At 59.9% G+C, this 115,343-nt stretch carries 101 protein-coding genes, 1 tRNA gene and 1 pseudogene (1 of these 103 running past the window's edge); 49 read left to right on the top strand and 54 right to left on the bottom strand.

Annotation, left to right across the window (positions count from 1 at the left end; genetic code table 11):
• Positions 1 to 358, top strand: the final stretch of a protein-coding gene (locus AC1DMK_RS16950) for an LLM class flavin-dependent oxidoreductase (RefSeq protein WP_477860528.1). Its footprint begins 998 nt before the window's first position; only the last 358 of its 1,356 coding nucleotides appear in the window; its start codon lies off the left edge, out of view; it ends in the stop codon at positions 356 to 358.
• On the opposite strand, the gene AC1DMK_RS16945 is transcribed toward AC1DMK_RS16950, so the two are convergent.
• The 3 genes from AC1DMK_RS16945 to AC1DMK_RS16935 all read right to left on the bottom strand — a co-directional run bounded on the left by AC1DMK_RS16945 (position 359) and on the right by AC1DMK_RS16935 (position 3,005).
• Positions 359 to 1,012, bottom strand: a complete 654-nt coding sequence (locus tag AC1DMK_RS16945; protein ID WP_477860526.1) for a methionine ABC transporter permease — start codon at positions 1,010 to 1,012, stop codon at positions 359 to 361.
• On the bottom strand, positions 993 to 2,075 hold the full coding sequence (locus tag AC1DMK_RS16940) for a methionine ABC transporter ATP-binding protein (protein ID WP_477860524.1): 1,083 nt from the start codon (positions 2,073 to 2,075) through the stop codon (positions 993 to 995). The genes AC1DMK_RS16945 and AC1DMK_RS16940 overlap by 20 nt, the downstream gene beginning before the upstream one ends.
• Positions 2,076 to 2,168: 93 nt before the next feature.
• Positions 2,169 to 3,005: a MetQ/NlpA family lipoprotein gene (locus AC1DMK_RS16935; protein ID WP_477860522.1), complete on the bottom strand. Its 837-nt coding sequence runs from the start codon at positions 3,003 to 3,005 to the stop codon at positions 2,169 to 2,171.
• Between the two features lie 270 nt (positions 3,006 to 3,275).
• Here AC1DMK_RS16935 and AC1DMK_RS16930 point away from each other — a divergent pair, with 270 nt between their 5' ends.
• On the top strand, positions 3,276 to 4,712 hold the full coding sequence (locus tag AC1DMK_RS16930) for an FAD/NAD(P)-binding protein (RefSeq protein ID WP_477860520.1): 1,437 nt from the start codon (positions 3,276 to 3,278) through the stop codon (positions 4,710 to 4,712).
• On the opposite strand, the gene AC1DMK_RS16925 is transcribed toward AC1DMK_RS16930, so the two are convergent.
• The 11 genes from AC1DMK_RS16925 to AC1DMK_RS16875 all read right to left on the bottom strand — a co-directional run bounded on the left by AC1DMK_RS16925 (position 4,709) and on the right by AC1DMK_RS16875 (position 16,136).
• Positions 4,709 to 5,425 (bottom strand): ABC transporter ATP-binding protein, encoded by a 717-nt coding sequence (locus AC1DMK_RS16925; protein ID WP_477860518.1) that lies wholly within the window; start codon positions 5,423 to 5,425, stop codon positions 4,709 to 4,711. The two genes, AC1DMK_RS16930 and AC1DMK_RS16925, sit on opposite strands and share 4 nt — an antisense overlap.
• Positions 5,422 to 6,246 (bottom strand): ATP-binding cassette domain-containing protein, encoded by an 825-nt coding sequence (locus AC1DMK_RS16920; RefSeq protein ID WP_477860517.1) that lies wholly within the window; start codon positions 6,244 to 6,246, stop codon positions 5,422 to 5,424. The genes AC1DMK_RS16925 and AC1DMK_RS16920 overlap by 4 nt, the downstream gene beginning before the upstream one ends.
• Positions 6,239 to 7,096, bottom strand: coding sequence for an ABC transporter permease (locus AC1DMK_RS16915; RefSeq protein ID WP_477860515.1), 858 nt, complete (start codon positions 7,094 to 7,096; stop codon positions 6,239 to 6,241). Before AC1DMK_RS16915 ends, AC1DMK_RS16920 begins: the two co-directional genes overlap by 8 nt.
• Positions 7,093 to 8,175 carry an ABC transporter permease gene (locus tag AC1DMK_RS16910; RefSeq protein ID WP_477860513.1) on the bottom strand — a complete coding sequence of 361 codons (1,083 nt, stop codon included), beginning with the start codon at positions 8,173 to 8,175 and terminating at the stop codon, positions 7,093 to 7,095. The genes AC1DMK_RS16915 and AC1DMK_RS16910 overlap by 4 nt, the downstream gene beginning before the upstream one ends.
• The gene (locus AC1DMK_RS16905) at positions 8,176 to 9,762 is read right to left on the bottom strand and encodes an ABC transporter substrate-binding protein (RefSeq protein ID WP_477860511.1); all 1,587 of its coding nucleotides are present in this window, start codon (positions 9,760 to 9,762) and stop codon (positions 8,176 to 8,178) included. It lies immediately after the preceding gene.
• 39 nt (positions 9,763 to 9,801) lie between these two features.
• On the bottom strand, positions 9,802 to 10,329 hold the full coding sequence (locus AC1DMK_RS16900) for a carboxymuconolactone decarboxylase family protein (RefSeq protein WP_477860509.1): 528 nt from the start codon (positions 10,327 to 10,329) through the stop codon (positions 9,802 to 9,804).
• Positions 10,330 to 10,499: 170 nt separating this feature from the next.
• Entirely contained in the window at positions 10,500 to 11,534 is a 1,035-nt protein-coding gene (locus AC1DMK_RS16895) for a diguanylate cyclase domain-containing protein (RefSeq protein ID WP_477860507.1), read from the bottom strand.
• 182 nt (positions 11,535 to 11,716) lie between these two features.
• The gene (locus tag AC1DMK_RS16890; protein WP_477860505.1) at positions 11,717 to 11,971 is read right to left on the bottom strand and encodes a DUF2934 domain-containing protein; all 255 of its coding nucleotides are present in this window, start codon (positions 11,969 to 11,971) and stop codon (positions 11,717 to 11,719) included.
• A 126-nt stretch (positions 11,972 to 12,097) separates the two neighbouring features.
• The gene (locus AC1DMK_RS16885) at positions 12,098 to 13,195 is read right to left on the bottom strand and encodes a Gfo/Idh/MocA family protein (protein ID WP_477860504.1); all 1,098 of its coding nucleotides are present in this window, start codon (positions 13,193 to 13,195) and stop codon (positions 12,098 to 12,100) included.
• Between the two features lie 10 nt (positions 13,196 to 13,205).
• Positions 13,206 to 14,216: a Gfo/Idh/MocA family protein gene (locus AC1DMK_RS16880; RefSeq protein WP_477860502.1), complete on the bottom strand. Its 1,011-nt coding sequence runs from the start codon at positions 14,214 to 14,216 to the stop codon at positions 13,206 to 13,208.
• Between the two features lie 882 nt (positions 14,217 to 15,098).
• Positions 15,099 to 16,136, bottom strand: a complete 1,038-nt coding sequence (locus AC1DMK_RS16875) for a class I SAM-dependent methyltransferase (RefSeq protein ID WP_477860500.1) — start codon at positions 16,134 to 16,136, stop codon at positions 15,099 to 15,101.
• Between the two features lie 231 nt (positions 16,137 to 16,367).
• On the opposite strand from AC1DMK_RS16875, the gene AC1DMK_RS16870 reads away from it, so the two are divergent.
• On the top strand, positions 16,368 to 18,314 hold the full coding sequence (locus AC1DMK_RS16870; RefSeq protein ID WP_477860498.1) for a putative bifunctional diguanylate cyclase/phosphodiesterase: 1,947 nt from the start codon (positions 16,368 to 16,370) through the stop codon (positions 18,312 to 18,314).
• Between the two features lie 133 nt (positions 18,315 to 18,447).
• Here the strand turns inward: AC1DMK_RS16870 and AC1DMK_RS16865 are convergent.
• The 7 genes from AC1DMK_RS16865 to AC1DMK_RS16835 form a co-directional block, all read right to left on the bottom strand.
• A tRNA-Ile gene (locus tag AC1DMK_RS16865) sits at positions 18,448 to 18,523 on the bottom strand.
• A gap of 501 nt (positions 18,524 to 19,024) precedes the next feature.
• Positions 19,025 to 19,363, bottom strand: a complete 339-nt coding sequence (locus tag AC1DMK_RS16860; protein WP_477860497.1) for a DUF2147 domain-containing protein — start codon at positions 19,361 to 19,363, stop codon at positions 19,025 to 19,027.
• A gap of 244 nt (positions 19,364 to 19,607) precedes the next feature.
• On the bottom strand, positions 19,608 to 21,611 hold the full coding sequence (locus AC1DMK_RS16855) for an aldo/keto reductase (RefSeq protein ID WP_477860495.1): 2,004 nt from the start codon (positions 21,609 to 21,611) through the stop codon (positions 19,608 to 19,610).
• Positions 21,612 to 21,654: 43 nt separating this feature from the next.
• Complete coding sequence (locus AC1DMK_RS16850; protein ID WP_477860493.1) at positions 21,655 to 22,740, bottom strand: ABC transporter ATP-binding protein; 1,086 nt, start codon at positions 22,738 to 22,740, stop codon at positions 21,655 to 21,657.
• A 14-nt stretch (positions 22,741 to 22,754) separates the two neighbouring features.
• Positions 22,755 to 23,591 (bottom strand): carbohydrate ABC transporter permease, encoded by an 837-nt coding sequence (locus tag AC1DMK_RS16845; protein ID WP_477860491.1) that lies wholly within the window; start codon positions 23,589 to 23,591, stop codon positions 22,755 to 22,757.
• Positions 23,588 to 24,448 carry a carbohydrate ABC transporter permease gene (locus AC1DMK_RS16840; protein ID WP_477860489.1) on the bottom strand — a complete coding sequence of 287 codons (861 nt, stop codon included), beginning with the start codon at positions 24,446 to 24,448 and terminating at the stop codon, positions 23,588 to 23,590. The genes AC1DMK_RS16845 and AC1DMK_RS16840 overlap by 4 nt, the downstream gene beginning before the upstream one ends.
• Before the next feature lie 68 nt (positions 24,449 to 24,516).
• Positions 24,517 to 25,791 (bottom strand): ABC transporter substrate-binding protein, encoded by a 1,275-nt coding sequence (locus AC1DMK_RS16835; RefSeq protein ID WP_477860487.1) that lies wholly within the window; start codon positions 25,789 to 25,791, stop codon positions 24,517 to 24,519.
• 86 nt (positions 25,792 to 25,877) lie between these two features.
• On the opposite strand from AC1DMK_RS16835, the gene AC1DMK_RS16830 reads away from it, so the two are divergent.
• Positions 25,878 to 26,792, top strand: a complete 915-nt coding sequence (locus AC1DMK_RS16830; protein WP_477860485.1) for a helix-turn-helix domain-containing protein — start codon at positions 25,878 to 25,880, stop codon at positions 26,790 to 26,792.
• A 12-nt stretch (positions 26,793 to 26,804) separates the two neighbouring features.
• On the opposite strand, the gene AC1DMK_RS16825 is transcribed toward AC1DMK_RS16830, so the two are convergent.
• Positions 26,805 to 27,704: a LysR family transcriptional regulator gene (locus AC1DMK_RS16825; RefSeq protein WP_037058201.1), complete on the bottom strand. Its 900-nt coding sequence runs from the start codon at positions 27,702 to 27,704 to the stop codon at positions 26,805 to 26,807.
• Positions 27,705 to 27,782: 78 nt separating this feature from the next.
• On the opposite strand from AC1DMK_RS16825, the gene AC1DMK_RS16820 reads away from it, so the two are divergent.
• The 9 genes and pseudogenes from AC1DMK_RS16820 (at position 27,783) to AC1DMK_RS16780 (ending at position 34,955) form a co-directional block, all read left to right on the top strand.
• Positions 27,783 to 29,660: an IlvD/Edd family dehydratase gene (locus tag AC1DMK_RS16820; protein ID WP_477860483.1), complete on the top strand. Its 1,878-nt coding sequence runs from the start codon at positions 27,783 to 27,785 to the stop codon at positions 29,658 to 29,660.
• 239 nt (positions 29,661 to 29,899) lie between these two features.
• The gene (locus AC1DMK_RS16815; protein WP_477860481.1) at positions 29,900 to 31,060 is read left to right on the top strand and encodes a fumarylacetoacetate hydrolase family protein; all 1,161 of its coding nucleotides are present in this window, start codon (positions 29,900 to 29,902) and stop codon (positions 31,058 to 31,060) included.
• A gap of 129 nt (positions 31,061 to 31,189) precedes the next feature.
• Entirely contained in the window at positions 31,190 to 31,486 is a 297-nt protein-coding gene (locus AC1DMK_RS16810; protein ID WP_477860479.1) for a hypothetical protein, read from the top strand.
• Between the two features lie 155 nt (positions 31,487 to 31,641).
• On the top strand, positions 31,642 to 32,094 hold the full coding sequence (locus AC1DMK_RS16805) for a helix-turn-helix domain-containing protein (protein ID WP_037058197.1): 453 nt from the start codon (positions 31,642 to 31,644) through the stop codon (positions 32,092 to 32,094).
• Between the two features lie 224 nt (positions 32,095 to 32,318).
• Positions 32,319 to 32,567, top strand: coding sequence for a DUF2934 domain-containing protein (locus AC1DMK_RS16800; RefSeq protein WP_477860477.1), 249 nt, complete (start codon positions 32,319 to 32,321; stop codon positions 32,565 to 32,567).
• Positions 32,568 to 32,865: 298 nt separating this feature from the next.
• Positions 32,866 to 33,042, top strand: a complete 177-nt coding sequence (locus AC1DMK_RS16795; RefSeq protein WP_477860475.1) for a hypothetical protein — start codon at positions 32,866 to 32,868, stop codon at positions 33,040 to 33,042.
• A gap of 92 nt (positions 33,043 to 33,134) precedes the next feature.
• Positions 33,135 to 33,320, top strand: a pseudogene (locus tag AC1DMK_RS16790) (plasmid stabilization protein); the annotation flags it as partial.
• 10 nt (positions 33,321 to 33,330) lie between these two features.
• Positions 33,331 to 34,062 (top strand): glutathione S-transferase, encoded by a 732-nt coding sequence (locus AC1DMK_RS16785; protein WP_477860473.1) that lies wholly within the window; start codon positions 33,331 to 33,333, stop codon positions 34,060 to 34,062.
• 98 nt (positions 34,063 to 34,160) lie between these two features.
• The gene (locus tag AC1DMK_RS16780) at positions 34,161 to 34,955 is read left to right on the top strand and encodes an SDR family NAD(P)-dependent oxidoreductase (protein ID WP_477860472.1); all 795 of its coding nucleotides are present in this window, start codon (positions 34,161 to 34,163) and stop codon (positions 34,953 to 34,955) included.
• 61 nt (positions 34,956 to 35,016) lie between these two features.
• Here AC1DMK_RS16780 and pcaF read toward each other — a convergent pair whose 3' ends face one another.
• The 3 genes from pcaF to AC1DMK_RS16765 are packed head-to-tail and all read right to left on the bottom strand — an operon-like array spanning position 35,017 to position 37,867.
• A complete protein-coding gene (gene pcaF, locus AC1DMK_RS16775) occupies positions 35,017 to 36,222 on the bottom strand; it encodes a 3-oxoadipyl-CoA thiolase (protein WP_477860470.1) in 1,206 nt (401 codons plus the stop codon).
• On the bottom strand, positions 36,223 to 37,005 hold the full coding sequence (locus AC1DMK_RS16770) for a CoA-transferase subunit beta (protein ID WP_477860468.1): 783 nt from the start codon (positions 37,003 to 37,005) through the stop codon (positions 36,223 to 36,225).
• Positions 37,006 to 37,015: 10 nt separating this feature from the next.
• On the bottom strand, positions 37,016 to 37,867 hold the full coding sequence (locus AC1DMK_RS16765; protein WP_477860466.1) for a CoA transferase subunit A: 852 nt from the start codon (positions 37,865 to 37,867) through the stop codon (positions 37,016 to 37,018).
• A gap of 131 nt (positions 37,868 to 37,998) precedes the next feature.
• Here AC1DMK_RS16765 and AC1DMK_RS16760 point away from each other — a divergent pair, with 131 nt between their 5' ends.
• Positions 37,999 to 38,754, top strand: a complete 756-nt coding sequence (locus tag AC1DMK_RS16760) for an IclR family transcriptional regulator (RefSeq protein ID WP_477860464.1) — start codon at positions 37,999 to 38,001, stop codon at positions 38,752 to 38,754.
• On the opposite strand, the gene AC1DMK_RS16755 is transcribed toward AC1DMK_RS16760, so the two are convergent.
• Complete coding sequence (locus AC1DMK_RS16755) at positions 38,751 to 39,650, bottom strand: helix-turn-helix domain-containing protein (RefSeq protein ID WP_477860462.1); 900 nt, start codon at positions 39,648 to 39,650, stop codon at positions 38,751 to 38,753. The two genes, AC1DMK_RS16760 and AC1DMK_RS16755, sit on opposite strands and share 4 nt — an antisense overlap.
• 111 nt (positions 39,651 to 39,761) lie before the next feature.
• On the opposite strand from AC1DMK_RS16755, the gene pobA reads away from it, so the two are divergent.
• On the top strand, positions 39,762 to 40,934 hold the full coding sequence (gene pobA / locus AC1DMK_RS16750) for a 4-hydroxybenzoate 3-monooxygenase (protein WP_477860460.1): 1,173 nt from the start codon (positions 39,762 to 39,764) through the stop codon (positions 40,932 to 40,934).
• Positions 40,935 to 41,122: 188 nt separating this feature from the next.
• On the opposite strand, the gene AC1DMK_RS16745 is transcribed toward pobA, so the two are convergent.
• The 3 genes from AC1DMK_RS16745 to pcaQ all read right to left on the bottom strand — a co-directional run bounded on the left by AC1DMK_RS16745 (position 41,123) and on the right by pcaQ (position 44,415).
• Entirely contained in the window at positions 41,123 to 42,640 is a 1,518-nt protein-coding gene (locus AC1DMK_RS16745) for an adenylate/guanylate cyclase domain-containing protein (RefSeq protein ID WP_477860592.1), read from the bottom strand.
• A gap of 340 nt (positions 42,641 to 42,980) precedes the next feature.
• Positions 42,981 to 43,409: a lipocalin-like domain-containing protein gene (locus AC1DMK_RS16740; protein ID WP_477860458.1), complete on the bottom strand. Its 429-nt coding sequence runs from the start codon at positions 43,407 to 43,409 to the stop codon at positions 42,981 to 42,983.
• 79 nt (positions 43,410 to 43,488) lie between these two features.
• On the bottom strand, positions 43,489 to 44,415 hold the full coding sequence (gene pcaQ, locus AC1DMK_RS16735) for a pca operon transcription factor PcaQ (RefSeq protein WP_477860456.1): 927 nt from the start codon (positions 44,413 to 44,415) through the stop codon (positions 43,489 to 43,491).
• A gap of 152 nt (positions 44,416 to 44,567) precedes the next feature.
• Between pcaQ and pcaD the strand changes: the two genes are divergently transcribed.
• The 11 genes from pcaD (at position 44,568) to AC1DMK_RS16680 (ending at position 54,351) form a co-directional block, all read left to right on the top strand.
• On the top strand, positions 44,568 to 45,377 hold the full coding sequence (gene pcaD, locus AC1DMK_RS16730) for a 3-oxoadipate enol-lactonase (RefSeq protein WP_477860454.1): 810 nt from the start codon (positions 44,568 to 44,570) through the stop codon (positions 45,375 to 45,377).
• Entirely contained in the window at positions 45,374 to 45,778 is a 405-nt protein-coding gene (gene pcaC, locus AC1DMK_RS16725; protein WP_477860452.1) for a 4-carboxymuconolactone decarboxylase, read from the top strand. Before pcaD ends, pcaC begins: the two co-directional genes overlap by 4 nt.
• Positions 45,779 to 45,788: 10 nt before the next feature.
• Positions 45,789 to 46,538, top strand: a complete 750-nt coding sequence (gene pcaH / locus AC1DMK_RS16720) for a protocatechuate 3,4-dioxygenase subunit beta (RefSeq protein ID WP_477860450.1) — start codon at positions 45,789 to 45,791, stop codon at positions 46,536 to 46,538.
• Positions 46,538 to 47,152, top strand: a complete 615-nt coding sequence (pcaG, locus tag AC1DMK_RS16715; RefSeq protein WP_477860448.1) for a protocatechuate 3,4-dioxygenase subunit alpha — start codon at positions 46,538 to 46,540, stop codon at positions 47,150 to 47,152. Before pcaH ends, pcaG begins: the two co-directional genes overlap by 1 nt.
• Positions 47,153 to 47,302: 150 nt before the next feature.
• Complete coding sequence (locus tag AC1DMK_RS16710) at positions 47,303 to 48,361, top strand: 3-carboxy-cis,cis-muconate cycloisomerase (protein ID WP_477860446.1); 1,059 nt, start codon at positions 47,303 to 47,305, stop codon at positions 48,359 to 48,361.
• Between the two features lie 120 nt (positions 48,362 to 48,481).
• On the top strand, positions 48,482 to 49,654 hold the full coding sequence (locus AC1DMK_RS16705) for an ABC transporter substrate-binding protein (protein WP_477860444.1): 1,173 nt from the start codon (positions 48,482 to 48,484) through the stop codon (positions 49,652 to 49,654).
• Between the two features lie 195 nt (positions 49,655 to 49,849).
• On the top strand, positions 49,850 to 50,713 hold the full coding sequence (locus AC1DMK_RS16700; protein WP_477860442.1) for a branched-chain amino acid ABC transporter permease: 864 nt from the start codon (positions 49,850 to 49,852) through the stop codon (positions 50,711 to 50,713).
• 1 nt (position 50,714) lies between these two features.
• Positions 50,715 to 51,725, top strand: coding sequence for a branched-chain amino acid ABC transporter permease (locus tag AC1DMK_RS16695; protein WP_477860440.1), 1,011 nt, complete (start codon positions 50,715 to 50,717; stop codon positions 51,723 to 51,725).
• Complete coding sequence (locus AC1DMK_RS16690; protein WP_477860438.1) at positions 51,722 to 52,486, top strand: ABC transporter ATP-binding protein; 765 nt, start codon at positions 51,722 to 51,724, stop codon at positions 52,484 to 52,486. Before AC1DMK_RS16695 ends, AC1DMK_RS16690 begins: the two co-directional genes overlap by 4 nt.
• Complete coding sequence (locus tag AC1DMK_RS16685) at positions 52,467 to 53,183, top strand: ABC transporter ATP-binding protein (protein WP_477860436.1); 717 nt, start codon at positions 52,467 to 52,469, stop codon at positions 53,181 to 53,183. Before AC1DMK_RS16690 ends, AC1DMK_RS16685 begins: the two co-directional genes overlap by 20 nt.
• Positions 53,184 to 53,520: 337 nt before the next feature.
• Positions 53,521 to 54,351 (top strand): MBL fold metallo-hydrolase, encoded by an 831-nt coding sequence (locus AC1DMK_RS16680; RefSeq protein WP_037058162.1) that lies wholly within the window; start codon positions 53,521 to 53,523, stop codon positions 54,349 to 54,351.
• Here AC1DMK_RS16680 and AC1DMK_RS16675 read toward each other — a convergent pair.
• Both AC1DMK_RS16675 and AC1DMK_RS16670 read right to left on the bottom strand, forming a co-directional pair.
• A complete protein-coding gene (locus AC1DMK_RS16675) occupies positions 54,348 to 55,100 on the bottom strand; it encodes a polysaccharide deacetylase family protein (RefSeq protein ID WP_477860433.1) in 753 nt (250 codons plus the stop codon). The two genes, AC1DMK_RS16680 and AC1DMK_RS16675, sit on opposite strands and share 4 nt — an antisense overlap.
• Positions 55,097 to 56,185, bottom strand: coding sequence for a glycosyltransferase family 4 protein (locus AC1DMK_RS16670; protein WP_477860432.1), 1,089 nt, complete (start codon positions 56,183 to 56,185; stop codon positions 55,097 to 55,099). Before AC1DMK_RS16670 ends, AC1DMK_RS16675 begins: the two co-directional genes overlap by 4 nt.
• A gap of 191 nt (positions 56,186 to 56,376) precedes the next feature.
• Between AC1DMK_RS16670 and AC1DMK_RS16665 the strand changes: the two genes are divergently transcribed.
• Positions 56,377 to 58,095: an adenylate/guanylate cyclase domain-containing protein gene (locus tag AC1DMK_RS16665; RefSeq protein WP_477860431.1), complete on the top strand. Its 1,719-nt coding sequence runs from the start codon at positions 56,377 to 56,379 to the stop codon at positions 58,093 to 58,095.
• Positions 58,095 to 58,973 (top strand): FkbM family methyltransferase, encoded by an 879-nt coding sequence (locus AC1DMK_RS16660; protein WP_477860429.1) that lies wholly within the window; start codon positions 58,095 to 58,097, stop codon positions 58,971 to 58,973. The genes AC1DMK_RS16665 and AC1DMK_RS16660 overlap by 1 nt, the downstream gene beginning before the upstream one ends.
• Here the strand turns inward: AC1DMK_RS16660 and AC1DMK_RS16655 are convergent, their stop codons facing one another.
• A complete protein-coding gene (locus AC1DMK_RS16655; RefSeq protein ID WP_037058154.1) occupies positions 58,974 to 59,453 on the bottom strand; it encodes a class I SAM-dependent methyltransferase in 480 nt (159 codons plus the stop codon). It abuts the gene before it with no gap.
• Positions 59,454 to 59,988: 535 nt separating this feature from the next.
• Between AC1DMK_RS16655 and AC1DMK_RS16650 the strand changes: the two genes are divergently transcribed.
• A complete protein-coding gene (locus AC1DMK_RS16650) occupies positions 59,989 to 61,161 on the top strand; it encodes a DUF3095 domain-containing protein (RefSeq protein WP_477860427.1) in 1,173 nt (390 codons plus the stop codon).
• On the opposite strand, the gene AC1DMK_RS16645 is transcribed toward AC1DMK_RS16650, so the two are convergent.
• Positions 61,151 to 62,491 carry a nucleotide sugar dehydrogenase gene (locus AC1DMK_RS16645; protein WP_477860425.1) on the bottom strand — a complete coding sequence of 447 codons (1,341 nt, stop codon included), beginning with the start codon at positions 62,489 to 62,491 and terminating at the stop codon, positions 61,151 to 61,153. The genes AC1DMK_RS16650 and AC1DMK_RS16645 overlap by 11 nt on opposite strands.
• A gap of 448 nt (positions 62,492 to 62,939) precedes the next feature.
• On the opposite strand from AC1DMK_RS16645, the gene AC1DMK_RS16640 reads away from it, so the two are divergent.
• From AC1DMK_RS16640 to AC1DMK_RS16595, 10 genes are all read left to right on the top strand, one after another.
• The gene (locus AC1DMK_RS16640) at positions 62,940 to 64,283 is read left to right on the top strand and encodes an adenylate/guanylate cyclase domain-containing protein (RefSeq protein WP_037058148.1); all 1,344 of its coding nucleotides are present in this window, start codon (positions 62,940 to 62,942) and stop codon (positions 64,281 to 64,283) included.
• 150 nt (positions 64,284 to 64,433) lie between these two features.
• Positions 64,434 to 66,326: an ABC transporter ATP-binding protein gene (locus tag AC1DMK_RS16635; RefSeq protein WP_037058146.1), complete on the top strand. Its 1,893-nt coding sequence runs from the start codon at positions 64,434 to 64,436 to the stop codon at positions 66,324 to 66,326.
• Positions 66,320 to 68,227, top strand: a complete 1,908-nt coding sequence (locus AC1DMK_RS16630; protein ID WP_477860422.1) for an ABC transporter substrate-binding protein — start codon at positions 66,320 to 66,322, stop codon at positions 68,225 to 68,227. Before AC1DMK_RS16635 ends, AC1DMK_RS16630 begins: the two co-directional genes overlap by 7 nt.
• A 3-nt stretch (positions 68,228 to 68,230) precedes the next feature.
• Positions 68,231 to 69,229 (top strand): ABC transporter permease, encoded by a 999-nt coding sequence (locus AC1DMK_RS16625; protein WP_037058144.1) that lies wholly within the window; start codon positions 68,231 to 68,233, stop codon positions 69,227 to 69,229.
• On the top strand, positions 69,229 to 70,401 hold the full coding sequence (locus AC1DMK_RS16620; protein ID WP_477860419.1) for an ABC transporter permease: 1,173 nt from the start codon (positions 69,229 to 69,231) through the stop codon (positions 70,399 to 70,401). The genes AC1DMK_RS16625 and AC1DMK_RS16620 overlap by 1 nt, the downstream gene beginning before the upstream one ends.
• A gap of 87 nt (positions 70,402 to 70,488) precedes the next feature.
• Entirely contained in the window at positions 70,489 to 71,697 is a 1,209-nt protein-coding gene (locus AC1DMK_RS16615; protein WP_037058400.1) for a glycosyltransferase family protein, read from the top strand.
• 45 nt (positions 71,698 to 71,742) lie between these two features.
• Entirely contained in the window at positions 71,743 to 72,990 is a 1,248-nt protein-coding gene (locus tag AC1DMK_RS16610) for a glycosyltransferase (protein ID WP_477860418.1), read from the top strand.
• The gene (locus AC1DMK_RS16605; RefSeq protein WP_037058141.1) at positions 72,987 to 74,120 is read left to right on the top strand and encodes a glycosyltransferase; all 1,134 of its coding nucleotides are present in this window, start codon (positions 72,987 to 72,989) and stop codon (positions 74,118 to 74,120) included. Before AC1DMK_RS16610 ends, AC1DMK_RS16605 begins: the two co-directional genes overlap by 4 nt.
• Before the next feature lie 194 nt (positions 74,121 to 74,314).
• Positions 74,315 to 77,029 (top strand): ABC transporter ATP-binding protein, encoded by a 2,715-nt coding sequence (locus AC1DMK_RS16600; protein ID WP_037058140.1) that lies wholly within the window; start codon positions 74,315 to 74,317, stop codon positions 77,027 to 77,029.
• A gap of 91 nt (positions 77,030 to 77,120) precedes the next feature.
• Positions 77,121 to 77,591, top strand: coding sequence for a cyclic nucleotide-binding domain-containing protein (locus AC1DMK_RS16595; RefSeq protein WP_037058138.1), 471 nt, complete (start codon positions 77,121 to 77,123; stop codon positions 77,589 to 77,591).
• A gap of 174 nt (positions 77,592 to 77,765) precedes the next feature.
• On the opposite strand, the gene AC1DMK_RS16590 is transcribed toward AC1DMK_RS16595, so the two are convergent.
• A complete protein-coding gene (locus AC1DMK_RS16590; RefSeq protein ID WP_477860415.1) occupies positions 77,766 to 79,094 on the bottom strand; it encodes an MFS transporter in 1,329 nt (442 codons plus the stop codon).
• Positions 79,095 to 79,475: 381 nt separating this feature from the next.
• Here AC1DMK_RS16590 and cyoA point away from each other — a divergent pair, with 381 nt between their 5' ends.
• From cyoA to AC1DMK_RS16565, 5 genes are read left to right on the top strand one after another with little or no spacing between them, the layout of a single operon-like run.
• Positions 79,476 to 80,654, top strand: a complete 1,179-nt coding sequence (gene cyoA / locus AC1DMK_RS16585; RefSeq protein WP_477860414.1) for a ubiquinol oxidase subunit II — start codon at positions 79,476 to 79,478, stop codon at positions 80,652 to 80,654.
• Between the two features lie 45 nt (positions 80,655 to 80,699).
• Positions 80,700 to 82,703 carry a cytochrome o ubiquinol oxidase subunit I gene (cyoB, locus tag AC1DMK_RS16580; RefSeq protein WP_037058134.1) on the top strand — a complete coding sequence of 668 codons (2,004 nt, stop codon included), beginning with the start codon at positions 80,700 to 80,702 and terminating at the stop codon, positions 82,701 to 82,703.
• A gap of 4 nt (positions 82,704 to 82,707) precedes the next feature.
• Complete coding sequence (gene cyoC / locus AC1DMK_RS16575) at positions 82,708 to 83,328, top strand: cytochrome o ubiquinol oxidase subunit III (protein ID WP_037058132.1); 621 nt, start codon at positions 82,708 to 82,710, stop codon at positions 83,326 to 83,328.
• A complete protein-coding gene (gene cyoD, locus AC1DMK_RS16570) occupies positions 83,325 to 83,726 on the top strand; it encodes a cytochrome o ubiquinol oxidase subunit IV (RefSeq protein ID WP_037058130.1) in 402 nt (133 codons plus the stop codon). The genes cyoC and cyoD overlap by 4 nt, the downstream gene beginning before the upstream one ends.
• Positions 83,727 to 83,771: 45 nt before the next feature.
• On the top strand, positions 83,772 to 84,527 hold the full coding sequence (locus tag AC1DMK_RS16565) for an SURF1 family protein (RefSeq protein WP_477860411.1): 756 nt from the start codon (positions 83,772 to 83,774) through the stop codon (positions 84,525 to 84,527).
• 1 nt (position 84,528) lies between these two features.
• On the opposite strand, the gene AC1DMK_RS16560 is transcribed toward AC1DMK_RS16565, so the two are convergent.
• Positions 84,529 to 85,935 carry an FAD/NAD(P)-binding protein gene (locus AC1DMK_RS16560; RefSeq protein WP_477860409.1) on the bottom strand — a complete coding sequence of 469 codons (1,407 nt, stop codon included), beginning with the start codon at positions 85,933 to 85,935 and terminating at the stop codon, positions 84,529 to 84,531.
• A gap of 510 nt (positions 85,936 to 86,445) precedes the next feature.
• On the opposite strand from AC1DMK_RS16560, the gene AC1DMK_RS16555 reads away from it, so the two are divergent.
• The 3 genes from AC1DMK_RS16555 (at position 86,446) to AC1DMK_RS16545 (ending at position 91,326) form a co-directional block, all read left to right on the top strand.
• Positions 86,446 to 88,254: an ABC transporter ATP-binding protein gene (locus tag AC1DMK_RS16555; protein WP_477860589.1), complete on the top strand. Its 1,809-nt coding sequence runs from the start codon at positions 86,446 to 86,448 to the stop codon at positions 88,252 to 88,254.
• Positions 88,255 to 88,350: 96 nt separating this feature from the next.
• Positions 88,351 to 90,246: an ABC transporter ATP-binding protein gene (locus AC1DMK_RS16550; protein ID WP_477860407.1), complete on the top strand. Its 1,896-nt coding sequence runs from the start codon at positions 88,351 to 88,353 to the stop codon at positions 90,244 to 90,246.
• A 48-nt stretch (positions 90,247 to 90,294) separates the two neighbouring features.
• Positions 90,295 to 91,326 carry an aldo/keto reductase gene (locus tag AC1DMK_RS16545; protein WP_477860405.1) on the top strand — a complete coding sequence of 344 codons (1,032 nt, stop codon included), beginning with the start codon at positions 90,295 to 90,297 and terminating at the stop codon, positions 91,324 to 91,326.
• Between the two features lie 43 nt (positions 91,327 to 91,369).
• Here AC1DMK_RS16545 and AC1DMK_RS16540 read toward each other — a convergent pair whose 3' ends face one another.
• The 7 genes from AC1DMK_RS16540 to AC1DMK_RS16510 all read right to left on the bottom strand — a co-directional run bounded on the left by AC1DMK_RS16540 (position 91,370) and on the right by AC1DMK_RS16510 (position 99,217).
• A complete protein-coding gene (locus AC1DMK_RS16540; RefSeq protein WP_037058126.1) occupies positions 91,370 to 92,440 on the bottom strand; it encodes an ABC transporter ATP-binding protein in 1,071 nt (356 codons plus the stop codon).
• The gene (locus AC1DMK_RS16535; protein ID WP_477860402.1) at positions 92,437 to 93,264 is read right to left on the bottom strand and encodes a carbohydrate ABC transporter permease; all 828 of its coding nucleotides are present in this window, start codon (positions 93,262 to 93,264) and stop codon (positions 92,437 to 92,439) included. The genes AC1DMK_RS16540 and AC1DMK_RS16535 overlap by 4 nt, the downstream gene beginning before the upstream one ends.
• Positions 93,261 to 94,163 (bottom strand): carbohydrate ABC transporter permease, encoded by a 903-nt coding sequence (locus AC1DMK_RS16530; RefSeq protein ID WP_477860400.1) that lies wholly within the window; start codon positions 94,161 to 94,163, stop codon positions 93,261 to 93,263. Before AC1DMK_RS16530 ends, AC1DMK_RS16535 begins: the two co-directional genes overlap by 4 nt.
• A gap of 285 nt (positions 94,164 to 94,448) precedes the next feature.
• Complete coding sequence (locus tag AC1DMK_RS16525; protein ID WP_037058120.1) at positions 94,449 to 95,687, bottom strand: ABC transporter substrate-binding protein; 1,239 nt, start codon at positions 95,685 to 95,687, stop codon at positions 94,449 to 94,451.
• A gap of 65 nt (positions 95,688 to 95,752) precedes the next feature.
• Positions 95,753 to 96,655 (bottom strand): sugar phosphate isomerase/epimerase family protein, encoded by a 903-nt coding sequence (locus AC1DMK_RS16520; protein WP_037058118.1) that lies wholly within the window; start codon positions 96,653 to 96,655, stop codon positions 95,753 to 95,755.
• Between the two features lie 11 nt (positions 96,656 to 96,666).
• The gene (locus AC1DMK_RS16515) at positions 96,667 to 97,701 is read right to left on the bottom strand and encodes a Gfo/Idh/MocA family protein (protein WP_477860397.1); all 1,035 of its coding nucleotides are present in this window, start codon (positions 97,699 to 97,701) and stop codon (positions 96,667 to 96,669) included.
• 316 nt (positions 97,702 to 98,017) lie between these two features.
• Entirely contained in the window at positions 98,018 to 99,217 is a 1,200-nt protein-coding gene (locus tag AC1DMK_RS16510; protein ID WP_477860395.1) for a multidrug effflux MFS transporter, read from the bottom strand.
• A gap of 238 nt (positions 99,218 to 99,455) precedes the next feature.
• Here AC1DMK_RS16510 and AC1DMK_RS16505 point away from each other — a divergent pair, with 238 nt between their 5' ends.
• Complete coding sequence (locus tag AC1DMK_RS16505) at positions 99,456 to 100,121, top strand: TetR/AcrR family transcriptional regulator C-terminal domain-containing protein (protein ID WP_037058114.1); 666 nt, start codon at positions 99,456 to 99,458, stop codon at positions 100,119 to 100,121.
• Positions 100,122 to 100,252: 131 nt separating this feature from the next.
• On the opposite strand, the gene AC1DMK_RS16500 is transcribed toward AC1DMK_RS16505, so the two are convergent.
• From AC1DMK_RS16500 to AC1DMK_RS16460, 9 genes are all read right to left on the bottom strand, one after another.
• Positions 100,253 to 101,506, bottom strand: a complete 1,254-nt coding sequence (locus tag AC1DMK_RS16500; protein WP_037058113.1) for a glycerate kinase type-2 family protein — start codon at positions 101,504 to 101,506, stop codon at positions 100,253 to 100,255.
• A gap of 16 nt (positions 101,507 to 101,522) precedes the next feature.
• Entirely contained in the window at positions 101,523 to 102,560 is a 1,038-nt protein-coding gene (locus AC1DMK_RS16495; RefSeq protein ID WP_037058111.1) for a LacI family DNA-binding transcriptional regulator, read from the bottom strand.
• A 258-nt stretch (positions 102,561 to 102,818) separates the two neighbouring features.
• Positions 102,819 to 103,364, bottom strand: coding sequence for a dTDP-4-dehydrorhamnose 3,5-epimerase (gene rfbC / locus AC1DMK_RS16490; RefSeq protein WP_037058109.1), 546 nt, complete (start codon positions 103,362 to 103,364; stop codon positions 102,819 to 102,821).
• A complete protein-coding gene (gene rfbA / locus AC1DMK_RS16485; protein WP_037058395.1) occupies positions 103,361 to 104,245 on the bottom strand; it encodes a glucose-1-phosphate thymidylyltransferase RfbA in 885 nt (294 codons plus the stop codon). The genes rfbC and rfbA overlap by 4 nt, the downstream gene beginning before the upstream one ends.
• A complete protein-coding gene (rfbD, locus tag AC1DMK_RS16480; RefSeq protein WP_477860391.1) occupies positions 104,242 to 105,138 on the bottom strand; it encodes a dTDP-4-dehydrorhamnose reductase in 897 nt (298 codons plus the stop codon). Before rfbD ends, rfbA begins: the two co-directional genes overlap by 4 nt.
• Positions 105,135 to 106,184 (bottom strand): dTDP-glucose 4,6-dehydratase, encoded by a 1,050-nt coding sequence (rfbB, locus tag AC1DMK_RS16475; RefSeq protein ID WP_477860389.1) that lies wholly within the window; start codon positions 106,182 to 106,184, stop codon positions 105,135 to 105,137. The genes rfbD and rfbB overlap by 4 nt, the downstream gene beginning before the upstream one ends.
• A gap of 54 nt (positions 106,185 to 106,238) precedes the next feature.
• On the bottom strand, positions 106,239 to 107,678 hold the full coding sequence (locus AC1DMK_RS16470; protein WP_477860387.1) for an exopolysaccharide biosynthesis polyprenyl glycosylphosphotransferase: 1,440 nt from the start codon (positions 107,676 to 107,678) through the stop codon (positions 106,239 to 106,241).
• 1,458 nt (positions 107,679 to 109,136) lie between these two features.
• A complete protein-coding gene (locus AC1DMK_RS16465; RefSeq protein WP_158447450.1) occupies positions 109,137 to 109,295 on the bottom strand; it encodes a hypothetical protein in 159 nt (52 codons plus the stop codon).
• Positions 109,296 to 109,960: 665 nt separating this feature from the next.
• On the bottom strand, positions 109,961 to 110,863 hold the full coding sequence (locus AC1DMK_RS16460) for a DMT family transporter (protein ID WP_477860385.1): 903 nt from the start codon (positions 110,861 to 110,863) through the stop codon (positions 109,961 to 109,963).
• A 220-nt stretch (positions 110,864 to 111,083) separates the two neighbouring features.
• Between AC1DMK_RS16460 and olsE the strand changes: the two genes are divergently transcribed.
• A complete protein-coding gene (olsE, locus tag AC1DMK_RS16455; protein ID WP_477860384.1) occupies positions 111,084 to 112,043 on the top strand; it encodes an ornithine lipid hydroxylase OlsE in 960 nt (319 codons plus the stop codon).
• A gap of 53 nt (positions 112,044 to 112,096) precedes the next feature.
• Here olsE and AC1DMK_RS16450 read toward each other — a convergent pair whose 3' ends face one another.
• From AC1DMK_RS16450 to AC1DMK_RS16440, 3 genes are all read right to left on the bottom strand, one after another.
• Positions 112,097 to 112,888 (bottom strand): response regulator transcription factor, encoded by a 792-nt coding sequence (locus AC1DMK_RS16450; protein WP_037058101.1) that lies wholly within the window; start codon positions 112,886 to 112,888, stop codon positions 112,097 to 112,099.
• 713 nt (positions 112,889 to 113,601) lie between these two features.
• Positions 113,602 to 114,888, bottom strand: coding sequence for an epoxide hydrolase family protein (locus AC1DMK_RS16445; protein ID WP_477860382.1), 1,287 nt, complete (start codon positions 114,886 to 114,888; stop codon positions 113,602 to 113,604).
• Between the two features lie 95 nt (positions 114,889 to 114,983).
• On the bottom strand, positions 114,984 to 115,343 hold a 360-nt coding region (locus tag AC1DMK_RS16440; protein WP_477860380.1), incomplete at its 5' end, for an Ohr family peroxiredoxin.

Raw genomic sequence — 115,343 nt, 5'->3', positions numbered from 1 at the left:
CAATGCCAATCAATCGGCGCTGTCGGCCATTACCAGGCAAGCGCCGAAGCCGGCAACGCTTCGCCAGATCATCGACCAGATGGTGCTCGGCAGCCGCATGAAGCCGATTGTCGGCTCGCCGGAACAGGTTGCCGATCGCCTGCAGGGATGGATCGAGGATGGCGACGTCGACGGCTTCAATCTCGCGCGGACAGTGGCGCCGGAAAGTCTGGCCGACTTCATCGACCTCGTCGTCCCGGTGCTGCAGGAGCGCGGGCTGTTCAAGGCTGACTACGCCGAGGGGCCACTGCGGCAAAAGCTCTTCGGCGGCAACGGCAGGCTGCCTTCTTCCCACCCTGCCTCGCAGTTTCGCCGCTGACTATTTGTGGTCCAGCCTGGTGACAAATCGATCGCCGAGCCATTGGATGCCGCAGACGAGCACGATGAGGACGGCGACGACCGCGACCATGACGGCGGTTTCGAAGCGCTGGTAGCCATAGCGGATCGCAAGGTCCCCCAAACCGCCGGCGCCGATCGCGCCAGCCATCGCCGACGCACCGATCAGCGTGACCAGCGTGACGGTGAAGCCCGCGACGATGCCCGGCAAGGCTTCCGGTACCAGCACTTCCCGGATGATCGTCCAGCGGTTGCCGCCCATGGCGCGCACCGCGTCGATCAGTCCCCGGTCGACCTCGCGCAGCGACACTTCGGCAATGCGCGCATAGTAGGGCGTTGCAGCAATCGCCAGCGGCACGATCGCAGCCCAGGTGCCGAGCGCGGTGCCGACGATCAGGCGCGTCAATGGGATCAAAGCCACAAGTAGAATGATGAAAGGGACCGCACGGAAGCCGTTGACGATGGCGCCGAGAATGCTGTTGACCCATAGGTTTTCGGCAATACCGCCGCGGTTCGTCAGCACCAGCGCAAGGCCGAGCGGCAGGCCGAATACCAGCGAGATCAGGCCCGAAGCACCAGTCATCAGGATCGTCTCCCAGAGGGAGCGAAACAGAAGATTAAACATGATCGGTGTCATAGCCAAGCACCTCCACCCGCGCCGAGCGGGCCGTCAGAAATTGTTCGACCTTGTCCTTCAGCGCCGGATCGCGCGTCGGGACGGCCACGAAGAACCGTGCCACCGGCTGGTTCTGGATGTGATCGATGCCGCCATGAACCAGGCGGAAGGAGTGCGGCAGTGCAGCCGACAGATCGGCAAACAGCGCGCCCTGCGCCTCCGGTCCGGCAAGATCGATGCTGAGGATGGCCTCGGTCCCCGAATTGGGGGAAAGCCGTGCAGTCATATGCTCGGGCAGTTGCGGGCGGCTTCCGGCAAGCAGGCTCTTGGTGATCGGAGCCTTCGGATCGGCGAAGACCGACCAGACCTGGCCCTCCTCTACGATACGGCCGGCGTCGATCACGGCCACGCGGTCTGCAATGTTGCGCACGACTTCCATTTCGTGGGTGATCAACAGGATCGTCAGCCCGAGCTTGCGGTTGATGTCCTTCAAGAGCACCAGGATCGAGCGCGTCGTTTCCGGATCGAGCGCGGAGGTTGCCTCGTCGGAGAGAAGCAGAGCCGGACGCGCTGCAAGCGCGCGTGCAATGCCGACGCGCTGCTTCTGGCCGCCCGAAAGCGACGACGGATAGGCCTTGGCTTTCTCGGAAAGACCGACGAGGTCAAGAAGTTCATGCGCGCGCTTCAGTCGTTCAGTCTTCCCGACGCCGGCGATCTTCAACGGCAACGCGACATTGTCTTCAACGGTCTTTGCCGACAGCAGATTGAAATGCTGGAAGATCATGCCGACGCGCCGGCGCAGCGGCTGCAATTCTTTTTCGTCCAGGCCGGTGATGCTGCGGCCCTCGATCTCGATCTCGCCGCTATCGGGCCGTTCCAGGCCGTTCAGGCAGCGAATGAGCGTTGATTTCCCCGCACCGCTGCGACCGATGATACCAAGGATTTCGCCCTTTCGGACGGTCAGCGATATGCCGTCCAGTGCTGCGGTTGCACCAAAATGCCGCTGGACATCGACGAGCCGAACCACCTCTTCGGCGATGTTCTCCGGCGCCTCGATCACCGGGGCAGAAACAAACGAATTCATAGTCTTTCCCTTCGGAAACGCCCAAGGCGGCCCGGGCAAGGAACGCCCGGACCGCCTTGTTCAACGCACCCAACCCCAAGGCGCGAATGTTAATCAGTAGGCGCTGAGGCCGGTACCCTTATACACCTTGTCGAACTCGGCTTTAACCGTATCGTTCTGGTAGGACGAAACGAGTGTCTTCACCCACGCTTCGTTCTCGCTGCCCTGCTTGACCGCGATGAAATTGCGGTAGGGGTTGTCGGCAATCGGCTCCTGCGCGATGCGATCGGAGGCGGAAAGCCCGCTCTTCAGCGCCCAGTCGGTGTTGACGACGGCGGCATCCAGATCGTCGATAGCCCGGCCGACGACGCCGGCGTCGAGTTCCTTGATCTCGACCTTCTTCGGATTTTCGACGATGTCGGTAACGGTGGCGAGAATGCCGGTGCCGTCCTTGAGCTTGATCACGCCCTCGTTCTGCAGGACGCGTAGCGCACGGCCTTCGTTCGACGGGTCATTCGGTACGCCGATGACAGCACCTTCCGGAACCTCGGAAACAGACTTGTACTTCTTCGTGTAGAGGCCGATCGGCCAGACGCCGGTATAGCCGACACGGACGATGTGATAGCCGTGCTGCTTCACCTGGTTGTCGAGGTAAGGCTGATGCTGGAAGGCGTTGGCGTCGATTTCACCGCGCTCAAGCGCTTCGTTCGGCTGCGTATAGTCGTTGAAGACGACCGTCTCGATCTTGAGGCCGTTCTTGCCGGCTTGCGCGGCCACGACACGCCAGACATCTTCGTCTTCGCCGCTCATGATGCCGACCTTGATCGACTTGTCTTCGGCAAAGGAAGGAACCGGGGCTGCAAAGGTAATCAGAGCGGCTGCCGACGCGGCGATCGCTGCGAGGCTCGCGCGGCGCGTCAGGCTGAACTTGGCGGACGTGTTCTTGTTCATTGTGGTGTTTCCCGTCTTACATTGATGAGGTAGCCTCAAAACGAGGTGATAATTTCAAAAAAGGTCACGAGAAACCAAGCACGCGTATCTCTATTGTGCTGCACTGCGGGAAAACTCTTCGGCGCCTGCGCGAATTAGCGGGATAAAATTCTACCTAATTTGTAGAATATTGCTGTTGTGGGTCCATCGACCGAACTTTAAATTACACTCATGCGAGGCCTAGGCACAAATACGCGCCATGACTTAAATAATGCGACTGGACCGGTAATTGTGAACGAGAACAACACTTCCCGAATTGAAGCGAGCGTCGGCCGTCGCCGGCCCGTGGTGGCGATCATCGGCGGCGGCGTTTCCGGCGCCGGGGTTGCGTATCATTTGACGCTTGCCCTAAAGGACAATTCGCCTGCGATCGTCGTCTTCGAGCCACGCCGTGACATCGGCCTGGGGCTCGCCTACGACACGGAAGATCCGGCACACCGGATCAACGTCCCTGCCGCACGTATGAGCCTGTTGCCGGATCATCCGGAAGATTTCCTAAGTTGGATCGAGAGCACCGACGCCGTGGCAGACGATCCCGGCGCTCATCGCCCGGATGGGAACCTCTTTCCGCAGCGCCGTCTCTTTGGCGAATACGTTGCTGCCGCCCTGCAGCCCCTCGTGCGCAGCGGGGCTGTCCGCCACCGGCGGGCGTTGGTCACCGACCTCAAGCGCGACGGCGCGTTCTGGCACATAACCGATAGTCAGGGTGGCCAGACCTTCACCGATTTTGTCGTCATCGCCACAAGTCATCCCGCCCCTTCGGCACCCGGCAATCTCGACGGGCTCAAGGGCCATCCGCGATTTGTGGCCGACTCGACCGTCGTCGGATCGCTCGACGCCATCCGACCGGGTGACAGGCTTCTGATCGTCGGCAACGGGTTGACTGCTGCCGACATCGTCGCCTCGTTGGCGCGGACGGGCCATCGCGGACCGATCACTTCCATCTCGCGGCGCGGCCTGCGATCACGGGGCCACTCGCCTTTTCCGCAGGAGCCGTTCGGCGAATTCGAGGCAGCGCCGGCGCACAGCGCGACCGCGCTTTTGCAACTGGTGCGGCAGACGATCGCCAAAGCGGAGGCATCCGGCCAGACGTGGCATGCCGTCATCGACCAGATCCGCGGCCATGGCCATGCGATCTGGCAGAACCTGCCTGTTGCCGAGAGGCGGCGGATTGTCCGGCATCTGCGGCCGTTCTGGGACGTGCATCGTTTCCGCATTGCGCCGCAGGTGGAAGATGTCCTTGAAGAAGCGATTGCCGCAGGCCGCATGGAGGTTGTTGCCGCGTCGGTCAGCAATGCCAGGCGGGAAGGCGAGGAGATTCATGTCATATTGCGACGCCGCCATGCCTTGCCGCTCGAACGGGCTTACGACGCCGTTGTCGTGACCACCGGTCCGGCGCATGGCGGCATTCTCGACAGCCAGCCCTGGTTGAGGGACCTGCGCGCTCTGGGAAACTTGCAGCTCGACCCGACCGGCCTCGGCATTGCCTGCAACGAGCACTCGGAAGCCGTCGCCGCAGATATGACAGCCGATCCCTCGCTGTTGATTTCCGGGCCGCTTGCACGCGGCACCTTCGGTGAACTCATGGGATTGCCGCAGATCACCGAGCATGCCGCCTTCGTCGCCGGCGAGCTCGCGGCGAAAATAATGGCCGCCGCAGAACGCTAGTGGCTCTCCCAGCCACCCGCTGCCAGTGCAGCACGATCGAGCACGCGGTCGATGCGGCCTGCCTGCATGGCAACGGCATTGTCGCACATGTGCGCGACGACGCCGGGGTCATGACTGACCAGCACGAAGGTCATGCCATGCGACCGCTTGAGATCGTTGAGGAGGTTCAAGATCTCCGCCTGCACGGAGACGTCGAGCGCCGAGGTCGGCTCGTCGAGCAACAGCAGCTTCGGCTTCAGCAGCAGGGCGCGGGCGATCGCCACGCGCTGACGCTGACCGCCGGACAGCTGGTGCGGATAGCGGCCGGCCACAGATGCGGGAAGCCCGACTTGATCAAGTGCCGTTAGCACCTGGCTCTCGACCTTGGCAAACCCTCGGATGGTCAGAGGCTCGCCGAGTATATGGCGAATGCGGTGGCGTGGATGCAACGAGGAATAAGGGTCCTGGAACACCATCTGGATATTGCCGCGCAACGTGCCGGTGATCTTCCTGCCAGGTTGCAGCGCTTCGCCAAACGCCTGGATCGAACCTTCCCATTGCGTATTGAGGCCGGCGATGGCGCGGAGCACCGTCGTCTTGCCGCAGCCGGATGGTCCGATGAGACCGAAAGTCTGTCCGGCCTCAACTTCGAAGGCGACGTCGCGAACAGCGGCAAATCCCTTGCCCCTTCCATGGAACGTCACGGAGACATTGTCGACTTTGAGCGCCTTCATCGGTTGCCCTCATAGACCGGCAGACGCGTGCCATAGGTCGCAGCCGACGGGCGTGCTGCCCACAGCGCGCGAGTATAGGCCGACCCGGCATTGGCGAGATCGGCGGATGTCATCTCTTCCTCGATCCGACCCTGCCGCATGACCAGGACCCGGTCGGCATAGTGCGAGACCTGCTGCAAGTCGTGGCTGATAAGCAGGAGGCCCATGCCGAGATCTTTCGTCAGGGACCGAAGCAGGGTCAGGATCTGGTCCTGAAGGCCGCGATCGAGTGCCGATGTCGGTTCGTCGGCGATCAGGAGCTTCGGCCGGTTGACCAGCATCGCGGCGATCATGGCGCGTTGACCCATGCCGCCCGAAAGGGCTGCCGGGTAGTTGGAATAGACACGTTGCGGATCGGGCAGTCCGACCTTGGAAAGCATCTCCAGCGCCTGCTCTCGGCGCTGCGCTGCAGAGAGCTTCGTGTGCAGCAACAGCGCTTCCTCGACCTGTCGTCCGATTCTGTGGGCCGGGTTGAGCGAGTATTTCGGATCCTGCAGCACCAGGCCGATACCGCTGCCTCTCAGCCGGTTCCAGGCGGAAGGCGAAAGCCCGGTCAGGTCCCGCCCGTCGAACGCCATTCGCTGAGCCTCGATCCTCGCTGCGCGCGGCAGCAATCCCATGATGGCCCGTCCGGTCATCGACTTACCGGACCCGGATTCGCCGACCAGTGCCACGACCTCACGACCAACGTCGAATGAGACGCCGTCGACGACACTGACCGGCCCCTGTTCGGACGGGAATGAAATTTGGAGGTTTCTGATCGTCAGCAGCGGCTCAGCCATGTCGCGGATCCAGGATGTCGCGCAAGCCGTCGGCGAGCAGGTTGAAGGCGAGCGACGTGATGAGGATGGCAAGGCCGGGCGTTGCCGCGATCCACCACTGATCGAAGATGACCTGCGTGCCATCAGACACCATCGAACCCCATTCCGCCGTCGGCGGCCGGACGCCAAGTCCGAGGAAGCCAAGGCCGGCGGCGGCAAGGATGATGCCTGACAGATCGAGTGCGAGGCGGACGATGGCCGATGGCAGGATCAATGGCAGGATGTGCCCCCAGAGCAGGCGGATGCCCTTGATGCCGACCATTTCGGCAGCGGCCAGATAGTCGCTGCGGCGAAGAGCCGCCGTCTCGACACGGGCCTGGCGGGCGTAGGCTGGCCAGCTCGTCAGCGCCAGCGCCAGCGCTCCGTTGATCAGCCCTGGCCCCATGATCGCGACGAAGGCAAAGGCAAGCAGCAGCCGTGGGAAGGACATGACGATGTCGGTGATCCGCATCAAGAACCGCTCCGTCAGCCCGCCGAAGAAGCCGGCGACGATGCCGACGGCAATGCCGAGCGGCGCCATCAGGAGAACCACGATCAGCACCAGCAGCAGCGTCGGCCGGGCACCGTAGATCAGGCGTGAGAGGATATCGCGGCCGAAGGCATCTGTACCAAGCCAATGGGCGGCCGTTGGCGGCATCAGGCGGCTCGCCGTTTCCTGCAGGGTCGGATCGTACGGCGCAATCACGGGTGCCAGGAGTGCTGCAAACAGAATGACCAGGACGACGACAGCGCCTGTCGCCGCGGATGGTGAGCGAAGCAGCCGCTTCGAAAAGGAGGGACTGGAGACCGTCGTTTGCACGATCGCGCTCATCGCTTTTTTCCCGCCTCAAGGTTGGAGACGGCAAGGTCCGTCAAGGCATTCAGCAGCACGAAGGATGAGCCGACGACCAGCGTCGCGCCGAGGATTGCCGGCATGTCGCCGGCAAACATCGCCGTCGTCAGATAGCGTCCTATGCCCGGCCAGGCGAAGACCGTTTCGGTCAGCACCGCGCCTTCGAGGAGGCTTGCGTAGGCCAATGCTATGACTGTGAGCAGCGTGCCCGAAACGTTCGGCAGGATGTGTACAAACACGATGCGGCGGATGCCGGCACCTTTGGCGCGGGCCGTCGTCACGTATTCCTGGCCAAGCTCGGTGAGGATCGAAGCACGCGTCAACCGCGATATCGAGGCGAGCGCGTGAAACGCAAGCACCGTGGCCGGCAAGGCGAGGTGAGCAAGCGCGTCCCTGAATGCACCTGTCTTGCCTGACATCCACGTGTCGATCAACGCGAAGCCGGTGACCGGCTTGACGGTATATTGAAACACTACATCCGCCCTGCCCGGCCCCGGCGCCCAATGCAGCCGGGCGTAAAATAGCAATAGCATCAGGAGCCCGAGCCAGAAGATCGGCACGGAATAACCGATGAGGGAGACGAAGCGAGCGATCGTATCGACCCATGTTCCCTGACGCATGGCGGCCGCGATGCCAAGCGCCAGTCCGAGCATGGCGCCGATAACAATGGCGGCAGTTGCGAGTTCGATCGTAGCCGGAAAGGTGCGGGCGATGTCGCGTGCGACGGGCTGCCCGGTCGAGATCGACTGGCCGAAATTGCCGGAGAGCGCCGTCTCGATGTAGCGCAGGAACTGGATAGGGAGCGGCTGGTCGAGGCCGAGCTGCACCCGCGCCGCGTCATAGGTCGACTGGCTGGCATGGTCCCCGACGAGCTGCAGCGCCGGGTCGATCGGCGATAGGCGCGTCATCGCAAAGGTGACCAGCGCCAGTCCGAACAGCGTCAGCGCGAAGGACCAAAGCCATTTGAAAAACGGCCAGACGAACGACAACTCCCGCCAGGCTTTCTTCTGGCGGGAGTCGTTCATGTCGGCGTTCAATGGTGTCGCCGCTTGCGGCACTTATTTTTCTACCTTGTCGTAGTAGACCTGATCTGCATTCAGGCCCTGAGCATAATTCTTCACCTTGTCGCTTAGCACGACCTGATCATTGCCTTGAAGCATAAAGACGAAGGGCGAACTAGCCTGGATTTTCTTCTGCAGGTCCTGATAGAGCGTGACGCGCTTTGCCGCGTCCTGTTCCTTGACGGCTGCGAGCGTCTCGTCGGTCAGTTCCGGGATCACCCAGCCGGCGTACTTGGCAGCCGTGTTGGTGGAGTTGTCGCGGTTGATCGCAAAGGCACTGGCGTTGGAGTGCGGGTCGAAGTAGTCCGGGATCCAATAGCGCAGCGTCATTTCGAACTTGCCGGAACGGCCACGTGCATAGATGTCGCTCGCGACACCCGGCTGGATGTCGAGCTCGATGCCAGCCTTGGCAAAGGTCGACTGCAGCGACTGGGCGATTGACAGGAACGGCTGATCGTTGAAGACGATGAATTCGACCTTGAACGGCGTCTTGATCCCGGCGTCTGCGAGAATCTTCTTCGCCTTCTCGACATCAAGCTTGAACGGCGTATCGGTCAAGGCACCGGGGAAGCCGACAGGCAGGAAGGCCTGGTGGACATTGCTCTGGCCGCGCAGGAGATCCTTGGAGATGCCGTTGTAATCGACGAGATAGCGGGCAGCTTCCCAGAAAGCCGGCTTGCCCAGCGTCTCGTTTGCCTTGCTGTTGATCAGGATGTAATCGCTGCGGGCAGACGGTACCGACAGCACCTTGACGCCGCTCTTGTCTTTCAGCGCATCGATCTGGTCGGCGGCCAGGCCGCGGGCAATGTCGGCGTCGCCCTGCTCGACGAGGAGCCGGCGGGCGCTGACATCGGGCACATTGCGGATGATGACGCTTTCGAGCTTCGGCTTGTCGGTGGAATTGGCGTTCGCCTGCAGCACCAGCGCCTCATGCGGCGTGTAGGTGGCGATCGTGAACGCGCCGCTGCCGGCCGAATTGGTCTTCAGCCAGGCGTTGCCGAAATCGTTGTCCTTGGCTTCGGCCGCGACCGTCTGTTCGTCGACCACAGAGGCAATCGGCGCCGTCAAAAGCGAGAGTGCGAAGCCGGCGCCGACGTCGGCGCTCCAGGTGAGCTTGACGTGCTTGTCGTCCACCTTGGTCACGGCGGCATCGACATTGTCGGCAGTCCAGCCGAGCTCGTTCAGGATGAAGGCCGGCGATTTGTTGAGCTTTACAGCGCGTGTCAGCGAAAACACGACATCCTCCGGACGAACGCGGTTGCCTGAGGCAAACTTGGCGTCGGCCAGCGCAAATGTCAGGCTATTGCCGTCGCTGCCGGGCTCCCAGGAAGCGGMAAGCGCAGGCTCGATTTTGGTGCCGTCATCGCGATTCGACTGCACGAGGCGCTGGTAGAGGTTGTTGAACGACTGCACCGTCGTGAGCTCGAAGCCCTCTGCCGGGTCGAAGCTGACGGCATCGTCGATCGACTGGGCAACGACGAGAACGTTCGGCGGCGTTTCGGCGTGGGCAAGGGTTGCCCCGAAAGCGAGCGCGAGGCCGAAGACGCTGCCGAGCAGGCGCGAACGGCTGGTGATGATGGACATGTCAAACTCCCTTGGTGAAATTTTGTTGTTGGATATGGGTCAGTCGGCGGTTTCGGCGAAAGCTTCGAGCTCAGGATCGAAGTCGATCTCCACCACATTGTTAAAGACGGCGGTGGCGAGCATAATGCCGGCAAAGGCGACGAGGTCGACCAATGTCTTGGCGTCGTAGCGGGCTTTCAGCCTTGTCCAGACATCTGCCGGGATTGCATTGGAGTCGGAGACGATCGCCTTGCCGAAGGTATCGAGAAGCGTTTCCTCTTCCGAAAGCTCCAGCGCATCGGGGTTGAATCCGGCGTTGACCAGCGCGCGGCGGAAGAAGGTGACGGCGATCTTCGATTTGCTGGTCTTCGAAATGGCGTGCGAGAAAATCCATATCGAACGGTCGTCGAGGGATCCAAGCTCGGCGCGCAGCGTGAACCACTCCGCATAGATACGGTGGGCGGTCGGCGAATGAAGCAATGTCCGCTTCATATTGGTCATGCGGCCGCGGATCCTAACTTCTTCGTCGTGCGCACACTTGATGTCTTCGGACGCGGTGTCGTAGTCGATCTGCGGGATGTGGCTCATGATGCGTGCTTTTTGAACATGTGGCAAAACTATCCGGTGCCCGGCAAAATAGGCAGTCCGTCTTAGTCTACCTTTTTAGTGTTTTTTCGAAAAAATTTGCGCGGGAATCATCAGATCAAAATGTTCATTGCGACTGAGATATATCACGGAGCGTCCATTGCGCCACTCCGCTAGGCAGCATGGATTTCCGACGCGGGCAATGAAGATGCAATTCGAAAGTGGTTCTTGCCCTCGGTTTTGGCACAATATAGCGCTCTGTCTGCTGCGGCAAAAATGTCTTTTGGCGCCAGATCCCTGGCGCCAAAAGCGACACCGACTGAAGCGCCGATGGCGATACGTTGCCCGTTGTAGCCAAAAGAGCCGCCGAGGGATGTCACGATGATATCGGCAACCCGTTCCGCATCCTCGTCGGAGGCGCAAGAATGCAAAACCGCAAACTCGTCTCCGCCGATCCGCGCGACGATCTCCGCGCGCTCGAGCGCCTGAAGCAGCCGACTGGCTGCTTCCCTGAGGCATTCGTCGCCTGCTTGGTGCCCCAGCCTGTCGTTGACCTGCTTGAAACCGTCGAGATCGGCGAGGAAAAGCACGACGGCATTTCCAGGCGTGTCGACGCTGCATAGGGCCTGAAACTTTGATTGAAACTGGACGCGATTGGGAAGGTCGGTCAATACGTCGAATTCAGCAAGATGCCTGATTTCATCGAACATCATTTTCTCAGCCGTGATGTCCTGTTTCATCCCGAATATCCGGACGGGCACATCGTGTTCGCATTCGACCGTGGCCGTGATCCGTATCCAGCGGCGGTTGCCCTTGGCGGTGACGATTTCCGCGTCGAGGCTAAACCCGTCGTGCTTCTCGATCGCCAGGTTCCGCAACCTCGTCAACTCGGCGAGCGATTTCTCAGAGTAGAGCCTTACGATCTCGTCGCGTCTCAAAGGGTAGCCCGGCGGCAGGTCGAAAAGTTCGTAGACCATGTCGGTCCAAGTCAGGCGCTCATCGTGTAGGTCGCATTCCCACACGCCAATGCGTGCGGCCTTTGACGACCTGTCGAACAGCTTCTTGAGATGAGCGAGCTCGACCGACGTGTCCGGCACGAAAGCACCGTATTTTCGACTGCGAGGCGAGGTATCATCGGAACGCCGGGAGACGTTGTTCCATTGACGTCCAACCTGTGACCTGAGTTCATGAACAATCGCCGAAAACATGTGTGGTCCTTGCAGGAGCAAAAAAGGGCGTCATGCCACCATCGCTTTATGCTGGACGGGAAAGGTTGACGTTCTACCTTCGGCGCCCGTCTTCCACTGATTTCTCGGCAAAAGTATTCGCGATGGCTAAATCAGCGTTAAAGCGGACCGCCCGCCGTTTGCATGGCGTTCGGCAACGCAACTTAGCGTGCAGTCGAGCGCTTCGCCGCTTTGCGGAGCGGCTTTGCTTCGGCCTCTATTTCGCGCATCAGCCGTCCCATCGCTCTCAGTCGTTCGATCATGTCGCTGCCGTCCGCCGACGCTTTCGTCAGCTCGAGCAGCTGGTGTTCGCGCGCTGCTTGCTGCCAGTGATCGTCACCGCGACCTTCCGGCCGGCCTTCGGATTCCCAAAGCGCATAGGCGCGCTGACTGATCCAATCGTCCTTGCTTAAAAACATGCATGACCTCGAACAACGGCGGAATGAAAAGCAATGCATCGAGGCTCGCAAATGGAGCTTAGGAAGTCGTTACTCTGAAGGCTTATTCTGATCGGATAGTCCTCGCAGATCAAACCGCGGACCATTTTACACCTTGGCTGCGATCTGCCTCTCTTCCTCCGGAAGCCAGCAGTGATAGAGCGGGTGGTCAGACAGGATCGGCAAGGGGGTTGGAAGTCCCGTGCGTTGCGAGTGGTAGGCTGCCGTGACGAGCTCCAGCGAATTGCGGGCGTCTTCAAGTGTCACCGGCGGCGCCTCGCTGCGCATCAATGCCTGGTGGAAGAGTTCGAACTGGCGCGTGTACCCGTCTTCCTTGTGCTCATAGCCCGCCAACGCCTGATCGACGCGCTTCTGGTGCTCCTCGTCGCCGGCGACAAAGGTCCACGGGTCACGGCCCATCGTATAAGGCTCAAGGATACTCTCGACGACGAGATTGTTGAAGCAGAAGCGAAGGCGCGAGATCTCCTTGCGCGAGCCGAGCGTCATCGACAGGCTTGCAAGCGAGCCGTTCTTCATCTTCACTGAAAGGGCAGCCGTATCTTCTACCTCGATCGGGTTTGCCAGCGTCGTGCCATAGGAGAAGATCTCGGCACAGGCGCCATGCACGTAGTTCAGCATGTCATGGGCATGGATCGCGTGGCCGAGCAGTCCGCCGCCCAGTTCGGTTGCCCACTTGCCGCGCCACGGCACCGCGTAATAGTCCGGCCCGCGCCACCAGTGTGTTTCGATCGTCGTCAGAAATGGACTCCCGGTGAGACCAAGATCGATGAGCATCTTCAGCTTCTGCAAACCCGACCCATAGCGATACTGGAAGATCGGCATCAACTTGGGGCCTTCGGCCCTTGCCACGATCCGGCTCATCTCGTCCACCTCGGCGATGGAGCCGAACAGCGGCTTTTCACAGATCACGTGCTTGCCGGCCTCAATCGCCTTGCGGCAGAGCTCGAAATGCGAACTCGGGGGCGTGCAGATATCGATCACGTCGAGGTCGGCACGGCTGATCAGCGTTTCCGCATCCTGCGTATAGTCCGGAATGGCGAATTCCTCGCATAGGGCCATGCCGCGCTCTTCATCGAGCGAGCAGAGAACGGGGACCTCGAACAACTCCCTGTTCCATGCAAAGCCTGTCAGATGGCGGGACGCAATGCCTGCTCCGATGACGCCGACGCGCAGTTTCTTTGTCATTCCGGGATCCTCACCTTGCGCCCAGCCTGGCAGCCTTGGCCTGCGCCTCCAGCGAAAGCCGGCAGACCTCGAAGACATGCCCGTGGGTCATCGTGGTTTGCGTGCGGTCACGGACATCGGCCGTGAAGGCATCGAAATAGTCCAGCTTTTCGTCGCTGCAATCGATGTGGGTYGTTTCCTCGCCGTTGACGAGGAAGAGATGATCCTTGCCCGGACGACCGGCGATATCGATATACTTGCGCAGTTCGATATAACCCTGAGTGCCTAGAATGGTCAGCCGCCCGTCGCCCCAGGTCGGCAGCGCGTCCGGGGTAAACCAGTCGACACGGATATAGCCGGATGCCTTATCAGACCGAAGCAGCACCTCGCCGAAATCCTCAAAGGCCGGCCTTTGCGGCATGGCGAAGTTGCCGACCGAGCTTGCGACGACTTCCCCGCTCGTGGAGCCGGTATAGAAGAGGAACTGGTCGACCTGATGCGAGGCGATATCGACGATGATACCGCCGAATTTCACGGGATCGAAGAACCATTCGGGCCGCGTCGGTAGTTGCAGGCGGTGCGGCCCCATGCCGATCGTCTGGACGACGGTGCCGATCGCGCCGTCCTTTACCAGCTTGCCCGCCTTGACGGCGGAACGCACGCAGTGGCGCTCGGAGAAGCAGATCGAGAAGATACGGCCGGTCTCAGCCACCGTCCTCTTTACCTCGTCCAACTGCGCGAAAGTGGTCACCCCCGGCTTGTCGGTCATCACGTCCTTGCCGGCCCGCATGGCGCGAATGGCGAGATCAGCCCGATCGCAAGGGATAGCGGCAATGCAGATCACATCGATCGAAGGATCTGAAAACAGCGTCTCCCGGTCGATCTGCGGCGCGTCCGGATAGGTCTGCCGGAAGGCCTCGCGCAGCGCCGGCACCGAGGTTTGCGGGCAATAGCCGACGAACTCTCCGCCCGCCGCAACCAGACCCTTCACATGATCGAGGGTATGCCCATGGTCGATCCCGACGACTGCAAATCTCAGCATGACAACAACGTCCTCCTTGGAAACGCATCTCGCCCGGACCTCAGGTCCCTGGGCGATCTCCTCGCGGCAAAACAGACAGCGAAAGCCATGTTCTGTCAAGGCCACTGCAACGCCTTCACTCGTCGCAAATCACCTTAACTCAATGATTTTGATATATAAAAATTTGTATCTAAATAGTTATTTACTAACTGAATTGCGCATGCCGTCCCACCCATTTTGGTCGACTGGTGGTAAGCCCGCGAAGGTTTGCGCTCCAGCCGGTGGTCTTAACGTTTCCTCGCGTTAGGTCTGAACCTGAAGTTTTCGCGCTCGAAGTCGCAGGGACCGGAAAACCATGCTTCGCGTCGGACAACGGTGGGAAACAACCTCACCGGTTCCAACATTTCAAGGTGAAAAAACCCCAGACCCGACGTGCATGAAAGAGTCGCCCTGTCTGAGACGCTCCCTTTCGACATCAAAGTCGTGGGCGAAGATCCAGTACTTTGGCCTCAGGCCCACCTCCGCACCAAGTGACGTTTCGAGCCTCACACCTCTTCCTCCAGCGTTGTCGCAAGTTGCGCCGCGACGAGAAGTGCTCCTGTGTCCGGATGTCGCCGCGGATTGCCAAGGATGCGGCGCGTCGTCGTTTAGCTGCGCCGTCGCGGCGCGGCGGAAGAACCATAGGATTGGAAGCACGGCACCTGCTTTCCGATCCTTGACACGAGAGGCAACCGATCCCCGCCACTGTTGTCCAAGTGGCTCGCTAAGCTGGCATTTGGACCTGACACCACGCCGGCAATAGGCGCTCTCCCATGGACGGCCTTAGGTGAAATACTTAAGCGGGGAAGTTACGATCGGCGAATTTGCCGAATGCATTCAGAGTTTATCGATAGCGAGGAAGGACTATGCCAGTTTTTCGATTTCGCAGTAGACGATGCTGCGGTTTCCGCCGGACCATACTGAAACCTTCCCATTCGCGCCGGACAGACTTTCATTCGCAATCATCCGCATGTCACGTTCCGAACGGAGCAGCAGCGCCCAATTCATGAACGTCTCCATGTAGCCATCGACGTCGGTCTCCGGTGAGAAGTTGGCAAACAGAAACGACCCGCCAGGCTTCAGGATGCTTAGGCATTTTCTGGTCAACTTCACTGCGACGGCGTCGGGCAGGTAGTCGTACAGGCCTGCCGCATAGGCAAAGTCGAATGTCCCCAAGGAGTGCCTTCCTCCGAGCAGCGATCTGACTGACCCGTTTATTGCCTCGACCGGAGTGCCCCCGAAATCGCGAGCAACAGTTCCAACGCTCATCGGGTCCTGGTCAAAAGCCACCCACCGCTTGATGGCGTCAGCCGCTAAAGCGTCCGACAGCGTCCCCTCACGAAGATGGCCCGATGCGATGGCAAGCACATCGATCGGTCCAGGTCGTTTCGAAGCGACTTCGTCGACGCGTCGCGCGAGGATATCTCGACGTTCCCTTACCGCGACGGACGACGACGCGTTTTTGGTATAGTCATAGATCGCCTTTCCCAAATCGCTCGAGGCTTTTACGGCGCCCTCGATCTCAGGCCTTTCATAGATGAAATCCAGAAGATGGGCATCGCCAGAATAACCGCGTGGCTTTTCGAACGACCAGCGGGTCAACGGGTCTTGATGTAGAAAGTGTGCAACCGGGTGGGCTTGCGCAATCGGCACTATGACGTCCCACACTTCCAGATGAAAGCGACGACGTATCTGATGTAAAGCTTGGGTGAGACGCTCGACTATCGCGTGGGCGACGACGCCGGATCTGAACTGACTGAGTGACACGTCAAGCGCGATGGCGAGTTCGGCTTTGGCAAGAACAAGGTGACCGGGATCTGGCGCAGCGGCCCTCCGCGCTGTCTGACGGATTTCGCCAGGTACAACAAGACTTTCACCATCCAATACAAGGCTTTGTGCCATTTCGAGACCCCTTTGTCATAGCGTTAAGCATAATCAACCTCGAAATTGGATGCGACTAGAATCTGCACGGAATAGGGGTAATTTTGCTGTTGTGTAAGAGATTCTGTCGCTCTAAGGATGCAACGGAATAGGACGAACCGGTCGCGGGTTGCTAGAAGTAACTTTTGGAGGGCGCCGAAGCATGACTTACCTTTTACTATGTTCAGATCGCTATTATTGGGGTTCTGTTGTATGAATATGGCATATGCTGATGTGCCTTTAGGCGACCCCGCCGCTCTCTTTTCATTTGCCGAGGCCCGCAAGTCTCTGGAAACTGAAAATGATGTTATTCGGAGGCGAAGCTCGCGACGCGGCCTCTGGATCGCGGTGGCAGTTTACCTGACATTCGCGGTGCCCGATCAGTGGCTTATTCCCGACGTTGCTCCCGTGACGATCGCCGCGCGATTCGTCGTTGCGGCGATAGCACTCCTGGCATTCGAGGCCCTACGACTTGCAAAGGCGACGACTGTTTGGTTGGACATCACCTGTGCCTCGGCCCTGGTAGTTGGATACATCGGCTGGCTATGCCCCGCGATCGCTACCCACGACGCGACCGCCATGTCGTACTACATGATATTTGGCGCGATCTTCATGATGGGCGCCAATCTCTTTTTCAGCTTCCCCTTTCGACTGTCGGTGATCACCTCCGGCCTCGTGCTATGCGCGTTTTTCGTGACGATCGGAGTGTTCTTTGCTTCAAGCCCTGCCTACAAGCTCGCATTTGGGCTGTTCTATGTTTCGTGCTTTGTCTTTACGTCTTTCGTAAATTGGCGATTGAACTTGGAGCGCCGCAACGTCTTGCTCAATGCGGCGGAAGCTCGCCATCAGCATTGGGAAGCGTCGGAACGAGGCAGGTCGTTGCTGGAGCTTTCACACACCGACTACCTGACGGGGATCAAGAATAGACGCGCGCTAGATCGGCGCCTCGACGAGTGCTGGGGCGCCTGGAAAAACGAGCGTCGCGACTTTTCCGTGTTTCTAATCGACGTCGACTTCTTCAAGCGCTTCAACGATCGCTATGGGCACCAGGAAGGCGACCGATGCCTGACAGTTATCGCCAAGGCGCTGAAGGGCGTTGTGGAGCCGTCCGACGGCATGATCGGCAGGTATGGTGGAGAGGAATTCATCGTGGTCATGCCGGCCGCGTCTCCCAAGATCGCGTTGAGCCTAGCAGAGAGGATCAGAACGGAGGTTGAGTTTCTCGCGATTGCGCACGACGAGCGGCCGGATGACAAGTCGATCGTAACGGTCAGCGTTGGTGTCGCCTTCACACGCGAACAGGCAGGAGAGAAAGTCGAACGGATCGTTCGCGAGGCCGATCTCGCGCTCTACAATGCGAAAGCGAGCGGCCGTAACTGCGTTCGGACCTTCGATCCACTGTTGCCGCGCCCGGATGACAACGCTGGAAAACTCGTTCCGCTTCTGGCAGCCGCCATCGACCGGAAACTGGTATCGCTCGTTTATCAGCCGATATTCGACGTGACAAACGACAAGGCAAGAGCTGTCGAGGCTCTCATGCGCCTTAGGCTGCCGGACGGCACCGCGGTGTCGCCGAAAATCTTCATTCCGGTCGCAGAACGAACCGGCGCTATCCTCGAACTGGGAAGATGGGCGATCGAGACGGCGTGCCGCGACATCTTGATGAGCGACCGTATGGCGACGGTCAGCGTCAATGTATCTCCCATACAGTTGCGATCTCCCGGTTTCGCTGCCAGCGTTGCAGATATCCTCGCAGGATGTGGCGTCTCTGGATCCCGTCTGGCGTTGGAAGTGACCGAGGGCCTGGATATGGACATGCAGTCGGATGTGCTCAAATGCATCGCCGATCTACGAGCTCTCGGCGTCGAGATCTGGTTGGATGATTTCGGCTCCGGCTTCGCAGGACTGTCCTGGTTGCGAGCAATCGAGTTCCACACTGTGAAGGTAGATCGCATGTTTCTGCACGATTGCTCTAATCCACGCGGATTGGCAATGTTCCAGGACATGATCGCTCTCATCCGTAATCGGGGAAATACGATCCTGGTAGAAGGCGTGGAGACTGCGGCGCAGTTGTCGCTTCTCAAGAATCTCCGCATCGACCGCGTGCAAGGCTTTCATCTGGGGATGCCGGTCAGCGCAGAACTTTTGAACGCGGCGTAACTCTGGTTACGGCGGCGGCCTGACGGGATTGGCGTGGCTCGTACAAGGCAAAAGTAGAGCTGCCGAACTGTTTGTTCCTGCTTTCCGAACCGCGTCCGCAGTGAAGCATGTATAGGAGACTGGAAATATACCGTGGTGGGCCCGGCGGGACTCGAACCTGCAACCAGTCGGTTATGAGCCGACGGCTCTCACCATTGAGCTACAGGCACGCGCTAACTGAACATGGGTTTTGTTGGGTTTCACCAAGGCGTCTCCAAATCACGGCAAATGAAGAATAGGCGCCCGTTCGGCCTTGGTCGGCGCGGCAGCGATGGGAGCCACAGGATGGCTGGGCGACTGCCGCCTCATGTTGATGGTCGGCGGAATAGGGATCTGCTCGACCCTTGCACTTGCCGTCGTCTTCCAGAGTGGCGATGCGAACTATCTGTATGCCATTGATATTGTTTCGCATCTCGGGATGCGAATCGCTCGCAAGTGCAAACCTTCACGGGCGTGCCAGCCCGCGCGATTTGGTACAGGGCCTCCATGGTACAGTCGGGGACGAAGAGATGGTGGTCTTGGATGTTCGGTATCATCAGTGCAGCCGGACAGCTTGAAGCTCCCATCTGCGACTTAGCAAGCGGAGCAACGGATGCCTTGAAGAGCTTCAAGTCAATGAAAGTGGAAGCCAAACTGGCCTCAGGCGCCGTCGAACGCTTTGCTTTCCCCGACTATAATCGCTTCCAAATCAGCGAAACACAGAATACCTTCATCGTGCAACCCTTCATCCGCACGGTGTTTCCTGAGACTGTCAGGACGCCATCGAACGTTTTTTTGCTCTCGGGCTCTACGATGGTACCGGTAAAACTGCCGTTCCTTCGCTGGAACGAGCCGATCTGTTGGCCTGCGTGATCACCAGTTTTCATCGTTATGCAGTAGCTTTGGCCGCACTGATCGATCACTGCGGTGGTTCCCACCTGCGTCTTCCAGGTGCCGATGACGGGCTCTTGAGCCCAGGCAATAGCGGTGCTTAGCGCCAGAAGCGCTGCCATGGGTATCAGTCGTTGCATGGTTCGCTTCCCCTCGTTGTTGAGGTTCGGGGCGAAGGTCGCCGGTACGACCTGAAGCCAGCAACCATACCCCTCAAACGCGCTCCGATCCAGAGCACGTCTCCCTCGCCGGCTCTCCGGCGAGGGAGTGGACAGCGCAGCGGCGCAGCCCGAGGTGGACCGGCTATGCGCGAAACGGGCAAACCGGCACCCGTTCTCAACGAATTCCAGTTCGCCCGCTTCGCGTCTCAACCCGTGATCGGCGTTATGCTTCCAGCCATTTCACCTGTTCTGGTGTCAGCTTGATGTCGAGTGCCGAGAGGCTGTCTTCGAGCTCGGCAATGGTGCGTGGTCCGATCAGCGGAATAACCGGGAACGGCTGGGCGATGACATAGGCGAGCGCGATATGTATCGGGCTGCGTCCAAGCCTGTCGGCCAGTTCGATCGCCCGGTCACGACGTTCGAAGTTGCGGTCGGAATACCAGCAACGCACGATCTCCTCGTCATCGAGCTTGTCGCGGCCAGCGCGGTCGGTGAAGAAGCCACGGCCCTGGCTCGACCAGGCGAAGTTTGGCACCTGCCTGGCGTTCAGCCACGTCTTCCACTCGTCGTCGGAAGAGGTCACACATCCTGCCCAGATCGGATCCAGCATCTCGGCCAGCGAGAAGTTGTTGGAAAGAGCCGCAGGTGCGACCTTGCCGTTCTTCGTCGCATAGGCTGCTGCCTCATCCATCCGCTCGCGTGTCCAGTTCGAGCCACCGAAGATGCCACGAATGCGGCCGCGCTTCACTTCCGCATCCATGGCGTCGACGAATTCGCCGACCGGTATGTCGGTGTTGTCCCGGTGCATGAAGTAGATATCGACGTAGTCGGTCTTCAGCCGGTTCAGCGACTGGTCGAGCTGCTTGGCGATCACATCAGGATAGCAGAGCGGTGAATGCGCACCCTTGCCGATCAGCACGATGTCTTCGCGCGACACGTTGCGGCTCGTATGCCAATCGCCGAAAATGCTCTCAGTCTTGCCGCCTCCATAGACGAAGCCGGTGTCGAAGACGTTACCGCCGGCTTCATAGAAGGCATCAAGGGTCAGCGATGCCGCCGCGAAGTTCGGGAAGAATTCGAAGCCGAGGGTGACGACCGAGGCCGGCTTGGCAATGCCGGGGATCTGGCGCTTCGGAATGCTGTCGCCGCGACGCACAGTGCCGCCGGCGAGATTGGTCGTGCGCTTTCCAGCCTTCTCGACACTGTATTCCAGGCCGATCGAGGCGCGCCACTGATCGAGCACGCGCAGATTGCCGAGGGAATCGACCCAGCTCATACCGGGCGAAGCGAATTCCTTCTCGCCGGCACGGATGGCATCGCCCGCTGCATCGACCTCGAAGGAATAGAGCCAACGCTCCTCCTTGACCTCGATCGTCTGCTGCTCGTTGCCCTTGAAGATTTCTATCTTGCCGACGCCGCCCTTGTGGCCGGAGGCAAACCAGAAATCCTTGACCTCGATGCGTCCGTCGGATCCGATGATCCGCAGCGTGTTGTCCTGATTTGCCATGATCGAGCACGACACTTCGGCAATGACGCCGTTCGGGAACTTCAGGACGGCCGAGGCCCATTCGTCAACGCCGGACTGACCTAGGTGGGCGACGCCCGCCACCTTTTCCGGCTCCAGGAACGGCTTGCCTTCGGTAGCACCGGCAATCAGCCGCGCCATCGAGACCGGGTAGCCGCCGACATCGAGAATACCGCCGCCCGCGGCATCGTTGGCGAAGAGACGATGCTCCGGCTTGAAGCCACCCATGTTGAAGCCGAAGCTGGAGCGGATGATGCGCACCGTTCCGATGACGCCGCTCTTCACCAGCTCGACGATCTTGGCCGTCTGCGGATGAACGCGGTACATGAAGGCTTCGCCGGCAAAGACGCCGGCCTTCTTGGCTTCGTGATAAATGACGTCGGCGTCATAGGCAGAGAGCGCGATCGGCTTCTCGACGAGCACGTGCTTGCCGGCGCGGATTGCCTTGATTGCCCATTCGGCGTGGCCGGTATGCGGCGTGGAGATATAGACGGCGTCGATTTCGCTGTCCTTCAGGAGCGCTTCGTAACCGTTGACGATGCGGGCGCCGGGGAAATTGTCGCCAAGGCCGGGCTTGTCGGGATTGCGCGTCGCGATGGCCGCGAGCTTGCCGGTGCGCGAATGGGCGATGCCGTCCGCAAAGGTGCGCGCGATGGTGCCTGGACCGATGATACCCCAGCGAATCGGTTGATCTGAGCTCATGGAAATTCCTCTTTCAGTGCTTGGTCTTGGGATGGATATGCAATCAGCGCAGCCGCTTGCCGGCGCTGTCGAACAGGAAGGTGCGTTTGGCCGAAAGGCCGACGGTCAGTCGGTCGCGGTTGCCCACTGTGCGCGACTCCGGCCGCTCGATGATCAACTGCTCACCGCCTGCCGTGGTGGCATAAATGTAGCTGGTGTTTCCGAGATGCTCCGCGACATCGATGCTGACTGTTAGGTCCGCATCTCCCTTGCCGGCGTCGGCGAAATGCTCCGGCCGTATGCCCAGCGTCACCGGCATGCCGGTTGCGACGGGGCTTGCAACCGGCATGGCAAGGCGAACGCTTTGGTCGTCGACAAGAGCGACAGTCGCGGTGGTCACGTTCGTCTCGATCACCTGGGCCTTGAGGAAATTCATCTTCGGAGACCCGACGAAACCCGCGACGAACTGATTGGCGGGGTTGTCATAAAGATCGAGCGGAGCACCGATCTGCTCTATGTTGCCGGCCCGCAGCACCACGATCTTGTCGGCAAGCGTCATGGCCTCGGTCTGGTCATGGGTGACGTAGATCATCGTCGTGCCCAGCTGTTTGTGCAGGCGGGAGATTTCGACGCGCATCTGGACGCGCAATTCGGCGTCGAGGTTGGAGAGCGGTTCGTCAAACAGGAATACCTGCGGTTCGCGCACGATGGCGCGGCCGATGGCGACGCGCTGGCGTTGGCCGCCGGACAGCTGCTTCGGCCGCCGATGCATCAGTTCGTTGATCTGCAGGATGTTGGCGGCATGCTTGACGCGCTTTTCGGTATCCTCTTTCGGATTGCCGTTCATGCGAAGGCCGAAGCTGAGGTTCTGCTCGACCGTCATGTGCGGGTAAAGCGCGTAGGATTGGAAGACCATGGCGATGCCGCGATCGGCGGGCTCGACATCGTTGACCACCTTGCCGCCGATATTGATCTCGCCGCCCGAGGTCTCCTCCAGTCCGGCGATCATGCGCAGCAGCGTAGACTTGCCGCAACCGGACGGGCCGACGAAAACGACGAATTCCCCGTCCTTTACCTCGAGGTTTGCGCCATGAATGATTTCCAGTGCGCCGAAGCGCTTGACGACGTTTTTCAGTGAAAGCTCAGACATCAGGTGTTTCCCGACTATTTGACTGCGCCGGCTGAAATGCCGGCTATGAAGTGACGCTGCAGGAACACGAAGACGACCAGGATCGGAGCCGTGAGGAGCAAGGCCCCTGCCATGATGCCGCCCCAGGAAACCTTGGTGAGGCCGAGCAGGGTTCCGAGCGCCACCGGTGCCGTCATCATTCCAGGCTTGGAGTTGATGAGCAGCGGCCAGAGATAGTTGTTCCAGGAGGCCAGGAAGAGGATGATCGCGAGGGCTGCCATCGTCGGCCTCGCCAGCGGCAGGGCAATGCGCAGGAAGATCTGCCACTCCTTGACGCCCTCGACGCGGGCCGCATCGAAAAGCTCGCCCGGCATCATCGAGAAGGCCTGGCGCATGAAAAGCACGCCGAGCGAATTGAAAAGCGGCGGCACGATCAGGGCTATCCAGGTGTTGGCGAGCTTGAACTCTCGGGCGACCATGATGAACTGCGGAATGACGACGACGGCAAACGGCAGCGTGATCGTACCGAGGATGATCGCGATGACGATCGACCGGCCGACGAAGCGATAGCGCGCCAGCGCCCAGCCTGCCATCGACGTCAGCAGGACCGAACAGAACGTGTAGATCGCGGCGACGCCGATCGAGATGATCATGGCGCCTACGAAATCGGTGTCCGCCTGAAGGTTCCTGAAGTTTTCGATCAGGTTGGTCGACGGCAAAAGCACGATGTCGGGGCTGAAGATGCCGTAGTCAGGCATTGTCGCAAACACGAACATCATCCAGATCGGAAAGAGCCAGATAATCGCAAGCGGCGTCAGCGCAGCATGCAGAGCGATTTTGCGGATCAGAAGGGATTGCGACTTGGACTTCATTTCTGTTCCCTCCCGACCCACAGATTGAGCAGCGAGATTGCGATTGCCAGAGCTGCCATCGTGTAGGCGACCGCCGAGGCGTAGCCGAAGTTCAGCGACAGGAAACCCTGGCGATAAAGGAGAAGGCCGAGCGTTTCCGTGCCGCCGCCGGGACCGCCGCGATTGGTGATCAGGAAGGGCTCGGTGAAGAGCTGCATCGTGCCGATGACAGACAGGATTACGCAGAACAGAATGATCGGCTTCAACAGCGGCAGCGTGATGTGAATGAACTGTTTCGCCTTCGACACCTTGTCGAGGGTCGCGGCTTCGTAGACATCTTCCGGAATGGACTGCAGCCCTGCCAGAATGATGATGGCGTTGTAACCGGCCCAGCGCCAGGTCACCGCGAGAATGATGAGCGCCATGGCCGCATGGCTTTCGGCAAACCACGACACAGGCGCGATCCCGACCGTACCAATCAGCTTGTTGATGATGCCGAAGTCCATATTGAACATCAGGCGGAAGACAGCCGCATAGGCGACTTCACCGACCACGACCGGCGCAAAGAATGCGAAGCGGAAGATGGCGCGTGCCTTGAGCAGCGGCGAATTGAGCAGGACCGCCATGACTGTCGCGAGCGCAATCATCACCGGGACCTGGATCAACAGGATGATCAGCGTGTTGTAGAGCGCGTTGTAGAACGCCGGGTCGCCGAACAGGCGTCCCCAGTTGGCCTGAACGCTGAATTTCCACGGATTGACGCGGGTGTTCTGGAACGAGATCAGGAACGAATTGATGATCGGCCATACCCAGAAGGTGGCGAAAACCAATAGATAAGGGGCAAGGAACGCGTAGGCGCTCCGGTTTCTGAGCGGCATGAGGCCTCCTCCTTACGAACGCACTGGGGGTGAAGGCCGGGCGCGCATTGCGCGCCCGGCACCATCACTCACTGTGCGATCGGGAGACCCGTTGCCGAGGCGACCTGCTTGGCGGCGTCGTCAAGCGCTGCCTTCGCGTCAGGATATCCGCCGGCGAGATACTTCGTCTGCGTCGCTTTGTAGATGGCGTCCGCATCCGTCTGGAAGGCCGTACCGCGGCTGGGGACGATCTTCGGCAGGGTCGAAAGGATATCGGCCCAGAGCTTTTGGTCGCCCCAGAAGGACAGCGGCTCGTTGACGAACGGATCCTGCACAGCAGTCAGCAGCGAGGGAACGAGACCGAAGGATTTCAGCATAGTGACCTGGCCCTCGTTGGTGCCGAGCGCATAGTTCACGTAGGTCCAGGCGGCTTCCTTGTTCGGCGAGTTGGCGGCGATCGCGAGCGACGATCCGCCAAGGTTGGCCGCATGCGGGCCGTCCGCCGTGAGGCTCGGCATCATGTAGACGCCCCACTTGCCCTTCTCGTCCGGAGAGGTCGAGCGCACCGTGCCTTCGTACCAGCCGCCGTAGATCTGCGTTGCCACCTTGCCGGCGGTATTCGCCTGGATCTTCTCGTCCCAGTTGGCAGCGGTCAGCGTGCCGGCATCCTTCATCTGCTTCACTTTTTCAAGTGTCGCAACGCAGGCGGGCTGGTTGATCGTAATGTTCTGGCCATCTGCAGAGAAGTAGCCGCAGCCCTGCTCGTTTGCGATCATTCGGAACCATTCGCTGTCGCCGTTCAAATCGGCCTGCGACATCACCACGCCAGGATTGGCTGCGGAAATCTTCTTGCCGGCCGCGATGAAATCATCCCAGGTCTTGATGGTCGCCGGATCGACGCCAGCCTTCTCATAGAAATCGCGACGATAGAATGCTGCGACAGGACCAGAATCCCAAGGCATGGCGTAGGCGACGTCGCCAACTTCAAGCTCCGTGCGCTTGAACTCGGGGAATTTTGCCTGGATGTCGGCGGTGTAACCGAGGTCCTTCAGGTTGGCGAAGCAATCGGGGAACCGGCTCCAGAAGATCTCTGCTTCGAAATTCTCGACACTGACGATATCGGGCAGACCTTCGCCGCCGGCAGCGCAGGCGGCGAGCATTTTGTCGAAGACCTGTTGGTTTCCAAGGTCCTCCACCGTGACCTTGATGTCAGGATGCTGCTTGTTGAAGCCTTCGAGCGTGGACTTCAGCGCCGATGCGGCGACGTTCCAGCTCCAGATGGTGAGATTGGCAGGTTCCGCGTATGCAGAGCCAGATGCGAGCAGCGCGACCGCAGCGGTCACACCGATAAGTTTGAAGCGCATTGAAAATCCTCCCTTTTCAATTGCCGTCCCTTAGCGAACGAGGCTAGACTATCTGGAAGGGAGCCGCTGTCTCCTAAAAAGGGAACATGGATTTGGCGGAAAGTAAGATCGAACGAAGAGCTGTCTATCAGCCGGGAGCGAGCAGCATCGAAGGGCTGCCGACCGCACTCCAGATGTTTCACAATCACCCGTCCGTGATGCTGATGCCGCATTGGCATGTGCAGGTCGAGGTCAACTACATCATGCGCGGCAGCGTGCATTACCGGATGAACGGTCACGACATCAGCATGACTGCCGGAGACATGTGCCTCTTCTGGGGCGGACAACCACACCAGATGGACGAGTGCAGCGATGACGCGATCTATGCCGGGGGACATCTGCCGCTGGTCTATTTCTTCCGTATGCGTCTGCCGATCAATATTTCCAGCAGGCTCATGAAGGGCGAGATCCTATTCACATCGACGACCGACGCGGCGGACGCCGAGAACTTCCAGCGCTGGGTGCGCTACGCGAAATCAGGCGATCCGGCAAAGGCAGAACATGCCGTCGAAGAGATGCTGCTCCGGATAGAACGAATAGCACTTGAACCTTTTTCGATGCTTGCATCGAACGGGCTGTCCGATACGGACGACATCGAGCAGGCTTATCCGCAGTCGTCGCGCAGCGTCGCGCGCATGTGCGACTTCGTCGCCGCCAACTTCCTGCAGGAAATCGATTCGGTGGACATTGCCCGCGCCGCGGATCTTCATCCGAAATACGCGATGAACGTCTTCAAGAAGACGACAGGGATGACGCTCAGCAAATACGTCAACCTGCTGCGGCTTTCGCGCGCCCAGGCGATGCTGATGAAGGACGGCGCCAACGTCCTGCAGGTTGCGATGGACAGCGGTTTCGGCTCGATCAGCGCCTTCAACAAGTCCTTCCGCCATATTGCCGGCATGTCGCCATCGGATTTTCGTCGGGATGTGCGCCTGGTGACGCTGCACACGCCGGTGCCCTGAGGCTCTTTCGTCTCAAGCCGATTCGAACAGCTTGTAGAGCAGTTCGGCAGATGCCGACAGATCCCGGTCCTTGAGTTTCACGAGCCCGAAGTCGGGCACCGAGATATCGCCAGCAATGGATAGGATGCGCAGGAGACCGTGTTCTTCCATGAGCCTGGCAACAGGTTCTGCCAGGATGCCAAGGCGCTGGCTCTGCAGCATGAGAAGCATCGTCAGAAGCGCATCGGATGTGGAGACGACGCTTGACGGGACAATGCCATGGCGCCGTATGAAATCATCCACGACGTGGCGAAGAAACGAACCGTGCGGCTGCAGGACCCAGCTCTGCTGGCGCAGGTCATCTTCTGCAGCGACGGCTTTTTTTGCCAAGGGATGGTTCGCAGCGACGACGATCCTCAACGTTTCCTTCCCGAGGGGAATATGGTCGAACCAGAGTGGATTCATGCCGCTCGGAATGCGGCAAACCGCGAAGTCGAGGCGGCGGCTGAGGACGTCTTCCAAGAGCACGTCGCTGCTGCCCACGGTGATGCTGACGTCGATGGTCGGATGTGTCTCGAACAGCCGCTTGAGGGCCGGGGCGACATAGTCGGCTGCGGGCGTCATGATCGTGCCGAACGCGACGCTGCCCCCCTGCCCGGCCGCGGCTACCACCATCTCGTATTCCGCCCGCTGCGCCTCGGCCAGAAGCATCTTTGCGTGACGCACGATCACTTCACCCTGTGCAGTCGCGATCAATCCCCTGTTGTGCCGCTCGAAGAGCTGGTGCCCCGACATCTGTTCGAGCTCATTCAGCGTCCGCGACAGCGCCGGCTGGGAGACGCCAAACATTTCGGCCACGACGCCCAGTTTGCCATGCTCGCTCAGCGCCACCAGCATTCGCAAGTGCCGCAGCTTGAATCCGTCCAATCCCATGCACACCTCGCCTGATATAAGATATTTGCATACCAGAATACGAAAGACTGATTATACAATCCGGTATCGATCAGCTAAATGCATGACAACAACGGCGTCAACGCAAGGAAAATTACCGTGGTTGAGAAAACCCCTGTCCCGCACAGCCCAAACGCAATCCAGGAAAAGACCGAAGCGCCGCAGCTTCGCTCGAAAGCCTGGTTCGACAATCTTGCCAATCCGGACATGACCGCACTCTACCTTGAGCGCTACATGAACTTTGGTTTGAGCCAGGAGGAACTGCAGTCGGGACGGCCGATCATCGGTATCGCGCAGACCGGTTCGGATCTGTCGCCTTGCAACAGACATCACCTCGAACTGGCAAAGCGCGTGCGCGAAGGCATTCGTGACGCAGGCGGCATCGCCATCGAATTTCCGGTACACCCGATCCAGGAAACCGGCAAGCGCCCGACCGCCGGTCTGGATCGCAATCTGTCCTATCTCGGCCTCGTCGAGGTGCTCTACGGCTATCCGCTCGACGGCGTGGTCCTGACCATCGGCTGCGACAAGACGACACCGGCCTGTCTTATGGCCGCGGCAACGGTCAACATTCCTGCGATCGCCCTGTCGGTCGGTCCGATGTTGAACGGCTGGTTCCGCGGCGAGCGTACGGGCTCCGGCACGATCGTCTGGAAAGCCCGCGAAATGATGGCCCGCGGCGAGATCGACTATCAGGGCTTCGTCAAGCTTGTCGCATCGTCCGCACCGTCGACCGGCTATTGCAACACCATGGGCACGGCAACGACAATGAACTCGCTTGCCGAAGCCCTCGGAATGCAGCTGCCGGGCGCTGCCGCAATTCCGGCGCCCTATCGCGACCGGCAGGAAATATCTTACGAGACCGGTCTTCGCATCGTCGAGATGGTCCGCGAAGACCTGAAGCCATCGGACATTCTGACCAAGGACGCATTCATCAATGCCATCCGGGTCAACTCTGCGATCGGCGGCTCCACCAATGCCCCGATCCACCTCAATGCCCTTGCGCGCCACGTCGGCGTCGAACTGAGCGTCGATGACTGGCAGACCTACGGCGAGGAAATCCCGCTGCTCGTCAACCTGCAGCCGGCCGGTGAATATCTCGGCGAAGATTATTATCACGCCGGCGGCGTTCCAGCGGTCATGGGTGAACTGATCAAGCATGAACTGATCAACACCGGCGCGATGACGGTCAACGGCAAAACGATCGGGGAGAACTATACGTCAGCGGTCATCGAGGACGAAAAGGTCATTCGGCCGTTCGAACGTCCGTTGAAGGAGCGAGCAGGCTTCCGGGTGCTGAAGGGCAACCTATTCTCGTCGGCCATCATGAAGACGAGCGTGATCTCGCCGGAATTCCGCAACCGCTATCTGTCCAATCCCAACGATCCGGAAGCCTTCGTCGGTCGTGCCGTCGTGTTCGACGGTCCGGAGGACTATCACCATCGCATCGACGATCCGTCGCTTGCCATCGACGGCACGACCATCCTCTTCATGCGCGGTGCCGGCCCGATCGGTTATCCGGGCGCAGCGGAAGTCGTCAACATGCGCGCGCCTGACTATCTGCTGAAGCAGGGCATCTCCTCCCTGCCGTGTGTCGGCGATGGCCGTCAGTCCGGCACATCGGGTTCGCCCTCAATTCTCAACGCCTCGCCCGAAGCAGCTGCCGGCGGCGGCCTCGCCATCCTGAGGACGGGTGATCAGGTGCGCATCGATCTCAAGAAGGGGACGGCCGATATCCTGATCAGCGACGAGGAGATCGCATCGCGCCGGGCAGCACTCGATGCCGCCGGCGGCTATGCCTTCCCAGAGAGCCAGACACCGTGGCAGGAAATCCAGCGGAGCTATGTCGGCCAGATGGAGACCGGTGCGGTGCTGGAGCCCGCGGTCAAGTATCAGCGCATCGCTCAGACGAAGGGCATTCCGCGCGACAACCACTGATGCCAGGCGCACGCTGAACGGCGCGCCCGGGCATGGACCGGTGTGTCAATCCAATGTGGGCTCATGTCTGAAAAGGCATCGAGCCCACAATTTTATGCAGGCGGGCCTGTCGCTTTTTCCTTCCCTGACCTTGCCGGCGGGAAGCGAATGTGATCGATTTTCGCAGCCGCTGGGTTGGAGGGCGGCTCAATCCCTTTCATCGGAGAGCGCGTCCATCGCTCGCGTGACGGAATATGACGATGTCTGATACCCTTCTGGATGCCGCCGCTTCCGGCGGCTTGTTTCTCGGTCGTGCATGGAACCCCGCGACCAACGGTCCGAGCGTCGTCACCCTTCGCGACGGCCAGCTCATCGACATCACCTCCAAGAGCGCACCGACACTGAGCGCGCTTCTGGAGCAGCCGGATCCGACCGACTTCACCCGCGCGGCGACGGGGCAACGGCTTGGCACGCTTGCGGAGATCGTCGCAAACAGCACGGACAAGCCGGACCCGTCCCGCCCCTATATCCTCGCACCTGCTGACCTGCAGGTGATCAAGGCCTGTGGCGTTACCTTCGCCCAGTCGATGATCGAACGCGTGATCGAGGAAAAGGCGGCGGGCAATCCCGACCGCGCCGCATCGATCCGTGAACGCGTCAGCACGCTGATCGGCGGCAGCCTCAACAATTTGAAGGCCGGCTCCGCAGAGGCGGCCAAGGTCAAGCAGGCGCTGATCGAGGAAGGCATGTGGTCGCAGTATCTCGAGGTTGGCATCGGACCGGACGCCGAGGTCTTCACGAAGGCCCCGGTTCTGTCCTCCGTCGGCTGGGGGGCTGATGTCGGCCTGCATCCGATTTCGACCTGGAACAACCCGGAGCCGGAAATTGTACTTGCGGTCAACAGCCGCGGCGAGATCAAGGGGGCCACGCTCGGCAACGACGTCAACCTGCGTGACGTGGAGGGGCGTTCGGCGCTGTTGCTCGGCAAGGCGAAGGACAACAATGCCTCTTGCTCGATCGGCCCGTTCATACGCCTTTTCGACGCGACCTATGGCATTGACGACGTCCGCCAGGCGGAACTCGACCTCAAGGTTACAGGGGAAGACGGGTTCGTGCTTCACGGCAAGAGCTCGATGTCGAAGATCAGCCGCGATCCGACCGAACTCGTCAAGCAGACATGCGGCAGCCACCATCAATATCCGGATGGCTTCATGCTGTTCCTCGGCACGCTCTTTGCTCCGACACAGGACCGCGACGCGCCGAACCAGGGCTTCACCCACAAGATAGGCGACGTTGTCGAGATTTCGTCTGCCGGTCTGGGTTCGCTGGTCAATACGGTGCGCCTTTCCACCCAATGCCCGCCATGGACCTTTGGCATTTCGGAGTTGATGGCCAATCTCGCGAGACGGGGCCTGCTCTAACTCGGGTTTCCGGGTCTGGCCTGGCCGCGAAGCCAAAAAAATACGCGCCGTCTGCGCCTGATCCCTGTCTGTTGCGCAGTTCCTCACATATATGCATCGGTAGAAGTCTGCCGAAGGTGTGAGGACGCCATGAACATCAAAGCTGCTACCCTGATCGGCATCGCAATGCTTGCCAGCTGCACGGCGACAAAGAACTTTTCCTCGCCCGGTCTCGATCCCATACCCGGAAGCATCATCTATCGTGGCCAGCCGCAGACGAAGCTGACGAAGTCGCCGATCGGGTCGACCTTCCCGCACGATTTCATCGACCAGTACGGACAGCAAGTAGAGGAAACCTATATGATCCAGCCTGATAGAAGCCTCAAGATCGTCCATCGCGAATATCGTCCGATACGTTTCGGAGTTCGCGGTCGAGATCGGGATTGAGACAGGATGCCGTTCACGGTTTTGTCAGAAGAAATCACTCGATCGTCAAGAACGAACAATTGAGCTTGACAATCTGCTAAGAGACACTCCCGTAGCTGGGGAGCGGTTTGCCGGAATAACCGTTTCGCCTAATTCCGGTAGATGGAACACGCAAGATGAATGCAAAGACGCCGAATGCAATTGACAGCTATGTAGGTTCGCGGGTGAGATTGCGCCGGCAACTGCTCGGGCTCAGTCAGGAAAGGCTTGCCGACCAGATAGGCGTGACATTCCAGCAAGTGCAAAAGTACGAGAAGGGCGTGAACCGCATCGGCGCCAGCCGGTTGCAGCGGATTGCCGAAGTACTGAGTACATCGCCGAGTTACTTCTTCGAGCAGGACCCCTCCGAACCGCTCTCGCTGGCTGGTCTTGATATGACGATCGCTATCGATCCGCTGGCAGAGTTCCTGCACTCGAAAGAGGGGCTCGCACTCAACAGAGCATTTATGAAGATCACTGATGCGCAGCTCCGCGAGAAGATCGTCGCCTTGGTAAAGGCGATGGCGCAATCGCAGGGCGACCGGCCGGCTGCGCCTGCTTCGCCGACTTCGACGGTGAACCCAAGCTAAATCCAACACATCAAGGATCTGTTTTTCAGAGGAGCCGAAAAATGCCGGCAGCTCGAAAATACAATGTTTCCAGGACGTTTTGTCAGGCGCGGGATCGACTGATGCTGCAATGCAAAAGAAATTTTTGCACTGTGTCAAAAAACGCTTGAAAAGCTGCGTTTCCTCTGGAACTCTACTGGTCGGTATCGCGTTACAACGAGGCAGTTTTGCACTGGAGATCGGCGATGACTGAAACTCAGCAAGAGTGGATCATGAAGCGTGCATATGCGCTTTGGGAAGAGGAAGGCCGCCCTAGCGGCCGTGATTTCGTTCATTGGGAACAGGCGAAGCGAGAGCGCGAAGCGCTGGAAGGCACGGCGGCGTCATCCGATGGCAAGGAAGTGAAGAGCCGCGCCAAACGTGCTGCCATTCCGAAGACGAATGGCGCTGCCAAGGCGAGCTCCAAGAAAATCACTGCACGAAAGTCTGCCTGAACAGGATCATTTTAGTTTAGCCACATAAAGCAGGGCGCCTTCCGACGCCCTGCTTTATGTGTCACACGCCTGCATCAATTCTCCCCTATTGCTACCCAATGCGCATGTCCGGTCGATGGCGGACCTCTGGCCTCGGGAAAATATGCGACAGCGGCAACCGGCGATGGAACAAAAGCGAATGTCGGGTGTTTTCCGCCGAAGCAGGAGAATCACCATGAGCAAAAGTTATTTTGATGCCATTCTGGTCTCTTTGATCGTCGCAGGCTTCTACATATTCATCGCTCCCGTGTGAGACACCATGTCCCTTCTGGCTTTTGCTGCGATAGCCTATTTGGCACTGGCCATCGCTTTTGTGCTGGCGATAGACAAGCTGGTCGTACTGCTGTTTCGCGAAACGCCGCCGCAGAATTCGCTACGGCACTCGGCCGTCGAAAGGATGCTCGCGATTTCGCGTCAGTATTATCGCCGCTGGTGAGCGCCATCCCCTCCCGCCCCGCTATCATTCAAGACGGAACATTTTTTATCTCGGCGAGTTGGTATGCTTTTCCACGGGGAAGGCGAACAGATATGCCCAGAGGTGACAAGTCCGCATACACGGAAAAACAGCAACGTCAGGCAGATCATATCGAGGAGAGCTACGAGGAGCGTGGCGTCTCCGCCAAAGAGGCCGATCGGCGTGCGTGGGCCACAGTGAACAAGCAAAGCGGTGGCGGCAAGAAGTCAGGCTCTGGAAGGGGCAGAACCGCGACGCATTGAGGAGACCATGACGTATAAACTCTATTACTGGGACGGCATTCAGGGGCGCGGAGAATTCGTGCGGCTGGCACTTGAGGAAGCGGGAGCGGATTATATCGATGTCACGCGCCAGGCGCAAAAAGGTGGCGGAACCGACGCGATGATGAGGATCCTGGACAGCGGGTCGCAAGCACAGATCCCGTTTGCCCCGCCCTTTCTAGAGGATGGTGATCTCGTCATTTCGCACGTCGCCAACATTCTATTCTATCTCGGCCCAAAACTTGGGCTTGCGCCCGAACAAGACAGGCTCCGCTATGTGGCAAACGGGTTGCAACTGACGATCACGGATTTTGTCGCCGAAGTGCACGACACACACCATCCCATTGCCACCTCGCTCTACTACGAAGACCAGAAGACGGAGGCAAAGGCTCGGTCGGCTGCGTTTATAAGGGACCGCATCCMGAGATTCCTCGGCTACTTCGAACGGGTGCTGCAACAGAACCCTCTCGGTGCCAGTCACATGGTGGGGAGTGCGCTCAGCTACGTCGATCTTTCCCTGTTCCAGATCCTCGAGGGTCTGACCTATGCGTTTCCAAGCGCCATGAAGGGCAACGACCGACATTATCCGGGCCTGACCGCCCTTCACGAATCCGTCCGCCGCCGGCCCAACATTGCAGCGTATCTCGGCTCGCCCCGCCGGCTTGCGTTCAATGAGGCCTGCATTTTCCGCCACTATCCGGAACTCGACGCGGCGCGCTGATTGCACCATGTCGCCTTGCGGATGGACGACGCGACCTGATAGGTTCTCGTCATTCACTCATCATTCACGCGTCAATATGACTGGAGATCGTTGCTGCCATGGCAAATCTTGCTCAAATGCTGGCCACCATCAAAATTCCGGACCTGGCAGGCAAGGCCGTCCTGATCACCGGAGCCTCGACAGGCATTGGCGCAGCGCTCGCCCGCGCCTTTGCGGCGCAGGACATGAAGGTCGCCATTCACTACAACGTGAGCCGCGAACCCGCCGAGAAGCTGGCGGACGAGATCCGGGCTGAGGGCGGGACTGTGCACCTGGTACACGGCGACGTGTCCAGGGAAGGCGAAACCGAGCGCGTCGTGGAGGAATCCGCCAAAACCTTCGGCCACCTCGACGGGCTGGTGAATAATGCAGGCGGCATGCTCGGGCGCAAGCCGACCGCAGAGTATACCGACGAGCACTATACCAAGGTGATGGATCTCAACGCTCGTTCCGTGCTTGCTGCGACGCGCGCAGCTCATCCCTGGCTGAAGAAGCAGGGGGGCTTCATCATCAACACGACATCGATTGCAGCCCGCAACGGCGGCGGCAATGGCGCGATCCTCTATGCTGCGTCGAAGGGTTTCGTATCGACCATCACGCGTGGCCACGCCAAGGAATTCGTGGCGGACCAGATCCGGGTCAATGCCGTGGCGCCCGGTGTTATCGCCACTCCATTTCACGAGCGATATACGAACGACGAGCAGATGGAACTACAGCGCAAATCAATTCCCATGGGCTTCGTGGGAACACCGGAAGATTGCGTCGGTGCCTATCTCTTCCTCGCCTCGCAGACGCTGTCCGGCTATGTTACCGGCCAGATCATCGAGGTCAACGGCGGACAACTGATGCCTTGAGGCTGCGGCAGAGCGTCCGTCCCCGATCGGCCATTTGGACGGCGCCGGCAGCTAGCGCGTTTCAAACCCGTTCCAGCGCAATCGCAATGCCCTGCCCGACGCCGATGCACATGGTGGAGAGCGAATAGCGCCCGCCGGTTTCGTGGAGTTCCAGTGCGGCCGTGCCGGTGATGCGGGCGCCCGACATTCCGAGGGGATGTCCGAGTGCGATTGCGCCGCCGTTGCGATTGACGCGGGCATCGTCGTCGGCGATGCCGAGTTCGCGCAGGACTGCCAGCCCCTGCGAAGCGAAGGCTTCGTTGAGTTCGATGACGTCGAACCGGTCCTGCGACATTCCGAGCCGTGCCATCAGCTTGCGCGATGCAGGGACCGGGCCGACGCCCATGACGCGCGGCGGCACGCCTGCTGCGGCGCCGCCGAGAACGCGGGCGATCGGCGTCAGGCCGTATTTCTTCGCAGCAGCTTCGGAAGCGATAATCAGGGCTGCTGCGCCGTCGTTGACGCCGGAAGCGTTGCCTGCAGTTACCGTGCCGCCTTCCTTTTTGAAGGGCGTGCCGAGCTTGGCGAGCGTCTCGATGGTCGTTGCGCGTGGATGCTCGTCCCTGTCGATGACGATGGGATCCCCCTTGCGCTGCGGGATCGAGACAGCGGTGATTTCCTTGCCGAGGCGGCCATTGGTCTGCGCCGCTGCTGCCTTTGCCTGACTGCGGACGGCAAACGCATCCTGATCCTGGCGGCTGACCTTGTAGTCCTCAGCGACGTTCTCGCCCGTTTCGGGCATCGAATCGACGCCGTACTGCTCCTTCATAAGCGGGTTGACGAAACGCCAGCCGATCGTCGTGTCGTAGATCTCGGCGTGTCGGGAAAAGGCGGTATCGGCCTTCGGCAGGACGAAGGGGGCGCGCGACATGCTTTCGACGCCGCCGGCGATCATGAGATCCGCTTCGCCGGCGCGGATCGCGCGGGCAGCCGCGATCACCGCATCCATGCCCGAGCCACAGAGACGGTTGATCGTGGTGCCGGGGACCGAGACCGGCAGGCCCGCCAAAAGCAGTGACATGCGCGCAATGTTGCGATTGTCCTCGCCAGCCTGATTGGCACAGCCGAAAATCACGTCGTCAACGCCCGCCCAATCGACGGAGCCGTTTCGCTCGACAAGTGCCCGCAGCGGGACAGCGCCAAGATCATCGGCGCGGACGGCCGAAAGCGAGCCGCCGAAGCGGCCGATCGGCGTGCGAATGTAATCGCAGATATAGGCCTCGGGCATTTACGCGGTCTCCTTGGCGCCCTGATGGGCCTTCTTCGTGCGCGCGTTGATATCGCGCAACGTCGCCAGCTCTATTTCGGTCGGCACCGGGGTCTCGATCACCTGATCGGCAAACTTGATCGCCCAGCCGCAGTTTTCGACGATCTGCTCGCGGCCGACGCCTTGGTGGATCGAGACCACGGTCAGCTCCTTCGTCGCCGGATCCGGCTCGAGAATGCACAAGTCGGTGATGACGCGGGTCGGACCCTTGGTCTTCATGCCGAGGCGTTCGCGGTGATTGCCGCCCTCGCCGTGGCCCATCGAGGTGACGAAGGGCAGTTTCTCGACGAAACCGCGCCGAGAGAGCGCCATGGTGATAAAGATCTGGCCGCAATTGCTGGCGATCTCCGGCGCCCCGCCGCCGCCCGGCAGACGGACCTTCGGGCGTTCGTAGGGCCCGACGACCGTCGTATTGAGGTTGGCAAACTTGTCGATCTGGGCGCCGCCAAGAAAGCCGGTAGTGACGCGACCGCCCTGTAGCCAGTAGCGGAACATCTCGGGCACCGAGACCGTGAAGAGCGCTGTGTCGCACAGTTCGCCGTCACCGATCGACAGCGGCAGGACGTCGGGCTTGGTGCCGACGGTGCCGCTTTCGTATATCAGCGTGATATCGGGCGCATGCGTCAGGCGCGCGACGTTGCAGGCGGCCGACGGCGCTCCGATGCCGACGAAACAGACGTCGTCGTTGGTGAGAGCGCGGGACGCGGCGATTGTCATCATTTCGGTTGGGGTAAAATCGCTCATGCCAGCCTCCTCATGCCGCCCGCTTCTTCGCATGCCGGGCAAAATCCTCCGGCTGCGCCATCATGACGTTTTCATCGATCCATTTCTCGAAGCTCTCGCGGTCGCGGGCAATCTCGTCCCAGGCGATGTAGAAGGCGTTCGATCGGGGATAGTAGCCCTGCGCATAGGATGGGAAGGCGCCGCCGGGCACTTCGGCAACAGCCGTCACCGCCCAGCTCGGCAACACGACAGAGTTCGGCGACGGCGGGGCGAGATCATCGACGATTTCCTCGACGGTCACGATCGAACGCCTGGCGGCGAGAACCGCCTCCTTCTGGACGCCGACGATGCCTTCCAGCAGCACGTTGCCCTTCCTGTCGGCTCGCAGTGCGTGGATGATCGTGACGTCAGGGCGGATCGCCGGAACTGCGGCGAGAACTTCACCGGTGAAGGGGCATATCACCGATTTGATGTTCGGATTTACCTTCGGCAGATCGGCGCCGATATAGCCGCGCAGCATGGCGAAGGGTAGATTGGCAGCACCCGCTTCATAGGCGTTCGCCATCGCAGCATGGCTGTGCTCTTCGATCTCCAGCGGCCGCGGCCACTGGTTTTCCACGGCGTCGCGGAAGCGATGCAATGAGCCCACGCCGGGGTTGCCGCCCCAGGAGAATTTCATGCCACGTGCAGCGCCCACGCCGATCAATTGATCGTAAAGGATGTCTGGCGTCATGCGGACGAGATACAGGTCCTTGCGGCCCTGCCTGATCACTTCGTGGCCGGCCGCATAGGGAATGAGGTGGGTGAAACCTTCCATGGCAACGGTGTCACCATCCCGGACGTTTTCCGCCACTGCTTCCTTCAAGGATACGATCTTCGCCATCTGGCCTCCCGCGATCATGCTGTCGAACGGGCGTCAATAAGCGCCTCTCTCAACCGATCGTCAAACATTTTGTGCGTTATTTGACATTTGTTCATATATCGCACATGATCGCTGATATCAGGGGAACAGGAATGCGCGAAACGGATTTCGTCAGCGGCTTCGCGAGAGGCCTGAGGGTGATCGAGGCCTTCGAGGAGACGCGACAGCGGCTTTCCATCGCCGAGGCAGCGAAGCTCACCGGCCTTGACCGCGCCACGGTGCGTCGATCGCTGCTGACGCTCGCAGAGCTCGGCTATGCCGACTATGACGGCAAGTTCTTTGCGCTGACCCCGAAGATCCTGCGGCTCGGCCACGCCTATCTGTCTGCTACGCCACTGCCGGCGCTCATTCAGCCGCATCTCGATCAGTTGTCCGAGAAGGCCGGCCAAAGCGCCTCTGCCTCTGTTCTCGACGGCACGGAGATCGTCTATATCGCCCGCGCCTCGCAGCGCCGCGTGATGTCGATCAACCTCACACCGGGAAGCCGGCTGCCCGCCTATTGCGCCTCGATGGGACGCGTGCTGCTCGCCTCCCTATCCGAAGGCGAAGCCCGCGCGATCCTTGAGAAAACCGACCTGAAGCAGAACACCCCGACGACCAAAACCGACCCTGAAGAGCTGATCGCCGAGTTCCGCAGGGTGCGCTCGCAAGGTTATGCAATCATCAATCAGGAACTGGAAATCGGCCTCTGCTCGATTGCAGTGCCGGTCGAGAACGACCGCGGCCAAACGGTTGCGGCGATCAATATCGGGGCGCCGGCAGCCCATGTCTTGGCGTCGGAGATGGCCGAGCGCTATCTGCCGCTGCTACAGGAGACCCGGAAAGCCTTGCGTCTCGTCCTGCGCTAGGCCGCGTTGAGCGCGCCGAGTTTCCCGCGTTCTGCGAGCCGCCAGCTTCGCGGCGTCTGCCCGGTCTGCCTCAGGAAGAACCGCGAGAAATAGGCCGGATCCACGAACCCCAGGCGATAGCCGATCTCCTGGGCGCTGTCCAAGGTGAAGACAAGCTCACGCTTGGCCTCGTCGATCAGCTTGCGCGCGATCAGCTCGTGCGTGCCAAGGCCGGTCGTCGCCTTCACGATCCGGTTCAGGTGGGTCGGCGAGATACCGAGTTGGTCCGCATAGTATGGTGCCGGCTTGTGGGACCGATAATGGCGCTGGATCAGGCCGTTCAGCAGTTCCATCCGTCGTTCGTTCTCATCGGAGGCCGCATTGCCCTCCCGACCGGTTGAGGATAGCCGCGCCGTCAGCTGCAACGCCGTTGTCAGATAGGCTTCGAGCAGATCCGTGCGACCGCTGCGGCGGGCCGCAAACTCGGTGCCGAGACGGCGCAGCGACTGCGCCACGTAGGCTGCATCCTCGTTCGCCATGTCGAGCGGCGTCAGATGCGGTCTTGCAAGCCACGCACCGAGGCTGCTGCGATCGCCGGGTATCGTTTTCAGGTGCGATGTCAGCACGGTGATGACGACGCCGTCGATGTCCCTGGAGAAACGGAAACMATGATCGAGCGCCGGCGGAACGGTGACGACCGAATAGGTCGGGATCATATGCCATACGCCATCGAACAGCGCCTCTCCTGAACCGCCATCAATGTACAATATCTGAAAGAAACTGTCGTGGCGGTGGGGTCGGATCTCCCAGTGATGCAGGCTACTGCGCGATGGGATCGTCTCGCAATGAAGCCAAAAGTCGGGGTTTCTGCCGACATTTTCACCATACAGCTCGTAGATCGGAACAGAGTTTGCCATCACGCGTCACCAGTTCAATGTTCGATTAGTGCAATTTCTTGAACGAAATGTCCATTGTTCAACCTGCTCCGACCCGGCAGAATCTGGCAAAAGACAAGGACGGGAGGACGTATGCGCACTCAGGTTGCGATTATCGGCTCGGGACCTTCGGGGCTCCTGCTTGGTCAATTGCTGGCGGAGGCCGGCATCGACACCGTCATCCTCGATCGGGCAGGCAAGGACTACATTCTCGGCCGCGTGCGAGCCGGCGTGCTGGAAGAAGGCACGGTGGGTCTGCTCGACAAGGCCAAGGCCGGTGCACGGATGCATGCCGAGGGATTGCCGCATGACGGCTTCTCCCTTGCGTTCGACGGGCGCGATCATCGCATTGACCTTTTCGGCCTGACCGGCGGAAAGCGCGTCATGGTCTATGGCCAGACGGAGGTAACGCATGACCTCATGGAGTGCCGCGAGACGATCGGCGCGCCCAGCATCTACGATGCAATCAACGTGCACCCTCACGATTTCGACGGACAGGCGCCCTACGTCACTTACGAGAAAGAGGGCGTCGCCCACCGCATCGACTGCGATTTCATCGCCGGATGTGACGGATTTCACGGCGCGAGCCGCAAGGCCGTGCCGGAAAAGTCGCTTCGAACCTTCGAGAAGGTCTATCCCTTCGGTTGGCTCGGCATTCTGGCCGACGTCGCGCCCGTCAGCCATGAACTGATCTATGCCAATCATCCCCGCGGCTTCGCGCTGTGTTCGATGCGCTCGGCCCACCGCAGCCGCTATTACATCCAGTGTACGCTCGATGAAAAGGTCGAGGACTGGAGCGACGCCCGCTTCTGGGACGAAGTGCGCCGCCGCCTGCCCGCCCATCACGCCGAGGCGATGAACATCGCACCGTCGTTTGAAAAGTCGATCGCGCCGCTTCGCTCATTCGTCGCCGAACCGATGCGTTTCGGCCGGCTCTTCCTTGCCGGGGACGCCGCCCACATCGTGCCGCCGACGGGCGCGAAGGGCCTCAATCTTGCCGCGAGCGACGTGCACTATCTGTCCTCCGGCCTCATCGAGCATTACCGGGACGGCTCGAATGCCGGCATAGACGCCTACTCGCAAAAAGCGCTTGCGCGCGTTTGGAAGGCAGTTCGATTTTCCTGGTGGATGACCACCATGCTGCACCGGTTCCCTGATGCCGGCGATTTCGACCAGCGCATCCAGGAAGCCGAACTGGATTACCTCACGCATTCGCGCGCCGCCTCGACCGTGCTTGCGGAGAACTATGTCGGCCTTCCGTACTAAAGCGCTGCGTGTCCGAACGGGCAATGAACGCTTCGGGATTGTGACTTGCTGTATGATCGGACGATCCGATCATACAGTGCCTTCCCTTCCGCCATCCACGGAAGGGCGCATGGGGGAGCGGCGGTGCTTATGCGTCACACCGCCGCTCGCCCACCTGAGAAATCCCCTCAGGCACTCCTAAGGCGACCTCAGGATTGACGCCGCTCCTCGATCGCCGCCATCGCTTCCTCAAGTGCTGCGCGCACGCGGGTTCGTTCGGCGGGATCGAGCTGGCTAATGTCCAGATGCAGGTCGAGACCCGAAAAATGCTCACTGAGGACACGGATGGTGCGATCGTCGCTGTGGAGCAGTCCGTTGACCGCATAGGGAATGATTTCGCGCTGGATTCCCTTCATCGTGATCGGCGGTAGCGGGCTGGCATCGACGATATCCTTGACCAAGGCATAGGTTTCGTAGCTGATGACAATCTTTCCGCCCTCGGCGATCGATTGAAGGCGGGCAGCGAGATTGGCCTCCGCCCCGATGATCGTATAGTCCATCCGGTCGTTACTGCCGAAATTCCCAACGTTGCAGTACCCGGTATTGATGCCCATTCTGACGACAAATGGCTCTTCCGTCCCGTCGCGCCGCCACTTGGCTTTCAGTTCGCCCAAGTGCCATTGCATGTCTATCGCCATCTGAAGGCAGGCCTTTGCGTCTTCGACCGCCCCTTTCGTCTCGGGGTCGCCGAAGAACACCAGCACCGCGTCGCCGATGAACTTGTCGAGCGTACCGCCGTGCTTCAGCGCGATGGCGGACATTTCCGTCAGATATTCGTTCAGCATCCCGGTCAGGGCTTCCGGCTGCAATCGTTCCGTCGTTGCGGTGAAGTCCTTGATATCCGAGAAGAAGATGGTCAGGCGCTTGCGCTCTGTCTGGATCACGACGTCCTTCTGCCCGCTGAAAATGCTCTTGTAGATCTGCGGCGACAGGTAGCGGGAGATTTTCAGGGAGATACTGGCCAGAAACTCGTTCGCCGATTCAAGTTCGTGGTTGAACCCCTGGATGAGCGCGGCTTGATGCTGCTGGATTGCAATGAGGGTGATGCCAAGGCCGGCCACGCAGAGGAAATAGAAAAGCAGGTATTTGAACGCGAAGACATTGCTCGCAAACGGCTGCTTGATGATGATCTCCTGGATGCCCCTGACGTCACCGACCTTCCAATCGGTCTTCGGACTTTCCGGGTGAGTGTTGTGACAGGCGACGCAGGTCTGGCCCATGATCACAGGTGTCACCAGCCTGAAGGTGTTCGTGAAGCCGCTGCGGCTGACCTCCGTCAGGGACCGCTTCGGATCGGCGCGAAGGGCGGCAAGAGAGGCTGCCTCGAACGCGTCGAGATCATGCGACGGTCGCCTCTTGAACGGCAGGTCGGAGACGAACCGGTAGGTGACATTCGCCTGCTGCTGTTTGATCACGTCGCCGAGTTCGAGCGAGAGCGTCGCCGGTATCGGGATCGCTCCGGGGATATGGGCATAGTCGTGCGACACCACCGTGCCGGCATTCTCGCCAGCCGCATGCGCCGCGAGCACCCGCCCGACGACGTTACTGGCGTAGTAGGAACGGATGCTGGTGATGAGCGAGCTCATGTCCTGCGCCTGCCGCTTCAAAGCCCCCTGCGAGAGACTGCTGACATCCATCCATACCGCCAGCGGCAAGCCCGCCAGCATGGCCAGGACGAGCAAGGCGATGAAGTAGCCCGCTCTTCGTGCCACCCAGCCGTGATCCGGTTCATTCCTCACGATGAACCTCCCCAGAGAGCTCGCCGGCGATGGGCTTGCGTTGGCCCACGCAGGTCGACACAGCCACGCCAGCTTTCAATCGCCCAGGTTTGCGCCAGACCGGTGGACCCATCCGAGTGATTTTTGCTGGGGTGGTATCGATGACCATGAAGCAGAGCTTCCTCACCTGAATACGCGCTTCCTGCAGGAACTGCGCCGGCGGTTCCCTTCATTTCGGCGCTGTCAGGCCAAGCTTGGAGGCAGTCTGCGTCTGGCCAGTGCGCCGGGGTTATACCTTTCGGAACTCGATGCGGTAGACGACCTCTTCTCCTGTCGTCGGATCGACGCCCGGTGCGCCGCTGATGACCAGCCTGTTGCCGTCGATGGAGAACGGCCGGATCAGATCGGCAATACCCCAGGCCGGGTTCCAGCTTGCGTCCACATGGTGCACGACCCGGCCATTTTCGAACGTGTAGGAGCCGGCATAAGCCAGCATAGTGTCGAAAAGCGCGATTTTTTCAGCGTCGCTCGGCAGCCCGTTGCCGAGGACCGGACGTTGCCGGCTCACCACGACCGCCATCATCCTGCCGTCCGGCTGGTAGGAGAGATATCCGACAGGATCAACGCCCATGGCATCGGTAGCAAGGCCGGACTTGACCGCTGTTCGCGTCCAGGAAACCATGCGCCAGGTTCCATGCAATGCGGCCGCGTTTCCCATGAGCTACCCCGTGCGCCGTTCTTCCACGAAGCTTACCACAGACAGCAGGGGCCGACCAGATCGCAGCGATGTCTGCGCGCTAAGCCTTCGCGGTCACATCCGTCGCGGCCTCCCGGATCGTCTGCATCAGGATCGAGAGAGGCATCGACGGAATGGAGTCGGTGCGCATCGTCAAACCGACAGGCCCCTTGGTCTCGCTGGTGTCGACGGGAAGCACCGCAAGCAAACCGTCGGCAATGTCTGTTGCGACGACGCCAGTCGAGATGATCCAGACTGCGTCGCTGGAGCGCACGAAGGCGCGGCCGAAGGAATCCGACACCGTCTCGATCTGGCTGGGCAGGCTGGCGACGCCGTTGGCGATCAGGAAGCTCTCCACGAACGGCCGGATGATCGAGGCTCGGGTCGGCATCAAAACGGTGTATTCGCCGAGACTAGCAAAGAGCGAGTGTTTGGTCGTGAGCAGCGGATGCCCGGCGCGGACCGCAAAGACCACTTGCTCGGAATACAGATGTTCAAAGGAGAAGCCGGCCATTTTCTCAGGTCCGGCCAGGCGGCCGACGACGAGATCGAGATCACCGACGCGGAGCTGCTCCAGAAGCACGGCATTCTCGCCGGTGACGATCTTGATCCGGCTCCAGGTCTTCTCCCGCAAGAACAGCTCCATGGCGCGCGGCATGACGCGCGTGGAAACCGTCGGCAGCGCGCCGATGCGGATCGGTGGGGCATCGCCGAAGCGCTCCTGCGAGACGGAATCGAGGCCCTGGCGCAGCGCCGTCAGAGCAGCCCCGGCATGGCGCAGGAAAACTTCGCCATAGCGGGTGATCTTGATACCGCGCCCGTCGCGCTCGAAAACCTCGACGCCAAGCACCTCTTCCAGCTCGCGGATGGTCTTGGTCACCGCCGGCTGGCTGACGTGCAGCAGCTCGGCCGCCTTCATAACGCTTTTCTGGCGTGCGACCTCGACAAACGTCTGCAGATGGCGAAACTTGACGCGGCTGTCGATCATGGATTTTCATAACCCCAGAGTTATCGAAATGCCACGAAATATCATTTTACCTAACCAGATTAAACATCCAATTTGAACCCGGGTCTGAGTACGGGCGTTTTCTTCCGTCGACGTCGATGAGGAAGCCCTGTGTGCGCAGAGGAGATCTTAGAGTGCAATTCGCCCGCATCAACGACACCACCATTCACTATCAGCTGATCGGTGGCCCTGCAGACAAGCCGGTCATCGTCTTTGCCAATTCGCTCGGAACCGATTTCCGCATCTGGCGCGACGTCATCGTCCGTCTGGCGGGTGACTACGCAATCGTGCTCTACGACAAGCGCGGCCATGGTTTGTCCGACGTCGGCCAGGTCCCCTATTCGATCGAGGACCATGCCTCCGATCTTGTGGGCCTGCTCGACCTCCTCGCCGTCAGGAACGCCTTCATCTGCGGCCTTTCCGTGGGCGGGCTGATTGCGCAATCGCTTTATCGCAGCCGCCCGGATCTGGTGCGGGGCCTGATCCTCTGCGATACCGCGCACAAGATCGGCACGGCCGACAGCTGGAACACCCGAATCGCCGCCGTCGAGACGTCGGGCATCGACAGCATCGTCGATGCGGTGATGCAGCGCTGGTTCACACCGGCCTTCCGTCGTCCCGAAAACATGGCCTATGCAGGGTATTGCAACATGCTGGCCCGCCAGCCGGTTGAGGGCTACATTGCCACCTGTGCGGCCATCCGCGATGCCGACTATACGGAGGCAGCGGGCAAGATCGCGGTTCCGACGATTTGCATTGTCGGCGATCAGGACGGTTCGACGCCTCCGGATCTGGTCAGAGCCACCGCCAAGCTCATTGCGAACGCACGTTTCGAAGTGATCCGCGATGCCGGGCATATTCCCTGCGTCGAACAACCCGAAGCCCTGACGTCGGTCATCCGCGCGTTCATCGAATTCGCCTTGCATGGAGAAGAGAGCCCATGAATGAACCCCAAGTGCCGTCCGAGCGCTACAAGCAGGGCATGGCCACCCGCCGCGCCGTCCTTGGGGACGCCCATGTCGATCGCGCCGAGGCAAGCTCGACCGATTTTGACAAGCCATTTCAGGAACTGATCACCGAGGCTGCCTGGGGGAATGTGTGGTCGCGCCCGACGCTGACGCACCGCGAACGCTCGATCGTAACGATCGCACTTCTGGCAGCACTCGGTCAGGACGACGAGGTGGCCATGCATGTACGCGCCACCGCCAATACCGGCGCATCGCGCGACGACGTCTGCGAGGCGCTGTTGCATGTGGCAATCTATGCCGGCGTTCCTGCCGCAAATCACGCCATCAAGATCGCCAAGCAGGTCTTCGAACAGATGGACGCCGACAAGGCGGCCTGAAAGGCAAACGATGTCCGATATAGCCAACCGCAAGCCTGAGAACGGGGCCTTCTTCGCGCGCGACAGAGAGTGGCATGCGCCCGCTCTGACGCCAGGGTACAAAACCTCGGTCCTGCGCGCCCCACAGCGAGCATTGCTGTCGCTCGACGGCACGATTTCTGAAATCACCGGCCCGGTCTTTGGACATGCCATGATTGGCGAGCACGACAATGACCTCATCCACAATTTCGCCAAGCCCGGCGAGAGCGCGATTGGCGAACGCATTATTGTACATGGCCGCGTTCTGGACGAGCGTGGACGCGCCATTCCTGGCGCACTCGTCGAATTCTGGCAGGCCAATGCCGGCGGGCGCTACCGCCACAAGAAAGAGACCTATCTGGCGGCGATCGACCCCAATTTCGGCGGCTGTGGCCGCGCGATTACCGACGAATGCGGCCAGTACGCCTTCCGCACCGTCAGACCCGGCGCCTATCCCTGGCCGAACGGCGTCAACGACTGGCGACCGGCCCATATTCATTTCTCGATCTTCGGTCACGGCTTTGCCCAGCGGTTGATCACGCAGATGTATTTCGAGGGAGACCCGATGATCTGGAAATGTCCGATCGTCGGCACTATCCCGGACAAGCGCGCCATCGAACAGCTGATCGCACCGCTCGATTGGGGCAACACGATCCCGATGGATGCACGTGCCTACAAGTTCGATATCGTGCTGCGCGGCCGCCGCTCGACGATGTTCGAAAACCGGCTGGAGGGGAACTGATGGTACAGGAACTCGGCTACCTCAAGGAAACGCCGTCACAGACGGCGGGACCCTATGTCCACATCGGCCTGACACCCAATTTCTGCGACATCACCGGGGTTTACGAGACCGACCTCGGTACTGAGATGGTCAACGACAAAACTGTTGGCGAGCGCATCACCGTGACCGGACGCATCTTCGACGGCGCCGGCGCCATTGTTCGCGATGCAGTGGTCGAAATCTGGCAGGCCGATAGTGCGGGCCTCTACAACAGTCCATCGGAAATGCGCGGTGCGGCCGATCCGAACTTCACCGGTTGGGGCCGGTGCGCGACGCGCACGGAGGACGGTGTCTACGTGTTCGAGACGATCAAGCCCGGCCGCGTTCCCTACAAGGACGGGCGCAGGATGGCGCCGCATATCTCGTTCTGGATCGTTGCGCGCGGCATCAATATCGGGCTGCATACCCGGATGTATTTTCCCGAAGAGACCGAGGCCAACAAGGCCGACCCGCTTCTTCTGCGTATCGAGCACCGCGAACGCGTTGTGACGGTCATTGCGGCGCGTGAAGGATCGACCTATACGTTCGATATCCGCCTGCAGGGCGATCAGGAAACGGTATTTTTGGATATCTGAGACGAGCGATTCTGGCTCGGGACTTGCGGCACCCCCTACCCTGCCCTCTCCCCGAAGGGTGGGGGGAACAGGCTTTTCTTGTCGGCTGCTTCCCCCGAGAGCCGGCGATGGAGGCCAATGAGGGGCGGCAGTGATACGGAACGAACGTTCATGACGATATCTCCCTTCGACCATCCATTCCTGTCCGGCTTGCTCGGCGACGCCGAGGTGGCATCGTATTTTACCGCCGAAGCCGACATACGGGCCATGCTGGCCTTCGAGGCGGCACTTGCCAGGGCGCAAGCAATCCACAATGTGATACCCGTCGAAGCGGCAGAGCAAATCGGTGCCGTGTGCAACGACTTCAGCCCCAATGTTCTCGCACTGAAGGCCGCCACTGCGCGAGACGGTGTGGTCGTGGCCGAGCTCGTCAGGCAACTTCGAACCACGGTCGGCAACCCGTCGTGTGAGTATGTCCACCTCGGATCGACAAGCCAGGACGTGATCGACACCAGTCTGATGTTGCGGCTGAAGGCGGTCGTATTCGTGTTTTCAATGCGCCTTTCGGGAATAGTTCACGCACTCCAGGATCTGGACACGCAATGCGGTGTTCGCCCCTTGATGGGGCGAACACGTATGCAGGCCGCCATTCCCATCAGCGTTTCCGACCGCCTTCGCGCCTGGCGCGAGCCGCTGGGCGACTATCGCGATAGGCTGACGGAGCAACGCTTCCCGGTGCAGTTCGGGGGCGCGGCCGGTACGCTCGACAAGCTTGGGGGCAAGGCGGCCGAAGTTCGCGCCCGCCTTGCCCAGGAACTCGGCCTGACCGACGCGCCGCAATGGCAGAGCCAGCGTGCGCTCATCGCCGACCTTGCGAACCTGCTTTCCCTGACATCCGGAAGCCTGGGAAAGCTCGGCCAGGATGTCGCCCTGCTGGCACAGGCCGGCGACGAAATCGCACTGGCGGGCGGCGGCGGCTCATCGGCGATGGCCGACAAGCAGAACCCGGTCGGTGCCGAGACGCTCGTCGCCCTTGCCCGCTTTAACGCCGTTCAGCTTGCAGGCGTTCATCAGTCGCTGGTACACGAGCAGGAACGCTCGGGTGCCGCGTGGACACTGGAATGGCTTATTCTGCCGCAGATGGTTATGGCTACGGCAGTTTCGCTCAGACTTGCACTTGAGCTTGTCGGGAATATCCGTTGGATCGGAACCGAAACTCATAACCTGTAAGGTATGAAATACGCCGTTTATTTCATTTTACATTACCGTTTCGAATGAGACACTATCGTAAAAGGTTCTAGCTGTGTGCTGACCGGGCGCCGGAGATGCGCCATCTTTCTGGGAGGATTTATGAAACGGTTTGTCCTGGCCGCCGTCGCGGCAATCGCTATGAGCACGGCCGCCTATGCCGAGACGATCAAGGTCGGCGTCGTCGGGCCTTTCTCGGGTCCCTTTGCCCTACAAGGTAAGAACTTCAAGGCCGGCATCGATGCCTATATGGCAATGAATGGCGACAAGGTCGGCGACAATACCGTCGAGGTTATCTACCGCGATCTGCCCGCAGCCGATCCGGCCCAATCCAAGGCGCTGGCGCAGGAACTGGTTGTGAAGGAGAAGGTACAGTATCTCGCCGGATTCTATTTCACTCCCGACGCCATGGCGGTAACGCCGATCCTCAAACAGGCGAATACGCCGCTCATCATTATGAATGCTGCCACGTCGGCCATCGTGACCAAGAGCCCGCTCGTCGTGCGTACCTCGTTCACCACGTGGCAGACATCGACCCCGATCGCCAAGGTCGCCCATGACGCCGGCGTTTCCAAGGTCATCTCGGTGGTCAGCGACTACGGCCCCGGCGTCGACGCCGAAAACGCCTTCAAGACGGCCTTCGAGAAGGAAGGCGGCCAGGTCGTCGAGGCGATCCGCATGCCGCTGTCGACCAACGACTTCAGCCCGATCATGCAACGCATCAAGGATTCCGGCGCACAGGGCGTCTTCGCCTTCCTGCCCTCCGGCCCGACCACGCTCGGCTTTGTCAAGGCTTACAACGAAAACGGCCTCAAGACCGCAGGCATCAAGTTCTTCGCTCCTGGCGATCTGACGCAGGAGTCCGACCTTCCGGCACTTGGGGAAGCTGCTCTCGGTATACGGACGACGTTCCATTATGCCGTTTCCCACGATTCGCCTGAAAACAAGGCATTCGTCGAAGCAGCCTCGAAGGCGATCGGCAACAAGGCCGAACTCTCCTTCCCCGCGGTCGGCGCGTATGACGGCATGCATGTCATCTACAAGATGATCGAAGCAACCGGCGGCAAACAGGATGCGGCAAAAGCCGTCGATGCGGTCAAGGGTCTGTCCTGGACGAGCCCGCGCGGGCCCGTCTCCATCGATCCGGAAAGCCGACACATCACGCAGAACATCTATTTGCGCGAGGTCACCAAGACCAATGACGGCACCTACTACAACAAGGAAATCCAGACCTTCGAAAAGCAGGGTGATCCCGGCCTTGCGGCTGCGAAGTAAGGAACGGCATAACGAGGCATTGTGCAGAAAGCCCCTCACCCTCCCCCTGCCTGAGTGGAGAGGGGAAGCGAGCGGCGAGCCCGGAATATCCCTTCTCTCCTCGGAGAGAGGGTGCCGGCAGGCGGATGAGGTGGCCGCGCGGCACAAAGATCCAATCGGCCGCTTCGTGAACAGGATAAGGAAAACACGAGCCTCATGCAGACTGTCTTCAGCATAGCCGTCGACGCGCTTGCCTATGGCATGGTGCTGTTCGTGATTTCGATCGGTCTCTCCGTTACCATGGGCCTGATGCGCGTCGTCAATCTGGCGCACGGCGCATTCGCGATGATTGGCGGCTATATCGCCTCCTACGCCGCGCGCGATCTCGGGCTTGGCTACGGCTTTGCCGTCGTTGCCGCCGTCATCGGAACCGTCGTCATCGCCATCCCGATTGAGCGTTTCCTCTACCGCCGCATCTATGGGGCGCCCGAGCTGACGCAGGTGCTGATGACCATCGGCATTACCTTCTGCATTATCGGCATTGCCAATTATGTCTTCGGCCCGACGCTGAAGACCATTCCACTCCCCACTGGCCTGCAGGGTTCGGCCGACCTTGGCTTCCGCACTATTCCTGTCCACCGTCTGTTTGCCATCCTGTGCGGCCTGGCCGTTGCGGGGGGCCTCTGGTATGCGATCGAACGAACCAGTTTCGGAGTGAAGCTGCGCGCGTCCGTCGACAATGCGGCCATGGCGGCAGCGCTTGGCGTTCGCACCGAGGTCGTCTACGCGCTCAGCTTTGCGGTCGCTGTCGGCCTTGCGGCTTTCGGCGGCGTAGTCGGCGCAGAGATGCTGCCGGTCGAGCCTTACTATGCGTTGCGCTACATGGTCACCTTTCTGGTCGTCGTGTCGGTCGGCGGCGCGGGCTCGATCCCCGGCGCATTGACTGCATGTCTGCTGCTCGGTGGCATCGATACGACCGGGCGCTATCTGATGCCGGAATTCGGCGAATTTTTCTTCTACCTCGCCGTCATCGCCATCATCTGGGTGTTCCCGCGCGGCCTTGCGGGAAGGGCGAAATAGGATGGCTCTTGCGATGAACACCGACGCTACGATTTCCACCTTCGCGCAGCAGCGGCGATCAGTCGTTCGCGATGCGGCCGGCGTCGCAGCGATACTGGCGCTCGCCGTCATCGGCTACCTGTTGTTTCCGGACAATCTGGCCCTGTTGACGCGCATCACCGCAGTCGCCTTGCTGGTGCTGTCGCTCGACCTCGTCACAGGCTATTGCGGTGTTGCCACGCTTGGCCATGCAGCACTCTTCGGTTCGGGCGCCTACGCAGCAGGCATTCTTTCGGCGCATTTTGGTATCAACGATCCGTTGTTGATGACGCTTGCGGGCATCGCAGGCGGAGCGACTGCCGGGTTGATTAGCGGCGCCATCATTCTGCGGGGCCATGGATTGCCGCAGCTGGTGCTGTCGATCGCGCTCATCAATCTCTTCCACGAGTTCGCCAACAAGGCGTCGAGCTGGACGGGCGGCAGCGACGGCCTTTCGGGTATCGCCCCCGATCCCGTCCTCGGCACGTTCGAGTTCGATCTCTACGGCCATACGGCCTATGTCTTCGGGATCGTCCTGCTCCTGATCGTCTTTGTACTCCTGCGCATTCTCGTGCGCTCGCCCTTCGGCATGCTGTGCCGCGGCATCAAGGAAGACCCGCTGCGCATCCGTGCCATCGGCGCCTCGCCGAAGGCGGCCCTTATCAGGATGTATGTGATTTCGGGTGCCGTCGCCGGTGTCGGTGGCGCGCTCAACGCCATCACCACGCAGGTCGTCGGCCTGGACAGCCTTTCCTTCACAATGTCGGCAGAATCACTTGTGATGCTCGTCCTCGGCGGTACCGGTTCACTGTTCGGCGCCCTCTCTGGCACGGTCATTTTCATGCTCTTCGAAGACTATGTGTCCGCGGCAAACCCCTTCCACTGGCTTACCATGGTAGGAGCGCTTCTGATCGCTGTGGTCCTGTTCGCGCCCAAAGGACTGTACGGCACGGTGGCAGACCACCTCAATCGCAGGAAGGACGCGGGCAAATGAGCGCCGTCTTCGAAGTCATAAACCTCAGAAAGTCCTTCGGTGGCCTTGCGGTTACCAGCGATGTCTCGCTGTCGATGGCGCCGGGCGACAGGGTTGCCCTGATCGGCCCGAACGGTGCGGGCAAGACAACCTTCGTCAATCTGGTTACCGGCAACCTTCATCCCGATTCCGGCGAGGTCAGGCTCGGTGGGGAAGCGGTGACGAAGATCGGCGCCAACGGCCGCGTCAAACGCGGTCTGGTTCGCTCCTTTCAGGTGACGCGGCTGTTCCAGGAGATGACGCCGGCAGAGCACGTCGGTCTTGCGATCCTGCAGCGGGAGGACCAGACGGGCCGCATGTTCGGAAACTTCCTCGCCATGCCGGGGGTAATGACGGAGATTTCCAATCTGCTTGGAACCCTCGGCCTCAGCGAACTCATGCACCGCAAGGTCAACGAAATCGCCTACGGGCAACAGCGTCTGCTCGAAATTGCCGTTGCCATGGCGTTGAAGCCGAAAGTGCTGCTACTCGACGAGCCTGCCGCCGGCGTGCCGCAGAGCGATACGGGTCGTATCGAACAGGCGCTGGCTGATCTCCCCGCCGATCTGGCCGTGCTGATGATCGAGCACGACATGGACCTCGTCTTCCGCTTCGCCAAACGCGTCGTCGTCCTCGCCGCCGGCGCCATCATCTTCGACGGTTCGCCGGCCGACGTCACAAAGGATGCCCGCGTTCGCGAGGCCTATCTTGGGAGCTATGCCAATGTCAGCCACGCCGCTTGAGGTCGAGAACCTTTCCGCGGGCTATGGCCTGACCCGGGTTCTGGAAGGCGTATCCTTTTCCGTGCCGGCTGGTGCAAGACTTGCCGTGCTCGGTCGAAATGGCATGGGCAAGACCACCTTACTTGCCACACTTGCCGGGCAGACCAAGCGCTACGGCGGAACCATCCGCATCGGGTCGGCCGACGTCACCCAGATGCCGAGCGCCGCACGTGCCCACCAGGGGCTGGGTTATGTACCGCAGGCGCGCTGCATCTTCCCGACCCTCACGGTCGAGGAGAACCTCTTCGTCGGCCTCAAGGCGCGGCCGAAATCTGCGCTCGAGGAAGCCTATGCCATGTTCCCGCGACTGAAAGAGCGTCGCCGCAATCTCGGCAGCCAGCTCTCCGGCGGCGAGCAGCAGATGTTGTCCACGGCGCGCAGCATTCTCGGCCGTCCATCGGTGCTGCTGCTCGACGAACCGCTCGAAGGGCTTGCGCCTGTCATCTGCGAGGAACTGATGGCGGCCTTTGCCGAACTCGCCAAGACAGGAGACATGACGATCCTGCTGGTCGAGCAGCGGATTCAGAGCGCTCTGGATTTTGCCGATCACGTGATTGTGCTGGAGCGCGGACGGCTGGCCTGGATGGGAACCCCCGCAGCACTTTCCGACGACCATGATGCGGTCGAGCGGTTGCTCGGCGTCGGCGGCCTGCATTGAACATGCCACCAACGATTTGACAGCGCAGCATCTCCTGCCCCCTGCGATCGGGCAGCAGGCAATTGTATTTGCGCGATCGAATTCCCATGTAATCAGGACGAAATAGAGGATTTGCCGCTCGAAGATGGCCGTGTGTCATCTCCTATTTACCGAATCCGAACCATAACCAGTTGCTTTCCGAAGCAAAACCCGGTTGCTTAGGAAAATCTACTACGCCTCGTGATAACGGGTGGATACGATACCTAGGATACAGACGGCCAATGGAATTCCACGCTTCGCTTCAGGCTCAAAGTATGATTACGCTAGCGTGGTGGGGTTGGCCCAATTTGAAGACGCGATGAGTAAAGATCTCTTTCAGGTAAAGTTCTGGGGCGTTCGCGGCAGTATTCCGGTCTCCGGCCCCGAATTCGATCGCTATGGCGGCAACACCTCCTGCATCGAAATTCGCTGCGGCGAACACCGAATGATCTTCGACGCCGGCTCCGGCGTGCGCGAAGCGGGTCTTGCCATGCTCAACGACGAGGTCAGGGACGTCGACCTGTTCTTCAGCCATTGCCACTACGACCACATCATCGGCCTGCCGTTCTTCAAAGCGATCTACTATCCTTCGATCGATCTTCGGATCTGGTCGGGACATCTCGACGGCAAGATGAGCACACGCGAGATGATCGAGCAGTTCATCAGCCCACCCTGGTTCCCGGTCAAGACCGACATCTGCCAGGCGACGATGAGCTTCCGCGATTTCCATGCCGGTCAGACGCTGGAACCGCAGCCCGGCATCAAGATCAGAACCTTCATGCTCAACCATCCTGGCGGGGCGATCGGCTACCGCGTCGAGTGGCAGGGCCGATCCGTCGCCCTCGTCTACGACATCGAGCATGTTCCCGGCGTGTACGACCCGGCGGTCCTGGAGATGATGAAGGGCGTCGATCTCGCCGTCTACGACTGCACCTACAACGAAGACGAAATGCAACGTTTCAAGGGCTTCGGTCATTCGACGTGGCAACATGGCGTCGAGCTTGCCAAGATGGCAGGCACCAAGCAATTCGCGCTCTTCCATCACGCCCCGTCGCGTACGGACGTTCAGTTGGAAGCAATGGAGAAGGAGGCGCAGGCCGTCTTCCCGAAATCGTTTGCCGCCCGCGACAATCAGGTGATCAAGCTTTAGGCTCGCAACAGGGCCCCCGCTGTCATCCAGGCGACGGCAGGGTGGTCCTGCGTTTCTTCCAGAAGCCTTAACAGAAAATCCCAGGCAGTCGCGTCGTGGACGAGATGATGCGCGAGAATACCGATCGGTTCGCGGTCACCTTCGAAGCGAGCCTGCAGCTCCGCCACAAGGGCTGCAACGAGTTCAGCATGCGGCCTTCCCGCCCTTGTTCCGTGCCAATTCATGATGTCGACATGGGTATTGAGCAACGTGATCGCACCCCCGGATTTCGCCCGGCCGTAGACGGACAGGGCGCGCAACCCCAACGCGGGAAGTTTCGCGACGAGCGCCTGGTCTATCCTGTTCCACGGCGGCACCAGCATTGGAACGAGCTTTTGCGGGTAAAGCCTCTCAAGCTTGCCGAACCCGTCGCGTAGCTCACCGAGCACGACTTCGGCCGGGCGGTGGCCTCCAAGTTCCTGTTTCTTCTCGTCAGGGGCAGCATGATTGGTATGAGACCAGCCGTGGAGCGCGACCGCCGCGTGCTGCTCTGCGAAAAGGTGATCGGCCAGGGCTTTGCCGGTCAAGGCCGGGATCACTGCAAGCGTCAGCGGCACGTGAGCGTCTCGCGTCAGCGCAAGCAGCCTATCCAGCGCGTCTGTCGGATCCACCGCATCGTCGTCGCGAAACCACAGCCGTGCCATTTGGCCTGCCGCGCTCCAGCGTTCAAGCTCCGCTCGCAGCGGCATCCAAGTCTGACCAGCCGTCATGCTACCTCTCCCGCGTATTTTTTTAGAATACAGTCCAAGGCCGACGCTGCGACCGTCAAGGACCTCTCCTCAAGGACAAAGCGGCGGGCGCGTTCACCCATTGAGGATCGTTTCGACGGGTCGGCGAGCAGGCGATCGATCGCAGCCGCATAGGCCGCGACATCGCCGTCCTGTGTCAGATAGCCTGTCAAGTTCGCCTTTACCACCTCCGGCACGCCGGCCGTATGCTGCGCCACAACGGGTAGACCGGCAGCCTGGGCCTCGAGATAGGCCAGCCCATAGGCCTCGCCGCAGCCCGGCCAGACATAAATGCCGGCGCCCGCCAGATCTCCTGGGGTGTCGGCAGCACTTCGCTCGCCGAGCCATTCAAGACGCTCGGAGCCGAAATCTGCAAACAGACGCTCGACTTCGGCGCGCACCGGACCATCTCCGACGATCGTCAACGTCCAGGGCCGATCTTCGATCAGGCGCAGGGCCGCGGCGAGCATTGCATAGCTTTGCATCTTGTCGCCGCTGCGCATCATTGCAATTGAGATCAGCCTTGTCGGCTCCGGTTTCGAGGAAACTGCCACAAACGGCGCGGTGTCGACGAAGGGGGAGAGCGAAGCGATGCGGGCCTGCGGCATGGACTGCTCGAGACCCAGCCTGTCGCGCTGGGTAAAGGCAATGTTGACAGCAGCTTCCCGCACCTGCGCGGCGACGCGTGCCTGAAACGGCGCCCAGTCGCCTCCATCGCGTTTAGGCGAATAGGAGGCCTCCGCTGTGACGCAGGGAATGTTGAACTCGGCGCAGAGGTCAGGCCCAAACAGGTCGGGGGATTTATAGTAGGGGTGATAACAGAACCAGAGCTGCGGCCTTGGTCCGCCGGCCCATCTCTGTCGCAACCGTTCCAACTCCTTACCAGCATTCTGCTGCATTTGCAGCGCGGCTTCCGGCGTTGCGGCAAAACTGCGGAACTCCGAAGCAACATCGACAGTGTGCCCTGCAAGCTCCAGCGCGCGGATCAGCAGACGCGCCATCAAGCGGTCGCCGGAGGGCACAGGATGGTAGGGAGATTTCAGCGGCGCGTAGAATGCAATCCGCATCACGGCACTCCTGCCGAGACGGACTGTTCACAACCGGCATATGGGCCCGCCAAGAGAGAATCTGCTATCGTCGGTTTCCTTGTGGTTTGCATGACGAGAATGTGACATGCGATCGCGGTCGGGGCGGCAATTTCACCTCAATTGCCACATCTCTAGTGTATTTGTGATTTGGTATTCAAGAACGGGATTGAATGGCGACCGTCGCGGCCAGCAGCATTTTTTCGCAGCGCTCGATCAGACGAGCCCGGCTCGGCTCCGGTCTCGTCATGTTCGTCTTCGTGTTTTTGCATTTTTCCAATCATGCGCTGGGCCTGATTTCGGTTTCAGCGGCGGATGAGGGGCGAAGGCTATTCATGGGCCTGTGGCGAAATCCGCTCGGCTCATTGATCCTCTATGGCGCCATATTCATCCATATCGCACTCGTGCTGCGCTCCATCTATGTCCGCCGCAGCCTTGTCATGCCAAAGGGAGAAATGGCCCAGATTGTGCTGGGACTGGCGATCCCGCTGCTGCTGATCGATCATGTCATCGGAACCCGCGTTGCCCATTCGCTCTTCCACTACAGAGACGACTACGAGACGATCGTTCGGCTGCTATGGATAACGTCGCCCGGAAACGGTCTGCGACAGGTCTTCGCACTCGTGGTCGTGTGGTTTCACGGCTGCATCGGCCTGCACTACTGGCTGCGCTATCGCACGTGGTACGGGGGTGTCGCGGCACCTCTGCTGGCCGTTGCCATTCTCGTGCCGGTGCTCGCCATCCTGGGCTTCATCGAAATGGGCAGGACGATCGCCGAACCTGCCTATGAAGGCGTTGTCGACACCTACCGCTATGAGGCAAACCTCAACACACGCTATTATACCGACCCGGCTGCACAGACGCAGGTGGCGATGATCCGTGCGGGACTTTACGGATCCTTCGCGAGTGCGCTGCTGCTTGTCATCGGCGCGCGCACGCATCGTCGATGGAAGGAGCGGGTCGATCAGGTCACCGTCCACTATCAAAGCGGCGAGTCGATCCGTGTGCCGCGCGGCTTCACCGTGCTTGAGGCCAGCCGGCTTGGCGGAGTGCCGCATTATTCCGTCTGCGGCGGCAAGGGTCAATGCTCGACCTGCCGGGTGCAGGTGCTCAGCAGCTACGAGGATCTTCCACCGCCCGACAAGCTGGAACTGTCGACACTGCGGCGCATCAACGCCGCACCCGATGTTCGTCTTGCCTGCCAGCTTCATCCCGTCGCCGACATTACCGTCGTTCCGTTGCTCATTCCCGCAACGGAGACGACCCTCCCCGCCAACAGCCAGGAAACGAGCCCTGGTCGTGAACGGGAGATAGCGGTGCTCTTCTGCGATATCAGACATTTCACGACGCTCACCGAAACACGCCTGCCCTTCGACATCGTCTTCCTTCTGAACCGCTATTTCGCCTTGGTCGGCAATGCGGTCGAGAAGGCCGGCGGGCGGATCGACAAATTCATCGGCGACGGCGCAATGGCCCTCTTCGGCATCGGCAATTCGCCCGAGGAGGCATGCCGGCAGGCGCTGTCGGCGGCGGCTGCGATTGCACGCGACATCGAGAAGCTGAGCACGGAATTGACCGACGAGCTGCCGCTTCCGCTTCGCATTGCGATCGGCATCCACACGGGACCGGCCGTGGTTGGTACGCTTGGCTACGGCCGTGTCCGCAGCACGACGGCGATCGGCGATACCGTCAACGTCGCCAGCCGGCTGGAAACGGCCGCCAAGGAATTCGACGTCGCACTCGTCATCTCAGAGCCGGTCGCTACGCTGGCGGGCCGCGACATGGAGGGTGTGGAAAGTCGTGAAATCAGCGTGCGCGGTCGCGCCCTGCCCTTGAAAGTCTATGTGATTTCGAGGGACAAGGCGATCGAACTGGCACAAGGAAAAGACTGATGCCCGGCCACAGCTGGCTTGCAGGAAAATACTGGAAGAAACGCCTGCGCAGGATGCGCAATGCTCTTGTGAGCCGTTTCTTCAATACCCGCACCGGCCGACGCCTGCTGATCGAGAATATCGGACCGCGGGTCGTTTCCATGACCGTCGATGCCGACGATCATCTCATGACCTTCTCACCGTCCGATTACATCGGACGGAAGGTCTTTCGCAAAGGCCACTTCGAGCGGGAGCACGTGGACAGGCTGCTTGCGGTCCTGCGCGAGCGCGGTTTGATCAAAAAGCACAGCAGTCTTCTCGAGATCGGCGGCAACATCGGTACGCAGACGGTCTATTTCGCTCTGAGCCACACCTATGCCCATATCGTCAGCATAGAGCCCGATCCCCGCAACTTCCCGCTGCTGCAGACCAATATCCGGCAGAACCACCTCGAACAGACGGTGACCTTGGTCAATTGCGCCGCCGGCGAAATCCGCGGTCAGATCGATTTCTTCATGAACGCCAACAATCACGGCAAGAGTAGCGCGCTCCGCCGGAGCGCGAACGACAGGAAGATAAGCGTTCCTGTCATGCCGGTCACCGAGATACTGGCCGACCTCGCGATAGACCCTGCTGCAATCGGCCTGGTGTGGATGGACATCGAGGGTTACGAACCGGTGGCCTGCCGTTCCATGGCGCCACTCATGTCGCGGCGCGTGCCGCTCTATCTGGAGTTCACGCCGCTGTTTTACGGCCCCGATCAAACCCGCGACTTCATCACCTCGCTCGCCGGCTTCTACGAAACCTGCCTGGTGTTCTTCGAAGACGAAGCGACGGAGATGCGGGTCGTCGACCTGCCGGGCGGCGTCGACCAGTACGACGTGCTCTTTCTGCCGTGATCAGCGCCTGCGGTAGAGAAAGTAGCGGCCTTCCTTGACGCCGGGAGGCAGCGGCAGCGGCTCGAGTTCGGCGCGATCAAGCGGCAACCCGCTGACTGCGATGCCGCCCTTCGTCAGCACGCCTACCATCAGTTGCGGCAGCCATGTCAGCGTGATCGCATCGATATCATCGTGGCCAGTGCCGATATCGGCATGGGCAAGGGCGGCGCCGATTCCCAGGAAGGCCTGTCCAGATTCGCGAATGTCGCCGGTGATCACGTCTTCGGCCGGAGGCGTCGACGACGAATAGGAGCGCACCTCCCGGTCGAAGGCAATGATGCGGCGATCGGGAAAATGCTCGCGCAGATGGTCGTAAGTCCGTCCGTTGCCGAGACCAAACTCCATCACCGGGCCTTCAGTCCCGTTTACGAGGGCGACAATTTCATTGAGGATATCACGCTGGGCCGTCAAACGGCGAATGAAGCTGTCGAGGCGGCTCATCTATGACTTTGTCCGTTCATCAGTTTTTCGAAGGCGATACGATCGTATCAGGCTTCGCGAATTCCGTTCGTCTCGCTGGCGACAAGCCGGTGGCATGCAGCCTTGAGGTTGGCTGGCAAAGCGGCTTGGCAGCGCACAGACGCACGGACAGAGCTAGCGAGAAATGGCCAGTGACGCAAGCTTGGACTCTGCAACCCTGCGATGCCACGATGGCAGGGTTCATGCGCGCCCGTGATTAACGGCGAACCAAGCGGCGATCCCTGCCCTGGAACATCACCGCCGACCGCATCCTCCTGGTGTCGCGTCGTCACACATCCCAACCACACCGACCGCGGGCCGCAAGGCCACCTGACGACATCATCAATATAACCGCAGGCGGGCCATGCAAAAATCACATCTGGGAGGCAATCCATCGCCAGGTTGCCTGGATGATCACTGCGTTGCTGGCAAAGTCGATCCCGCAGAAATAGGTTCACCTCAATTGACCGCGAAATGGCGTTGCGGTGACAACACGGGTCTGTTCTAAGTTCTAGCCATGAACGATGCTTCAAATGACTCCTTCTTTGCGAGCGTGCCGGTCTTCGACCAATTCGAAGGCGTGGCGGACACCGGCAACTATCGCCCGCTGCCGGACAATTGGATCCTGGCGCTCGCCGATATCGTCGGCTCGACACAGGCGATCATGAACGGCCGCTACAAGGACGTGAATATGGCAGGCGTCAGTGTCATTTCCGCGGTGCTGAACGCCGTCGGCATGGGAGACTATCCTTTCGTCTTCGGCGGGGATGGTGGCCTGGTCGCCCTTCCTGGTGCCCTGGAGAGAACTGCGCGCGAAGCGTTAGCCGCAGCGCAGCGTTGGGTCGACGAGGATTTGAAGCTCGATCTTCGGATATCGGTGGTGCCGATCGCCGACATTCGAAGCGCCGGCTTCGACGTCCGCGTGGCGCGTTATCAGGCAAGCCCCTTCGTCACCTATGCGATGTTCGCCGGCGGCGGCAATACCTGGGCAGAACAACAGATGAAGGCCGGGCGGTACGGTGTCGAAGCCGCACCGGAGGGCACGAGACCCGATCTGACCGGCCTCTCCTGCCGGTGGAATCCAATCGAAGCACGCAACGGCGAGATCGTCTCGATCATCGCCGTTCCCGGCGATGGCGGTACCAGCCCCGAGTTTCGCCAGCTTGTGGCTGAAGTCATTGCCATTTCCGCAGAGCAGAGCCGGGACGGCCACCCCGTCCCGGCCGACGGCCCCTCGCTCCGCTTTTCCATGACGGGGATCAATCGCGAGGCACGCGCGACGGCGCCGGCCGGGCGACGCTTCCGCCAGCGGCTATGGATCATGCTCCAGATCGGCCTCACGGTCTTTCTGCACCGCTTCGGCCTGAAGCTCGGCACGTTCGACGCCCGGCGCTATCGGCAGGATGTTTCCGGAAACTCCGATTTCCGCAAGTTCGACGACGGGCTGAAGATGACCATCGACGTCGATGCCGATCATCTCAGCCGGATTCAGGTGCTGCTGGAAAGGGCCAAGGCGAACCGCATCGCCCGCTATGGCCTGCATCGCCAGTCATCCGCGCTGATGACATGTTTCGTGCCGACGCACCTGTCGCGCGACCACATGCACTTCATCGATGGAGCAAGCGGCGGTTATGCCGTCGCCGCCAGCCAGATCAGCGGCAAGGCGTCCCCGGTCGGCGTCACGCCTTGAGGATATGATCAGCCGCAAGGTTTAGACGCGTATAGACGTTGCGGGTATCGACGATTAGCGGCACCCTTTCAGCAAGCAGGCGGTAGTCGACCTCATCGTGATCCGTTGCGATCAGCACCGCATCATAGGCGGCCAGCTGCTCGCCGGTCAGGGCAATGGAGTGGCGACCCTTCAGCGCCTGATATTCGCGCGTCGGCGGGATTTCGGCAACGTAGGGATCGTGATAATCGGCCTTGCCACCGCGTTCCTCGATGATTTCGATGAGGCGAAGCGACGGGCTTTCACGTATGTCGGCGACGTTCTTCTTGTAGGCGAGGCCGATTACCAGAACGCGCGAGCGGCTGAGCGCCTTGCCCGCGCGGATGTCGAGCGCCTCTGCAAGCTTGCCGACAACGTAGCGTGGCATGGCCGAATTGATTTCGCCCGCGAGTTCGATGAAGCGCGTCGGCAGTTCGTATTCCCGTGATTTCCACGTGAGATAAAACGGATCGATCGGAATGCAATGCCCGCCAAGACCCGGCCCGGGATAGAACGGCATATACCCAAAAGGCTTGGTCTTTGCCGCATCGATCACTTCCCAGACATCGATGCCCATGGCGGCATAGACCGTCTTCAGCTCGTTGACGAGCGCGATATTGACCGAACGGAAGATGTTCTCGGTGAGTTTGACCGCCTCTGCAGTCGCATTGGAAGAGACCGGCACCACGGTTTTTACAGCCGCCCCGTAGAAGCTTTTCATCAGTTGGAGAGCGTCCGCTCCGTCGCCGGCCACGACCTTGGGGATTGTCGCAGTGTGATAGTGCAGATTGCCGGGATCCTCCCGCTCCGGCGAGAAGCCGACGAAAAAGTCGACACCGGACACGAGGCCGGTCGTTTCCAGGATGACCTTGACGATGTCGTCGGTCGTGCCGGGATAGGTGGTCGATTCCAGCACCACGAGTTGGCCGGGCCGCAGGTGCTCGGCGATCGAACGCGAGGTTGCCTCGACAAAGGACAGGTCGGGGTCACGATGCTTGGTCAGCGGTGTCGGCACACAGATGACAATGACGTCGCAGGCGGCGAGATCCATGAAATCGGTCGTGGAGGAAAACCGCCCTGCGTCAATTTCGATCGAGAGGTCCGTGCTTCTCACGGCATCGATATAGGAGCGACGGGCATCAAGTGAAGCGATCTTCTTCGGATCGATATCAAAGCCGGTCACGGGAAAGCCGCTGCGGGCGACCGCCATCGCAAGTGGCAGGCCGACGTAGCCGAGACCGATGATACCGGCGCGCGCAGTGCGGGTTTCGATCTTGTTCAAGAGTGCGTCGAAGATTGGGGAATTGGCCAAGGTGGGTCTCGTCTGAAGTCCGGATGAGGTCCCTTGATCTAATGTAAGATCGTGGCGAATGAAACCCGCCCGCCGGCGTTATAACGATGCGACGCCACACCTGCCATTCTTCGGTCGGCTGCGCCCCAACACAAAGACAACCCTTGCAGGTGTTGCGCAAATGACCCGACTGCCCACAGAGATCTCCGCGCGGCGCCTAAAAATGCTCGGCGCCCATTGTCTGCCTAGTCTGAGGTGCCTATTTAGGTCAGGTAACGAACCACAGAAAGGATCGCCTATCCAACCCACGAAATCAGTGGTTTGACAGGTGCCACTGCTGGATCACCGGCAGATTGTTGACACAATAATATCACACGTCCATCCTGACTTTTCGGCCTGCAGCACCCGTGCTGCTGGTGGCCTTTCCGACGTTTCATGGATGACGTGCCTCATGAGGATACTACCAGGAATGGGCGTGATAGACTCCCGCGTTTCATCGATTTTGTTGGACCGGGTCGCGGAATGGCTGACGAACTCGTCGCTGGCCGGCGACGACCTTGAGAACATCGTTCGCGGGTTCTGCGAACGCATTGCCGCGGCTGGCCTTCCGATTGCACGCGTGCATCTGACCTTTTCAATGCTGCATCCGCTTTACGATGCGCTGAGCTTCACCTGGCGGCGCGCAAGCGGTGTCACCATCGAAGGCTACCGCCACGCGGCGGGGCAGAAACCCGACCGTTTTATTCAAAGCCCCTATTACTATTTGCTGGACAACAACCTGCAGCACCTGCGCCGCCGCATTCCCGTTGACGGTCAGCCCGAATTCCCGGTGTTTGCAGATTTACGCGACGAACGGATTACCGACTACCTCGCCTTCGTGCAGCCATTCGGCGATGGATCGGTTCAGGGGATGATGGGGTCGTGGTCCACCGACAGTCACGCGGGCTTTTCCGACGACATGATCGATGCGCTGCTGCGCATGCAGAACCATCTCGCGGTGGCTGCCAAGATGGCGGTGCTGGGCAAGCTGGCCAACAACATGCTCACGACCTATCTGGGCGGCGATGCGGGCAAGCGGGTGCTGAACGGCCAGATACGCCGGGGCGACGGCGAAACCATCCGCGCGGCACTCGTGATGGGCGACATGCGCCAATCGACCATGTATGCCGAGAAGGAAGGCAGACAGAACTACATCGACACACTGAACCAGTTTTTCGACGCGATCGCGGCGCCGTTCAACCGCAACGGCGGCGAAATTCTGAGCTTCATCGGGGATGGATTTCTTGCCGTCTATCCATGCGGCCGTCATAAGGATCCGTCGAAAATCGCCTGTCAGTCGGCTCTGTCGGCGGTCCATCAGGCTCAGGCCCGAGTTGCCGAACTCAACAAGACACGGCAGGAAAGCGGTCTTGGCAAGATCTCCTATGGTATCGGCCTACATGTCGGCAACGTCATGTTCGGCAATGTCGGGCTCAAGGACAGGCTGACTTTTTCTGCATTCGGCTCGGCCGTCAACGAGGTTCAGCGGCTGCAGGCGCTGACGAAGAAGTATTCCCGCGAGGTTGTCGCAAGCCAGGCCTTTGCCGGCTACTGCGGCGGCGAGTGGACGACGCTGGGCGAGGAGAAGCTGCGGGGTGTCCGCCAGAAGATCACGGTCTTGCAGCCGCGGGCGCCTGCGCCGGCGCTTCATGTCGACGAGAACTTCCGCGAGGTGCCGGAGGCTGCTCTTTCCGAAGCTGAGCAGGTCATTCTGCTCCATCGCGACGCACGCAACCAGGCCAAGGCCCCGGCAGTCGAAAAGTTTATTCAGTAGCTGATCCGGCCGTGGCAACGGCCGGATTCCACACTTCCAAGGGATCTGAAGCTCCCGGTTTTTGCGTGTCCGTCATCAACTGGACACCCTGATTGCGGTACGCTAGTGTGCCGCAACGGGAACGAAGAAAAACTGGGGAATATCATTGGTATGGCGCCCGCCTCCGATCTGCTACGCATTGAGAATCTCGACGTTTCCTTCTCGGTTTTCGGCGAAAGCCTCCGCGTCGTAAAGAACGCAAACCTGCGTATTCTGCCCGGCAAAGTCACTGCGCTCGTCGGGGAATCCGGCTCGGGCAAATCGGTTATCAGCCAGAGCATCATGGGCATCCTGCCGAACCCGGCACAGGCCAAGGGTCGCATTCTGTTTACCGACCCCCTCGACGGCAAGACCACCGATATTCTTCAGTATTCCCGTGACAGTGCAGAAATGCGGGATTTGCGCGGTCGCCGCATGGCGACGATCTTCCAGGAGCCGATGACCTCGCTGTCTCCCCTGCACACGGTCGGCAATCAGATCAGCGAAGCACTGCTGATTCACACCGAGGCCGACAAGAAGGAAGCCCGCGAAAAGACGGAGGAGATGCTCGGCCTTGTCGGCTTTACCGACCCAAAGCGCACCTTCGACATGTATCCGTTCGAGCTTTCGGGCGGGATGCGCCAGCGGGCGATGATCGCGATGGCGCTCATCTGCAAGCCGGCGCTGCTGATCGCCGACGAGCCGACGACGGCGCTGGACGTGACGATCCAGGCGCAGATTCTCGAACTCTTGCGCGATCTTCAGCACAAGCTCGGTATGGCGATGCTGCTGATCACACACGACCTCGGTGTCGTGGCCAACATGGCTGACGAAGTCGTGGTGATCTACCACGGCGAGATTATGGAAGCCGGGCCGGTCGAATCCATTTTCCGCAATCCCCAGCACCCTTATCTCAAGGGGCTGATGGCCGCAGTGCCGCATTTCGACATGAAGCCCGGCGAACGGCTGAAGGCTATGCGCGATGTGTCGGTCAATCTCGAATCCATGATTGGCAAGAAAAGGATCGAGGTCGAGGGGCCGAAGATCCTGCTGTCCGTCAACAACCTGACCAAGACTTTCAAGACCCGCAATCGCGGTCTGCTGGGCACACGAGAGACGGCTGGGTTTCGCGCGGTCGACGACGTGAGCTTCGATATTCAGCGCGGTGAATGTCTCGGACTGGTCGGAGAGTCGGGCTGCGGCAAGACGACCGTGAGCAAGATCTTGATGCGTGCGATCACGCCGGACAGCGGCTCGGTGACGTTCAACGATGGCAAGGATGTCATCGACGTCCTGTCCGCAAGCGGCGACGAGCTACAGGACCTGAGGACCAAGATCCAGATGGTGTTCCAGGATCCGGTATCCTCACTTTCCCCGCGCATGACCGTCAGGAACATTCTGAGCGAGCCGCTGGAAATCCACGATCGAGGCAACAGTGCCGAGCGCAGCCGGAAGGTGGAAGCGCTCATGGGCGCAATCGGGCTCGACCGCCGCTATCTGAGCCGCTACCCGCACAGCTTCTCCGGCGGCCAGCGTCAGCGTATCGGCATTGCGCGCGCGCTGGCACTTGGACCGAAGCTCGTCATCCTCGATGAGCCGGTATCGGCGCTCGACGTATCTGTTCAGGCCCAGATCCTCAACCTGCTCAAGGATTTGCAGAAAGAACTCGGGCTGACCTACCTGTTTATCTCCCACAATCTCGCCGTCGTCGACTATATGGCGGACCGGATAGCCGTGATGTGCAAGGGACGCATTGTTGAAATAGCACCCCGAGAGGTCATCCTGCGCGATCCAGTGCATCCCTATACGAAGTCGCTGCTTGCGGCCGTCCCCTTCCCCGATCTCGACCGGCCACTCGATTTCGAGGCGCTGCGTAAGAATGGCGCCGCCGACAAGCAGAATTGGGGCATTACGTTCACAGCCGAACACGACGACGCGTCCGAGCTCGACTACGCCGACCTCGGCAATGGCCATTTTGTGCGTGCCCGCAAGGGCGCTGATGTGAAGGAGCTCCGTTCATGGTAACGCGCAGGCGCTTTCTCGGAGGCATGGTCGGTGCCGCAATCGCGCCTTCGGTCGTCAAGGCGGCGGACCGCGATATAGAGCCGGAATTCCTGCGGGACCTGCTGCGTGCCGGCCGTATTCCGGCCATGGTCGATCGGCTGCCGACGCATCCGCGGATTATCAACATGAAGGACGAAGGGCTGCAGCCGGGTGCCTATGGCGGCACCGTGCGCACGATCATCGGCAGCGCAAAAGACATCCGCTACATGACTGTCTACGGCTATTCGCGGCTCGTCGGCTACGACACGAAGCTGCAGCTCCAGCCCGATATCCTGATGGGCTTTACGTCCGAGAAGGATTCCGTTTTTACCTTCCACCTGCGTGAAGGCCATCGCTGGTCGGACGGCGCGCCGTTTACGGTAGACGATTTCCGCTATTGGTGGGAAGACGTTATTCTCAACAAGGACCTTACACCCGGCGGCGGGGCGCTGGAACTCAGGCCTCACGGCGATCTGCCCCATTTCGAAGTGCTCGATCCGCTGACGGTGCGCTATAGTTGGGATCGGCCCAATCCGAATTTCATGCCGGCCTTGGCAGGCCCCTTGCCGCTGATGATTTTCGGCCCCGGCCACTATTTGAAGCAGTTCCACAAGAAGTACCAGGACGACTTTCGGCTGTCCGCCCTGATGAAGCAAAACAGGGTCAAGAAGTGGGCCGACCTGCACATCAAGATGTCGCGCGCGTCGCGTCCGGAAAACCCGGAGCTGCCAACGCTTGATCCGTGGGCGAACACGACAGCGCCACCGGCAGAGCAGTTCGTTTTCGTGCGCAATGCGTTTTTCCATCGCATCGACGAGAATGGTGTCCAGTTACCCTATATCGACCGGTTCATTCTCAACGTCAGCTCATCCTCCATCATCGCKGCCAAGGCRGGYGCSGGCGARTCCGAYCTGCAGGCGACCGGCATCGACTTCAACGACTACACCTTYCTGAAGGATGCCGAGAAGCGGTTTCCGGTGAACGTCAGTCTGTGGCGGCAGGTACGCGGCTCGCGGGTGGCGCTGCTGCCGAACCTCAACTGCGCCGACGACGTCTGGCGTGGGCTTTTCCGCGAAACGCGGTTCCGCCGGGCGTTGTCGATGGCCATCGACCGGCACGAGATCAACATGGTCGCGTTCTACGGCCTCGGCAAGGCGAGCGCTGACACCGTCCTGCCGGAAAGTCCGCTCTTTCGGTCGGAGTATGCAGACGCCTTCATCGCGCATGATCCTGACCAGGCAAACAAGCTGCTCGACGAGCTGGGGCTGGCCAATCGCGACAGCGAGGGCGTCCGCCTCCTGCCGGATGGCCGACGTGCGGAGATCACGATAGAGACGCCAGGTGAAAGCAATCTCGATACCGACGTGCTGGAACTCGTGCGCGACCACTGGCGCGAGGTCGGTCTTGCCCTTTATACGCGCACTTCACAACGCGACGTCTTCCACAACCGGGCGATGAGCGGAACGATCATGATGTCCATCTGGTTCGGCATCGACAACGGGGTTGCCACCGCCGACATGTCACCGAGACAGCTCGCACCGACGCAAGACGATCAGTTGCAGTGGCCGCTCTGGGGCATGTACTACCTCTCTGCCGGACAGGCCGGCCGCGCACCGGACCTGCCGGAGGCAAAGCAGCTGGTCGATCTGCTCAACCAGTGGGGCGAAACCGCAAGATCCGCAGAGCGGGAGGCGATCTGGCACCAGATGCTGTCGCTTTACACGCAACAGGTCTTCTCGATCGGCCTGATCAACAGCACGCTGCAGCCAATCCTGAAATCGGCCAAGCTGCAGAACGTACCGGCGCGCGGGCTTTACGGCTTTGACCCGACCTCCTACCTCGGCATCTACATGCCGGATTCCTTCTGGTTCAAGGAGGTCTGAACGATGCTACGTTATATTCTCTGGCGCATCGCCGCGATGGTTCCGACGCTCTTCGTGATCTCCGCATTGGTGTTCACCATCATCGAACTGCCGCCCGGCGACTTTTTCGAGAGCCAGATCGCCGAACTCCGGGCGCAGGGCGAGAGCGCAAACCTGCAGGAAATCGAGGAGCTGCGGAAGCAATACGGCTTCGACAAGCCTGCAGTCGTTCGCTATTTCTATTGGGTCGGCGGCATGTTGCACGGCGATTTCGGTTATTCGTTCGAGTATCAGCTGCCGGTATCCGACGTGGTGGGCGACCGGCTGTGGCTGACGATTCTGGTCTCCTTCTCCACCATCTTGCTGACATGGCTGATCGCCTTTCCGATCGGAATTTATTCGGCGACCCACCAGTATAGCTGGGGCGACTACGGCCTGACGTTGTTTGGACTGCTCGGCATCGCCATTCCGAATTTCATGCTTGCCCTTATCCTGATGTATTTCGCCAACATGTGGTTCGGCGTGTCCATCGGCCATCTCATGGATCAGAGGTACCTGTCGGAACCCATGAGCTGGGACAAAGCGCGCTCGATACTCTCACACCTCTGGATCCCCGTGGTTATCGTGGGAACAGCCGGGACAGCAGGCATGATCCGAAGGCTTCGCGCCAACCTGCTCGACGAAATGCAGAAGCAGTACGTCGTGACGGCGCGCGCCAAGGGGCTTCACCCGTTGCGCGCACTGATCAAATATCCACTGCGCATGGCGCTCAACTTTTTCGTTGCCGACATCGGATCGATCCTTCCGTCAATCATTTCGGGCGCTGAAATCGTTGCGATCGTCCTGTCACTCGAGACGACGGGACCCATGCTCATCAAGGCGTTGCAGAGTCAGGACATGTATCTTGCCGGGTCGTTCCTGATGTTCCTTGCTTTCCTCAACGTCGTGGGCGTCCTGGTCTCGGACATTGCCCTTGGCTTCCTTGATCCACGTATCCGCCTGCAAGGCAGGAGCACCAAATAATGTCGCCCTTGCCCCCGCCCGGCGCACCGATGCCGCACTATGTTTCGACCGCGCCCTTCGATCCGCAAGCGACCGAAGCCATGACATCTGCGCAGTCGCGCATCCACCTTGCATCGCAGAAGCAGCTGATGTGGTGGAAATTCAAGCAGCACCGGCTTGCACTGATTTCCGGGGTATTCCTGGTCGCTATCTACCTGATGATCCTGATCGTCGAATTCCTGGCGCCCTACGGGCTGCACACCAAGAACGTCGATTTCATCCATTCGCCGCCGCAGCGGATCCATCTCTTCCACAATGGCAGCTTCGTTGGCCCGTTCGTCTATGGTCGCAGCATGTCGCTCGACCTCGATACGTTACATCGCGTCTACACCGACAGGCAAAACGACGTGCAGCCGATCCGTTTTTTCTGCCGTGGCGATCCCTTCAAATTCTGGGGAGTTGTCAGCTCAGACCTGCATCTCGTCTGCCCGGCAGTGGGCGGCCAGATGTTTCTGCTCGGAACCGATCGTCTGGGGCGCGATGTGTTGTCGCGCATACTGTACGGCGCGCGCATCTCGTTGACGATCGGCCTGATCGGCATCGCAATCAGCTTTTGTCTCGGTATCGTCATCGGTGGCCTCGCGGGCTATCGGGGCGGCGTGTTCGACCTGATCGTTCAGCGCCTGATCGAGGTGCTGCAATCTCTGCCGAGCTTGCCCTTGTGGATGGCTCTCGCCGCTATCATGCCGGTGACATGGAGCCCGATCGTCATCTATTTCGGTATCACGGTCATCCTGGGCATCATCGACTGGACCGGATTGGCGCGTGCCGTTCGTTCCAAGCTCCTTGCTTTGCGTGAGGAAGACTACGTGCAGGCGGCCCAGCTCATGGGCGCCAGCACCTCGCGTGTCATCGGCAGGCATCTCGTCCCCGGCTTCATGTCGCATCTGATCGCGTCTGCGACGATTTCCATTCCCGGCATGATCCTCGGCGAGACGGCATTGAGTTTCCTTGGGCTGGGGCTCCGCCCCCCGATTACCAGCTGGGGCATCCTGCTGACGGAGGCAAAGAGCGTAAGCGTTATTGCATTCTATCCATGGTTGCTTTTTCCGATTATACCGGTGGTCTTGGTGATTTTGGCGTTCAACTTTCTGGGAGACGGCTTGCGTGATGCCGCAGATCCCTACAAATAGCGGTCAGCCGGGCGGAGCTATGCGATCTGTTCGGCACGCCGTGGAAAGCGGCGGTGCAAGGTGATGTACAGCCCGGAAGGAATGCCCATGGCACGGCGACTGGAAGATGCCCGTATTCTTATGTACAGTCACGATACATTCGGGCTCGGTCATTTGCGCCGCTGTCGCACGATCGCCCATGCGCTGGTCGAGGATTATCGCGGCCTCAATATCCTGATCATCTCCGGCGCCACGATTGCCGGCGCCTTCGACTATCGGGCCCGCGTCGACTTCGTGAAGGTTCCGAGCGTGATCAAGCTGCGCAACGGAGAATACACGTCGCTGGCGAGCCACATCGATCTTCAGGATACGCTGAAGATGCGAGAATCGATCATCCGCCACACGGCCGAGACATTTCAGCCGGACATCTTCATCGTCGACAAGGAGCCGATGGGTCTCAAGGGCGAGGTGGAGGATACGCTAGCCTACCTCAAGTCGCGCGGAACGCAGTTGGTACTTGGCCTGCGAGAGATCATGGATGCGCCGCATCTGCTGGATGCCGAGTGGAAGAAGAACGGAATCATGCAGAAGATCGATCAGTACTACGATTCGATCTGGGTTTACGGGCCGCCGGACTTCTACGATCCGCTGATCGGGCTCGACGTACCTCCGAGCGTGCGCAGGAAGATGGATTTTGTCGGATTCCTGCAGCGTAGCGTGTCCACAAGCAAGACATCGATCAATGCCCGCAGCGACAACTATATTCTCGTGACCACCGGCGGTGGCGGCGATGGGTCTGATCTGGTCCACGACGTCATGAACGCCTATGAGCAGGACGCGACCCTGCAGCAGAAGGCTCTTGTCGTGCTTGGGCCCTATATGCCGGCTGCCGAGCGCAGCAAGCTCGTCCAGAAAGGCGCGAAGATCCCGTATATCGAAGTCATCGAGTTCGATAACCATATGGAAGAACTGATCGCCGGCGCAACCGGGGTCGTCGCCATGGGTGGCTACAACACCTATTGCGAAATTTTGTCGTTCGACAAACCGGCATTGATCGTGCCGCGCGTAAAACCGCGGGAAGAGCAGTTGCTCCGCGCCCAGCGAGCAAGTGCTCTCGGCTTGGTCGACATGCTGCTACCCGAACAATCCGCTGACGCGTCAGTGATGGCCGATGCGCTGAAGCGCCTGCCGCATCGCCAGCCACCGTCGATAAGCGGTTGCACCCTCCGCCTCGAGGGACTCAATCACATCTCACAGACGGTCGGCCACTGGCTCGATAGCCGGGGCCGCCATCTTTCCGTCGTCGGCGCCGAGTGAAGGTCCAAGCCGAGTGAAAGTTCAAGCCGCGTGAAGGTTCAGGCATTGCCGCAACGCCGGAAGATACTGGTCGTTCTGAAGGGCTATCCGCGCCTTTCCGAAACGTTCATCGCCCAGGAGCTGTTGGGGCTTGAACGAGCCGGCTTCGACCTGACCCTGATTTCGATGCGCCGTCCGACCGACAAGAAGCGGCACCCGGTCCACGACGAGATAAAGGCGCGGGTGGTGTATCTGCCGGAGTATCTGCACGAAGAACCGATCCGGGTATTGAAGGGTCTGGTCTCGGGCTTCCGCATGGCCGGATTCAAGGCGCTTGTGAAGCGCTTCCTGAAGGACCTGCCGCGCGATATTTCGCGCAACCGTTTCCGCCGGCTGGGCCAGGCACTGGTGCTGGCCCACGAGTGGCCGGACAAGGGTGCGTGGCTGCATGCGCATTTCATTCACACCCCCGCGTCCGTCACCGAATATGCCAGCATCCTGACCGGCGTGCCCTGGACCTGCTCCGCACACGCGAAGGACATATGGACCTCGCCCGATTGGGAGCTGAACGAAAAGCTTGGCAGCGCGCGCTGGACGGTCACCTGCACCAAAAGCGGCTACGAGCACATGCGCACGCTAACGACACGCAAGGAGGCGGTGCATTTGAGCTATCACGGCCTGGATCTGGCGCGATTCGGCCACTTTGCCGAGCAGAGACCTTGTCGCGACGGTAGCGATCCGGCTGCTCCCGTCTCCATCCTGAGCGTCGGCCGTGCTGTGGAAAAGAAGGGATATGATACCCTGCTCCAGGCGCTCGCACGCCTGCCCGCAGATTTGAACTGGCGCTTCGAGCATATCGGCGGCGGCGACGAATTGCCGAAGCTGAAGGCGCTGGCGGCGACACTTGCCATTGCCGACAGGATCACATGGAAGGGAGGGCTCGCACAAGAAGATGTGCTCGATCACTACCGTCGATCAGATCTCTTTGCACTCGCCTGCCGGATTGCTGCCAACGGTGACCGCGACGGGCTTCCCAATGTTCTGGTCGAGGCATCCAGCCAGCGACTGCCCTGCGTTTCCACCTCCGTGTCCGGCGTTCCGGAGCTTCTTGTAGACGGTCAAAACGGATTGCTGGTGCCGCCGGACGACCCTGCTGCATTGGCCTCGGCTCTGGAGGCTGCAATCCGGGATCCTATGCTGCGCCGGAAGCTGGGCGATGCCGCGGAGCAACGGGTGCGCGGGGATTTCGACTATCACGCCAGTATCGAGCAGCTCAGCCGGCTATTCGAAGCGGAATGGCAGAAGGCATCATGAGGGGGCCGCGCGTCTTCTTTTACGTCCAGCATCTGCTCGGCATCGGCCACATTGCCCGGGCAAGCCGCATTGCCAACGCGCTTGTAGATGACGGCTTCGATGTGACGGTCGTGACCGGCGGCTTGCCTGTCCCGGGCTTTCCCGCAGACGGCATCAAGACGGTTGCCCTGCCGCCTGTTGTTGCCAGCAACGCCGGCTTCTCGGGTCTTGCCGAGGCCAACGGCACCGATGCCAGTGAGGATTTCCTCAACCGGCGCCGCGATCTTCTGCTGTCGGCGTTTCACGACGCATGTCCCGACGTCGTCATGATCGAAGCGTTCCCCTTTGGACGCAGACAAATGCGCTTCGAACTGCTGCCGCTCCTCGCTGCGATCGAAAGGGCCGATCCCCGACCGAAGCTGTTGAGCTCGGTGCGCGACATCCTGCAGGAGAACCGCAAGCCTGGCCGCGACGCGGAGACTGCGGCGCTTGTACAGAAGCACTTCGATGCGGTTCTGGTGCACGGCGATCCGGCTTTCGTTCGCCTGGAAGACACGTTCCCGCTGACCGCTGATATCGCCGCCAAGCTGATCTACACAGGCATCGTGGCGCCGCCGACGGCTCCCGAACCGTCGGAAATCTACGACATCATCGCATCCGCGGGCGGCGGGGCCGTCGGAATGGATCTTCTCGCCGCTGCCGCACGGGCGGCGTCAATTCTGCCCGCCGATCTGCGTTGGCTGCTAGTCAGTGGCCCCAATCTGCCCGAACGCGAATTTGCCGCACTTTCAGCGGATACGCCCGCCAATGCAACGCTCGTGCGTTTCCGCAAGGATTTCCCGTCGCTTTTGCGGGGCGCGCGCGTCTCCATCTCGCAAGCAGGCTACAACACCGTGGGCGATCTCCTGAAGACGGATTGCCGCCCGATCCTGATCCCCTTCGTTGTCGGCGGTGAGACCGAGCAGTCCGTCCGGGCCGAACGGTTGAAGGCCCTTGGCCTTGCCGACATCCTGCCCGAAAAGGACCTGACGCCCGGGCTTGTTGCGGCTGCCGTCGGCGTTGCGCTGGAAGCGCGTCCGCGACCCTCCGCCACGCTCGACCTCGACGGCGCGAACAAAACAGCAGAGGTCATTCGCGCAATGGTCGGCTGAAACGCTCGCACTTTATGAAACTCCTATGATATAAAAAGATTCCCGCGAGAATCGGCGCGATAGTTGAGTGCCGCTTCGCGTTGTTTTCGTTAGGATATTCAGCGGCCCGGTTGCATGGTTCTGTTCTCGCCACTTCGTTTCCGTTCTGCGGCAGGGTTGTTGTTTAAAATTTTCCCGACAATTGACGGTTAACAATGGAAAAAAGCCTCGCGCGCTACATCTGGTCGAACACGCGGCTGCAGCAACTCTGGATTTTGGCGGTCGTTGCGCTGTCAATGATACCCTATTTCCTTTCGTTCGATCTTCCCAAGCAGATCGTCAACGGTCCGATTCAGGGATCCGGGTTTGAAGGCGAAGGCGCGACCCAGACCTTCATGCATCTGTCCTACACCTTTCCTGTCATCGGAAAGGTCGAGTTCTTTTCGGGCCTGCAGCTGGACCGCCTGCAGACGCTGATGGCGCTCAGCCTGGTTTTCCTGGCGCTGGTGGTCTTGAACGGCCTGTTCAAATTCTACATCAACACCTACAAGGGCCGGCTCGGAGAGCGCATGCTGAGGCGTATCCGCTTCCAGCTGATCGACCGCGTCCTTCGATTTCCCCCCAACCATTTCAAGCGGGTGAAATCGGCCGAAATCGCCACCATGATCAAGGACGAAGTGGAGCCAATGGGGGGCTTTACAGGTGACGCCTTTGTGTCTCCCGCCTTGCTTGGGGGACAGGCCCTCACCGCTCTCATCTTTATCATCGTGCAGAATTTCTGGCTGGGGATGATCGCCGCCGCCATCGTCGGCGTTCAGGCCGTCATCATACCGCGGATGCGAAAACGCCTGCTCGAGCTTGGCCGCCAGCGCCAGTTGACGGCTCGTGAACTCTCCGGGCGTGTCGGCGAGATCGTAGACGGCATCGGCACGATCCACGGCAACGACACTTCGAACCTCGAGCGCGCCGACATCGCAGCCCGACTGGGACTGATCTTCTCAATCCGCTACGACCTTTACCAGTGGAAGTTTCTCGTCAAGTTCCTGAACAACTTCCTGGCCCAGGTCACGCCTTTCCTTTTCTATGCGATCGGCGGCTACCTGGCACTGCAGGGCCGTCTGGATATCGGTCAGCTGGTGGCAGTGATCAGCGCCTACAAAGACCTGCCCGGCCCGCTGAAGGAACTGATCGACTGGGACCAGATGCGCCAGGACGTGCAGGTGAAATACCAGCAAGTCTACGAGCAGTTCAATGTCGAGCCACTGATCGATGAACGGATTCACGAAGTTTCGGGCGCGGGCGTCACGCCGTTGGCCTCGTCGATTGTCGTCAGCAACCTGTCGGTTAGCGACGACAGCGGCGCGCGCCTGATTGATCATATCTCCGTCGAGATCAAGCCGAACGAAACGGTTGCCGTCGTCGGCCCAAATGCAAGCGGTGCCGAGGCGTTTGCAGAAGCCCTGGGGCGTCTGGTCTGGCCGGATTCGGGCCGCATCACGATCGACGGCAAGGATTTGCTCGAGCTTCCCGAGTCGATCACCGGACGGCGGATTTCCTATGCGTCCGCCGACATCTTTTTCTTCCAGGGTTCGCTCCGCGACAACATTCTCTACGGGCTGAAGCATGCACCGTTGCGCGACCCCGACTATGACGAGCAGACCGCTCTCGAAGTTAAGTGGCATGCTGCCGAAGCGCTCAAGGCCGGAAATCCGACACTCGATCCGAACAGCGACTGGGTCGACTATCAGGCGGCGGGCGCCAGTGGCCCCGACGACATTCTCAAAGCCATACGCCCGGTGCTCGACGCCGTGCTTATTTCTCAGGACATCCTTGATCTGGCGCTTCGTTCGACGGTCGACACAGCTGTGCACGTGGCGCTTGCCGAGCATATCGTCGATATGCGGGCGGCGCTTCGCGAGCGCATGCAGGAATCGGACCTCGGCAGTATCGTGGTGCCGTTCGACTTCGAGGCCTACAATGTCCAGGCGACAGTCGGCGAGAACCTACTGTTCGGGTCCATGAAGCGGCCCGCCATGAACAATCGCCGGCTGGCGGCACATCCCTATTTCCAGGCCCTCTTTCGGGAGACCGGACTGAGCAACGATCTCTATGCAATGGGACTAGAGATCGCGGAAAACGCCGTCGAACTCTTCCATGACCTGCCGCCGGATCATCCCTTCTTCCAGCAACTGACCTTCATGACGGCGGATGACATTCCGACCTATCAGGCACTGCTTCAAAAGCTCACGAGCCGGAAGTTCGACGATGCGACACCCGAGGAGCGCTCATCCATCATCCGGCTGAGCTTCGCCTACATCGAGCCGCGGCACCGCTTCGGCCTTCTGACCGATGAGTTGACGGCAAAGATTGTCAGCGCCCGCAAGCAGTTCCACGAGAACATTCCGGAAGATCTCGCGGCCGTGATCGAGCGCTACGATCCCGAGCACTTCATCTCTTCGGCGAGCCTGATGGACAATGTGCTGTTCGGCCGCATCGCCTACCAGCAAGCCGACGCATCGTCTCGCATCCGGGCGATCATGGGAGACCTGTTCGACTCGCTGGATCTTTTCGACGACGTGCTGTCGATCGGGCTCGAATTTGATGTCGGCTCCGGGGGCAAGCGATTGACGATGGTGCAGCGGCAGAAACTCAACCTGGCCCGCGCGCTTCTACGGCGGTCCGACTATTTCATTCTCAACCGGCCGCTCTCGGCGCTCGACCAGCGCGTCCAGGACCAGATCACGCACAACGTCGTCAACGATCTGCACAAGGACGGCGAGCGGCCAACAATCATCTGGGTGTTGTCCAACGCCAAGCTGGCAGAGATTTTCGATCGAATTCTGCTTTTCGACCGCGGAAGCCTTGTAGAGGCCGGAAACTTTCCTGAGCTTTCAGCGCAAAACGGTATGTTCAAGGAACTGTTATCGTAATATTCTATCACTGCGGCAAAGTGGCGTCCTCGAGGGACGCAATGGAATTCAAGCGAGCGCACCAAATGTGCGGCAGGGGATAAATACGCTCATGCTGTTGAGAGACGAAGTCGAAATGCTGCGGCGAGTGCCGATCTTCTCCAGGATTGCGCCGGCAAAGCTCAAGCTTTTGGCCTTTACCTCTGATCGCATGACCTACAATCTCGGTCAGGATCTGTTCCGACAGGGAGATCCCGGCGACGCAGCCTATGTCGTGCTGTCCGGCACGGCCGATATTCTCGTGCATTCGCCTGCGGGCGACATCAAGGTCGCAGACGTCGAACCCAATTCCATCGTCGGGGAAATTGCAATCCTTTGCGACGTGTCGCGCACAGCCACCGTGCGCGCGACCTCGCCGCTGGAGGTGCTGCGCATCAGCAAGGAGCACTTCCTGAAATTGCTGAGCGATTTCCCGGAGATTGCTGTTGAAATCATGCGAGTGCTGGCCGATCGCCTCAACCACACGACCGCCGAACTCACAGCGGCCCGGGCGGCCAAGCGGCCGCAAGCAGCGGCGATCTAGTCAAGCGCGTTTCGTCTAGAGGACGCTTTTCTCCGAATCGCGAAAACGCTCTAACCTTTTGTTTTCACGCAATTCCGAACGCAAAACCGCTATGCACTTTTGCTGGACTTGCTCTAGCAAACAAATGCCCGCCCGGCGTTCGCCAGGCGGGCATTTGTTTGTCGCTCGGCAGGATCAATCGCGCTGTTCGAGGGCCTTGCTGAACGCCAGCGCCGCCAGCGTGCAGATGGCACCGGAAAGTAGGTAGTAACCGACGAATGTCAGGCCGAAGCGGCTGGATAGGCTGAGGGCCACCAGCGGCGCAAAACCCGCACCGACGAGCCAGGCAAGATCCGATGTAAATGCCGCGCCGGTGTAGCGGTAGCCGCGGCCGAAGCGCGAGGAGATCGATCCGGTGGCCTGACCGAAGGACAGACCGAGGACACCGAAGCCGATGATCACGAAAGCATCCTGCCCCTCAGAACCCGCACCGATCAAAATGGGGCCAATGAAGCTGAACACCGCGATTAGAATCGCGCAGGCCGCCAGCTGGCCGCGCCTGCCGATACGGTCGGCGATCATGCCCGATGCGACGATGGCAATGAGGCCGACCACCGCGCCGATGATCTGGACCACCATGAAGGCGCCGATTGGCTGACTGCCGTAAAGGCTCATCCAGCCGAGCGGGAAGATCGTGACCAGATGGAACATCGCAAAGCTTGCCAGCGGCACGAAGGCACCGATCAGGATATCGCGTCCATGAACACGCAACACGTCCCGGATCGGCGCAGCCTCAAGCTCGTGCTGATCGAGGGCCGTACCGAATTCCGTGGTCATGACGAGGCGAAGGCGGGCGAACAGCGCAACCACGTTGATCGCGAACGCAACGAAAAAGGGGAAGCGCCAGCCCCAGCTCAGGAAATCCTCGGGTGTAAGGTTGGCTATGAAGTAGCCGAACAGGGCGCTCGCGAGCGCAAAGCCGATGGGCGCCCCGAGTTGCGGGATCATGGCATACCAGCCGCGATGGTTCTTCGGCGCGTTGAGCGCCAGCAGCGAGGCCAGCCCGTCCCAGGCACCACCGAGCGCGAAACCCTGGCCGAGCCGGAAGAGCGATAGCAGCAAGATCGACCACACCCCGATCTCATTATATCCGGGAAGGAATGCGATGGACGCCGTCGACCCGCCGAGCAGGAACAGAGCGATGGTGAGCTTCGTGCCGCGGCCGTATAGCCGGTCGATGGTCATGAACACAACCGAACCCACGGGACGGGCGAGGAATGCGAGCGAGAATATCGAGAAGGAGTAAAGGGTCGCGGTCAACCGGTCAGGTGCAAAGGGGAAAACGAGCTGTGGAAAGACCAGCACCGAGGCCAGGCCGTAAACAAAGAAATCGAAGAATTCCGACATGCGCCCGATGACGACGCCAATCGCGATACTGCCGGGCGATACCGGCTTGTCTGCATGAATTTGTCTTGCGTCGCGTTCCATCGACGTGGACGACGGTCCATGTGTTGCATTAGCCATTCAACGCCTCCCTCATTGAGACGCTTGCGGCAAAGCGCCTCATACCGATCTTGGACTAACCGTCATGCTTATCAAGTCTGAGGGACGTAAATAGTTCACCATTGAGCTCTCAAAATTATATGTGGATGAAAAATCGCGCTGCCCGCAGCCCAATTCGTCCCTGAGATGGTGGTCGTTGTCGATCGCCCGGATATATTAGCCTTTCGAAAGTATCGCAGCCGACGCCAATCCTTCATTTCTGCATCAGGATTTTGACATCCGGCGGCGTCTGTTTTATCCCGCAGTGCGGCAATTCTGCTGCACTGCGACCAAACACCTCATGTTGCTGCCAGTTACAGTGCTTTAGTCGCGGTTTGGACGAAACAACAAGAGCATAGAGACGTGCAAAAACTGCCGAAGTTTTCCCGCCATCTCCTCATCTTGCCGCTGCTTCTGACGCTGGCAGGATGCAATCTGGTGGTCATGTCGCCTTCGGGCGACATTGCCATGCAGCAGCGCGACCTGATCGTCGTGTCGACGGCGTTGATGCTACTGATCATCATTCCGGTGATCTTCCTGACGCTGTTCTTTGCCTGGCGCTACCGTCGGTCAAACACGAGCGCGACTTACGATCCCGAGTGGCACCACTCCACCCGGCTTGAAGTGGTCATCTGGTCTGCGCCGCTGGCGATCATCATCGCGCTTGGCGCCATCACCTGGATCAGCACTCACAAGCTCGACCCCTATCGTCCGCTTGACCGGCTGGATGCCGAGCGCAGCATTCCTGCCGACGTCAAGCCGCTGACGGTCCAGGTCGTCGCGCTCGATTGGAAATGGCTGTTCTTCTATCCCGACCTCGGCATCGCAACTGTCAATGAGCTGGCAGCACCGGTCGATGTTCCGATCAACTTCCAGATCACCTCCTCCTCGGTGATGAACTCGTTCTACGTTCCGGCACTCGCGGGTCAGATCTATGCAATGCCGGGCATGCAGACGAAGCTGCATGCGGTGATCAATGCTGAAGGTGTCTACGACGGCTTTTCCGCGAACTACAGCGGCGCCGGTTTTTCGCATATGCGCTTCAAGTTCCATGGCTTCAGCCGTCAGGGTTTCGATGCCTGGGTGGAGCAGGTCAAGTCTCAGGGCACGGCACTGAACCGCGACACCTATCTGAAGCTCGAACGCCCGAGCGAGCGTGAGCCGGTTCGCTATTTTGCCTCCGCCGACAAGGATCTCTTCAATGCGATCCTCAACATGTGTGCGGCGCCCGGCAAGATGTGCATGAGCGAAATGATGCACATCGACATGATGGGCGGCGGCGGCAAGGAAAGCGTCGAAAACCGTGAGAAGCTGAAATATGACGATCGTCACGCCGACGGCAACGAGGGTCCTCACGGCGCCCCTGCTCCAGGCGCCGAGGGCCAAGGAAACACCGTGCCGACGCCTGTGACCGGCGACGCCAGCGGCGGCCAGGCCGACGACATGCAGAACATGCCGGGAATGAAGCATGACGGACACAGCATGCCTGGGATGGATCACGGTACCGGCAACCAATCTCCTGCGCAGCAGAGCGACAACTAGACCTGGCGCTTTGCGTCGACAAGACATCAATGAACGGGTTATTCCATGTTTTCCAATCCTGACCTCCTGAAGTTCATCTTCGGTCGGTTGACCCTAGAGGCGATCCCCTACCACGAGCCGATTCTCGTCGCGACGTTCGCGGCGGTAGCGCTCGGGGGCATCGCTCTTTTGGGCGTCGTCACCTATTTCAAGCTCTGGGGCTATCTCTGGCGCGACTGGCTGACCAGCGTCGACCACAAGAAGATTGGCATCATGTATGTCATTCTGGCGCTGATCATGCTGCTGCGCGGCTTCTCCGACGCGATCATGATGCGTCTGCAGCAGGCAATGGCCTTCAATGGCTCGGCCGGCTATCTGCCTCCGCATCACTACGACCAGGTCTTCACCGCGCACGGCGTCATCATGATCTTCTTCATGGCGATGCCTTTCGTCACTGGCCTGATGAACTTTGTCGTGCCGATGCAGATCGGCGCACGCGACGTTTCCTTCCCGTTCCTCAATAATTTCTCCTTCTGGATGACGACGGCGGGCGCCATCATCATCATGATTTCGCTCTTCGTCGGCGAATTCGCGCAGACCGGCTGGCTTGCCTATCCGCCGCTGTCCGGATCGGACTACAGTCCAGGCGTCGGCGTGGACTATTATATCTGGGGCCTTCAGGTCGCGGGTATCGGAACCACGCTCTCGGGCATCAACCTGATCGCGACGATCGTTAAGATGCGTGCGCCGGGTATGACATTGATGAAGATGCCGATCTTCACCTGGACATCGCTGTGCACCAACATCCTGATCGTTGCCACCTTCCCGATCCTGACCGCCACCCTGGCGCTGCTCTCGCTCGACCGCTATGCCGGCACGAACTTCTTTACGAACGACCTTGGTGGCAATCCGATGATGTATGTGAACCTCATCTGGATCTGGGGTCACCCGGAAGTCTACATCCTCGTCCTGCCGGCCTTCGGCATCTTCTCGGAAGTCGTCGCGACCTTCTGCGGCAAGCGCCTCTTCGGCTACGCCTCGATGGTCTATGCGACGGTGGTCATCACGATCCTTTCCTACCTCGTCTGGTTGCACCACTTCTTCACGATGGGTTCGGGTGCGAGCGTAAACTCATTCTTCGGCATCACCACGATGATCATCTCGATCCCGACAGGGGCAAAGATGTTCAACTGGCTGTTTACCATGTATCGCGGCCGTATCCGCTACGAAGTGCCGATGCTGTGGACGATGGGCTTCATGGTGACCTTCGTCATCGGCGGCATGACCGGTGTTCTGCTGGCCGTTCCCCCGGCGGACTTCGTCCTGCACAACTCGCTGTTCCTCATCGCCCACTTCCATAACGTCATCATCGGCGGCGTGGTCTTCGGGCTGATGGCTGGCGTTACTTACTGGTTCCCGAAAGCCTTCGGCTACAAGCTCGATCCGTTCTGGGGCAAGATGTCGTTCTGGTTCTGGCTGATCGGCTTCTACTTCGCCTTCATGCCGCTCTATGTGCTCGGTCTTATGGGGGTGACCCGTCGCGTGTCGCAGTTCGAGGATCCGTCGCTGCAGATCTGGTTCATCATCGCCGCGTTCGGCGCTTTCCTGATCGCGCTCGGCATCGCCTCGTTCCTGATTCAACTCGTTGTCAGCTACCGGAAGCGGGAAGAACTGCGCGACGTGACCGGCGATCCCTGGGATGCCCGCACGCTGGAATGGTCGACCTCGTCGCCGCCGCCCGAATACAACTTCGCCTTCACCCCGGTCGTCCATGATCATGACTCCTGGTACGACATGAAGGCGCGCGGCTATGCGCGCCCACTGGAAGGGTTCAAGCCTATCCACATGCCGAAGAACACCGGCACCGGTGTCATTCTGGGGGCAATCAGCGTCGTCTTCGCCTTCGCCATGATCTGGTACATCTGGTGGTTGGTGGTGGTTTCGTTCGTCGCGATGATCGCGATCTCGATCGGCCATACGTTCAACTACAACCGTGATTTCTACATCCCCGCAGACGAGGTCACGGAAACGGAAGGCAAGCGCACGGCAATGCTTGCAAAGCAGGTGTAGGACCATGAGCGAGACGACAATCGACAAGGCCGCCAAGCCTGAATTCTACATGACGGAAGAGCATCATCCGGAAGGCAGCACCATGCTGGGCTTCTGGCTCTACTTGATGAGCGACTGCCTGATTTTCGCAATTCTCTTTGCGACCCACGCCGTTCTCGGCCGCAACTATGCGGCCGGTCCGTCGCCCTCTGATCTCTTCGATCTGCGGCTGGTGGCCGTCAACACCTCCATGCTGCTCTTCTCCTCCATCACCTATGGCTTCGCCATGCTGCAGATGGAGCGGCAGAAGAAGGCCGAGACCCTGTTCTGGCTGGCCGTCACCGGCCTGTTCGGCGCGGCCTTCCTCGGGCTCGAGCTCTATGAGTTCGCACATCTGATCCACGAAGGTGCCGGCCCGTCGCGCAGCGCGTTCCTCTCCAGTTTCTTTACACTGGTCGGTACGCACGGTCTGCACGTTACCTTCGGCATCATCTGGCTGGTGACGCTGATGGTACAGGTGTCGATGCGCGGCCTGATCCCGGCAAACCGCCGTCGCCTGATGTGCCTGTCGATGTTCTGGCACTTCCTTGACGTCGTCTGGATCGGCGTCTTTTCCATTGTCTATCTCTTGGGAGTTCTCGGATGAGTTCGCACGCACCCGCACACGAGGACGCTCACGAAGCCCACCATGGCCACAGCCACGGACACGAGGCAGCCCACGGCACCTTCAAGAGCTACATGATCGGCTTCGTGCTGTCCGTCATCCTGACCGCCATTCCTTTCTGGCTAGTCATGGCAGAGGTGTTCGACAGCCACGCCGTCACAGCCGCCTTGATCATGGGGTTCGCAGTCGTGCAGATCGTGGTCCACATGATCTTCTTCCTGCACATGAACCCGCGTTCGGAAGGCGGGTGGACGATGATGGCACTGATCTTCACGCTGCTCATCGTTGCCATCGCCCTTTCAGGCTCGCTCTGGGTCATGCATCATCTGAATACCAACATGATGCCGATGAGCCCCGAAATGATGAAAAACATGCCGTAACAGGTGGACGGGCGGCGGCAGCGCCGCCCGCAACGGTTTTAGCTCATGAGTAGCGCTTCTCCTCAAAAAGTCCATCGACAGTATTCGGCGGCCGGATTGACGATTTTCTGCGGCCTGATGCTGTTGTCGATCGGCGCGCTGCTCGCACTCGGTGTCTGGCAGGTGGAGCGGCTGTCGTGGAAACGGGATCTTATCGCCCGTGTCGATCAGCGTGTTCACGCAGAGCCCTCCCCTGCGCCGACACGCGCCGAATGGAGCCAGGTGAACCGACCAAACGACGAGTATCGTCGCGTCACGGCAACAGGAACACTGCTGAACGACAGGGAGACGCTGGTCTACGCGTCCACCGCACTTGGGCCGGGCTACTGGGTGATAACGCCACTTGCGCGCGCCGATGGTACGTCCATTCTGATCAATCGAGGCTTTGTCCCGACCGAAAGGCGAGACCCTGTCGCGCGCCCGGACGGCCAGATTTCAGGGCCGGTCAGCATCACCGGGCTGCTACGCCTGACAGAGCCGAAGGGCACTCTGATCAAGTCGAACGATCCCGCAAACGACCGCTGGTACTCGCGTGATACAGCCGCGATTGCCCAACGACGTGGGATTGCCGACGTGGCGCCCTACTTCATCGACGCTGATGGCACCCCGAACCCGGGTGGCATGCCGACTGGCGGACTGACGCAGATCGCCTTTGCCAACAATCACCTCGTCTATGCGATCACCTGGTTCGTCCTGGCTGCCATGGCGGTCGGGCTGCTGGTCTTCGTGGCCCGCGGCGAAATGCGGGTGCGACGGGCCTAAATCACACGGCCTTGCACTTCGGGTAGAAGCGCTCCCCCACATGTTCGGCGGCGACATAGGCCTGGCTGACGATCTCGGGCACGAGGTCTATATCCGGCAGGCTGCCAAGGCCCAGCGGGCCGACGGCAAAGAGCCCGTCGACGATGGTTCCATCCTCAAGGCAGACCTGGCCGCACTGATCGACAGCGATGCCGAGCGACAGTTCGTCCGGCTGTGCGAGCCCCTGGTCGAGGAGGCTCTGAAGAAGCGGCGAGGCCAGCGCCGGCGCCCGGCAGCGGCAATCGACGATACGCTCGGCATGAATGACATCATCGGCGAGGGAGCCGGCGGGCCTGAAGAAGATGCCGCTCAATCCCCGCCTGCCGGCGGTACCGCGCCGCAAAACCGTGTTGCCGCCGGCAAGCTCGGCCTTCAGCCGTGCATGCATGGCCTCKGGCAGGCGGTTGCGATGACTGTCATAGATAGACCTGAGGTGCCGGTTGAACTGATGCTTCTGATGCGGCGGCAGCGAACGCCAGAGTGAGCGCGCATGCTTGCGCAGGCCGTTCATCACCGACTGCCAGCTACGCCCCTCCTCTTCGGCTTCGCGGCAGGCCGTACGTATAAAGCGCACGATCTCCGGCAGGCTTTGCGGCAATGTCTCGGCAGGGAAAACCGGGTCGGCGGAATTGGGCGTATGGCTCTGCGGCAGGAAACCATGCCGCGACAGGATGGTGACTTGGCCAGCATAGCCGCCATCACGCAACTGCAGCAGTTGGTCCACGACCCGAATGCCGCTCCCGAGCAGAACCGTGTGTGGGCGGGCAACGAGACGCTGCGCCCTTACCGGTTGCCCCTCCTGTTCTGAAGCGTCCGTCGCGAGCAGGCCGTAACCGGTGGCAAGGATCACGGTGTCGAATAGGGGGTTGGCGGGATTGGCGCTTTCGAGAAGATAGTGGTTGCCGTGACTTTTGCGAATTGAAACGACCGGCTCGTGGCAGACCTGGACAGTGATATCCTTGCGGGCCGACAGCGCTTCGGAAAAGCGCTGGTAGACATAGTCGCTGAAGATTTCCTTGGGCACGAATATCTGGCGAAAGCCCGGGATTGCGGCAGGCACGGCAGCCCGGAATTCCGCGTTGCTACAGAGCCAGTCGTTGAAATCGTCCGTATCGCCAGTCGCGACCGACAGGTCGCGCACGCGCGTATTGAGGATGGTGGACGAGCGGGCCGACGAGAGTGCCTGTCCGCCGCTAACCGTAGAATTCGGATCGAAGAGCTGCATGTGAAATGGCATGCGCACGGTCTTCATCAGCGCGATTGCCATCATCATCCCGGAAAAGCCACGCCCGACTACGGCAATGCGCGGCACGGCAGATATGTGCGCCGCCGCGTTCGACTTCGAGGAAAAAAGTCCCTGAACCGTCATCTCAACTCCCTTGCGGCTCATCCGCATCGCGTCTCGATCAAGGTTTCAACGCGGGACATACAGCTCACGCGTTGAGCAGGTTCATGCGGCTTTTCTGAGCACGCGGGCCGCAAATCGCGAGCTCACCGCGTAGGCCGCACCGAGCTCTTTGAGCAAAAGATAGTCTATCAAACTGGTCGTGTATCAAAGCCCCAAAAGGCAATTTAGGCAAGTCCTTTGTTCCGCGACGGGCGCGACAACCTTGCTAAACAATTGAATCCACATCATTAATATGATCGAATTCAGCCTGCCAGGGCAGCTGTGGGCGCCGGCATCCGCACTCACGATAAAATAACCAACTGGTGAATTCTTTACTTGAAGCTCCAACCGGAATCAGCAAAACTAAGCGTGCTAATCAATCCCTTCGTGGATTCTCCGTCTTTTCGGACCGACGTCCGACCACACATCTGTTTTGGAAATCAAACCGTGAGCAGCGATGCTTTAACACGCGCGACGAAGCCCTCGGCCTCGATGGCGAAGGCGACTGCGGCAGGCTGGGGAAAAGGTCTCTCCACCCTGGTCCGCATTACTGTCATGGCATTCCGCCATCCTTGGCAATCGGGTTTCGCCATCGGCGCAACCCTTGTCGCGTCAACCTTCCAGCTGATGATCCCGCGGTTGCTTGGCCAGGCGGTGGATCACACGCAGCTTGCGATGGAAGGGGGGCGGGCGGGCCAGCTTGCGCAGGACGCGCTTCTCACCACCGCACTCCTGCTGCTCGGCGCGAGCGTGCTGCGCGGCCTCTTCACGATGGTCCAAAACTACTACAGCGAGAGCGTCGGCCACCACATGGGCTACGAGCTGCGCCTCGCCTGCTACGAAAAGATCCAGCGACTCTCCTTCAGCTTTCATGACAGCGTCCACTCCGGCGATCTGATCACCATCGGGCTGCTCGATCTCGAAGGCGTGCGAATGTACTTTTCAACCGCTCTCGTGCGCATGATCCTGCTGACCATGCTGATCGGTATCGGCGCCTACATGCTGCTATCCACCGATGTTGTGCTCGGCCTGCTGGCGCTCAGCTTCGTCCCCTTCGTCGCCTGGCGCTCGTCCGCCACCCAGCTCCGGCTGCGCGCCACCTGGCTCGACCTGCAGGAGCGCCTGTCGGTGCTGACCCGCATCATGGAAGAGAACCTCGGCGGCATCCGCGTCGTGCGTGCGTTCGCCGCGCAGAGGCACGAAATGATGAAATTCGAGACCGCCTCGAAGAATGCCCTGACACTCGCCCACCGGCGCGTCGGCATTCGCGTGGTCAACACCAGCGCCATGACCTTTTCCTTCTTTGCCTCGATGGGCCTCGTGCTGTGGGTCGGCGGTGCAAAGGTGATGTCGGGGGAGATTACGGTCGGCACGCTGGCATCCTTCCTCACCTTCATGACCATCCTCCAGATGCCGGTGCGTCAGCTTGGTCTGATGGTCAACGCCTTTGCCCGCGCCTCGACCTGCGGCACCCGCCTCTTCAATCTGCTGGATCTCGAAATCGCCGTTCGCGATGCGCCGGACGCGCGTGACCTTGTGGTCGCCGAAGGTACGCTAAGGTTCGAGAATGTGAGCTTCGCCTATCCGAGCTCGCCGGTGCACGACGTGCTATCAGGGGTGTCCTTCGAGGCCAGACGCGGTGAGACGGTCGGCATCGTCGGTCCACCAGGCAGCGGCAAGTCCACTCTCGCCCATCTGATCCCACGCTTCTACGACGTGACGAAGGGTATGATCACGATCGACGGGCAGGACATCCGTCGTGCTACGCTGCAGTCGCTGCGCCGCTCTGTCGCCGTCGTTCAGCAGGACTCTTTCCTGTTTACCACAACGATCGAGAACAACATCGCCTACGGCGACCCGTGGGCAAAAGAGGGCCGCATCGAGCGAGCCAGCGAAAGCGCACAACTGCACAACTACGTTCTCGGCCTGCCGATCGGCTACGGCACTGTCGTCGGCGAGCGCGGGGTGTCGCTGTCGGGTGGCCAGCGGCAACGGCTGTCGATTGCGCGCGCCTTGATGCTGAAGCCGGCGGTATTGGTCTTCGACGATTCGACAGCCGCGATTGACGCCGCCACCGAACAGCGTATCCGCGCCGCCGTGCACAAGTACGCGGCCGATCGGGTAACCATCATCGTTGCTCATCGCCTGAGCTCGCTGATGCATGCCAACCAGATCCTGTTCGTTGAAAACGGAGCGATCGTGGAACGCGGCACTCATGAAGAATTGCTGGCCGCAGGCGGCCGGTACAAAGCGCTTTACGATCTGCAGGTGCGACCGGGCGACGACGCGCTGAGCGCCTAAAGTGTGAAATATCGATGCTCTAACTGTCTGATTTTAGAGCGGATTCTGATCCAGGCTTGTTTGCCTGAGATCATCTGACTCTAAGGGAGGAATGCAATGGCCGAGGAACTGGAAACGGAGCGCTCCGACGTCCGGGAAGACGGAAGGCGACCTCCCCGGGCCGTCGTGGGGTCGCAGCGCATCGAAGAGGAGATGTTCGGCAAGGCCTTCGATAGCAATATCGTCAAGCGCATCTGGGCCTTCGTGCATCCCTACCGCAAGCAGGTATGGCTGTCGGTCGCGGCGGTCCTCACCTTCACCGCGATGCAGTTGCTGATACCGCTGATCATCCGCTACGCCATCGACCACGGGATGAAAGCCGGCTCCGGTCATCCGGCGCTAACGTGGTCGATCCTGGCGTTTGTCGTCGCGATCCTCATCAACTATGCTGCAAGCTACGCTCAGGAGACGCTCGTCGGCGGCGTTGCCGAGGACGTGCTCTTCGACATCCGCAGCGCGATGTTTTCCCATCTTCAGCGCGTGTCGCTATCTTTCATGGACAAGACGGAGGTGGGCCGACTGATGTCGCGCCTGCAGGGCGACGTCAATTCGATGCAGGAGTTTCTCGAAACGTCGGTGCTGTCGGTGGGTGATATCGCACTGCTGTTCGGGATCATCTTCGTCATGCTCTATCTCGACTTCAAGCTTGGCCTGCTAACACTGTCGGCCCTGCCCATCCTCTTTGTCGTCCGTCTGTTCTGGTTGCCGCTGGCCCGAAGATCGTTCATGGCGGCGCACGAGACCAACTCGGTTGCCAACGGTGCGCTTGCCGAAGCGATTCATGGCGTTCGGGCGGTGCAGAGCATGGACCGCCAAGGTGTCAACTTCACCCTCTACGACGACAAGGCCAAGGCGAACCTGAAGGCGCATCTGACCGCAGCGCGCTATGCGCAGGTCATGGTGCCCATTGTTGACTCGCTCACCGGCGTCGCCATGGCGCTCGTCATCGTCGTCGGCGGCGCGCGCGTACTGAACCAGGCACTCGACGTCGGGGTGCTCGTTGCCTTTCTCTTCTATATCCAGCGTTTTTTCGATCCTATCCGCTCTCTGACATTGCAATATTCCGTCATGCAGCGCGCCATGGCCTCGGGCCAGCGGCTGACCGAGGTGCTGGATGTGCCTGTCGAGATCAACGATGCGCCAGACGCCAAGGTGCTGTCCAAGGACATGGACGGCTCCGTCGAATTCAGGGATGTCGTCTTTGGCTACAATCCGGCGCATCCGGTGCTCAAGCATGTCAGCTTCAACGTCAACCCGGGTGAGACAGTTGCTCTTGTCGGGCCGACCGGCTCGGGAAAATCAAGCTGTATGTCGCTGATCCATCGCTTCTACGACGTGCAGCAAGGCCAGGTTCTGGTCGGCGGCCACGACGTGCGCACGCTGACGCAGGATTCGCTCGGCAACCAGATCGCCATGGTCCTGCAGGAGCCTTTCCTGTTCACCGGCTCGGTGTTCGAGAACATCCGCTATCACAAGGCGGGCGCTACGCGCGAACAGGTGATCGAGGCCGCAAAGGCCGTTGGCGCCCACGACTTCATCATGCGCCTGCCCGATGGCTATGACAGCATCCTCGGCGAGCGCGGCGGCAATCTTTCGCTCGGCCAACGACAGTTGCTGAGTTTTGCGCGTGCTCTGATCGCAGACGCGAAAATCCTGGTCCTCGACGAAGCGACGGCGAATATCGACAGCTATACCGAGATGCTGATCCAGAAGGCGTTGGTCAAGCTGTTGGAGAACCGCACGGGCCTGGTCATCGCGCACCGGCTGGCGACGATCCGCGAGGCGGACCGCATCATCGTGCTCCAGAACGGCGAACTGATAGAGAGTGGCAACCACCTGCAACTGATGAGGAACAAGAAGCTGTACTCGCGCCTCTACAATCTGAACTACGCGTCGTTTGACGATATTCCCGAACAGGTTCTGGAAGAGACGACGGACGCAACAGCAACCTGACTGATCGGTGCTTCACGCCATCTATGTTTTCAGCAAGGAGGATGTTTCATGGAATATCGCAAACTTGGTCCAAGCGGTGCTGTCGTAACCGCGTATTGCCTCGGCACAATGACGTTTGGCGCGGAGGCCGACGAAGAGGCCTCCCACAAGATCCTGGACACCTATTTCGCCGGGGGCGGAAACTTTATCGACACGGCGGATGTCTACAGCACGGGCAAATCCGAAGAGATCATCGGCCGATGGCTAAGAGCGCGACCGACTGAAGCCCCGCAGGCTGTTGTCGCCACCAAGGGCCGTTTCCCGATGGGGACTGGACCGAACGATATCGGCCTGTCGCGCCGACACCTCAATCTGGCGCTTGAGGCTTCGCTGAAGCGCCTCGGCGTCGATCACATCGACCTCTACCAGATGCATGCCTGGGATCCGTTGACGCCGATCGAGGAGACCTTGCGCTTCCTTGATGACGCAGTCTCGGCCGGCAAGATTGGCTATTACGGCTTTTCCAACTACGTCGGCTGGCACATCGCCAAATCGGTCGAAATTGCCAAAGCAAGGGGATATACGCGACCAGTAACGCTGCAACCGCAATATAGCCTTCTGGTGCGCGACATCGAGCTGGAGATCGTCGCGGCATGCCAGGATGCCGGCATGGGTCTGCTGCCATGGTCACCGCTTGGCGGCGGCTGGCTGACGGGCAAATACCGGCGCGACCAGATGCCGACGGGTGCGACCCGACTCGGCGAGAACCCGAACAGGGGCATGGAATCCTACGTCCTGCGCAATGCCCAGGAGCGCACCTGGGCGATCATCGACACGGTGGAGGAGATTGCCAAGGCCCGTGGCGTCAGCATGGCGCAGGTGGCGCTTGCCTGGACCGCGGCGCGACCAGCGGTGACGTCGGTCATTCTCGGCGCACGTACGAGTGAGCAGCTTGCGGACAATCTCGCTGCGGCAAAGCTTTCGCTTTCCGAAGAGGAGATGACAAAGCTGAGCGAAGTCAGCCAGCCCCACGTGGCCGACTACCCCTATGGTGCCGGCGGCACGAACCAGCGACATCGAAAAATCGAAGGCGGACGGTAAAATTGGTCGTGGCGGCCGGAAGGCATTTCGGCTGCCACTTTGATCAAAGGCGCACGCCGCTTGTCTCGTCGAAAAGATGTAGCTGCGACGGATCGACGGCCACGCCAATCGTCTCGTGTGCCCGCGCGATGCCTCGACCCGTCTCGACGATCGTCAGCTCGGGTGTGGTCGCCGCCGTGACGAAGGTGGATGAACCGGTCGATTCCACCACGGCTACCGGCACGTCGAACGTGCCCTGCCCTGCTGCCGTGATCCCGATATGCTCCGGACGAAGGCCAACGGTAACCTTGCGTCCGGCTTGGACTTGATGGTCGATCGCGATCTTGTGCTTCACACTGCCAAGATCGATCGTCAGGCTCTTGCCGTCCTCTGCGACAACAGCCGGAATGAAGTTCATGGCGGGCGAACCGATGAAACCTGCGACAAACTTGTTGGCGGGCTTGTCGTAAAGGTCCAGCGGCTTGCCCTGCTGCTCGATGATACCTTCGCGCATGACGACGACATGGTCGGCCATGGTCATCGCCTCGATCTGGTCGTGGGTGACATAGACCGACGTCGCGCCAAGCCGGTCGTGCAGCGCGCGGATTTCCTTGCGCATCGACACGCGCAGTGCCGCATCGAGATTGGATAGCGGCTCGTCAAACAGGAAGGCCTTGGGATGCCGGATGATTGCGCGGCCCATGGCGACGCGCTGGCGCTGGCCGCCGGAAAGCTGACGTGGATAGCGGTCGAGCAGTCCGGTAAGACCGGTTATCTGCGCCACCTCGTGCGCCTTCTTTCTCGCTTCATCCTTGGATACGCCACGCATGCGCAACGAATAGGTCAGGTTTTCGGCCACCGTCATATGTGGATAAAGCGCATAGGACTGGAACACCATGGCGATGTCACGCTTGCGCGGCGGCATGTCGTTCATTACCTCGCCGGCGATCTGCAAGGTGCCTTCGGAAATCTTCTCCAGCCCCGCCAGCGACCGGAGCAACGTGGATTTGCCGCAGCCCGACGGACCGACAAGTGCCACGAAGCTGCCTTTTGGGATCGTAAGGTTGATATCCCTCAGCGCATGGTAGGCACCGTAATGCTTGTTGACGCCGGTCAATTCGATCTGTGTGGTCATTTCAAAGCTCCGGAAGTCAGGCCGGAGACGATCCGGCGCTGTAGAAGAACGAAGATGGCGAGGATCGGCGTCACATACATCGCCGCGAAAGCCATGATCTTGTTCCATTCGCTGGTATTTGGGCCGATGAAGGAATAAAGGCCGACACTCGACGGCTGGAGTTCGATGTTCTGGATCATCGACTTCGAATAGACGAATTCGCCGAAGGCCTGCATGAAGATCAGGATCGCGGCGACCAGGATGCCGTTGCGCGCCAGTGGCAGGACGATGTTGAAGAAGGCGCCGACGCGCGAATTTCCGTCGACCAGCGCCGCCTCCTCGAGTTCCTGGGGCACGCTCATGAAAGTGGCTCGCACAAGCACCACGAAGAAGGGCATGGTTTTCGCCGCTGTCGCCAAAATTACAGCAAAGCGTGGGAAGTCGAGAACGCCAATCTGCGAAAACCCGACGAAAATCGGCGTAATCATCAGAGAGGCGGGTAACACCTGCAGCATCAGGACGAGGAAAAGACCGATATCGATCCAGATGTTCCGGTAGCGCGCCAGCACATAAGCAAGCCCGGTGCCCAGTATCGTCACCAGCGCGACGCTGCCGGTGGCGATCACCACCGAATTCCAGATGTAGTGGCCCATGTTCAGGCCCGACCAGACGTCACCATAAACATGCCATTGTGGATTGCTGGCGTGGAAAGTTGGCGGCGTCGCGAACATGTCCGACGTGGTCTTGAGGCTGCTCAGATACATCCAATAGAGCGGGAAGAGGTAGATGATTGCCAGCACCACGGCAATCACGAAAAGCAGACGGTACTTCATGGTCTCGCTCATCCGCGCACCTCATGCCGGGTCGAACGTACATAGATGACCGAGGCGATCATCACGACGATGATCATCACCACTGAAATCGTCGCGCCCTTGGCGAAATCATACTCCTTGAAGGACCAAAGCCACGCCCAGTATTGCGCGACGTTGGAGGAATTGTTCGGGCCGCCTGATGTGATAACCGCGAAGAGATCGAATTGCTGCAATGTGAAGATCATGCCGAGCGAGACGACGGCACCGATCGTCGAACGCATCATCGGCAGCGTGATGGTCCAGAAGCGCTGCCAACCATTGGCGCCGTCGAGTTCGGCCGCCTCGTAGAGGTCGCCGGGAATGGAGGAGAGACCAACCGAAAGCAGGATCATGTTGAAGGACACGCCGAGCCAGATATTGGCGATAATCACCGCCCACAGCGAATAGGCCGGATCTGAGCGCCAGAAGATGTTGGCATCTGTGATCGACAGGCTTTTGAGCAGGTAGTTCAGCACGCCGAAATCGCCCGACAGGATCAGATTCCAGATCGCGCCGACGACGAGGCCGGGCATCACCCAGGAAACAAGAAACAGACCGCGCAGCCAGGACGATCCGGGAAAACCGATCCAGAAGAACAGCGCCAGCCCGAAGCCGATAATGAACTGTCCGGCGATCGACGCTACGACGAAGACCACCGTGTTCTTCATCACCAGCCAGGCTTCCGGCCGCGCGAACACTTCCTGATAGTTCTTCAAGCCGACAAAGGGGCGGAACACCTGCGCGAGACTGAACATATCGACCTGTTGCAGGCTCATCAGCACGTTGTAGACAAGCGGCAGGAAAGACAGGAAAAACAGAAATGCAAAGGGAATCGCCGCAAGTGTGACGTCAAACCCCTTTCCGTCTCTTATTGCGCTGGCAACAGTGCTCATACTCCAAGGCTCCTGACCCATACATTCGACGCGATATGCTTCGAATGTCCATATTTTCTGAATGCCCCTCCGGGCACCTTCCTCTCAAGGAAGAGAGCAGATGCTTGCCGAACCGCGACGTCAAGATCCGTGCCGCGCAAGCAAGAGCAGAGAGTGCCGGGAGGTAGCGCCACCACAGTCTCCACCCTCTCCCTTGAGAGGAAGATGTCCGAAGAACAATAACACGACAATCCGTGTTCCTGGCGGTGSCGCCGGACTACAATCCGGCGGCACGTCAGGCCGATCTCAGCCTTCGCCGAGGATACCCTTGATGGTCTCGGCTGCCTGGTCGAGAGCAGCCTGCGGCGTGGCCTGCCCCGTCAGCGCGGACTGGATGGCGTCCTGGATCGCCTTGGATATCTTCGGCCACTGCGGATGCGGACCACGCGGCTTGGCGTATTTCAGCTGCTCGAGGAATACCTTGAGTGCAGCATCCTTCTTCTCATTGCCGGTCGGCGGAATGGCGATGTCCGAACGGGCCGGCAACTGGCCATAGTTTTTGAACATCTTGTCATCCTGTGAGGCGAAGTATTCGAGCGCCTTGAAGGCCTCGGCCGGATGCTTGGTACCGGCGAAGATCGCCCAGTTGAAGTCGCCCATCGCGGAAGACGGCTCGACGCCGTCCTTCGGCACCGGCATTAGCGTCACGCGCCAGTCGAACTTGGCTTCCTGCGACATGCGGTCGAGTTCCCACGGACCGGAAATCACCATCGCCGCATTGCCGGAATTGAAGGTACCCGTCGAGTCCCACTGTCCGCGGGTCAGCGTGTCAGGCGAAGCAAGCTTCTCGTCGAGGATGGTCTTCCAGGTTTCCAGCGCCTTGACGGCGCCAGCTGTATTGATGTGGTCATAGCCACCCCCGCCCATCTGCGCCCAAGGCAGGAACTGGAACGTGCCTTCCTCGTTCGCCTTGGCCGAGAAAGCCAGACCATAGACGTTCTTCGCCGGATCGTTCAGCTTGCGGGCCGTATCCACCAGTTCATCCCAGGTGTGCGGCGGCTTGTCGGGATCAAGGCCCTTGGCCTTGAACATGTCGACATTGTAGTAGAGCGCAATCGTATTGGTTGCTTTCGGCACGCCGAAGAGCTTGCTGTCCCACGTGACCGAGTTCAGCGGACCAGGGAAATAGTTTTCCTTCTTGATCACCGAGGACTTGGCGATCATGTCGGTGAGATCGAGGAACGCGCCATGCGAGGCGAACATTGCATGTTCCGGATTGTCGACAGCGATGATATCTGGCGCCTGACCGGTGGAATAAGCGCGCATCGCTTCACTGACAACATCGTCGAACTGGATCTCGCGATACTCGATCTTGATGCCGTTGTTCAGCGCGTTGAATTCCTTCACCAGGCTCGGTGCCGGCTGGGTAACCTTGTCCAGCGACCAGAGCGTGATGGTGACATCCTCGGCCTTGGCGGCCAGGCCGAAGAGAGAGACGCCTGCCAGTGCCAAGGCGCCGATCATTGCAAACTTGCGGATACTCATAGTTCTCCTCCTTTGTGGTTATCCCGTCGAAAGCCGGCGATTCCTCCTCGCCGGCTACGATACTCTCAAACCGGATCGACGATGAAATCGCCGCCCCGGGCATGCTTCAGGTGGTTCAGCGCATGAACCTGTCCGGTCATCTCAAGCGCATCGCGATAAACCGGGTCATGCCAGCCTTCGATGTCGATTGAACCGGACCAGCCCGCAAGGCGAAGCTCGGAGATGATGTCGGTCCAATTGCTGTCGCCGAAGCCCGGCGTTCGCATGAACACGAACTTCTCCTTGCCGAAGATCCCGTGCTCCTTGATGACATCCCAGCGGATTGTTGCATCCTTGCCGTGAACATGGAAGATTTTGGAAGCCCACTTGCGGATCTGCGGCAACGGCTCGATCAGATAGACCATCTGGTGGCAGGGTTCCCATTCGAGGCCGACGTTGTCGTCAGGCGTCTCGTTGAAGATCAGCTCCCAGGCATCAGGATTGTGCGCGATGTTCCAGTCGCCGGTCGCCCAGTTGCCGTCCATCGCGCAGTTTTCGAAGGCGATCTTGACGCCCTTGTCGGCTGCGCGCTTGGCAAGCTCGCTCCAGATTTCCTTGTAGCGCGGCAGGCTGTCGGTCAGCGGCTTGTTGCGGATGCGGCCAGTGAAGCCGGCAACGCAGGTGGCGCCGAAGTGATGCGCGTTGTCGATGCAATCCTTCCAGCCCTGCAGGGTCTGAAGGTCGATTTCAGTCGTTTCCAGCGGATTGCCGAACATGCCAAGCGTGGAAATGGTGATGTCTCGGTCGCCGATGGCGTCGATCGAGCGCTTGCCGAGCTCGGCGAGATCCTGGCCGTTGGTGGTCTGCCAAAAGAAGGGTTCGAAGCTTTCGAACCCCATGTCGGCAATCTGGCCGATGCGTTTGTCGGCGCCGCCCTTGGAGGCGCTAACCATGGTGCCGACACGAATGGACTTGGCGGGGTTGCTCACAATCTCAATCCTTATGCTGAAATTTCAATGCGCTTGCCGGTCTTTGCGCTCTCGATCGCGCCGAACACCATGGCGAGACTTCTGATGTTGTCTGAACTTGCCGTCTCCGGCCGCTTGCCCGTCCTGATCGCCTCAACGAAGTCGGCAATCACACTGGCGTGGCCGTGGGTCTCTTCGTCATTTGCGGGAGCGGGAACCTCGACGGGCGTGAAGCCAAGCAGCAGGCCTGGCTCCGTACCAGCGACCGCTGCCCGGAAGGTGTCCTCACCGTCCCAGCTGAGCATTCCCTTGGAGCCGACGAGGCGCCACTGGCTCTCCCAGCTCGTCCGCTCGCCTTCGGCGCACCAGGAGCCTCGGTAGGTGAACACGACATCGTCGGCAAACTCGAAAGTGGCGTTGGCTGATGCGCCGTGCTGGTACCACGAGCCCTTTGGGTTGCGCTCGACACAATAGACGGCGAGCGGCTTCTTGTCTGCGACGAAGCGTGCCGCGTCGAAGGTGTGGATCGCCATGTCGAGCAGGAGGACATTCTGCATCTCTTCCCGGAAGCCGCCGAAATGCGGCGCGAGGAAGAAGTCGCAATGGATGGCAGTGATATCACCGATTGCGCCACTTTCGACGAAACGGCGCATGCGGCGCACACCGGAGATAAAGCGGCGGTTCTGGATGATGGCGTGGATCTTGCCGGTTTCGGCGGCGAGATCGATCAGGGCGGCCCCCTCGGCCAGCGACGTCGCCATCGGCTTCTCGCTGAGGACATGGCAGCCGGCCTTCACAGCCGTCGAAACGACGTTGAAACGCGCTGTCGGGATGACGACGTCGAAAACGATGTCGGCGTTGGCCCGGGCAATAACGCCAGCGAGGTCGGTGCCGATGACGGCATCGCTCAAACCGAATTCCACGGCGAGCTTCTCGGCGGCGGCCAGATTGACGTCGACGAGGCCCTTGACCTCGATTGCGGCTGCAAGAGCCGGGGTTTCCTTGATGGCGCGCAACCAGCCCTTGGACATGGCTCCGCAACCGCAGAGAACGGCATTCAATGTCACGATTTCCTCCGGTGGACCGCTTCCGGTTTTCCTCCCGAAACATGTCCCGTAAACGTTTACGATACTATGCGGAAAGGCTTCTCGGTGTCAAGGGATGCGAAAAAGGGAGAAATGTTGCGGAAAACCGCTGCGAATGCCATGCCTTAGGAGCAAACGTGACGCAGCGCAGCATAAAGTTTTTTGCACCCGGCGGACGCTTTCCCGTTGGCTCTTGCGGCAGGCCACCAACCTCATCCCGAACCTGCCCCATCGATCGCCCGGACCGGTCTTAAGGATTAAGGCCGATCCCGATCCGAAGCCGGGTGCAGCCGCGTCGTCACTCCGCCGGAGCGACGGCGGCGCGGCGACCGAGCGTCGCCTGCGTCAGAAGAAAGGCGAACAGCGCGCAGAGCGCGATACCCATCGTCATCGGCAAGGCCGTACCGTCGGCAAAGAGAGCGGAGATGACCATAGCGACGGCAGCGATGACGAAATGCAGGGTTCCCATCAGCGATGAGGCAGTGCCGGCAATTTCACCGTGATCTTCGAGGGCGAGCACGGCGCTTGTCGGGATGACGAGACCGAGGAAGCCATAGCCGACGAAAAGGAAGGTGACGAGGACCGGCAACTGGTCGAAACCCGCCGCCATCAGGACCGCAAGAACGACCATGACGAAAGAGAAGGCCGTGACCGCGAGCCGCATGACGCGCACCAATCCGAAGCGCTCACCGAGCCACCCTGTTGCCTGCGACACCGTGAAGAACGAGACGGCATTGACCGAAAACGCGAGGCTGTATTGCGTTGGCGTCAGCCCGTAATGCTCGATCAGCACGAAGGACGAGTTGGCGAGGTAGACGAGGAAACCCGAAATGCCGAGACCGCCGATAAAGGTGAGGGTCATGAAATTGCGGTCGCGAAGCAACAGGGCATAAGCCGCCATCGCCGACTTCAGGCCACTTCCGACACGATCCTCCTTAGACCGGGTTTCATCGAGTTGGGTCGCCAGCAGGACGAGACCGATGAAAGCGGCGATCGTAACCGCCCAGAAGACACCGCGCCAACCGTAGTACTGAATGACGGCGCTACCGGTCAGCGGGGCGAGGATCGGCGAGATGCTGAAGACGAGCATCAGCAGCGACATCAGGCGAGCGGCCTGAACGCCGGTATGCATATCGCGAACAATAGCGCGTGGCACCACCATGCCGGCAGCACCGCCGATGCCCTGGAGAAAACGAAACGCAATCAGCGTTTCGATATTGGTGGCAAGCGCGCAGCCGATGCTGGCAAGCGCGAAGATCCCGATACCGAGGTAAAGCGGCAGCTTGCGCCCCCAGGTATCTGAGATCGGACCATAGAGAAGCTGCGTGAGCGCAAATGAAATGAAGAAGGCGAGAAGTGTCAGCTGGGTGACGCTGTTATCTGCGCCAAGGTCCTGCCCGATCGATGGAAGAGCGGGAAGATACATATCGATCGCGAAAGGACCGATGGCCGAGAGAAGGCCGAGGATGAGCGCAATGCGAAAGAAGGGAGCCGTCATAGTGGTGATCTTTCATGAAACCGCGGCGAAGGAACCGGATTGTCGCTCCGCCGCATTGCTCTCGAGGGGTTCATTGATGATCGGTCGCCGACGAAAACGTGCTTGGGAGGACCCGTGCCACCGGCTAACCAATGTGTCTATAAACTTGGACACAACTGTAAACCTAGACACTATTGTCTAACACGTCAATACGCCTTATCTTCGCCCTATGAGAAATAGAGCGACACTGGTGAAGGGGATGGCAGGGCATACGCAGCGCGGACAATGTGCAAAGCGTCTGTCCATTTTGGAAGCCGCGGCAAACGTTTTCTGCCGCCATGGTTTTGCCGGCGCCAGCATCGATGAGATCGCCGCCGAGGCCTGCGTCTCGCGCCAGACAATCTACAATCACTACCGCGAAAAAGAAACGCTGTTTGTCGCCGTCGTCGATGACGTGATGAACCGTGCCAATGCCATGCTGTTTTCGGTCCTGTCCAGTTTCCCGGACCGGGCGGACAATCTGGAAGACGACCTGACCGCGTTTTCCGTCCGGCTCAGCAAGAACTGCGTCTGCGACCACGACGGCAAATTCCTGCGCAAATTGGTGCAAACCGAAGGCGAGAACTACCCCCACCTGTTCGAGTCCTTCCGGCAACAGGGACCAGGAAAACTGGCGAATGCCCTATCTGCGCTGTTGGCAAGGCTCAGCCATGGCGGCGCCCTGATGATCGACGACTTCGATGTGGCGGCGCGCCAGTTTGTGGCCCTCGGCAATGCCGATCTGCAGACGCTGACGCTGTTTGGCGCAACACCGACCGATGATCAACTGGAGAGCGCAGCCCGCAATGCGGTGCGCACGTTCCTTCGGGCCTATGGCCGGGCGGACATTCAACAGCGACCCGAGCTTGCTTCCATTGGTGCCTAGGTTCACAAAAGTCCAACCGTGACGGAACGCTCGCACGCCTTTCCCGTAAGTCGTCGCTGATCGCATATTTCAAAGCCGCCACCGGCGGATGACGGACTTCGTCTCCGATTGCTGGCGCATGCGCAGCGGCTTCATCGAACCAGAATCGCCCGGAAATCGTTGACGTTGGTGCCGGTTGGGCCCGTCTCGAAGAGGTCGCCGATTGCCGCAAAACCGCTGTAACTGTCGTTGCCGTCGAGCAGGCGCCGAGGGTCGAAGCCTGCCGCTCTCAATCGCCGCATCGTTTCGCCGTCCGCAAAGGCGCCTGCGTTGTTTTCCGAACCGTCGATCCCGTCGGTATCGGCCGCAAGAAGATGCAACTCATGCCCCTCGATCGCAAGCGCCATGGCAAGCGCGAACTCGCCGTTTCGTCCGCCCTTGCCTCCCTTGCCTCTCAAGGTGACGGTCGTCTCGCCACCGGACAGGATGACCACCGGCTTGGCAAACGGCCTGTCCTTGCCGAGGATCTCGCGGGCGATCGCGGCGTGCACCAGCGCGACGTCGCGTGCTTCCCCCTCTATGGAGTCGGAGAGGATGGCGGGCGTAATGCCTTGCGAGCGCGCTACCGCCGCGGCCGCCTCCAGCGAGACGCCAGCCGATGCAACGACATGATGCAGGTGACGGGCGAAAGCAGGATCGTCCGGGCTTGGCGCATCGGCCTTCGGCGAGGCCAGGTGATCGAGCGCTGCCTGTGGAAGCTGCAAGCCGTACTGTTTGACGATCGCCAGGGCGTCGTGGCGGGTCGAGCGGTCGGGCACCGTCGGCCCGGAGGCGACATAGGCCGGATTGTCGCCGGGAATGTCGGACACGATCAGGCTGACGACGCGAGCCCGCGTCGCTGCCGCCAGCCGCCCGCCCTTGATGGTCGACAGGTGCTTGCGCACGACGTTCATCGCCGAGATCGGCGCGCCCGAAGCCAACAGCATCTCGTTGAGAGCGATCTCGTCCTCGAGCGTGAGGCCCTCCGGCGGCGCGGGCAGCAGAGCCGAGCCGCCACCGCAAACGAGCGCAATCACCAGGTCGTCCTCGCAGAGGTCCCCGACTGCCTCTAAGAGGCGCCGGGATGCGATCAGCCCGGCCGCGTCAGGGACGGGATGCGCGGCTTCCATGATCTCGATGTAGCGCGTTTCGCAGCCGTAGCCGTATCGCGTCACGACGATACCTCCAAGCGGTCCGTCCCAGAGGCTTTCGAGTGCCCGTGCCATCTGGGCAGCGCCCTTGCCCGCACCAACGACCACAGTCCGTCCCTTCGGCTTGGACGGTAGGTGGCGCTTGATACCTGTGAGCGGATCGGCGGCATCGACAGCGGCAAAAAACAGGCTTTTCAGGAAGTCGCGGGGTTGCATGGCAGCGTTCCTGACGTCAGCTGTTAAGGGTAAAGGCATCGCTCTCGCCGGGCGCGAGTTCGAGTGGCCAGATCGTATTTCGCGCGCCCTTGGGATAGTACTCCGCATAGGCCGGCATGGTGGCAAGAAGTGTTTCGGCGAGCTCCACCCCGAGATCGCGCAGCGACATGCGGAAGCAGGTCAGGGTCGGTTGAAGGAACTTGGCACGAGGTTCTTCGCGAAAACCGATGACGGCAAGATCCCGGCCGGGCACAATGCCGGCCTCGACCATACGGCGGTAGAGGCCGATCGCCATCAGCTCGTAGATCAGGATGATCGCCGTGGGCTTGTTCTCCAGCCCAAGCAGATCATCGCCGGCCTGATAGCCGCCCTGCTCGCTCGATTTGACGCGGATGACCAGCGCCGGATCATACTCGATTCCATGCCGCTCCAGAGCCCGGCGGTATGCATCGACGAAGATGTAGCCGAGATTGATGTCATTGGAAGGAGCCGCGATCGCAATGCGCCGATGCCCCTTGGAAATCAGGCGATCCACGGCGCAAGCCGCCACGCCTTCGAAATCGAGGTCGATCCAGGTATAATTGCCGCCTGAAGCACTGCGTCCGAGCGCGACGAACGGGATCTTCGCCTTTGCGAGAAAATCGATACGTCTGTCGACGCGCTGGGTAGCCGAGATAATCATGGCATCGACGACATGTCGCGCAACCATGCGCTTCAAATACTCGTGTGGATCCTCCTCGCTTGGGCAAGGAAGCATGACGAGATCAAGCTTGTGACGCACCAAGACGCTCTGCAAGCCGCCCGTCAATCCGAGGAAGAAGTTGTCGCCGTTCTCAAGCGTTTCCTTGCTGGATTCAATCATCAAGCCGATGACGTTTGTCGTGCCCTGGCGAAGGCTGCGCCCCGACTGGTTTGCCACGTAGCCAAGCTCCTCGGCTGCGGCAAGCACACGCCGGCGTGTCTCCTCGTTCACGTCAGGCTTGCCGTTGAGTGCCCGAGAGACGGTCCCGATAGAGATATCGAGATGCTTGGCCAGTTGACGAATTCCCTTCATTTGCGCCAATCTTCCTCCCTCGCTGAAAATGCCTCGTCCCTATTTGCCACACAGAAACGTTTCCGCAAAGCGCCAAGCAGCGGGTCTTTTCCCGCAAGAGTTTCAAAGTGAGGTTCAGAATGCCAACCTGCGAGACGCGAATTGAGGCCCGCCGAGCAGGCCAACCTTGCCAATGGCTGGCTGCAGGAGGCTTCAGATGATTTGAAGAGGGGTTCGCGCCTCTTCCCTTGCCCGTCCGGTACTCTGCAAAGCCTCTCTTCAATCGAAAAGTTCGGCCGCCTCGAACGAGGACGCCGCCGCGTCCTTGGGCGAAAGAACGGGCGCACAATCCATCGGCCAGCGAATGTTCAGTACGGCATCGCTCCAAAGAACGGACCGTTCGCTTTCGGGCGAATAGAAGTCGGTCGTCTTGTAGAGGAACTGGGCTGTTTGAGAGAGAACAAAAAAACCATGCGCGAAACCGGGTGGTACCCAAAGCTGTCGCTTGTTGTCGGCGGAAAGGATCTCGCCGATCCATTTGCCGAAAGTGGGCGACGATTTGCGAAGGTCGACAACAACGTCGAATACCTCTCCTTCGACAACGCGAAGGAGTTTTCCCTGGGGATGATTGATCTGATAGTGCAGCCCCCGCAGAACGCCCTGGGCCGATTTGGAATGGTTGTCTTGAACGAAGCTCACATCCCGGCCGACCGCTGTGTTGAAACGGGCCTGATTGAAGCTTTCGAAAAAGAAACCTCTTTCATCACCGTAAACTGTCGGCTCTATCAGGAGCACGTCACTGATATCGAGAGGTGTGACCTTCATCGATTGCCACCCTCCTCCAGAAGCCGCAGAAGGTATTTGCCGTATCCGTTTTTGCTGAGCGGTGCGGCCAATCGTTCGAGTTCGGCGGCGCTGATCCAGCCGTTTCGGAAGGCGATCTCCTCGGGACACGAAACCTTGAGACCCTGGCGACGCTCCAGGGTCGAGATGAACTGGCCGGCGTCCAGGAGAGAGTCATGCGTGCCTGTGTCCAGCCAGGCATAGCCGCGCCCCATGATTTCGACCGTCAGGCTACCGTCATCGAGATAACATCGGTTGAGATCCGTAATTTCCAGCTCGCCCCTCGGTGACGGGCTGAGCTGTTTGGCAAACTCGACGGCTCGCTGATCGTAGAAATAAAGCCCGGTCACGGCGTAGTTCGATCTGGCGCTCGCGGGCTTTTCCTCGATCGAGAGAACCCTGCGTTCATTGTCGAATTCCACGACGCCGTAGCGCTCGGGATCCAGCACGTGATAGGCAAAGACCGTTGCCCCCGCTTCGCGCGACATGCCGCTTCCGAGCAACATCGGCAGATCATGTCCGTAGAAAATGTTGTCGCCAAGAACAAGCGCCGACGGCGACCCGTCGAGGAATTTCTCGCCGATGACAAAGGCCTGGGCGAGGCCATCTGGCGACGGTTGCTCGGCATAGGAGAAACTCACGCCCCAGTCACGACCGTTGCCCAGCAGCTGCTCGAAGCGTGGAATATCCAGTGGCGTCGAAATAACGAGAATGTCGCGGATGCCCGCCAACATCAGCGTGCTCAGCGGATAGTAGATCATCGGCTTGTCGAACACCGGCAACAGTTGCTTGCTTATGGCAAGTGTTGCCGGATGCAAGCGCGTGCCGGACCCACCGGCCAGAATGATCCCTTTTCTGGTCATGGCTTCCACCCCCGCTTTCCAAGTTGGTCAAGCATCCGATCCACATGAACCGTCCAGTCCGGCAAGGTGATGCCGAGAGCGGAAGTCAGCGCATCCGTATTCAATGAGGAATTGTGCGGACGCGCCGCAGGCCGCGGATAGTCTTGCGTCGCGATGGGCTCGATATCGTCAACGCCCGCTTGTAATTCGAAGCCGATCTCCAAGGCGCGTCGGACGACGTAGCAGGCAAGCCCGTGCCAGCTTGTCCGGCCCGAAGCCGTGAGGTGATAGGTTCCGCCAGCCAGATCGCCGCGACGGCAGGCGGCCACGGCCAGCGCGGTGACATCCGCAATGAGTTCGGCGGATGTCGGTGCCCCGAATTGATCGGCGACCACGCGAAGGCCTGGCCGTTCCCGAGCAAGACGGAGAATGGTGGTGATGAAGTTTGCGCCTTCTGCAGAAAAGACCCAGCTCGTCCGAAACAGCAGATGCCGGCAACCCGCGGCCTCGATCGCCAATTCTCCGGCGCGCTTGGAGCGGCCATAGACGTTCAGAGGTTGCGTTTCGTCCGTCTCCACGTAGGACGATTTCTTCTCGCCGCTGAAGACATAGTCCGTGGAATAGTGAACGAACAAGGCGTTCCGGTCGTGGGAGTAATCCGCCATGATCCGCACGGCGTCACCGTTGATCCGGAACGCCGCCTCGGAGTTTGCCTCTGCAACATCGACCTGCGTAAAGGCAGCGGCATTCGCGATGATCTCCGGCCGGAACGCGTCGAGTTGCCCGGCAATTGCCTCGGTGGCCTCTAGATCGATAGCGTCGCGGCCCACAGCCATCATTCGGCCGAACGGAAGCAACGTGCGCTGAAGCTCAAGACCGACTTGGCCGTTCTTGCCGAGAAGCATTAGGCTCATGCGTATTGCTTCTCCAGCCAGTTGCGATAGCCGCCCGACGTGACGTCCTGGACCCAATCGGAATTTTCGAGATACCACCTCACGGTCTTGCGAATGCCACTTTCGAACGTCTCGGCGGGCCGCCAGCCAAGACCTGTCTCGATCTTGCGCGCGTCGATCGCGTAGCGTCGGTCGTGGCCCGGCCGATCTTTGACGAATGCGATTTGATCTCGATAGGATCTGCCGTCGGCGCGCGGACGGAGTTCGTCCAGCACGTCACATAGCATCGTCACCACATCGAGATTGGTCCGCTCGTTCCAGCCGCCGATGTTGTAGGTCTGCCCTGGATCGCCCGCGTCTAATACGCGCCGGAGAGCGCTGCAATGATCCTTGACGTAGAGCCAATCCCTGATCTGCTGTCCGTCGCCGTAGAGCGGCAGCGGCCGCCCCTGCAGCGCATTGTGGATCACCAGGGGAATGAGCTTCTCGGGAAAGTGAAACGGCCCGTAGTTGTTCGAGCAATTGGTCGTCAGTACTGGCAGCGCATAGGTGTGATGATACGCGCGCACCAGATGGTCGCTTGCCGCCTTGCTGGCAGAGTACGGGCTGTTGGGCTGATAGCGGGTCTCTTCGTGGAACGCCGGATCTTCAGAACCGAGCGTGCCGAACACTTCATCCGTCGATACATGAACAAAGCGGAAGCCTGCGTTGTCCTGCAGTCCGCTCCAGTAGGCACGCGTTGCTTCGAGCAGGCGGAAGGTTCCCAGAATATTCGTCTGGATGAAGTCTTCCGGCCCGTGGATCGACCTGTCGACGTGGCTCTCGGCGGCGAAATGGATAATCGCCCGTGGCCTGTGCTGCGACAGCAGGCCCGCCACGAGCGCCGTGTCGCCGATGTTGCCGTGGACGAAGACGTGACGTGCGTCGCCATCGTGAGACTGCAGATTGTGGCGGTTGCCGGCGTAGGTCAGAGCGTCCAAGTTCAGGACCGGTTCGTCGTTTTGCGCCAGCCAGTCGAGGACGAAATTCGAGCCGATAAAACCGGCGCCGCCTGTCACTAATATCATCGCCCACGCACCCCTCTCAATACCAACGCAAACACTAAGGTCAGCGACGAACTGCTAGTAGACGTTGCTGCGGTCCCGCATGCTGAGCACCGTCGAGAAAATTATCCGGAGGTCGAGCCGTAGCGACCAATTGTTAATATACCAGATGTCGTGGCGCACGCGGTCCGCCATCTTGTCGACCGTCGGCGTCTCGCCACGATGCCCATTGATCTGAGCCCAGCCCGTCAGGCCAGGCTTCACATGTCGGCGAGAGGCATATTGCGCGATCAGCGTTCCGTAGAGATCGTCGTGCGCCAGAGCGTGCGGACGCGGACCGACGACCGACATTTCCCCCCTCAGCACGTTCCAGAACTGCGGCAGTTCGTCCAGGCTTGCGGACCGAATGAAAGCGCCGACGCGCGTCACCCTGGGGTCGTTGCGTGTGGCCTGTCGGATGTCGCCTGAGTCCTCCATCACCGTCATGCTGCGGAACTTCAAAATTCGGAACGGACGGCCGCTATAGCCCTTGCGTGACTGTACGAAAAACACAGGCCCTTGGCTATCGAGTTTGATGGCGATCGCAATGACCAGGCAGATGGGGAACATGACGGTCAATGCCGCGATCGAAAAGGCAATGTCGAAGGAGCGCTTCACACCGCGTTCGAGCATGTCGAGCGGCGGCCGATGTGTCTGGAAGGCGCGACTCTCGCCGATATTCTGCGCAGATCCCTCCGCGATATCTCCGACCAGCCCGGCGAACATTACGCTCACGGGCAAGCAGAACTGGCGCAGCGCCGACAGGCACGCTTCCAGCGTCTGCAAACTGCCAAAATCACCCCAGATGATCAGCACCTCGTCGACATCAGCGATACCGTGCCTCTCGCAATCCTCCCGCATCGAGGCCGCAGTGCTCTCTGTCTGGCCGATGCACATCGTATGCTTGACGGAGAGCCCGCCAAGGGCCGCCTTCTGCACAATTGGCTCCGTGGGCGTTGCACTATGGCAGATCAACAGGACACGCCGCGTTGGGAAAGCAGCGTGAGCGATCGCTCTCTTCAGATAGGAATACCACATGAGACGCAGCGAAATAAGCCCGCACAAGGACAGGACCGCGGTCGACAGGATCGCACCGCGTGAAACCGTTGCTCCTATTTTCAAGAAGAAGACAATCGTCAGCAGAAATACGAGTACTGCCGGCAGGCACGTGCAGATCATTGCCACTTGGCGCCGAAACGATAAGATCTCAGCAGGACGGTAGGCATRCACGCCGCCCATCGCCAGGACAAAGACAGTGGCGACCAACAGGCCGATGCCGACATAAAGCGACAGATCGCCGTAGGTACCAAGGGCAATCTGCCCATAGAGCCAATAGCCTCCGGTGCTGGCCACTAGAAGAACGATGAAATCGAGCGCCGCGGCAACATATGTTATGGCAACGCTGTTGAGGCCAAACCAGCTTCGATCACTTCTGACCGAAAGGTGCCCGCTCCAGCTTTGTTCGACTGGCATGGTCATGACCTGTTACCCTCAACCCGCCAGCATAGTTAACACAAGATAAACACATACAACAATCAACCCATGAATACTCCTTATTCAGTAATTCCGAAGTAGCGGCGTGCTGAATCTGCAACGGCGCCGAACTATAGGTTTTATTTCTTCAGTAATATCGCCTGAAGTCGACCACGGACCCACGTCACGTCGGCTCGATACCGGCGACGATGTCGAGCGGAGCGCGCATTTCGAGCTTGCTGGACCCAATGCGCTTGGTTCGCGGTGGCATACTCGGCCGAAGGGTAGCGCTGCGCCTCAGTACGGCCGGCTGGTCAATCAGGGACGCCACGTCCAGCTTGTAACTGGAAACTTATAATGATTTCCGTTGCCTGAGCGGCTCATTGCTGCCCCGCCATCGGAATGATGCGCTGGACTTGTCGGCTGGATGATGGCAGGGGCCGGGCGGGATCGTTGCTTAGCCATTGGGGAAAGCTGACAGGACAAGCCGGGCCGTCTACCGGATAGAAGTAAGCGCTGCCTTCTGTCGAAACGCCGCTGGATCGGCTTTGCGGTCGCGTCGGCCGGCAGTTTGAAGTCCGAAGAAATGCGAACCGGCATAGATTGATACTGGCACCAACTGGAAGCGCGGTGATTAACAGAGAATTATGAAAGAGTTTATACAGTACTTTCTTGCTTTTCAGTGAGGAACTACATCGAACTTCGACAACAATTATTTTGGCACCTTGCTTCAATTAAGTATTATTACTTTAGCGACGGTGACTGTTCGCAATGCAGGCAGTTCCTGCGGCTTCCTGAAGGTTACCTCTTTAGGCGTTCGTACTTTCACGTTGCTCCAAAGCCGGGAGCCAAAGGAAGCAGGATCGTCCACGTGGGGCCGACCAACGCGGCTCGGCGTTCCAACCCGACAACTCGCGTTTGCCTGTCATCGCTACCCCATCAATCGTGGTCATCGCCTTTCCGGCCGCCTGAGCGCGGCCGAATGCCGTCCAGCATTTTCTGATGCGCCCGTGCAGTGATTTCGGTACTCACCAGCAGAATCCAATTATGGACACGATCGAGCCCGGAACCGCGGGATGGAGGCATGATAAGCGCCATACACGCCATGACTCTCGGGCCAGCCTCCCGGAACGGCTGCAAGGTCCAACCAGACGGATCGTCGCGTAATCGGCGCTTGCGAAATGTGATGCTGCGTCTTCGATCACTCTTCCACGCCATCGTCCCGGACCTCCTCTAGCTGCAGCGCAGGCGACCCTTCGGCACCAAGCCCCATTGTTCTGAGTTTCTTGCCTGATTGAACGTGCCGCCGGGCCTGCGCGCTCAGCAGCCATCTGATGGATTCGGCCCGGCTGGCCCGCATTCTCTCGGCCGGAAGCGAGTCCCTGCACAACAACTGGCGCCCGGTCCGCGGCCAGGCGATGGATCTTGAAACGATCCGGATCCACCGCGGCGACGTGAGATCCATCATTGGTCAGTGACCGTCGAAACATGCCCCACAGTCCCGGTGCCGAAAACGCTGACCCGATATTCACCGTCGTCCGGCCAATCCGTCGGGTAAGAATTGTCCAGGATCGCAACCTTCTGCTTAGAAGCAAGGCTTGCGAAAATCAGTTCAAATTCCATGTCTGATCTTGTCCGAGCACAGTTTACCGTTCCGACAGAATACATCCACCAGCTATTATTCTTATAATCTAAAGATTCTTCACCAGTTGATAGTTCCGCTTGCCACTTTTGTTGTTGACGCGGAAATAATGCTAAGCGTAAACATTGCTCTATGCAATAGTCAAAAATTAACCAAACCTAATATAGATAGACTCTACGATCTATTCTCTTGTGAACTTCAGATGAATCGGATGATTGTGCTGATGTTTTAGCTTTGAAGCGGCCCGCCAGGGTCATCCATTCCGGTGACCGCGAAGGACAAAAATGGTCGTTGATGGGCTGAATACAACCAGGTGAACGTGCCCTCGTTCGAATTCCGGAAATCTCTCAAACAAAGCCAATGTCTACAGTAACATTATGAATACAAACACCAAACACCGATACTACGGCCGTTGAAGCCTTGTGATTGCGTGCGCCTTCAGCCTCTGAGCCGGCAGCTCGAACTGATGGTCGTACGTAGTGCGCGCCTTTTGAAGTAATGCTCTTCATTAAAATGTACTAGGCGACAGTGCCATCTATATTTTAATTTCCTCGTCCAAGAAAGCCAGAATCAATTACTTACTTGCGCGCATCGCTCGGTTGCGAGTCGCGAAGGCGTTTATCGGCGTGACGCGGCGGTCGCGATCTCATGCGGTCATACGGCGACTGGCAAGTATTTGCCGGCGTTCCCACCAGACGAGTGCCAGGCTCGACGCGACAATCAGAAGTGCTCCGGCAACGACGTTTATAGTCGGGATTTCCGACCAGATGAGGTAGCCATAGAGGAACGCCCACACCAGGCCGCTGTATTCCATGGGAGCCAGCGTCGAGGCCGGTGCATGTCGGAAGCCCTCGTAAAGGAGGTACTGCCCGACCGTTGCGACAACACCAAGGCCGAGCATCAACGCCCAACCTGCAAAATCCGGCGTTTTCCAGAGCCACGGCAGCGTTGCACCGCAGGCGATGACGAAGAGAAAGCTTGTCGCCATCATCTGGTTCAACGTGCTTTCGGTGCGACTGACGAGGCGAACGAGAACTGTGCTCAAGGCCCAGCAGAAGCCGGCGAAAACAACCATGCCGGCCGGCGCGAGGCTCGGCGCCTCTGTCGGATTTGCTGCCAGGACCACCCCGACAAATCCCCCGACGCAGGCAAGCCAGCGTATGGGCCCGACATTTTCCTTGAGGACGAGGATGGACAGCAGGATAACGATGATCGGAGCGGAAAAATACATCGTGGTGATCTCGGCCAGCCCGAGGCTTTTTGCCGCTGAATAGAAGGCCATCCACGCGGCGAACATCAGACCGGCGCGCAGCATCAGCGAACTTCGGTGCTTGCTTTTCAGGATCGACGGATGCCGCAGCCGTCGGACCATGAAGCCTGCAGCCGTCGCGACGATGATGCTGCGGACAAAAAGTATCTGTGGCACAGGATAGTCGACCACGAGCCATTTCACGATCGCGTCCTGGATTGCAAACAGCGAGTAGCCCGAGCAAGCCAGGGCTATGCCCACAAGTGGATTCGGTGGTTGGTCGGATGATTTGGAAAGCATTGCGGCCTGCGGCGGGATTTCATTGCGACTGGATCTAACAAGAAGACGGCACGTCGACAATTGCAAGAACTAGAAGAGGTGCGGATTGCTTGACTTGGAAACCCGACCGATGTTGGGTTCAGATGCGTGGCTGTGACGCACGGCGCTGACCTCACATAGTGCTTCACAACGGTGCCTGGGATGTAGCATGGTGCATCGTCAGTATCGTCGGAGGTGGCATGTGGCCGACCAGAGCAGCGCGCCTGTTTACATCGCTTTTTCGTGGATACTCTGGCCAACGCTGTTTGCCCTTGGGCTGACGGGGGCGGGCCTTGCGTTCCACACGAGCGCGCCTCTGCTGTGGTTCAACGTTGTCTACCTGGCTATCGCTGCCGCAATCGCGCTCCTCGAGCGCGCAATGCCCTACGAGCAGCAATGGCTGCATCACGACGGGGAAGCGCTCAACGACATAGCCCATACTCTGTTGAACAAGGGCGGCGTCCAGGTAGCCGCGGCGATAGGCGCATCGGCTCCGATGGCAATTGCAACTGTTGCCCAGCCAGTGATCAGCGGCCCGGCGCACATCTGGCCAGACGCCTGGCCCCTCGGTCTTCAAGTGGGGATTGGGCTGATCATTGCCGAGCTTGGGCTGTATGTTGCCCACAGGGCCGCGCACGAAATTCTCTCGCTCTGGCGGTTTCATGCGCTTCATCACAGCGTCGAGCGTCTCTGGGTCGTCAACACAGGGCGCTTTCACCTGATAGATTCGCTGGTCAAGATCGCGCTCAGCCAGCTTCCGCTCTATCTGATGGGTGCGCCGTTGCCGGTCTTCCTGTGGATCGGAGCAGTTACAGCCTTCATTGGCCTTCTGACCCACTGCAACATTGATGTTCGAACCGGACCGCTCGACCTGATCTTCAGCACGCCGCGGCTCCACCGATGGCACCACTCACGCGTTCTCGCCGAGGGGAACACGAATTACGGCGAGAACCTCGTCCTGTGGGATCAGATTTTCGGGACCTATTTCAACCCAGCCCGCCGCCCGCCGGCTGATATCGGCATCAGCGGGCGAATTGCGGACGGATTCCTGGCGCAATTGCTGCAACCCTTTTCGGCGAATGGATTTCGCCAAATCCTGGGTCGCAAGGCAGATGCCGGCGATCTAGACCCGGCGAAGCTCGGCCACCAGCGCCAGGACTAGTATCTTGCAGGCACTCCTACTCCTGGAGGACAGCGCCGAATAGCCCTGTCGGGCTATTCGGAAGGCGCATTCCAGCGTGAGTCGCTTTGGAAGAGGTCGTTGAGCTTGTAGGCAACTTCCGTTCGGTTGGTCGCCTTCAGCTTCTTCATGATATTGCGAATATGAACCTTCACGGTGCTTTCGCGCAGATTGAGTTCATAGGCGATTATCTTGTTCGCTTTTCCCTTGCGAAGGGCCTGTACGACCTCCGCCTGCCGAAGCGTAAACATACGGGAGAGTTCTCTCTGTCTCGGATTCTTGTCGATCGGGACCGAGGCCGAGAAGCTGTTTCCAGCAAGAATGAACGTGCCCCCGGCAACGGCCAAGGCGATCGCCTCGACGCACACTTCGATTCCAACCGAAGTCGGTATGAATCCCCGAGCGCCGTGCTCAAGAACCTTCAATGTCTGATTGAGATCGTCCCCATCAGCCAGAATGATAACCGGCGCAGGAGCAAGCTCTGCCGCAATGCTTGCGATTTCGTCGCACAGCAAGCCATCGCTTGTCTTGCGGCCAGCAATGTTAAGAAGAACGGCTGTTACGCGTTCAAGAGTGTCTTTCTTCCGGCGCCATTCCGCGACAGACCCCACCGCGAGAGCTTTCATGCCAAGACCGTTGCGCGTCAGCGTTGTCGCGAGACACTCTCGCTCCAGCGTCCTGCCATCGATGATGAGCAAGCATCGTTCGTCTTGGTGCTCATGCTCAGCATGACCGAACTCACTGAGCACCCGGGGCGAAGCCGCCACGGCCTGGAGCTTGCCAAGAGGTGTTCGTCCGCTTTCAAATTCCGAATGTACGTAATTCATACTAGCCTCATACTCAATAGTGTTAGAGGTGATCATGCGTAACGAAATTCAATACTCTGGGAGCGTCACGGTTATTATGGCTACAAAGTAGTTTCCCGTTTTTGGATCGTTTATGTCGTCTGGTTTCTACTTCATTAAGAACCTACATAGATGATTACTAATAATCAATATAAAATATTTGTCCGATCTAAAATAATAAACGCCTAGTATATAAAATTGTACCATTCCGGGAGGAAAATGGGAATTTATTTTCACTCATTTGAGTAAACGCTGGTCATTACCGATGTCGAAACTAACAATTCGAAATACGTTTCCTGATTAATAATAATAGAGCCGTAGTTTTATCTCGTAGTTTACTGCCGGAGATCGTATTGTTTTCCGGCTGCTCGCCCGCTTTTCATCCAAAGGTAGGTTTTTTGCAATATGTCCGCCTGTATTGCCATGGACAGTGCGGACCGGCGCTCGGAAGCAATGGCCGTGGAATAGGTCGATGAGGGAGGCCATACTCCAGGCGAGGTCGTCCGCGATACGCGAATTGCCTTGATCGCAACCGCGCAAATCGTTGGTGCAGCCCGAGGTACCTGCCCGTTGTCGCCGGCCATGGGCGGGAGGAGGAAATGCCGCTGGATAGCGGCATCGTTGTTTCCCACGAAGTGGCGCGGTATCTGGAAACCGTGAGCTTGCTGCGCGCGGAGCTTGGGCAGCCACTCAAACTAGGACCGCAGCGGCCGAAGTGAATTTCTGAGTTCCACCGAGAACAATTCGGGTTGCTCCCACGCCGCAAAATGCCCACCCTTGTCGAGTTTGTTGTAGTAGATCAGATTGGGATAGGCCTTCTTCACCCAACTCCGCGGGGCTGTATAGATCTCGTCGGGAAAGACGCTTACGGCAACGGGGATCTTGACGTTCTTGGGAGCGAAAAAGGCGAGCTTGTTTTCCCAATAGAGGCGAGCCGAGGAAACCGCCGTGTTCGTCAGCCAGTAGAGCGTGATGTTATCGAGGATATCGTCTCGCGAGAGGCCCTCTGCTTGACCATCAAAGACGCGCGCAATCAACTCATAGCTGCGTATGTCGTGGTCTAGTATCCAGGCGGCCAGGCCGACAGGCGAATCCTCGATCCCGTAGAGCGTCTGCGGACGGTTGCCCATCTCCTGGGCGTAGGCTAGTCCGTGCTTGTAGAAGTAGGCAAGCTGCTCGTAAGCATTGACTTCGTCTGGGGAAAGCCCCGACGGTGTCGGCGAGCCTGCATAGGACGCCGCGTCAATTTCGGGTGGAACTGCACCAGGCATGTTCGTGTGAATGGCGATCAGTCCCTTCGGCGCCTGGACGCCCATCTGATCGACGATGAGCGCGCCCCAGTCGCCGCCCTGGGCGGCGTATCGGGTGTAGCCAAGGCGTTTCATCAGCTCCGCCCAGGTTTGGGCGATGCGCTCGGGTCCCCAGCCCTTGCTCGTCGGCTGTCCGGAAAAACCGTAGCCCGGCATCGATGGGATGACGAGGTCGAACGCATCTTCGGCTTTCCCGCCGTATGCGGTCGGATCGGTGAGCGGGCCTATGATCTTGATCTGCTCGATGACAGACCCCGGCCAACCATGTGTAATGATCAATGGAAGCGCGTTGGGATTTTTCGAACGAACATGGATGAAGTGAATGTCCAGCCCGTCGATTTCAGTTGTGAACTGTGGCAATGCGTTCAGCCGATCCTCGACCTTGCGCCAATCGTAGTCAGTCGCCCAATACTGTGCGAGTTTCTGGATCGTCGCCAGTTGCACGCCTTGCGATGCATCCGGTACCCCTTCCCGCTTGGGCCATTTCGTCGCCGCTACGCGTCGGCGGAGATCGGCAAGTTGCTCGTCCGATGCGGCGAAATGGAAGGGCCGAATTGCGTAGGCGTCATCAGCCGCTCTAGCAAGTTGCGCCGGCAGGAGACTGACCGCACTCGCAGCTGCCGCACTCGCAAGCAAGCCGCGCCGTGTGATCGATGATGATTGAGCTGACATGACGTCCTCCTATTGGTTCGGTTTCATCCGGACGCGTGGCACAATTTCACTGAAATCCAGGCGCATCCATTGCACTATGGTGTCGTCGATGCCGTTCAGATCAGGTTCGTCTCAACGTCGATATTGCCGCGGGTTGCCTTGGAGTACGGGCAGATTTCGTGAGCTGCATGGATGAGCTCGTGTGCGACGTCGCGGTCGATGCCCGGTACGCTGACGTTCAGGCGGGCCCGCAGGAAGTAGGAGCCGTCGTCAACGTTGAGATCGATCTCGGCATCGACCTCGGCGCCGGCCGGAAGCCTGATGCTCCTCTGGGTGGCGGCGACCTCGATCGCTCCGATGTAGCAGGCCGACCAGGCGGCGCCGAAGAGTTGCTCGGCTGCCGGGTGCGGTTGCGGCAGCTTGATGTCCAGCTTGCCGTCGCTGCTGCGCGCATAGCCGTCGCGGCCGCCCTTGTT

The organism is Rhizobium sp. 05L419 (genome assembly GCF_056397845.1).
Note: the sequence above shows the minus strand (reverse complement) of the source record. Positions and strands in the feature narration are given on the sequence as shown.

Coding starts and splice junctions, on each gene's coding strand:
- AC1DMK_RS16945 (WP_477860526.1), bottom strand. CDS start 1,012: ATGACACCGATCATGTTTAATCTTCTGTTTCGCTCCCTCTGGGAGACG.
- AC1DMK_RS16940 (WP_477860524.1), bottom strand. CDS start 2,075: ATGAATTCGTTTGTTTCTGCCCCGGTGATCGAGGCGCCGGAGAACATC.
- AC1DMK_RS16935 (WP_477860522.1), bottom strand. CDS start 3,005: ATGAACAAGAACACGTCCGCCAAGTTCAGCCTGACGCGCCGCGCGAGC.
- AC1DMK_RS16925 (WP_477860518.1), bottom strand. CDS start 5,425: ATGAAGGCGCTCAAAGTCGACAATGTCTCCGTGACGTTCCATGGAAGG.
- AC1DMK_RS16920 (WP_477860517.1), bottom strand. CDS start 6,246: ATGGCTGAGCCGCTGCTGACGATCAGAAACCTCCAAATTTCATTCCCG.
- AC1DMK_RS16915 (WP_477860515.1), bottom strand. CDS start 7,096: ATGAGCGCGATCGTGCAAACGACGGTCTCCAGTCCCTCCTTTTCGAAG.
- AC1DMK_RS16900 (WP_477860509.1), bottom strand. CDS start 10,329: ATGAGCCACATCCCGCAGATCGACTACGACACCGCGTCCGAAGACATC.
- AC1DMK_RS16895 (WP_477860507.1), bottom strand. CDS start 11,534: ATGTTTTCGGCGATTGTTCATGAACTCAGGTCACAGGTTGGACGTCAA.
- AC1DMK_RS16890 (WP_477860505.1), bottom strand. CDS start 11,971: ATGTTTTTAAGCAAGGACGATTGGATCAGTCAGCGCGCCTATGCGCTT.
- AC1DMK_RS16885 (WP_477860504.1), bottom strand. CDS start 13,195: ATGACAAAGAAACTGCGCGTCGGCGTCATCGGAGCAGGCATTGCGTCC.
- AC1DMK_RS16875 (WP_477860500.1), bottom strand. CDS start 16,136: ATGGCACAAAGCCTTGTATTGGATGGTGAAAGTCTTGTTGTACCTGGC.
- AC1DMK_RS16870 (WP_477860498.1), top strand. CDS start 16,368: ATGAATATGGCATATGCTGATGTGCCTTTAGGCGACCCCGCCGCTCTC.
- AC1DMK_RS16860 (WP_477860497.1), bottom strand. CDS start 19,363: ATGCAACGACTGATACCCATGGCAGCGCTTCTGGCGCTAAGCACCGCT.
- AC1DMK_RS16855 (WP_477860495.1), bottom strand. CDS start 21,611: ATGAGCTCAGATCAACCGATTCGCTGGGGTATCATCGGTCCAGGCACC.
- AC1DMK_RS16850 (WP_477860493.1), bottom strand. CDS start 22,740: ATGTCTGAGCTTTCACTGAAAAACGTCGTCAAGCGCTTCGGCGCACTG.
- AC1DMK_RS16845 (WP_477860491.1), bottom strand. CDS start 23,591: ATGAAGTCCAAGTCGCAATCCCTTCTGATCCGCAAAATCGCTCTGCAT.
- AC1DMK_RS16840 (WP_477860489.1), bottom strand. CDS start 24,448: ATGCCGCTCAGAAACCGGAGCGCCTACGCGTTCCTTGCCCCTTATCTA.
- AC1DMK_RS16835 (WP_477860487.1), bottom strand. CDS start 25,791: ATGCGCTTCAAACTTATCGGTGTGACCGCTGCGGTCGCGCTGCTCGCA.
- AC1DMK_RS16830 (WP_477860485.1), top strand. CDS start 25,878: ATGGATTTGGCGGAAAGTAAGATCGAACGAAGAGCTGTCTATCAGCCG.
- AC1DMK_RS16825 (WP_037058201.1), bottom strand. CDS start 27,704: ATGGGATTGGACGGATTCAAGCTGCGGCACTTGCGAATGCTGGTGGCG.
- AC1DMK_RS16820 (WP_477860483.1), top strand. CDS start 27,783: ATGCATGACAACAACGGCGTCAACGCAAGGAAAATTACCGTGGTTGAG.
- AC1DMK_RS16815 (WP_477860481.1), top strand. CDS start 29,900: ATGTCTGATACCCTTCTGGATGCCGCCGCTTCCGGCGGCTTGTTTCTC.
- AC1DMK_RS16810 (WP_477860479.1), top strand. CDS start 31,190: ATGAACATCAAAGCTGCTACCCTGATCGGCATCGCAATGCTTGCCAGC.
- AC1DMK_RS16805 (WP_037058197.1), top strand. CDS start 31,642: ATGAATGCAAAGACGCCGAATGCAATTGACAGCTATGTAGGTTCGCGG.
- AC1DMK_RS16800 (WP_477860477.1), top strand. CDS start 32,319: ATGACTGAAACTCAGCAAGAGTGGATCATGAAGCGTGCATATGCGCTT.
- AC1DMK_RS16795 (WP_477860475.1), top strand. CDS start 32,866: ATGTCCCTTCTGGCTTTTGCTGCGATAGCCTATTTGGCACTGGCCATC.
- AC1DMK_RS16780 (WP_477860472.1), top strand. CDS start 34,161: ATGGCAAATCTTGCTCAAATGCTGGCCACCATCAAAATTCCGGACCTG.
- pcaF (WP_477860470.1), bottom strand. CDS start 36,222: ATGCCCGAGGCCTATATCTGCGATTACATTCGCACGCCGATCGGCCGC.
- AC1DMK_RS16770 (WP_477860468.1), bottom strand. CDS start 37,005: ATGAGCGATTTTACCCCAACCGAAATGATGACAATCGCCGCGTCCCGC.
- AC1DMK_RS16765 (WP_477860466.1), bottom strand. CDS start 37,867: ATGGCGAAGATCGTATCCTTGAAGGAAGCAGTGGCGGAAAACGTCCGG.
- AC1DMK_RS16760 (WP_477860464.1), top strand. CDS start 37,999: ATGCGCGAAACGGATTTCGTCAGCGGCTTCGCGAGAGGCCTGAGGGTG.
- pobA (WP_477860460.1), top strand. CDS start 39,762: ATGCGCACTCAGGTTGCGATTATCGGCTCGGGACCTTCGGGGCTCCTG.
- AC1DMK_RS16745 (WP_477860592.1), bottom strand. CDS start 42,640: ATGCTGGCGGGCTTGCCGCTGGCGGTATGGATGGATGTCAGCAGTCTC.
- AC1DMK_RS16740 (WP_477860458.1), bottom strand. CDS start 43,409: ATGGGAAACGCGGCCGCATTGCATGGAACCTGGCGCATGGTTTCCTGG.
- pcaQ (WP_477860456.1), bottom strand. CDS start 44,415: ATGATCGACAGCCGCGTCAAGTTTCGCCATCTGCAGACGTTTGTCGAG.
- pcaC (WP_477860452.1), top strand. CDS start 45,374: ATGAATGAACCCCAAGTGCCGTCCGAGCGCTACAAGCAGGGCATGGCC.
- pcaH (WP_477860450.1), top strand. CDS start 45,789: ATGTCCGATATAGCCAACCGCAAGCCTGAGAACGGGGCCTTCTTCGCG.
- pcaG (WP_477860448.1), top strand. CDS start 46,538: ATGGTACAGGAACTCGGCTACCTCAAGGAAACGCCGTCACAGACGGCG.
- AC1DMK_RS16710 (WP_477860446.1), top strand. CDS start 47,303: ATGACGATATCTCCCTTCGACCATCCATTCCTGTCCGGCTTGCTCGGC.
- AC1DMK_RS16705 (WP_477860444.1), top strand. CDS start 48,482: ATGAAACGGTTTGTCCTGGCCGCCGTCGCGGCAATCGCTATGAGCACG.
- AC1DMK_RS16700 (WP_477860442.1), top strand. CDS start 49,850: ATGCAGACTGTCTTCAGCATAGCCGTCGACGCGCTTGCCTATGGCATG.
- AC1DMK_RS16695 (WP_477860440.1), top strand. CDS start 50,715: ATGGCTCTTGCGATGAACACCGACGCTACGATTTCCACCTTCGCGCAG.
- AC1DMK_RS16690 (WP_477860438.1), top strand. CDS start 51,722: ATGAGCGCCGTCTTCGAAGTCATAAACCTCAGAAAGTCCTTCGGTGGC.
- AC1DMK_RS16685 (WP_477860436.1), top strand. CDS start 52,467: ATGTCAGCCACGCCGCTTGAGGTCGAGAACCTTTCCGCGGGCTATGGC.
- AC1DMK_RS16680 (WP_037058162.1), top strand. CDS start 53,521: ATGAGTAAAGATCTCTTTCAGGTAAAGTTCTGGGGCGTTCGCGGCAGT.
- AC1DMK_RS16675 (WP_477860433.1), bottom strand. CDS start 55,100: ATGACGGCTGGTCAGACTTGGATGCCGCTGCGAGCGGAGCTTGAACGC.
- AC1DMK_RS16670 (WP_477860432.1), bottom strand. CDS start 56,185: ATGCGGATTGCATTCTACGCGCCGCTGAAATCTCCCTACCATCCTGTG.
- AC1DMK_RS16665 (WP_477860431.1), top strand. CDS start 56,377: ATGGCGACCGTCGCGGCCAGCAGCATTTTTTCGCAGCGCTCGATCAGA.
- AC1DMK_RS16660 (WP_477860429.1), top strand. CDS start 58,095: ATGCCCGGCCACAGCTGGCTTGCAGGAAAATACTGGAAGAAACGCCTG.
- AC1DMK_RS16655 (WP_037058154.1), bottom strand. CDS start 59,453: ATGAGCCGCCTCGACAGCTTCATTCGCCGTTTGACGGCCCAGCGTGAT.
- AC1DMK_RS16650 (WP_477860427.1), top strand. CDS start 59,989: ATGAACGATGCTTCAAATGACTCCTTCTTTGCGAGCGTGCCGGTCTTC.
- AC1DMK_RS16640 (WP_037058148.1), top strand. CDS start 62,940: ATGGGCGTGATAGACTCCCGCGTTTCATCGATTTTGTTGGACCGGGTC.
- AC1DMK_RS16635 (WP_037058146.1), top strand. CDS start 64,434: ATGGCGCCCGCCTCCGATCTGCTACGCATTGAGAATCTCGACGTTTCC.
- AC1DMK_RS16625 (WP_037058144.1), top strand. CDS start 68,231: ATGCTACGTTATATTCTCTGGCGCATCGCCGCGATGGTTCCGACGCTC.
- AC1DMK_RS16620 (WP_477860419.1), top strand. CDS start 69,229: ATGTCGCCCTTGCCCCCGCCCGGCGCACCGATGCCGCACTATGTTTCG.
- AC1DMK_RS16615 (WP_037058400.1), top strand. CDS start 70,489: ATGGCACGGCGACTGGAAGATGCCCGTATTCTTATGTACAGTCACGAT.
- AC1DMK_RS16605 (WP_037058141.1), top strand. CDS start 72,987: ATGAGGGGGCCGCGCGTCTTCTTTTACGTCCAGCATCTGCTCGGCATC.
- AC1DMK_RS16600 (WP_037058140.1), top strand. CDS start 74,315: ATGGAAAAAAGCCTCGCGCGCTACATCTGGTCGAACACGCGGCTGCAG.
- AC1DMK_RS16595 (WP_037058138.1), top strand. CDS start 77,121: ATGCTGTTGAGAGACGAAGTCGAAATGCTGCGGCGAGTGCCGATCTTC.
- AC1DMK_RS16590 (WP_477860415.1), bottom strand. CDS start 79,094: ATGGCTAATGCAACACATGGACCGTCGTCCACGTCGATGGAACGCGAC.
- cyoB (WP_037058134.1), top strand. CDS start 80,700: ATGTTTTCCAATCCTGACCTCCTGAAGTTCATCTTCGGTCGGTTGACC.
- cyoC (WP_037058132.1), top strand. CDS start 82,708: ATGAGCGAGACGACAATCGACAAGGCCGCCAAGCCTGAATTCTACATG.
- cyoD (WP_037058130.1), top strand. CDS start 83,325: ATGAGTTCGCACGCACCCGCACACGAGGACGCTCACGAAGCCCACCAT.
- AC1DMK_RS16565 (WP_477860411.1), top strand. CDS start 83,772: ATGAGTAGCGCTTCTCCTCAAAAAGTCCATCGACAGTATTCGGCGGCC.
- AC1DMK_RS16555 (WP_477860589.1), top strand. CDS start 86,446: ATGGCGAAGGCGACTGCGGCAGGCTGGGGAAAAGGTCTCTCCACCCTG.
- AC1DMK_RS16550 (WP_477860407.1), top strand. CDS start 88,351: ATGGCCGAGGAACTGGAAACGGAGCGCTCCGACGTCCGGGAAGACGGA.
- AC1DMK_RS16545 (WP_477860405.1), top strand. CDS start 90,295: ATGGAATATCGCAAACTTGGTCCAAGCGGTGCTGTCGTAACCGCGTAT.
- AC1DMK_RS16540 (WP_037058126.1), bottom strand. CDS start 92,440: ATGACCACACAGATCGAATTGACCGGCGTCAACAAGCATTACGGTGCC.
- AC1DMK_RS16535 (WP_477860402.1), bottom strand. CDS start 93,264: ATGAGCGAGACCATGAAGTACCGTCTGCTTTTCGTGATTGCCGTGGTG.
- AC1DMK_RS16530 (WP_477860400.1), bottom strand. CDS start 94,163: ATGAGCACTGTTGCCAGCGCAATAAGAGACGGAAAGGGGTTTGACGTC.
- AC1DMK_RS16525 (WP_037058120.1), bottom strand. CDS start 95,687: ATGAGTATCCGCAAGTTTGCAATGATCGGCGCCTTGGCACTGGCAGGC.
- AC1DMK_RS16510 (WP_477860395.1), bottom strand. CDS start 99,217: ATGACGGCTCCCTTCTTTCGCATTGCGCTCATCCTCGGCCTTCTCTCG.
- AC1DMK_RS16505 (WP_037058114.1), top strand. CDS start 99,456: ATGGCAGGGCATACGCAGCGCGGACAATGTGCAAAGCGTCTGTCCATT.
- AC1DMK_RS16500 (WP_037058113.1), bottom strand. CDS start 101,506: ATGCAACCCCGCGACTTCCTGAAAAGCCTGTTTTTTGCCGCTGTCGAT.
- AC1DMK_RS16495 (WP_037058111.1), bottom strand. CDS start 102,560: ATGAAGGGAATTCGTCAACTGGCCAAGCATCTCGATATCTCTATCGGG.
- rfbC (WP_037058109.1), bottom strand. CDS start 103,364: ATGAAGGTCACACCTCTCGATATCAGTGACGTGCTCCTGATAGAGCCG.
- rfbA (WP_037058395.1), bottom strand. CDS start 104,245: ATGACCAGAAAAGGGATCATTCTGGCCGGTGGGTCCGGCACGCGCTTG.
- rfbD (WP_477860391.1), bottom strand. CDS start 105,138: ATGAGCCTAATGCTTCTCGGCAAGAACGGCCAAGTCGGTCTTGAGCTT.
- rfbB (WP_477860389.1), bottom strand. CDS start 106,184: ATGATATTAGTGACAGGCGGCGCCGGTTTTATCGGCTCGAATTTCGTC.
- AC1DMK_RS16465 (WP_158447450.1), bottom strand. CDS start 109,295: ATGGAATTTGAACTGATTTTCGCAAGCCTTGCTTCTAAGCAGAAGGTT.
- AC1DMK_RS16460 (WP_477860385.1), bottom strand. CDS start 110,863: ATGCTTTCCAAATCATCCGACCAACCACCGAATCCACTTGTGGGCATA.
- AC1DMK_RS16450 (WP_037058101.1), bottom strand. CDS start 112,888: ATGAATTACGTACATTCGGAATTTGAAAGCGGACGAACACCTCTTGGC.
- AC1DMK_RS16445 (WP_477860382.1), bottom strand. CDS start 114,888: ATGTCAGCTCAATCATCATCGATCACACGGCGCGGCTTGCTTGCGAGT.